Origin of the sequence: Pseudomonas sp. PDM17 (genome assembly GCF_014851985.1) — a bacterium.
Classification (GTDB): Bacteria; Pseudomonadota; Gammaproteobacteria; order Pseudomonadales; family Pseudomonadaceae; genus Pseudomonas.
On the sequence record NZ_JACVAT010000003.1, the window covers coordinates 337433 to 452775 of the forward strand.

General features: G+C 66.4%; 97 protein-coding genes and 1 riboswitch (2 of these 98 running past the window's edge). Of the genes, 45 read left to right on the forward strand and 52 right to left on the reverse strand.

The window, feature by feature from the left end; all coding sequences use genetic code 11:
- From miaA to IB256_RS11835, 5 genes are all read right to left on the reverse strand, one after another.
- A protein-coding gene (miaA, locus tag IB256_RS11815) for a tRNA (adenosine(37)-N6)-dimethylallyltransferase MiaA (protein ID WP_192402665.1) crosses the window boundary here: on the reverse strand, window positions 1–916 show its 5' portion. The gene continues 47 nt to the left of window position 1, outside the view; only the first 916 of its 963 coding nucleotides appear in the window; the start codon lies at window positions 914–916; its stop codon lies off the left edge, out of view.
- A gap of 95 nt (window positions 917–1011) precedes the next feature.
- Window positions 1012–2913 (reverse strand): DNA mismatch repair endonuclease MutL, encoded by a 1902-nt coding sequence (mutL, locus tag IB256_RS11820; protein ID WP_192402667.1) that lies wholly within the window; start codon window positions 2911–2913, stop codon window positions 1012–1014.
- On the reverse strand, window positions 2910–4340 hold the full coding sequence (gene amiB, locus IB256_RS11825) for an N-acetylmuramoyl-L-alanine amidase AmiB (protein WP_081515529.1): 1431 nt from the start codon (window positions 4338–4340) through the stop codon (window positions 2910–2912). The genes mutL and amiB overlap by 4 nt, the downstream gene beginning before the upstream one ends.
- Window positions 4341–4347: 7 nt before the next feature.
- The gene (gene tsaE, locus IB256_RS11830; RefSeq protein WP_081515528.1) at window positions 4348–4815 is read right to left on the reverse strand and encodes a tRNA (adenosine(37)-N6)-threonylcarbamoyltransferase complex ATPase subunit type 1 TsaE; all 468 of its coding nucleotides are present in this window, start codon (window positions 4813–4815) and stop codon (window positions 4348–4350) included.
- The gene (locus IB256_RS11835; RefSeq protein ID WP_192402669.1) at window positions 4803–6299 is read right to left on the reverse strand and encodes an NAD(P)H-hydrate dehydratase; all 1497 of its coding nucleotides are present in this window, start codon (window positions 6297–6299) and stop codon (window positions 4803–4805) included. The genes tsaE and IB256_RS11835 overlap by 13 nt, the downstream gene beginning before the upstream one ends.
- A gap of 104 nt (window positions 6300–6403) precedes the next feature.
- Here IB256_RS11835 and queG point away from each other — a divergent pair, with 104 nt between their 5' ends.
- Window positions 6404–7465: a tRNA epoxyqueuosine(34) reductase QueG gene (gene queG, locus IB256_RS11840; RefSeq protein WP_192402671.1), complete on the forward strand. Its 1062-nt coding sequence runs from the start codon at window positions 6404–6406 to the stop codon at window positions 7463–7465.
- 99 nt (window positions 7466–7564) lie between these two features.
- Here the strand turns inward: queG and orn are convergent, their stop codons facing one another.
- Complete coding sequence (gene orn / locus IB256_RS11845; RefSeq protein WP_081515526.1) at window positions 7565–8107, reverse strand: oligoribonuclease; 543 nt, start codon at window positions 8105–8107, stop codon at window positions 7565–7567.
- A gap of 89 nt (window positions 8108–8196) precedes the next feature.
- Here orn and rsgA point away from each other — a divergent pair, with 89 nt between their 5' ends.
- Window positions 8197–9228 (forward strand): small ribosomal subunit biogenesis GTPase RsgA, encoded by a 1032-nt coding sequence (gene rsgA, locus IB256_RS11850; RefSeq protein WP_184595179.1) that lies wholly within the window; start codon window positions 8197–8199, stop codon window positions 9226–9228.
- A gap of 97 nt (window positions 9229–9325) precedes the next feature.
- Here the strand turns inward: rsgA and motB are convergent, their stop codons facing one another.
- Window positions 9326–10375 (reverse strand): flagellar motor protein MotB, encoded by a 1050-nt coding sequence (motB, locus tag IB256_RS11855; protein ID WP_192292995.1) that lies wholly within the window; start codon window positions 10373–10375, stop codon window positions 9326–9328.
- A 15-nt stretch (window positions 10376–10390) separates the two neighbouring features.
- Window positions 10391–11242, reverse strand: coding sequence for a flagellar motor stator protein MotA (motA, locus tag IB256_RS11860; protein ID WP_081515523.1), 852 nt, complete (start codon window positions 11240–11242; stop codon window positions 10391–10393).
- Window positions 11243–11363: 121 nt separating this feature from the next.
- On the opposite strand from motA, the gene IB256_RS11865 reads away from it, so the two are divergent.
- From IB256_RS11865 to IB256_RS11890, 6 genes are all read left to right on the forward strand, one after another.
- Window positions 11364–12887 carry an HDOD domain-containing protein gene (locus IB256_RS11865; RefSeq protein ID WP_225601724.1) on the forward strand — a complete coding sequence of 508 codons (1524 nt, stop codon included), beginning with the start codon at window positions 11364–11366 and terminating at the stop codon, window positions 12885–12887.
- A gap of 115 nt (window positions 12888–13002) precedes the next feature.
- Window positions 13003–13815 (forward strand): thiosulfate sulfurtransferase, encoded by an 813-nt coding sequence (gene rhdA / locus IB256_RS11870; RefSeq protein ID WP_192292997.1) that lies wholly within the window; start codon window positions 13003–13005, stop codon window positions 13813–13815.
- A gap of 3 nt (window positions 13816–13818) precedes the next feature.
- Window positions 13819–14688, forward strand: a complete 870-nt coding sequence (asd, locus tag IB256_RS11875; protein WP_192292999.1) for an archaetidylserine decarboxylase — start codon at window positions 13819–13821, stop codon at window positions 14686–14688.
- 75 nt (window positions 14689–14763) lie between these two features.
- Window positions 14764–15741: an HPP family protein gene (locus IB256_RS11880; RefSeq protein WP_192293001.1), complete on the forward strand. Its 978-nt coding sequence runs from the start codon at window positions 14764–14766 to the stop codon at window positions 15739–15741.
- Window positions 15742–15869: 128 nt separating this feature from the next.
- Window positions 15870–17678 carry a molecular chaperone gene (locus IB256_RS11885; RefSeq protein WP_192293003.1) on the forward strand — a complete coding sequence of 603 codons (1809 nt, stop codon included), beginning with the start codon at window positions 15870–15872 and terminating at the stop codon, window positions 17676–17678.
- Window positions 17679–17743: 65 nt separating this feature from the next.
- Window positions 17744–19828, forward strand: coding sequence for an EAL domain-containing protein (locus IB256_RS11890; RefSeq protein ID WP_192293005.1), 2085 nt, complete (start codon window positions 17744–17746; stop codon window positions 19826–19828).
- A gap of 70 nt (window positions 19829–19898) precedes the next feature.
- On the opposite strand, the gene serB is transcribed toward IB256_RS11890, so the two are convergent.
- On the reverse strand, window positions 19899–21110 hold the full coding sequence (gene serB, locus IB256_RS11895) for a phosphoserine phosphatase SerB (protein ID WP_138524114.1): 1212 nt from the start codon (window positions 21108–21110) through the stop codon (window positions 19899–19901).
- 234 nt (window positions 21111–21344) lie between these two features.
- On the opposite strand from serB, the gene IB256_RS11900 reads away from it, so the two are divergent.
- Both IB256_RS11900 and IB256_RS11905 read left to right on the forward strand, forming a co-directional pair.
- Window positions 21345–22910: an AhpA/YtjB family protein gene (locus IB256_RS11900; protein WP_192402679.1), complete on the forward strand. Its 1566-nt coding sequence runs from the start codon at window positions 21345–21347 to the stop codon at window positions 22908–22910.
- Between the two features lie 51 nt (window positions 22911–22961).
- A complete protein-coding gene (locus IB256_RS11905; RefSeq protein WP_192293009.1) occupies window positions 22962–23498 on the forward strand; it encodes a metal-dependent hydrolase in 537 nt (178 codons plus the stop codon).
- Between the two features lies 1 nt (window position 23499).
- Here IB256_RS11905 and IB256_RS11910 read toward each other — a convergent pair whose 3' ends face one another.
- From IB256_RS11910 to IB256_RS11960, 11 genes are all read right to left on the reverse strand, one after another.
- Complete coding sequence (locus IB256_RS11910) at window positions 23500–24738, reverse strand: calcineurin (protein ID WP_192293011.1); 1239 nt, start codon at window positions 24736–24738, stop codon at window positions 23500–23502.
- Window positions 24738–26294 (reverse strand): ArnT family glycosyltransferase, encoded by a 1557-nt coding sequence (locus IB256_RS11915; RefSeq protein WP_192402961.1) that lies wholly within the window; start codon window positions 26292–26294, stop codon window positions 24738–24740. The genes IB256_RS11910 and IB256_RS11915 overlap by 1 nt, the downstream gene beginning before the upstream one ends.
- Before the next feature lie 245 nt (window positions 26295–26539).
- Window positions 26540–27262 carry a membrane integrity-associated transporter subunit PqiC gene (locus IB256_RS11920; RefSeq protein ID WP_081515787.1) on the reverse strand — a complete coding sequence of 241 codons (723 nt, stop codon included), beginning with the start codon at window positions 27260–27262 and terminating at the stop codon, window positions 26540–26542.
- Window positions 27263–27413: 151 nt separating this feature from the next.
- The gene (gene parC / locus IB256_RS11925; RefSeq protein WP_192293013.1) at window positions 27414–29678 is read right to left on the reverse strand and encodes a DNA topoisomerase IV subunit A; all 2265 of its coding nucleotides are present in this window, start codon (window positions 29676–29678) and stop codon (window positions 27414–27416) included.
- A 7-nt stretch (window positions 29679–29685) separates the two neighbouring features.
- Window positions 29686–30210 carry a TIGR02281 family clan AA aspartic protease gene (locus tag IB256_RS11930; protein ID WP_192293015.1) on the reverse strand — a complete coding sequence of 175 codons (525 nt, stop codon included), beginning with the start codon at window positions 30208–30210 and terminating at the stop codon, window positions 29686–29688.
- On the reverse strand, window positions 30207–31235 hold the full coding sequence (locus tag IB256_RS11935; protein ID WP_192402681.1) for an esterase-like activity of phytase family protein: 1029 nt from the start codon (window positions 31233–31235) through the stop codon (window positions 30207–30209). The genes IB256_RS11930 and IB256_RS11935 overlap by 4 nt, the downstream gene beginning before the upstream one ends.
- Window positions 31235–33130, reverse strand: a complete 1896-nt coding sequence (gene parE, locus IB256_RS11940; RefSeq protein WP_081515508.1) for a DNA topoisomerase IV subunit B — start codon at window positions 33128–33130, stop codon at window positions 31235–31237. The genes IB256_RS11935 and parE overlap by 1 nt, the downstream gene beginning before the upstream one ends.
- 11 nt (window positions 33131–33141) lie before the next feature.
- The gene (locus IB256_RS11945) at window positions 33142–33771 is read right to left on the reverse strand and encodes a YqiA/YcfP family alpha/beta fold hydrolase (protein ID WP_192402683.1); all 630 of its coding nucleotides are present in this window, start codon (window positions 33769–33771) and stop codon (window positions 33142–33144) included.
- A gap of 75 nt (window positions 33772–33846) precedes the next feature.
- Complete coding sequence (cpdA, locus tag IB256_RS11950; RefSeq protein WP_192402685.1) at window positions 33847–34656, reverse strand: 3',5'-cyclic-AMP phosphodiesterase; 810 nt, start codon at window positions 34654–34656, stop codon at window positions 33847–33849.
- 169 nt (window positions 34657–34825) lie between these two features.
- Window positions 34826–35284 carry a DUF1249 domain-containing protein gene (locus IB256_RS11955; RefSeq protein ID WP_045216166.1) on the reverse strand — a complete coding sequence of 153 codons (459 nt, stop codon included), beginning with the start codon at window positions 35282–35284 and terminating at the stop codon, window positions 34826–34828.
- The gene (locus IB256_RS11960; protein ID WP_017520423.1) at window positions 35275–35892 is read right to left on the reverse strand and encodes an NUDIX domain-containing protein; all 618 of its coding nucleotides are present in this window, start codon (window positions 35890–35892) and stop codon (window positions 35275–35277) included. Before IB256_RS11960 ends, IB256_RS11955 begins: the two co-directional genes overlap by 10 nt.
- A 228-nt stretch (window positions 35893–36120) precedes the next feature.
- Here IB256_RS11960 and IB256_RS11965 point away from each other — a divergent pair, with 228 nt between their 5' ends.
- Complete coding sequence (locus IB256_RS11965) at window positions 36121–36873, forward strand: RsiV family protein (protein WP_192293023.1); 753 nt, start codon at window positions 36121–36123, stop codon at window positions 36871–36873.
- 155 nt (window positions 36874–37028) lie between these two features.
- Here the strand turns inward: IB256_RS11965 and cytX are convergent, their stop codons facing one another.
- On the reverse strand, window positions 37029–38315 hold the full coding sequence (gene cytX, locus IB256_RS11970; RefSeq protein ID WP_192402687.1) for a putative hydroxymethylpyrimidine transporter CytX: 1287 nt from the start codon (window positions 38313–38315) through the stop codon (window positions 37029–37031).
- A gap of 88 nt (window positions 38316–38403) precedes the next feature.
- Window positions 38404–40284 carry a phosphomethylpyrimidine synthase ThiC gene (thiC, locus tag IB256_RS11975; protein WP_192293027.1) on the reverse strand — a complete coding sequence of 627 codons (1881 nt, stop codon included), beginning with the start codon at window positions 40282–40284 and terminating at the stop codon, window positions 38404–38406.
- Window positions 40285–40397: 113 nt separating this feature from the next.
- Window positions 40398–40505, reverse strand: a riboswitch (TPP riboswitch).
- 172 nt (window positions 40506–40677) lie between these two features.
- On the opposite strand from thiC, the gene IB256_RS11980 reads away from it, so the two are divergent.
- Complete coding sequence (locus IB256_RS11980; RefSeq protein WP_081515501.1) at window positions 40678–42132, forward strand: TolC family outer membrane protein; 1455 nt, start codon at window positions 40678–40680, stop codon at window positions 42130–42132.
- A gap of 97 nt (window positions 42133–42229) precedes the next feature.
- Here the strand turns inward: IB256_RS11980 and IB256_RS11985 are convergent, their stop codons facing one another.
- Window positions 42230–43024, reverse strand: coding sequence for a class II aldolase/adducin family protein (locus IB256_RS11985; protein WP_192293029.1), 795 nt, complete (start codon window positions 43022–43024; stop codon window positions 42230–42232).
- Window positions 43025–43089: 65 nt separating this feature from the next.
- Window positions 43090–44163, reverse strand: a complete 1074-nt coding sequence (locus tag IB256_RS11990; RefSeq protein WP_192402695.1) for an ABC transporter substrate-binding protein — start codon at window positions 44161–44163, stop codon at window positions 43090–43092.
- Between the two features lie 349 nt (window positions 44164–44512).
- Between IB256_RS11990 and IB256_RS11995 the strand changes: the two genes are divergently transcribed.
- The 3 genes from IB256_RS11995 (at window position 44513) to IB256_RS12005 (ending at window position 47729) form a co-directional block, all read left to right on the forward strand.
- A complete protein-coding gene (locus IB256_RS11995) occupies window positions 44513–44863 on the forward strand; it encodes a cupin domain-containing protein (RefSeq protein WP_081515498.1) in 351 nt (116 codons plus the stop codon).
- 82 nt (window positions 44864–44945) lie between these two features.
- Window positions 44946–46895 (forward strand): FAD-dependent oxidoreductase, encoded by a 1950-nt coding sequence (locus IB256_RS12000; protein ID WP_192293033.1) that lies wholly within the window; start codon window positions 44946–44948, stop codon window positions 46893–46895.
- Between the two features lie 240 nt (window positions 46896–47135).
- Complete coding sequence (locus IB256_RS12005) at window positions 47136–47729, forward strand: helix-turn-helix domain-containing protein (protein ID WP_081515496.1); 594 nt, start codon at window positions 47136–47138, stop codon at window positions 47727–47729.
- Here the strand turns inward: IB256_RS12005 and waaA are convergent.
- A complete protein-coding gene (waaA, locus tag IB256_RS12010) occupies window positions 47710–48990 on the reverse strand; it encodes a lipid IV(A) 3-deoxy-D-manno-octulosonic acid transferase (protein WP_192402963.1) in 1281 nt (426 codons plus the stop codon). The two genes, IB256_RS12005 and waaA, sit on opposite strands and share 20 nt — an antisense overlap.
- Window positions 48991–49117: 127 nt before the next feature.
- On the reverse strand, window positions 49118–50002 hold the full coding sequence (locus IB256_RS12015) for a LysR family transcriptional regulator (RefSeq protein WP_081515494.1): 885 nt from the start codon (window positions 50000–50002) through the stop codon (window positions 49118–49120).
- Between the two features lie 135 nt (window positions 50003–50137).
- On the opposite strand from IB256_RS12015, the gene IB256_RS12020 reads away from it, so the two are divergent.
- From IB256_RS12020 to IB256_RS12035, 4 genes are all read left to right on the forward strand, one after another.
- On the forward strand, window positions 50138–50470 hold the full coding sequence (locus IB256_RS12020; protein WP_081515493.1) for a DMT family transporter: 333 nt from the start codon (window positions 50138–50140) through the stop codon (window positions 50468–50470).
- A 78-nt stretch (window positions 50471–50548) separates the two neighbouring features.
- On the forward strand, window positions 50549–51724 hold the full coding sequence (locus IB256_RS12025) for an NAD(P)/FAD-dependent oxidoreductase (protein ID WP_192402697.1): 1176 nt from the start codon (window positions 50549–50551) through the stop codon (window positions 51722–51724).
- Window positions 51721–52524 (forward strand): aldo/keto reductase, encoded by an 804-nt coding sequence (locus tag IB256_RS12030; protein WP_192293036.1) that lies wholly within the window; start codon window positions 51721–51723, stop codon window positions 52522–52524. Before IB256_RS12025 ends, IB256_RS12030 begins: the two co-directional genes overlap by 4 nt.
- A gap of 320 nt (window positions 52525–52844) precedes the next feature.
- Window positions 52845–53756, forward strand: coding sequence for a metal ABC transporter ATPase (locus tag IB256_RS12035; protein ID WP_192293038.1), 912 nt, complete (start codon window positions 52845–52847; stop codon window positions 53754–53756).
- A 148-nt stretch (window positions 53757–53904) separates the two neighbouring features.
- On the opposite strand, the gene IB256_RS12040 is transcribed toward IB256_RS12035, so the two are convergent.
- From IB256_RS12040 to msbA, 6 genes are all read right to left on the reverse strand, one after another.
- Window positions 53905–55110: an acyl-CoA dehydrogenase family protein gene (locus IB256_RS12040; protein ID WP_192293040.1), complete on the reverse strand. Its 1206-nt coding sequence runs from the start codon at window positions 55108–55110 to the stop codon at window positions 53905–53907.
- A gap of 10 nt (window positions 55111–55120) precedes the next feature.
- On the reverse strand, window positions 55121–56404 hold the full coding sequence (locus IB256_RS12045; RefSeq protein ID WP_192293042.1) for an acyl-CoA dehydrogenase family protein: 1284 nt from the start codon (window positions 56402–56404) through the stop codon (window positions 55121–55123).
- Between the two features lie 157 nt (window positions 56405–56561).
- Complete coding sequence (hldE, locus tag IB256_RS12050; protein ID WP_192402699.1) at window positions 56562–57986, reverse strand: bifunctional D-glycero-beta-D-manno-heptose-7-phosphate kinase/D-glycero-beta-D-manno-heptose 1-phosphate adenylyltransferase HldE; 1425 nt, start codon at window positions 57984–57986, stop codon at window positions 56562–56564.
- Between the two features lie 87 nt (window positions 57987–58073).
- Window positions 58074–59486: a PIG-L deacetylase family protein gene (locus IB256_RS12055; protein WP_192293044.1), complete on the reverse strand. Its 1413-nt coding sequence runs from the start codon at window positions 59484–59486 to the stop codon at window positions 58074–58076.
- A gap of 38 nt (window positions 59487–59524) precedes the next feature.
- The gene (locus tag IB256_RS12060; protein WP_192293046.1) at window positions 59525–60421 is read right to left on the reverse strand and encodes a GNAT family N-acetyltransferase; all 897 of its coding nucleotides are present in this window, start codon (window positions 60419–60421) and stop codon (window positions 59525–59527) included.
- 22 nt (window positions 60422–60443) lie between these two features.
- A complete protein-coding gene (msbA, locus tag IB256_RS12065) occupies window positions 60444–62276 on the reverse strand; it encodes a lipid A export permease/ATP-binding protein MsbA (protein WP_192293048.1) in 1833 nt (610 codons plus the stop codon).
- A gap of 100 nt (window positions 62277–62376) precedes the next feature.
- Between msbA and IB256_RS12070 the strand changes: the two genes are divergently transcribed.
- Window positions 62377–63027, forward strand: a complete 651-nt coding sequence (locus IB256_RS12070; RefSeq protein WP_192402701.1) for a lipopolysaccharide kinase InaA family protein — start codon at window positions 62377–62379, stop codon at window positions 63025–63027.
- On the opposite strand, the gene IB256_RS12075 is transcribed toward IB256_RS12070, so the two are convergent.
- The 17 genes from IB256_RS12075 to glnE form a co-directional block, all read right to left on the reverse strand.
- Entirely contained in the window at window positions 63011–64231 is a 1221-nt protein-coding gene (locus IB256_RS12075) for an O-antigen ligase family protein (protein WP_225601726.1), read from the reverse strand. The two genes, IB256_RS12070 and IB256_RS12075, sit on opposite strands and share 17 nt — an antisense overlap.
- 11 nt (window positions 64232–64242) lie before the next feature.
- The gene (locus IB256_RS12080) at window positions 64243–65109 is read right to left on the reverse strand and encodes a glycosyltransferase family 2 protein (protein ID WP_285887164.1); all 867 of its coding nucleotides are present in this window, start codon (window positions 65107–65109) and stop codon (window positions 64243–64245) included.
- A 35-nt stretch (window positions 65110–65144) separates the two neighbouring features.
- Complete coding sequence (locus tag IB256_RS12085; RefSeq protein ID WP_192402703.1) at window positions 65145–66101, reverse strand: glycosyltransferase; 957 nt, start codon at window positions 66099–66101, stop codon at window positions 65145–65147.
- Window positions 66098–67000, reverse strand: a complete 903-nt coding sequence (locus IB256_RS12090) for a lipopolysaccharide core biosynthesis protein (RefSeq protein ID WP_225601727.1) — start codon at window positions 66998–67000, stop codon at window positions 66098–66100. The genes IB256_RS12085 and IB256_RS12090 overlap by 4 nt, the downstream gene beginning before the upstream one ends.
- The gene (locus IB256_RS12095) at window positions 66997–67668 is read right to left on the reverse strand and encodes an HAD family hydrolase (RefSeq protein ID WP_192293063.1); all 672 of its coding nucleotides are present in this window, start codon (window positions 67666–67668) and stop codon (window positions 66997–66999) included. Before IB256_RS12095 ends, IB256_RS12090 begins: the two co-directional genes overlap by 4 nt.
- Entirely contained in the window at window positions 67668–68411 is a 744-nt protein-coding gene (locus IB256_RS12100; protein WP_192402705.1) for a 3-deoxy-manno-octulosonate cytidylyltransferase, read from the reverse strand. Before IB256_RS12100 ends, IB256_RS12095 begins: the two co-directional genes overlap by 1 nt.
- 7 nt (window positions 68412–68418) lie before the next feature.
- A complete protein-coding gene (locus tag IB256_RS12105) occupies window positions 68419–70017 on the reverse strand; it encodes an aldolase catalytic domain-containing protein (RefSeq protein WP_192293067.1) in 1599 nt (532 codons plus the stop codon).
- A gap of 33 nt (window positions 70018–70050) precedes the next feature.
- The gene (locus tag IB256_RS12110) at window positions 70051–71181 is read right to left on the reverse strand and encodes a glycosyltransferase (RefSeq protein WP_192293069.1); all 1131 of its coding nucleotides are present in this window, start codon (window positions 71179–71181) and stop codon (window positions 70051–70053) included.
- On the reverse strand, window positions 71165–72922 hold the full coding sequence (locus IB256_RS12115; protein WP_138213989.1) for a carbamoyltransferase: 1758 nt from the start codon (window positions 72920–72922) through the stop codon (window positions 71165–71167). Before IB256_RS12115 ends, IB256_RS12110 begins: the two co-directional genes overlap by 17 nt.
- Before the next feature lie 5 nt (window positions 72923–72927).
- A complete protein-coding gene (locus tag IB256_RS12120; RefSeq protein WP_192402707.1) occupies window positions 72928–74415 on the reverse strand; it encodes a lipopolysaccharide kinase InaA family protein in 1488 nt (495 codons plus the stop codon).
- Entirely contained in the window at window positions 74412–75167 is a 756-nt protein-coding gene (locus IB256_RS12125; RefSeq protein WP_138213983.1) for a lipopolysaccharide kinase InaA family protein, read from the reverse strand. Before IB256_RS12125 ends, IB256_RS12120 begins: the two co-directional genes overlap by 4 nt.
- Entirely contained in the window at window positions 75164–75898 is a 735-nt protein-coding gene (locus tag IB256_RS12130) for a lipopolysaccharide kinase InaA family protein (RefSeq protein ID WP_138213982.1), read from the reverse strand. The genes IB256_RS12125 and IB256_RS12130 overlap by 4 nt, the downstream gene beginning before the upstream one ends.
- A complete protein-coding gene (gene rfaP / locus IB256_RS12135; RefSeq protein ID WP_138213981.1) occupies window positions 75898–76704 on the reverse strand; it encodes a lipopolysaccharide core heptose(I) kinase RfaP in 807 nt (268 codons plus the stop codon). The genes IB256_RS12130 and rfaP overlap by 1 nt, the downstream gene beginning before the upstream one ends.
- Entirely contained in the window at window positions 76701–77822 is a 1122-nt protein-coding gene (locus IB256_RS12140; RefSeq protein WP_192293075.1) for a glycosyltransferase family 4 protein, read from the reverse strand. Before IB256_RS12140 ends, rfaP begins: the two co-directional genes overlap by 4 nt.
- On the reverse strand, window positions 77819–78892 hold the full coding sequence (gene waaC, locus IB256_RS12145) for a lipopolysaccharide heptosyltransferase I (RefSeq protein ID WP_192293084.1): 1074 nt from the start codon (window positions 78890–78892) through the stop codon (window positions 77819–77821). The genes IB256_RS12140 and waaC overlap by 4 nt, the downstream gene beginning before the upstream one ends.
- The gene (waaF, locus tag IB256_RS12150; protein WP_192293086.1) at window positions 78889–79932 is read right to left on the reverse strand and encodes a lipopolysaccharide heptosyltransferase II; all 1044 of its coding nucleotides are present in this window, start codon (window positions 79930–79932) and stop codon (window positions 78889–78891) included. Before waaF ends, waaC begins: the two co-directional genes overlap by 4 nt.
- A 275-nt stretch (window positions 79933–80207) precedes the next feature.
- Complete coding sequence (glnE, locus tag IB256_RS12155; RefSeq protein ID WP_192293088.1) at window positions 80208–83153, reverse strand: bifunctional [glutamate--ammonia ligase]-adenylyl-L-tyrosine phosphorylase/[glutamate--ammonia-ligase] adenylyltransferase; 2946 nt, start codon at window positions 83151–83153, stop codon at window positions 80208–80210.
- Window positions 83154–83398: 245 nt separating this feature from the next.
- Between glnE and aceE the strand changes: the two genes are divergently transcribed.
- The 4 genes from aceE (at window position 83399) to msrA (ending at window position 91433) form a co-directional block, all read left to right on the forward strand.
- A complete protein-coding gene (aceE, locus tag IB256_RS12160) occupies window positions 83399–86047 on the forward strand; it encodes a pyruvate dehydrogenase (acetyl-transferring), homodimeric type (protein WP_081515467.1) in 2649 nt (882 codons plus the stop codon).
- Between the two features lie 11 nt (window positions 86048–86058).
- Window positions 86059–87702 carry a dihydrolipoyllysine-residue acetyltransferase gene (gene aceF, locus IB256_RS12165; protein ID WP_192293090.1) on the forward strand — a complete coding sequence of 548 codons (1644 nt, stop codon included), beginning with the start codon at window positions 86059–86061 and terminating at the stop codon, window positions 87700–87702.
- Window positions 87703–87975: 273 nt separating this feature from the next.
- Window positions 87976–90675 (forward strand): putative bifunctional diguanylate cyclase/phosphodiesterase, encoded by a 2700-nt coding sequence (locus tag IB256_RS12170; protein WP_192293092.1) that lies wholly within the window; start codon window positions 87976–87978, stop codon window positions 90673–90675.
- A gap of 110 nt (window positions 90676–90785) precedes the next feature.
- Window positions 90786–91433, forward strand: a complete 648-nt coding sequence (gene msrA / locus IB256_RS12175) for a peptide-methionine (S)-S-oxide reductase MsrA (RefSeq protein ID WP_151188528.1) — start codon at window positions 90786–90788, stop codon at window positions 91431–91433.
- Window positions 91434–91483: 50 nt separating this feature from the next.
- Here the strand turns inward: msrA and IB256_RS12180 are convergent, their stop codons facing one another.
- Window positions 91484–92320, reverse strand: coding sequence for a 23S rRNA (adenine(2030)-N(6))-methyltransferase RlmJ (locus IB256_RS12180; RefSeq protein WP_192293094.1), 837 nt, complete (start codon window positions 92318–92320; stop codon window positions 91484–91486).
- 178 nt (window positions 92321–92498) lie between these two features.
- On the opposite strand from IB256_RS12180, the gene IB256_RS12185 reads away from it, so the two are divergent.
- Window positions 92499–94301, forward strand: a complete 1803-nt coding sequence (locus tag IB256_RS12185) for an acyl-CoA dehydrogenase (RefSeq protein ID WP_192293096.1) — start codon at window positions 92499–92501, stop codon at window positions 94299–94301.
- A gap of 43 nt (window positions 94302–94344) precedes the next feature.
- Here IB256_RS12185 and IB256_RS12190 read toward each other — a convergent pair whose 3' ends face one another.
- Window positions 94345–94506, reverse strand: coding sequence for a hypothetical protein (locus IB256_RS12190; protein WP_192402709.1), 162 nt, complete (start codon window positions 94504–94506; stop codon window positions 94345–94347).
- Here IB256_RS12190 and IB256_RS12195 point away from each other — a divergent pair.
- The 12 genes from IB256_RS12195 to IB256_RS12250 all read left to right on the forward strand — a co-directional run bounded on the left by IB256_RS12195 (window position 94505) and on the right by IB256_RS12250 (window position 109063).
- Window positions 94505–95149 carry a hypothetical protein gene (locus tag IB256_RS12195; protein ID WP_192402711.1) on the forward strand — a complete coding sequence of 215 codons (645 nt, stop codon included), beginning with the start codon at window positions 94505–94507 and terminating at the stop codon, window positions 95147–95149. The genes IB256_RS12190 and IB256_RS12195 overlap by 2 nt on opposite strands.
- Window positions 95150–95249: 100 nt before the next feature.
- Complete coding sequence (locus IB256_RS12200) at window positions 95250–96992, forward strand: potassium/proton antiporter (protein ID WP_081515459.1); 1743 nt, start codon at window positions 95250–95252, stop codon at window positions 96990–96992.
- 85 nt (window positions 96993–97077) lie between these two features.
- Entirely contained in the window at window positions 97078–100443 is a 3366-nt protein-coding gene (gene mscK, locus IB256_RS12205; protein WP_192402713.1) for a mechanosensitive channel MscK, read from the forward strand.
- A 58-nt stretch (window positions 100444–100501) separates the two neighbouring features.
- Window positions 100502–101962, forward strand: a complete 1461-nt coding sequence (selO, locus tag IB256_RS12210) for a protein adenylyltransferase SelO (protein WP_192402715.1) — start codon at window positions 100502–100504, stop codon at window positions 101960–101962.
- Between the two features lie 122 nt (window positions 101963–102084).
- Window positions 102085–103362 carry a bifunctional O-acetylhomoserine aminocarboxypropyltransferase/cysteine synthase gene (locus IB256_RS12215; RefSeq protein ID WP_192402717.1) on the forward strand — a complete coding sequence of 426 codons (1278 nt, stop codon included), beginning with the start codon at window positions 102085–102087 and terminating at the stop codon, window positions 103360–103362.
- Between the two features lie 533 nt (window positions 103363–103895).
- Complete coding sequence (locus tag IB256_RS12220) at window positions 103896–105680, forward strand: methyl-accepting chemotaxis protein (RefSeq protein ID WP_412547963.1); 1785 nt, start codon at window positions 103896–103898, stop codon at window positions 105678–105680.
- A gap of 463 nt (window positions 105681–106143) precedes the next feature.
- The gene (locus IB256_RS12225) at window positions 106144–106464 is read left to right on the forward strand and encodes a hypothetical protein (protein WP_192402729.1); all 321 of its coding nucleotides are present in this window, start codon (window positions 106144–106146) and stop codon (window positions 106462–106464) included.
- A 158-nt stretch (window positions 106465–106622) separates the two neighbouring features.
- The gene (locus IB256_RS12230) at window positions 106623–106901 is read left to right on the forward strand and encodes a BrnT family toxin (protein ID WP_192402731.1); all 279 of its coding nucleotides are present in this window, start codon (window positions 106623–106625) and stop codon (window positions 106899–106901) included.
- Entirely contained in the window at window positions 106879–107127 is a 249-nt protein-coding gene (locus tag IB256_RS12235) for a BrnA antitoxin family protein (protein ID WP_138213962.1), read from the forward strand. Before IB256_RS12230 ends, IB256_RS12235 begins: the two co-directional genes overlap by 23 nt.
- Window positions 107128–107202: 75 nt before the next feature.
- Entirely contained in the window at window positions 107203–107637 is a 435-nt protein-coding gene (gene trxC, locus IB256_RS12240) for a thioredoxin TrxC (protein WP_192293114.1), read from the forward strand.
- A 95-nt stretch (window positions 107638–107732) separates the two neighbouring features.
- On the forward strand, window positions 107733–108176 hold the full coding sequence (locus IB256_RS12245; protein WP_138213960.1) for a YiiD C-terminal domain-containing protein: 444 nt from the start codon (window positions 107733–107735) through the stop codon (window positions 108174–108176).
- Between the two features lie 77 nt (window positions 108177–108253).
- A complete protein-coding gene (locus IB256_RS12250; RefSeq protein ID WP_192402733.1) occupies window positions 108254–109063 on the forward strand; it encodes a universal stress protein in 810 nt (269 codons plus the stop codon).
- 4 nt (window positions 109064–109067) lie between these two features.
- Here IB256_RS12250 and IB256_RS12255 read toward each other — a convergent pair whose 3' ends face one another.
- Window positions 109068–109835: a ParA family protein gene (locus IB256_RS12255; protein ID WP_138523465.1), complete on the reverse strand. Its 768-nt coding sequence runs from the start codon at window positions 109833–109835 to the stop codon at window positions 109068–109070.
- A 322-nt stretch (window positions 109836–110157) separates the two neighbouring features.
- Here IB256_RS12255 and IB256_RS12260 point away from each other — a divergent pair, with 322 nt between their 5' ends.
- The 8 genes in view from IB256_RS12260 to IB256_RS12295 are tightly spaced (at most 47 nt apart) and all read left to right on the forward strand, a layout consistent with a single transcriptional unit that may run on beyond the window.
- Window positions 110158–110874, forward strand: coding sequence for a beta-ketoacyl synthase chain length factor (locus IB256_RS12260; protein ID WP_192383705.1), 717 nt, complete (start codon window positions 110158–110160; stop codon window positions 110872–110874).
- Complete coding sequence (locus IB256_RS12265) at window positions 110850–111662, forward strand: lysophospholipid acyltransferase family protein (RefSeq protein WP_192293120.1); 813 nt, start codon at window positions 110850–110852, stop codon at window positions 111660–111662. The genes IB256_RS12260 and IB256_RS12265 overlap by 25 nt, the downstream gene beginning before the upstream one ends.
- Window positions 111637–111897 (forward strand): phosphopantetheine-binding protein, encoded by a 261-nt coding sequence (locus IB256_RS12270; RefSeq protein ID WP_045216036.1) that lies wholly within the window; start codon window positions 111637–111639, stop codon window positions 111895–111897. Before IB256_RS12265 ends, IB256_RS12270 begins: the two co-directional genes overlap by 26 nt.
- An 11-nt stretch (window positions 111898–111908) precedes the next feature.
- Complete coding sequence (locus IB256_RS12275; protein WP_081515447.1) at window positions 111909–112157, forward strand: acyl carrier protein; 249 nt, start codon at window positions 111909–111911, stop codon at window positions 112155–112157.
- A complete protein-coding gene (locus IB256_RS12280; RefSeq protein ID WP_081515446.1) occupies window positions 112154–112699 on the forward strand; it encodes a hypothetical protein in 546 nt (181 codons plus the stop codon). The genes IB256_RS12275 and IB256_RS12280 overlap by 4 nt, the downstream gene beginning before the upstream one ends.
- Window positions 112696–114387 (forward strand): AMP-binding protein, encoded by a 1692-nt coding sequence (locus tag IB256_RS12285; protein ID WP_192402735.1) that lies wholly within the window; start codon window positions 112696–112698, stop codon window positions 114385–114387. The genes IB256_RS12280 and IB256_RS12285 overlap by 4 nt, the downstream gene beginning before the upstream one ends.
- The gene (locus tag IB256_RS12290; protein WP_192293126.1) at window positions 114384–115127 is read left to right on the forward strand and encodes a glycosyltransferase family 2 protein; all 744 of its coding nucleotides are present in this window, start codon (window positions 114384–114386) and stop codon (window positions 115125–115127) included. The genes IB256_RS12285 and IB256_RS12290 overlap by 4 nt, the downstream gene beginning before the upstream one ends.
- A 47-nt stretch (window positions 115128–115174) precedes the next feature.
- On the forward strand, window positions 115175–115343 hold the 5' portion of the coding sequence (locus IB256_RS12295) for a glycosyl transferase (RefSeq protein ID WP_225601754.1). It continues 710 nt past the right edge of the window; 169 of the gene's 879 nt are visible here — the first part of the coding sequence; its start codon is at window positions 115175–115177; its stop codon lies off the right edge, out of view.

Genomic DNA, 115343 nt, shown 5'->3' on the forward strand with positions numbered 1-115343 from the left:
CGCTTGCCTGACTGTCCAACCAGTGTAGATCGCTCCAGCTGCGGAGCCAGGTGAACTGGCGCTTGGCCAGCTGCCGCGTGGCGATGACGCCGCGCTCCACCATCTCAGCGTAGGACAGTTTGCCCTCGAGGTAATCCCATACCTGTCGGTAACCCACCGCTCTTATGGACGGCAGCCCCACGTGCAAGTCATTCCTTGCGCGAAGGCGTTCGACCTCGGCGATGAAGCCCTGTTCCAGCATCTGGTCAAAACGTTGCGCAATACGCTCGTGCAACACCTGGCGCTGCAGAGGCGCGATCGCCAGATGAGCCACAGTATACGGTAATTGTCCACCGCCTTGCGCGCCAAGACCCGCACTTTCACTCGCTTGGCGAAGGCGGTGTGCAGTCATGGACATACCGCTCACGCGGTACACCTCGAGGGCCCGGACAAGCCGTTGAGGGTCATTGGGGTGGATGCGCGCAGCCGACTCCGGGTCAATGCGCACCAGCTCTTCATGCAGGGCGCCCCAGCCTTCGGCGGCGGCCCAGGTTTCCAGTTCGGCACGCACGGCAGCGTCGGCGCCGGGCATATCGGCCAGGCCTTCCAGCAACGCCTTGAAATACAACATGGTGCCGCCGACCAGCAGTGGGATCTTCCCGGCCGCGGTGATCTCGGCCATGGCCGCCAGCGCATCGGCACGGAATTCCGCCGCCGAATAGGCCTCGCTGGGGTCACGGATGTCGATCAGGCGGTGCGGGAATTCCTCCAGCACCTCGCGCGGCGGCTTGGCGGTGCCGATATTCATGCCGCGATAGATCAGCGCGGAATCCACGCTGACCAGTTCCACCGGCAGCAGACGCGCCAGCTCCAGTGCCAGATCGGTCTTGCCGGCGGCGGTGGGGCCCATGAGGAATATCGCGGGAGGAAGGGACATCGGGGACTCGTTAATACGGACTGCGGGTTATTGCGAGCTGCTGAATCGATTGGCGTGCAGTTTACTGCACTTTCCTGAACGCAAGCTTACGAAAATCAACGTCCCCGCAGGAACAGCTTGTCCAGTTCGTCGAGTCCCAGCTGAGTCCAGGTCGGTCGGCCGTGGTTGCACTGACCGCTGCGCTCCGTCACTTCCATGTCGCGCAGGAGGCCGTTCATCTCCGGCAGAGTCAACCGGCGGTTGGCGCGCACGGCGCCGTGGCAGGCCATGGTGCCGAGTAGCTCGTTGAGGTGCGCCTGGATGCGGTCGCTGGTGCCGTACTCCAGCAGGTCGGCGAGTACGTCGCGCACCAGCTGGGTGGCCTCGGCCTGCTTGAGCAGCGCCGGAATCTGACGGATCGCCAGGGTTTCCGGACCAAGGCGCTGCAGTTCGAAGCCGAGCCTGGAGAACCAGGCCCCGTGTTCTTCCGCGCAATCCGCCTCGCGCTCGCTGACAGCGATGGATTCGGGCACCAGCAGCGGCTGGCCACGCAAGCCTTCGCTGGCCATGGCGGTCTTCAGGCGCTCGTACATGATGCGTTCGTGGGCGGCGTGCATATCCACCAGAACCAGGCCGTGGGCGTTCTCCGAGAGGATGTAGATGCCCTTGAGCTGCGCCAGGGCATAACCCAGCGGAGGCACGTCCTGGCTGCTTTCCGGCAGAGCCTGTGGCGTCTGGTCGGGCAGCGGGGCGAAATAGGCCTTGTAGGCGCCCTGCGCCTCCTGAATTGGTGGCATTTCCGGGCGATTCGGCTGGTAACTGTAGCCACCTCCACTGGAACCGCCGGAAGCCGGGCTCGGCTGCCAAGTACGCGCGGCGGCCGGGGCCTCCAGAACGGTCTCGGACAGGCGCATCTCACCCTGCGGGCCGAATTCGCCGGCTTCCGCGCCGGTCGGGCGCGGCACGGTCAGGGTGGTCGCTCCCGGTGGTGCCAGCTGGTCGTCCGGACGCACTTCCGCCAGCGCCCGATGCAGGGTGCCGTAGAGGAAGTCGTGAACCATGCGGCTGTCGCGGAAACGCACTTCATGCTTGGTCGGGTGGACGTTGACGTCCACCACCGACGGGTCGACCTCGAAGAACAGCACGAAGGTCGGATGACGGCCGTTGTACAGCACGTCGCGGTAAGCCTGGCGCACAGCGTGGGCAACCAGCTTGTCGCGCACCATGCGACCGTTCACGTAGAAGTACTGCAGGTCCGGCTGGCTGCGGGAGAAGGTCGGCAGGCCGACCCAGCCCCACAGGTGCAGGCCGTTGCGCTCCACTTCGATAGGCAGTGCCTGCTCGAGGAACCCGGTGCTACAAACGGCACCCACGCGGCGGGCGCGGGACGCTTCGTCCTTGGCCTCGTGCAGAGAAAGGATGGTCTTGCCGTTGTGGCGCAAATGGAAAGCCACGTCGAAGCGCGCGAGCGCCAGGCGCTTGATGACTTCCTGCAGGTGATCGAATTCGGTCTTCTCGGCGCGCAGGAACTTGCGTCGCGCCGGGGTGTTGAAGAACAGGTCGCGCACTTCGATGCTGGTGCCCACCGGGTGAGCCGCCGGTTTCACGGAGGATTCCATGTCGCGGCCCTCGACCTCCACCTGCCAGGCCTGCTCGGCATCGGCGGTGCGTGAAGTCAGGGTCAGGCGCGAGACGGAGCTGATCGAGGCCAGCGCTTCGCCCCGGAAGCCCAGGCTCATCACCCGCTCCAGGTCTTCCAGATCACGGATCTTGCTGGTGGCGTGGCGCGCCAGGGCCAACGGCAGGTCATCTGCGGGAATACCGCTGCCATCGTCGCGCACGCGCAGCAGCTTGACGCCACCCTGCTCGACCTCGACATCGATGCGCCTGGCACCGGCGTCCAGGCAGTTTTCCAGCAGTTCCTTGATGACCGACGCGGGGCGCTCGACCACTTCGCCGGCAGCAATCTGGTTCGCCAGCCGCGGGGTGAGCAGCTGGATTCGGCGCACGTCACTCATTGCTGCGACGCCAGGGAGGTGCCCGGAATCTTCAGCACCTGGCCAATCTTCAGCTCGTCGCTCTTGAGCGAGTTGGCGCTGCGGATCGAGGCGGTACTGACGTCAAAGCGGCTGGCAACCATCGCCAGGCTGTCGCCACTGCGCACTACGTATTCACGCGGGCCGGAAGCCAGCTGACCACCGTCCCGCAGCGAGGCGATGTAGGTGCCCGGTGGCGGGGTCTGCACGAAGTACTGGCGCACGCCAGCGGCGATAGAGCGCGCCAGCGCCTGCTGATGCGAACCGCTGGCCAGCTTGGCGGATTCGTTCGGGTTGGAGATGAAGCCGGTTTCCACCAGGATCGACGGGATATCCGGGGACTTCAGCACCATGAAGCCGGCCTGCTCCACCCGGCGCTTGTGCAGCGGAGTGACACGACCGACGCTGGTCAGCACCTTATGGCCGACATCCAGGCTGGAGGACATGGTGGCGGTCATCGACAGGTCGAGCAGCACGCCGGCGAGCATCTTGTCCTTGTCGTCGAGGTTCACGCCGCCGTCGCCGCCGATGAGGTCGGAACGGTTTTCCGTGTCGGCCAGCCAGCGCGCGGTCTCGGAGGTGGCGCCTCGGTCGGACAGGGCGAACACCGAGGCCCCGAAGGCACTGCGGCTGGGCGCGGCGTCGGCGTGGATGGAAACGAACAGGTCCGCGCCCTTCTTGCGGGCGATCACGGTGCGATTGCGCAACGGGATGAAGTAGTCGCCGGTCCGCGTCAGTTCGGCGCGGAAGCCTTTCATCTGGTTGATCTGCCGCTGCAGTTCGCGGGCGATCGACAGGGTGATGTTCTTCTCGTGCAGGCCGTTCGGGCCGAGAGCGCCGGGGTCTTCGCCGCCGTGGCCGGCGTCGATGGCAATCACCACGTCGCGCTTGCCGCCGCTGCTGGGCGCGGGAATCTTCGCCACCGACTGCGCCGGGCTGACCGGCGTGGCGGGCACACTGGGCGTCGGGGTCGCAGGGACGTCCGGGGCGATATCGGCGCCCTGGTCATACAGGTCGACGACCAGGCGATTGCCGTACTGCTGGTTCGGCGGCAACACGAAGCTCTTGGGCGTGACCGCATTTTTCAGGTCCAGCACCAGGCGCAGGTCGGTGGGCGAGCGCTGGGCAGAGCGCATCGCGGTGATCGGCGTGTTGTTCAGCTTGAGCTTGTCGAGGGCGGCGGACATCTGCGCGCCGTTGATGTCGACGACGATGCGGTTGGGCGCACTCAGGGTGAACAGACTGTGCTGCACGGGGCCGGACAGATCGAACACCAGACGTGTGTTGTCCGGCGCGCGCCAGATGCGCACGCTCTTGATTTGCGTGGCGGCAGAAACCTCGCCGGCAAAGAATGCCAGCAGAACGGACACCCCGATAAACAACGCCCGAAGGCGCAACCCCCAACCCATCTTTTTTCTATGCTCCCGTGGCCAGGGCGGCACACCAGGCTTCGCCCCGTGTTCCGTGCGGGTCGAGGCGCAGCATGCGTCCGCCCGCATGCGGAACAATGGTAATGTCCATGTCGGCCTTTGGCAAAATGCCTTTGCCACGCTCCGCCCATTCGATCAGGCACAAGGCATCGCCTTCGAAGTAGTCGCGGATGCCGAGGAACTCCAGTTCCTCCGGGTCGGCAAGGCGGTAGAGGTCGAAGTGGAAGGCGCGCAAGTCGCCGATTTCGTAGGGTTCGACCAGGGTAAAGGTTGGACTTTTTACCGATCCGCCATGGCCCAATCCCCGCAGGATGCCGCGAGACAGCGTGGTCTTGCCCGCCCCCAGGTCGCCATGCAGGTAGATCACCCCGTGCCCGCCGGTCGCTTCGGCAATCCGGCGACCGAGATCGACCATGGCCTCTTCGCCGTCGGCGAACAGATTCAGTTCAGGCATGGGGACAGCTCCTCGAGCAACTGACGAACGGCAGGAATCAGATCAGCGGCAGCCAGACCGCGCCCTTGCGCGCCAAGCGACTCGCCGGCGCGCGCATGTAGCCAGACCGCCAGGCTGGCGGCATCGAACGCAGGCAGCCCCTGCGCCAGCAGCGCACCGAGGATGCCGGACAGCACATCACCCAGCCCGGCACCTGCCATGGCGGGATGCCCGTGATTGCACAGCACCAGTCGGCCATCCGGGGAAGCGACCAGACTGCCGACGCCCTTGAGCACGACCACAGCCTGATAACGCTGCGCCAGCGCGTGCGCGGCTTTTGGTCGGTCAGCCTGGACCTCGGCAGTGGAAATGCCCAGCAGACGTGCCGCCTCGGCCGGATGAGGCGTAATCACCCAATCGCCGGACGGCCGTGCGACCAGGCCTTCAGCCAGCAGATTGAGCGCATCGGCGTCCCACACTTGCCGGCGCTCCAGGCTCGCCGCAGAGCTGACCAGCACACGCCCCCAGGCTTCGCGACCGACGCCGGGACCGACCACCAGGACATCGGCGCGCTCGGCGAGGCGCAGCAGTTCGGCAGAAGAAGAGATACCGCGCGCCATCAGCTCAGGCCGGCGAGCCAGCACAGCAGACACATGGGCGGCACGGGTCGCCAGGGACACCAGTCCGGCGCCACAGCGCAGCGCACTCTCGGCGGCCAGCAGCACGGCGCCGCCCATGCCGGTATCGCCACCGACCACCAGCGCATGGCCGAACAGGCCCTTGTGCGCGGCCTTCGGGCGCGCGGCCAGGCTAGCCAGCGATGCCGGAGCAAGACGGCGTGCCACGCCATCCGCAGAAATCAGCGCCGGATCGGCATCGAGCCCGTCGAACACCAGTTCACCGCATTGATCGGGGCCATTGCCGGTAAACAGGCCGAGCTTGAGGCCGATGAATGTCACGGTCAGGCCAGCATGCACCGCACAACCCAGCACTTGCCCGGTGTCGGCGCTCAGACCGGAAGGAATGTCCACAGCCAGCACCGGCAGGCCGCTGGCGTTGATCGCAGCGATGGCCGAGGCATAAGGCTCGCGCACCTCGCCACCCAGGCCGGTGCCCAGCAGCGCGTCCACCAGCACACCGCGCAGCTCGGCATGGCCGGTCCAGGCTTCGATATCCACGCCGACCGAACGCGCTTCGCCATGGGCCGAGGCGGCATCGCCTGACAGGCGGGAAGCATCGCCCACCGCCAGCACGCGCACGCGCCAGCCGGCGCGCAGGGCCAGTGCGGCGATCAGGTAGCCATCGCCGGCGTTGTTGCCATGGCCGGCCAGCACGGTGATCTCGCCGGCCTCCGGCCACTGGCGACGCAGGGCGCGCCAGGCGGCATGGGCGGCGCGACGCATCAGCTCGAAGCCGGGCGTGCCGGCGGCGATCAGGCGTGCGTCGAGGTCACGCACCTGCTGGGCGCTGTACAGATTCAGGGGCAGATCGTCGTGGGCAGTCATCGCTGTTCCGGGCGGCAGAATGTGTCGCCTTGGCGTACGGACGGGCCGACGCCGGCAAGGTCTGGCAGAATTATACGCACCCGGACTTCCCTTTCTCGCCTTCCATGCACGATTCGACACTCGACTATGCCGACCTCGCCCTCTCCATCAAGGACTGGGGGCGCGAACTCGGCTTCCAGCAGGTTGGCATCAGCGGGCTCGATCTCGAGGCCCACGGCGAACACCTGCAGCGCTGGCTGGAGGCGGGTTACCACGGCGAAATGGACTACATGGGCGCCCACGGCAGCAAGCGCTGGCGGCCCGACGAACTGGTGCCCGGCACCCTGCGGGTGGTGTCGCTGCGCATGGACTATCTGCCCGGCGACACGCGCATGGCGCAGGTTCTGGGTGATCCGCAGAAGGCCTATGTCTCGCGCTACGCGCTGGGCCGCGACTACCACAAGCTGATCCGCAAGCGCCTGCAGCAACTGGCCGAACGCATCCAGCAACGGGTCGGGCCGTTCGGTTTCCGCGCCTTCGTCGACAGCGCACCGGTGCTGGAGAAGGCCATCGCCGAGCAATCGGGCCTGGGCTGGATCGGCAAGAACACCCTGGTGCTCAACCGCAAGGCCGGCAGCTACTTCTTTCTCGGCGAGCTGTTCACCGACCTTCCGCTGCCGGTGGACCAGCCTCACGGCACGGAGCACTGCGGGCGCTGCTCGGCCTGCATGGACATCTGCCCCACCGCCGCCTTCGTGGCGCCCTATGTGCTGGATGCGCGGCGCTGCATTTCCTACCTGACCATCGAATTGAAGGGCCCGATTCCCGAAGACCTGCGCCCGCTGATCGGTAACCGCGTGTTCGGTTGCGACGACTGCCAGATGGTCTGCCCGTGGAACCGTTTCGCCCGCGCCACCGACCAGGGCGACTTCCAGCCGCGCCACAGCCTGGACAACGCCGCGCTGGCGGAGCTGTTCCTGTGGACGGAAGAGGAATTCCTCAGCCGCACCGAGGGCTCGCCACTCCGCCGCGCCGGTTACGAGCGCTGGCTGCGCAACCTGGCCGTGGGGCTGGGCAATGCACCGTCGACCATCCCGGTGATCGAAGCGCTGCGCGCGCGGCGGGAGTTCCCGTCGGAACTGGTGCGCGAGCATGTGAAGTGGGCGCTGCGCCGGCACAACGTTTGACGCGAAGGCCTTTCGCGGGAGCGCGCTTGCTCGCGAGCAGCCCCGCAGCGGAGGTTGTTCGCGAGCAAGCGCGCTCCTGCACGAGCAGATTCGCGCCAGTCAGACCTTGATGAAGTGCTCGCGGTAGTAGCGCAGCTCGGCGATGGACTCGCGGATGTCGTCCAGGGCCAGGTGGGTGTTGCCTTTCTTGAAACCGTCACGCACCGCCGGCGCCCAGCGCGCAGCCAGTTCCTTGAGGGTGGAGACGTCCAGGTTCCGGTAGTGGAAGTAGCCTTCCAGCTTCGGCATGTGGCGGTAGAGGAAGCGGCGGTCCTGGCAGATGCTGTTGCCGCAGATCGGCGAGCTGCGCTTGGGCACCCACTTTTCCAGGAAGGCGATGGTCATCGCCTCGGCTTCGGCAGCCGAGATGGTGCTTTCGCGCACGCGCTGGGTCAGGCCGGACTGGCCGTGCTGGCGGGTGTTCCACTCATCCATGCCGGCGAGCAGCTCCTCGCTCTGGTGCACGGCGATCACCGGGCCTTCCTCGAGGATGTTCAGGTCGCTGTCGGTGACGATGGTCGCCATCTCGATGATAACGTCCTTGTCCGGGTCCAGCCCGGTCATTTCCAGGTCGATCCAGATCAGGTTCTGCGGGTTCTGCATGATGGGGCTCCTCAGCTCAGCCCTCTAGTTTAGCGGGAAGCACGCCGCCGCATGCTAAACTCCGCCGCGATTTTCCCTGTGGATACCCTATGGCCAAGCGTCACCTCACCCGCCGGCAGAGCTGGCGGATCGAAAAAGTCCAGGAAGAACGCGCCGCGCGCGCGGCGAAGCGCGAGTCGCGCGCCCTGGAAGAACTGGAAGGCGGCGACCTCGGCCCGGAACAGACCGGCCAGGTGATCGCCCACTTCGGTGTGCAGGTGGAAGTCGAGGCCCAGGACGGCGACGCCGCCGGCCAGGTGTTCCGCTGCCACCTGCGCGCCAACCTGCCGCCGCTGGTGACAGGCGACCAGGTGGTCTGGCGCCCGGGCAATCAGGGCATCGGCGTGATCGTCGCGCAGCTGCCGCGCACCTCCGAGCTGCGCCGCCCGGACATGCGCGGCGTGCTCAAGCCAGTCGCGGCCAACGTCGATCGCATCGTCATTGTCTTCGCGCCGCGCCCCGAGCCCCACGCCAACCTGATCGACCGCTACCTGGTGGCTGCCGAGCACGCGGGCATCAAGCCATTGCTGCTGCTGAACAAGGCTGACCTGATCGACGAGGAAAATGCACCCTTCCTCGACTCGCTGCTGGGCACCTACCGCGAGCTGGGCTACCCGCTGCTGGAGGTCTCGGCCGCCAATGGCCTGGCGCTGGACGCCCTGCGCGCCGCGCTGAACGAGCACGTCAGCGTGTTCGTCGGGCAGTCCGGCGTGGGCAAGTCGTCGCTGGTGAATGCACTGCTGCCGGGCGTCGACACCCGCGTCGGCGACCTCTCGGAAGTCACCGGCAAGGGCACCCATACCACTACCACCGCACGGCTGTTCCACTTCCCCGCCGGCGGCGACCTGATCGACTCCCCCGGCATCCGAGAATTCGGCCTCGGCCATGTCAGCCGCGACGATGTGGAAGCGGGCTTCATCGAGTTCCACGACCTGCTCGGCCACTGCCGCTTCCGCGACTGCAAGCACGACCGCGAACCGGGCTGCGCGCTGCTCAAGGCGCTGGAAGACGGGCGCATCTCGCCGCAGCGGATGGCCAGCTACCGGCACATCCTCGCGAGCCTGCCGGAAGACGAGTATTGATCGGCGGATAACCCCTTGCCCTGTCCTGCAGGCGCAAGCATCTCCGTAATCCAGCCACAACGAAGAAGGCCAGCTTTTCAGCTGGCCTTCTGGTTTCTCACTGCTGCTTGTTCAGCTCGTCGAGTTTCAGCGTTCCGCCGTCGTCGAACAGGTTGAGCTTCTGCTTGAGCTGGTCCGGCGGCAACGGATCCCCCTGCCCGGCCGCCGGCTTGGCCGGCGCTCCGTTGGGTGCCGGCGCACCCGGAGCGGCGCCCTCGGCAGGCTTGTCGGCCCCACCATCCTGGCCTTCGATGGCACGCTGGGCCTTCTTGGTCAGGACGATGATGTCGATGCGGCGGTTCACCGGGTTGAGCGGTTTGTCGCGATCGAACAGCGCCGAGGAGGCATAACCGACCACGCGGGCGATCTGGTCTTCCGGGTAGCCGCCGGCTTCCAGCGCACGGCGCGCGGCGTTGGCGCGATTGGCCGAGAGTTCCCAGTTGCCGAAATCGCCATTGCCCGCGTAAGGCTTGGCGTCGGTGTGGCCGCTGATGCTGATCTTGTTAGGCACCTGCCTGATGGTCTCGGCCAGCGCCAGCAGGATGTCCTCGAAGTACGGCTGCAGGCGCGCGCTACCCAGGTCGAACATCGGCCGGTTGTCCGAGTCGACGATCTGGATGCGCAGGCCGTCCTGGGTGATTTCGAAGAGGATCTGGTCCTTGAAGCGCTTTAGCGTCGGGTTCTCGTCGACCTTGTTCTGCAGCTCCTGCAGCAGCAACTCCAGGCGCTCCTTCTCGACCTGCTCGGCGACGTCCTGGGCCTGTTGCTCAGTGACCTTGGCGTTCTCGTCCGGGTTGATCCGCGTCTCGTCGGCGTCCGGCTGAGCCTGGATCTGCGGGTTCAGGGTCTTGTCCGGCGCCGGCGTCGGCGTGCCGCCCAGGTCGATGACGTAGGGACTGGCGCTCTCGGTGAAACCGATGGGGTCCTGGAAATAGCCGGAGATGGCCTTCTTCTGCTCCGGCGTGGCCGAGGACAGCAGCCAGAGTACGAGGAAGAACGCCATCATGGCGGTGGCGAAGTCGGCGAAGGCGATCTTCCAGCCACCGCCATGATGGCCGGCGGCGTAGCGCTTGATGCGCTTGACGATGATCGGCTGGTTGTTATCCATGCGTCAGACGACCTATCAGCGACCGCGAACGGCCTGCTCCAGCTCGCTGAAGCTCGGACGATGCGCCGGCAGCAGCACCTTGCGGCCGAATTCGACGGCCAGCGACGGCGGCATGCCGGAGGCGGAAGCCACCAGGCAGGCCTTGATCGATTCGTAGAGGTTCAGCTCTTCCTTGGCATCGTGCTCCAGGGCGTTGGCCAGCGGGCCGACGAAGCCGTAGGCGGCGAGAATACCGAGGAAGGTACCCACCAGCGCCGCGGCGACGTGGTGGCCGATCTCGGCCTGGCTGCCCTGGCCGAGCAAGGCCATGGTGATCACGATGCCCAGTACCGCCGCGACGATACCGAAGCCCGGCAGGGCGTCGGCCACGCGGGTCACCGCATGGGCCGGGTGTTCGAGGTCTTCCTTGAGGCTGCCCAGTTCCATGTCGAACAGGCCTTCCAGCTCGTGGGGGGCCATGTTGCCGGAGGACATGATGCGCAGGTAGTCGCAGACGTACGCGGTCATGCGTTCGTCCTTGAGCACCGCCGGGTACTTGCTGAAGATCGGGCTGGCGGCGGGGTCCTCGACGTCGGCCTCAATGGCCATCATGCCTTCGCGACGGCTCTTGTTGAGCACTTCGTAGAGCATGCCCAGCACTTCCAGGTAGAAGGTGTGGGTGAAGCGGTTGCCGAACATCTTCGGCGCCTTCTTCAGCACGGTCATGAAGGTGCTGCCAGGGTTGGCCTGGAGAAACGCGCCCAGCGCGGCGCCGCCGATGATCAGCACCTCGAACGGCTGGATGATGGCCGCGATCTTGCCGCCGGAGAGCATGTAGCCGCCGAGCACGCTGGCCATGAGAACGATGATGCCGATGATTTTTGCCATGGGGACCGGACTGAAACGGTGAACAGAAAGGGAGGCAAGTTTCCCGCCTCCCTGTTGTTATCGGAGATTTCGGGCAAGACTATAGGCCGAAAACACTAAAAACCAGTTCGGCGCCTCACGCATGCCCAAGCAAATGCTTCATCCAGAGCGTCTCAAGGCCTGGCTCACGCAGCTGGAAGACCTGCCTTTGCCAGTTCCGCTGGAGCAGCGCGACGATATTCGCCGTGCGTTGAACGATAGCCGGCGCTCGATCCGTGACATCGCCGACCTGCTGCAGGACGCGCCGACACTGGCTTTCGCCATCCTGCGCGAAGCCAACCGCGCGCAGAGTGCCCGGGACAATCCGGCGGAAAGCCTGGAGGTCGCGCTCAACCGCCTGGGCCTGAGTCGCGCCAGCCAGTTGCTCGACAGCCTGCCCGCAGTGCCCGAGGCGCAGATGCCGCGTGCGCTGAACCAGTTGCTGCTGATCAGCCGCCACGCCATGCAGCAGGCCAGCGGCCTGTTCGCCAACCGCCTGGCGCGGCTCTGGCAGGAAATCCACTGGGGCAGCCTGTTCACCCTGGCGCCACTGTGGGCGCTGGCCACCGCCCGACCGGAGCTGATGGAGAACTGGCAACGCCAGGTCTACGGCCTGGGCCGCTGCAGCAGCGAAGTCGAGGAAGAACTGCTCGGCACCCGCCTGTTACCATTGTGTCGAGCACTGGCCGACAGCTGGCGACTGCCGGACTGGGTCGGCCAGGGCTACGCCCTGCTCAGCGACGACAAGCGCCTGCTGGTGCGCGCCCTGCACGTCGCCCACACCGAACACGATGCACTGGGCCAGCAGCAGCGCCTGGACGCCGACCCGGAGCTGCAGCGCTGGCTGACCCGACCGGCCAACACGATCCTTCTCGCCAACAGCATCGCCATGGCCGCGCACCAGTCCTGGGGCGGCGTGCACATGCTGCGCTGGCAGCGCCTGACCAGTCTGTACCTGCAGATGCCGCTGGAGGAGCTGCAGCAGACCGTCCACGGCCTCGCCGCGCAGAGCGCCCGGCGCCACGCCCGCCCCCTGCTCTGGCACCCGGCCGAGGCGCTACTCTGGCCCTGGGAAGCGCGTCGCTGGCTCAACGGCCCGAGGGCCGAAGAGCCGACCAAGGCGCCAGACACCCTGGCGCAATGGCGCCAGCACTGCACCCGCCTGATGCAGACGCCCAGCCCGTTCGGCAACGCCGTGCAACTGCTCGACTGCGCCAGCGACGCCCTGCAGGCCTGCGGGCTGCAACGCGGCATGATCCTGCTGGCCGACAAGGGCGGCAGCTGGCTGCAGGCGCGCCGGGACTTCGGCCTGGACGGTGGGGTCGGCGACTTCAAGCTGGAAGTCGCCGCCAGCCCGGTACTGCGAAAACTCCTGCAACAACCCGGTCAGTTGCGCCTGAGCCCGACCAACATGGCCGAGTTCTCAGCGCTGATTCCCGGCGCGCTGAAGGCGCTGATCCCCAGCGAACACCTGCTGCTGCGCTCGCTGGGCAACGGCGCGCGGGTGGTCATGCTGGTCGTCTGCGACCGCAATGGCCAGCCGCTGGCGGACCTGCACGCCCAGGCCTTCGGCCGCACCGTGCAGTGCATCGAGCACGCGGTGAAGCAGATGGCGCGGGGCACCTGATCCGCGAAAGGTTTGCGCCCCGCCGCGTCCCCTTTAAACTAACCGCCCTCACGGGGTAGCCCAGGGCGCCTGCTCACGTTGCCTCCCCCCACCGTTCCCGCCGGGAGACCCCGACATGTCCGCCTTCTCCGCCCTGCCCCTGGTGATCGAACCGGCTGACCTCGCCAGCCGCCTCGACGCCCCCGACCTGATCCTGGTCGACCTGACCAGCGCCGCGCGCTATGCGCAGGGCCACATTCCCGGCGCCCGCTTCATTGCCCCCGCGCGTACCCAGCTCGGCGGGCCGGCACCGGGCCTGCTGCCGGCCAAGGCCGACCTGGAAGCTCTGTTCGGCGAGCTGGGCCACAACCCCGATGCTGTCTACGTGGTCTACGACGACGAAGGCGGCGGTTGGGCCGGCCGCTTCATCTGGCTGCTGGACGTGATCGGCCATCACAACTACCACTACGTCGACGGCGGCCTGCACGCCTGGCTCGCCGACGGCCTGCCGCTCTCCGAGGACACCCCGGCACCAGCCGGCGGCCCCCTGCCGCTGACCCTGCACGACGAGCCCACCGCCACCCGCGAATACCTGCAGAGCCGCCTGGGCGCCGCCGACCTGGCCGTCTGGGACGCCCGCAATCCCAGCGAGTACAGCGGCCAGAAAGTCCTCGCCGCCAAGGCCGGCCACGTCCCCGGCGCCGTCAATTTCGAATGGACCGCCGGCATGGACCCGGCCCGCGCCCTGCGCATCCGTACCGATATGCCACAGATCCTTGAGGACCTGGGCATCACCAAGGACAAGGAAGTGATCACCCACTGCCAGACCCACCACCGTTCCGGCTTCACCTACCTGGTGGCCAAGGCCCTCGGCTATCCGCGGGTCAAGGGCTATGCCGGTTCCTGGTCGGAATGGGGCAACCATCCCGACACCCCCGTAGAGGTTTAAGGAATGTCGTTCAAAGATCGTCTGTTCATCCTCGCCCAGTACCTGCTGCCGCATCACCTGCTGTCGCGCCTGATCGGCTGCGCCGCAGAGTGCCGCGCGCCCTGGTTCAAGGACCGCCTGATTCCCTGGTTCGCCCGTCGCTACCAGGTGGACATGCGCGAAGCCCAGGTCGAGGACCTGCGTGCCTACGAGCACTTCAACGCCTTCTTCACCCGCGCCCTGAAGGACGGCGCGCGTCCGCTGGATGAAAACGCAGGCTCCGTGCTCTGCCCCGCCGACGGCGCCATCAGCCAGCTCGGCCCGATCGAGCACGGCCGCGTGTTCCAGGCCAAGGGCCACAGCTACAGCCTGATGGAACTGCTGGGCGGCGACGCCGAGCGCGCCGCGCCCTTCATGGGCGGCGAGTTCGCCACCGTCTACCTGTCGCCCAAGGACTACCACCGCGTGCACATGCCGCTGGCCGGTACCCTGCGCGAGATGGTCTACGTGCCGGGCCGCCTGTTCTCGGTAAACCAGCTGACCGCCGAGCAAGTGCCGGAGCTGTTCGCCCGCAACGAGCGCGTGGTGTGCATCTTCGACACCGAGCGCGGGCCGATGGCCGTGGTTCTGGTCGGGGCGATGATCGTCGCCTCCATCGAGACCGTCTGGGCCGGCCTGGTTACTCCGCCCAAGCGCGAGCTGAGGTCCTTCGCCTACGACGAAGCTTCCCGCGCACCGATCCACCTGGAGAAAGGCGCCGAACTGGGCCGCTTCAAGCTGGGCTCCACCGCCATCGTACTGTTCGGTCCGGAGCAGGTCAGCTGGGCGGAAAACCTCGCTGCCAGCACCGCCGTGCGCATGGGCGAGCGCCTGGGTGGCGCGCGCCAGGGCTGACGCCCACTCTTATAAGGCGGGCGGCCAATGAGTCGCCCGCCAACGCTTTTCGCCTCATCGTGCCAGTTCCCTGCCATGAAACGCTTCCTGCACCTGTTCGGCTGGCGGGCAAATGCCACCAGTCATCTGGAAAAATGGCTCTCCGCAATCGGAGCGCTGTGCGGCATCGCCGCCATCTACGCCGTCACCCACTGGGTCCTGCCCGGCGAAGCAGCCATCTGGGTCGTCGCCTCCATGGGCGCCAGCGCCGTGCTGCTGTTCGCCGTGCCTCATGGCGCCCTGTCGCAGCCCTGGGCCGTGCTTGGCGGGCAGGTCCTCTCGGCCATCGTCGGGGTGATCTGCCAGAAGCTCTTTCCCGACCAGCCCTTCACCCCCGCCCTCGCCGTGGGCGCGGCGATCCTGGTCATGCACTACGCGCGCTGCATCCACCCGCCGGGCGGCGCCACCGCGCTGGCCGCCGTCTCCGGCGGCCCGGCCGTGACCGCGCTGGGCTTCCACTACGTGCTCAGCCCGGTGCTGCTCAACGTGGTGCTGATTCTCCTCGTCGCCATCCTGTTCAATGGGTTGTTTGCCTGGCGTCGCTACCCCGCGCCGCTGGCACGCCTGCCGGACTCGCCGAAGCTGCCCGCCGGCCCGTCTCCGGAAGACCTCTACCATGCGCTGCGCAAGATGGATTCGTTCATCGACGTGCAGTTCGACGACCTGCTGAAGATCCTCCAGTTGGCCCAGGAGCACGCCCAGGCTCAGCGCCTGACGCCGGAAGATGTCCTGCTCGGCGCCAGCTACAGCAACGCCCTGAGCGGCGACGCCTGGGCCGTGCGACAGGTGATCGACGACCACCCGGACAAGCGCGGCCGCCAGGACCAGGTGGTCTACAAGGTGGTGGCCGGCGCCGGCAAGGGCAACACCGGCGTCTGCCGGCGCCAGGACCTACTCGACTGGGCCGCCCATCCGGTGATCGCCCAGGGCGACGGCTGGGTACGCAGCACGGCGCAGGACTCGGCGAAGAACGCCCTGCAACGGCAGATCAAAGGCGAAACACCGCTGGCGTGACCTGTCCGCGCACCATCCGGGCGATGGGCTGCGGCGGGCGACGGATGCTGCTAGAGTTCGGAAAAAGCCGACAGTTATGACCAGCCGGTTCGTACAACGAGCCGGCTTGTGGAGAAACCATTCCCACCATGGACAACAGTCCCCAGCAGTTTCTACGTGTCCCCACACCGACGCACGAGAGCCTGAGCTTCTGCAACGCCAACACGCGCGAGCTGAAAAACTGGCTGGATCACCTGCCCAAGGCCAACCTCGGTGAAACGGCCCGCCAGCTCTATCAGGGGCTGATCGAGCTCAACCAGCTCAAGCTGCCGGTCGAGACGCGCCTGCAATTGCTGGAACTGTTCCGCCCGGAAGTGCACTTTGTCTGCCATAACCTGGAACGCCACTTCCTCAACCAGTCCATCGTCCTGGACGAGCGTCCGCGCAAGGTCGCCAACCTCTGTCAGGCGCTGCAGAACCACCTGGCCATCGGCTACAAGCTGATCGTCGTACGCGAAGCCTCGCGCTTCACCCGCGAGCGCGCCCAGACCATGACCGCCGCCATCCAGCGCGCCATCCGCAGCCTCTGCGGTCCGCTGGTGCGCGCCTCGCAGCTGTACTGCCCGGTGCCGGAAAACCTCTGGCTGGAACTCCACCAGCTCTACCAACTGGCCCGTCAGCACGGCCTGCAGCACACCCCGGTACGCGACGCGCTGGCCCGCCAGGCCCAGGGCCTGTCCATCGAGCAGTCCTACCTGGTGGCGCTGATGCTCGGCTCGGCGCGCTGCAACCAGATGCGCCAGAACAACATCGCCCGCGTCGCCGAAGTCCTCGAAGGCTGGGCTGCGCTGGTGAAAGTGCAGACCGCCGATGCGCCCTCCACCCTGTTCGTGGTGGTTCCGCAGGTGGATGGCCCGCCGCGCTACCGCACCCTGTTCAAGGAAAGCGACCTTGCCGGCAGCCTGGGCATCGACCCGCAACCGCTGGTGGACGTGATCCGTGAATACCTGCTGCTGCCGCCGGAAAACCGAGCACAGGCGCGCCTGAAGGTGCCCGAGGGCGTCAGCGTCGACCTTCTGCAGCACCTCGCCGCAGCCTGGGGCGACATCGCCGAGCGCACCTTCCACCGCACCCCCGGCCAGGGCCAACTGACCCTGTGCATCGGCATGAGCGCCCTGCACTACTTCCTCGCTGGCCGTAAAAACTTCAATGACCTGCTGAAAATCCAGGTGCAGGAGCAGATACCGACCTTCAAGGCCGATGTGAAAGATGCCTGGTCCGATGCCTTCGACGCGCAGAAGCTCAACGACTGGCAACCCGGCATGCCGCTGGAAGAGATCGAGTACACCGCACCGCGCGCCACCGACGAGAGCGGTCTGGGCGTGGCGGCGGAGACTCCGCGCGACGATTACCCGGTGCACACACTGGCCATTGTCAACCACAGTCCCGGCGGCTACTGCCTGACCTGGCCGAAGGACATCCCCAGCCAGTTGCAGGCCGGCGAGATTCTGGGCATCCAGGACACCCCGGAGCACAGCTGGAGCGTCGCCGTGGTGCGCTGGATCCGCCAGGTCCGAGGCGGCGGCACGCAGATGGGCATCGAACTGATCGCCCCGCTCGCCCAACCCTGTGGCCTGCAACTGCTGCGCAAGACTGAACAGGGCAGCCAGTACCTGCGTGCCCTGCTGCTGCCGGAGATCGCCGCGATTTCCCGCCCGGCCACGGTCATCACACCGCGCCTGCCCTTCCAGGAAGGTAACCGCGTGCAGCTCAATTTGCATGGGGACGAACGCCGCGCCACCCTGACACGCAAGGTCACCGCCACCGCCAGCTTCACCCAGTTCGAATACCAGGCACAGGATTCAGCCGGCGCACCGAGCGATAAGCCCATCACAGCCCCGAACGCTCGCGGCCCCGGCGGGGAGGAAGACTTTGACTCGCTGTGGAAGTCTCTGTAGATTCCGGGGACTTCCCTTTCGTCGCCTTTTTGCTGCCGTCCAGCGCGGTATAAGCAGCCTTCCTCATGGCCAATGAAAAGAAAACCATCCGCCTGCTGATCCTGGAAGACTCGCAGAACGAAGCCGAGCGCCTGGTCAGCCTGTTCCGCAACGCCGGTCGTGCGACCCGCGTCCACCGCATCACCTCCAGTGAAGACCTGACGGACATCCTGCCCCAGGGCTGGGACCTGCTGATCGCAGCCCCGGAAGCCGAGGCGCTGGACCCGAGCGAAGCGCTGGGCGCCATCCGCCGCCAGGCCAAGGACATCCCCTTCATCCAACTGGTCAGCGGCACGGAGTCCGACGCCGTGACCGAGGCCCTCGCCCTCGGCGCGCAGGATGCCCTGCCGCAAGGCGAGGACGAGCGCCTGATCCTGGTGGCCAACCGCGAGCTGGCCAACCTCGAGGAACGCCGTGCCCGCCGCTCCGCCGAAGTTGCCCTGCGCGAAGCGGAGAAGCGCTGCCAGCTGCTGCTGGACAGCTCGGTGGACGCCATCACCTACGTCCACGACGGCATGCACATCTACGCCAACCGCGCCTACGTCGGCCTGTTCGGCTACGAGGACGCCGAGGAGCTGGAAGGCATGCCGATGATCGACCTGATCGCCGGCTGCGACCAGGCCAATTTCAAGGACTTCCTCAAGGGCTACCATCTCTCCAAGGAAAGCACCGAGGACAACGCCGACCTCGCCTGCAGCGGTATCCGCAGCGACGGTCAGGCCTTCGCCGCGCGCATGACCTTCTCGCCCGCCACCTACGACGGCGAGCCGTGCATCCAGGTGGTGATCCGCGCTGAATCCGACAACGCCCAGCTCGAGGAAAAACTCCGCGAAGTCAGCAGCCAGGACCTGGTCACCGGCCTGTACAACCGCGCCCATTTCCTCGACCTGATGGACAGCGCCGTGGAGCGCGCGGTGACCGCCGGCCAGCCGGCCACCTTCGCCTATATGCAGCTAGACCGCGCGCAGGCGCTGCAACTGGACCTGGGCGTCGCCAGCATCGACCTGCTGCTGGCGGACCTGGGAAACCTGCTGCGCGGGCAATTCCCCGAGCCGGCCCAGCTGGCGCGCCTGAGCGACGACGTATTCGCCGTGCTGTTGCCGGGCGAAGCGCCGGAGCACTCCGCGCCACGCTTCCACTCGCTGCTGAAGAAAATCGAAGGCCACCTGTTCGACATCCACGGTCGCAGCGCCCAGGTCACCCTGTCCATCGGCACGGCCGGGCTGGACGAGAAGACCACCCGCGCCCAGGAAGTCATCGAACGCGCCCACCGCGGCGCCGACGAGGTCGCGCAGAAGAACGGCAACGGCCTGAAGGTCTTCAACCCGGCCGATGAACTGGCCGCCGCCGCCTACCGTGGCGACATCAGCGCAATCATCCGCCAGGCGCTGGAGCAGAACAGCTTCCGCCTGCTGTTCCAGCCGATCATCAGCCTGCGCGGCGACACCCACGAACACTATGAGGTGCTGCTGCGCCTGCTCAACCCGCAGGGCGAGGAAGTGCCGCCGGCTGACTTCCTCAACGCCGCCAAGGCCAGCGGGCTGGCCGAGAAGATCGACCGCTGGGTACTGCTCAACTCCATCAAGCTGCTCTCCGAGCACCGCGCCAAGGGACACGAGACCAAACTCTTCGTGCACCTCTCCAGCTCCAGCCTGCAGGACCCGGAACTGCTGCCGTGGCTGAGCGTGGCACTCAAGGCTTCGCGCCTGCCGGCCGACGCCCTGATCATCCAGATCAGCGAACCGGACGCCATCGCCTTCCTGCGCCAGGCCAAGGTGCTGAGCCAGGGCCTGGCCGAGCTGCACTGCCAGATCGCACTCTGCCAGTTCGGCTGCGCGCTCAACCCGTTCAACACGCTCAAGCACATGAACGTCGACTTCGTGAAGGTCGACGGCTCCTACGTGCAAGACCTGAACATCCCGGAGAACCAGGAAAACCTGAAGACCCTGATGGCCAGCCTGCACGCCCAGGCCAAGCTGACCATCGTGCCCATGGTGGAAAGCGCCACCGCGCTGGCCACCCTGTGGCAGGCCGGCGCCAACTACATCCAGGGCCGCTACCTGCAGGGGCCGAGCCAGGCGATGGACTACGACTTCGCTTCGGACGAGTGATTCCGACCGGCAGAAACAAGAAAGCCGCCCCAAGGGGCGGCTTTTTCATTCCGGCGTCGATCAGCGCTGGTCAGGCGCCTTCGCGGTCACGGAAGCCGAGCAGGTACAGGATGCCATCCAACCCGAGGGTGGAGATCGCCTGCTTGGCCGACTGCTTGACCAGCGGCTTGGCGCGGAACGCCACGCCCAGGCCGGCCAGGCCAAGCATCGGCAGATCGTTGGCGCCGTCACCCACGGCAATCGTCTGCTCCAGTTGCAGACCTTCCTTCGCCGCCAGCTCGCGCAGCAGGTCGGCCTTGCGCTGAGCGTCGACAATGGGTTCGATGGCCACGCCGGTCAGCTTGCCGTCGACGATCTGCAGCTCGTTGGCGAACACATAGTCGATGCCCAGCTTCGCCTGCAGCTGCTTGGCGAAGTAGCTGAAGCCACCGGAAAGAATGGCGGTCTTGTAACCCAGGCGCTTGAGTTCGGCGAACAGGGTTTCGGCGCCTTCGGTCAGGCGCAGCGAGGCGCCGATCTCTTCCAGCACATCCTCGGAGAGGCCCTGCAGCAGCGCCAGGCGCTCCTTGAAGCTGGCGCGGAAGTCCAGCTCGCCGCGCATGGCGCGCTCGGTGATCTCGGACACCTGCTCGCCGACGCCGGCGGCCTTGGCCAGCTCGTCGATCACTTCGGCCTCGATCAGCGTCGAGTCCATGTCGAACACCGCCAGGCGACGATTGCGGCGGAACACCGAGTCCTGCTGGAAGGCGATGTCGACGTTCAGCTCCTGGGCCACGCTGAGGAACTCGGCGCGCAGGGCAGCCGGATCGGCAGGCTCGCCACGCACGGAGAATTCGATGCAGCCTTTGCCCTCGTCGGCCGGCATATCCAGCGGCATGCGCCCGGACAGGCGATCGATCTGATCGATGTTCAGGCCGTACTTGGCGGTGATCGAGCTGACCCGCTGCAACTGCTCGGCGGTCACCCGGCGAGTCAGCAGGGTGACGATGTGGCGGGGCTTGCCCTGGCCACCGACCCACTGGCGGTAGTCGTCTTCGGAGACCGGCGTGAAGCGCACCTGCTGGTCGAGCTTGTAGGCCGTGAACAGCACGTCCTTGAGCACCGACGAGGCCCGCTCGTTATCCGGGATTTCCACCAGGATGCCGAAGGACAGGGTGTCGTGGATCACCGCCTGGCCGATATCGAGGATGTTCACGCCACCCTGCGCCAGGACGCCGGTAATGGCCGCGGTGAGGCCGGGGCGGTCTTCCCCGGTGATGTTGATCAGGACGATCTCGCGCAAGGCGCTGTCTCCGCCATGGAAAAAAGGCGGTCATTCTACCTGCTTTCACTGCCTGCGGATGCTCCGCTCGCCTGCCTGCCCACGGATCAAGAGACGGCACCGCCGATCGGAATGCGCGGCAGATCGACACGACGTGCAGACTTTCGCCGCCTTGACAGCGCCTGCGGCGCTTTGCCCCCCGGTAGGGCCTCGTTATACTGCCCCGCATCTGCCCTAAAGAAGACCGAGCCCGCTGTGACCCGGCCCACCTCCGTCAAGCCCGACAATTTCTTCCTGCTGCTCTTCCACGCCCTGCGCCAGCGCCGCGTGCCGATTGCCCTGCGCATCGCTGTCCACAGCTTGCTGCTGGTGGCCACGGCCCTGGTGATCTACGCCTGCGTGATGGGCCTGCAGTTCAAGCAGGCCATGCAGCAGCAGGCCGACGCCCTTGGCCAGAGCCTGACCACGCAGACCGCGCAGTCGGCCACCGAGCTGCTGGTGTCCAACGACATCCTCAGCCTCAACGTGCTGCTCAACAACCTGACCAAGAACCCGCTGGTGGCCCACGCGGCCATCTACAGCGTGGACAACCGCATCCTTGCCGAATCCGGCACGCGGCCCAAGCAGGGCCTGCTGGGCGACGCCGAGGGCCTGTACTCCACGCCCATCACCTTCCAGGAGGTGATCGCCGGTCACCTGCGCATCAGCCTCGACATGCACCAGTTCGAGCAGCCGATGACCGTCAGCCTGCAGAGCATGGGACTGATCAGCCTGATCCTGCTGCTGCTCACCCTGACCTTCGGCCTGCGCCTGGGGCGGCAGATTTCCACACCGCTGTTACAGCTTCGTGTCTGGCTGCGCGATCCGGACGACAGCGCGCCGGGCGCCGGCCTGCAGAACGAGATCGGCGACCTCGCCCGCCAGCTCCAGGCGCGCCTGGCGCCGGAGAAGCCGCCGGCCCCCGAGCCAGTGGTCAGCCCCCCTGCGCCGCGCCCGAAAGCGCCGGCCAAGGCTGGCAAGCCCGTGGCCAAGGAACCGTCTCTGGAAGCCGTCGGTGCCACCGACGAACACGAATTCGACGAGAACATCTTCTCCGACGACGAACTGCTCGCGCCCGCCGCGCGCCGCAAGGCCGACTCCGATGAGGACTTCCCCGAGGAAGAATTCGAGGCGGTGACGGAAGAGGAAGCCGAAGACGAGATCGGCGTCGAAGAAGAACCTGAAGCCGAGCCGGAGCCGGTTTCCGCTGGCACCAGCGCGGTGCTGGCCGTGCAACTGGGCGCCCAGGAACAGCTGCGCCGACTGCCGCGCGCTCGCCTGGTCGACCTGCTGCAGCGCTACCGCGACTGCCTGGAGCAAGCCGCGCGCCTGTACAAGGGCACGCTCTACACCCTCAGCGACGGTGGCAGCCTGATCCTCTTCCACAGTCGCGACCAGGACGAGGAATTCCTCACCAATGCCCTGTGCTGCGGCGAGCTGATGCGCGCTCTGGGCCATGCCCTGCAGATCGAGGTGGCCGACAGCGGCATCACCCTGCAACTGCAGCTGGGCCTGGTGCTGGGCGAGGACGTTGCCGACCTGGAACAGGCCGAGCTGCTGCAGGATTCTTCCGCCCAGGATGCCCTGGCCCTGAGCCAGCACAGCCGCAACCTGCTGCTGGTGGAGAAATCCATCGGCGACGATGAAAAAGTCCGCGAGCGCGCACGTATTCGCCCTATCGCCAGCCCGGAAAATGCCTGCTGTGTGGAATGGCTGAAGGAACCTTATCCTTCCATGCTCGAACGCCAGCTCTCGCGCATGCGCGCCCTGCGCACCACCTGACACCAATAGAATGAGAGGTGGGGCCGCCTGGCCCCTCGTGGAAAGGATTCCATGACCACCCTGATCACCCATCCCCTGCCCGCGCTCGCCGTGGGCCTTGCGCTCGGCTCACGCTTCATCCCACCGCGCCTGCTGTTGGCCGGCATGCTCGCCGCCTGCCTGCCCGACCTTGATGTGGTCGCCTTCAAGTTGGGCATTGCCTATAACGATGCCTTCGGTCATCGCGGCTTCAGCCATTCCCTGCTGTTCGCGGCGTGCATGGGTGTGCTCGGAGCGCTGTGCTGCCGCCTGCTGAGCAGCGGCCCGCTGAAGGCCGGCCTGTGGGTGGGACTCGCCACCGCATCTCACAGCGTGCTGGATGCGATGACCGACGGCGGCCTGGGCGTCGCCTGGTTCTGGCCGTGGAGCGATCAGCGCTACTTCCTGCCGCTGCACCCCATCGAAGTCTCGCCCATCGGGCTGTCGCGCTTCCTCAGCCCGCGCGGGCTGGAGGTGCTGATCTCGGAGGCGCGCTGGGTCTGGCTGCCCTGCCTGGGCGTGGCGCTGGGCGGTATCGGTCTGCGCCGCGTCCTGCGTCGCAACGGCTGACTCAGCGCTTGCCCAACTGCACCTGAAGCTGCTCCAGTAACGGCGCCTGCGTGCTCGGCAAAGGCAGCTGCGCGGTGTAGCCCTGGAAGCTGCTGAACCGCGCCTGGTAATCCAGCTCGATCTGGAAGCGGTTGTCCCAGCCGGGAGAGTCCTCCGGCATCAGCTGATCGCAATCATGCAGGGCCTGGGGCGTCGCGCAGGGCTTGTAGGCCTGCGGGTAGACCTGACGCTTCCACAGCACCCAGGGCGACAGCGACAACCCGGCGAGGCTGTTGCGCCGCAGGTCCAGTTCCAGCAGCTGCAGCAGGCCGTTCCCGCCCAGGTACTGGTGCTGGTAGTCGACCATCACCATGTCCACGCTGTGCCCCAGGTCGTTGAGCATCCGCGTGTGCGCCGCGCCATCGGCATGGGCGTTCAGGGTGAGGAATACCTGGTCGTTACGGCGAATCAGCCGGTCCCATAGCAGTGCGCCGCTGGCGTTGTCTTCGCGGGACAGTTCCGCCACGCCTCCGGCGCTACGCCGCAGGATGCTGTGCGAGGCGAGAATCACCGGCACATGGGGATGCTCGTCGATGACGCTCTGCGCCCACGTCAGGGTGGCCTCGGAAGGGCTCCAGTCCAGCGCCAGCAGCAGGAACGACTGGCCGTAGCGCTGGAACAGGTGCACCTGGCTCAGGCCCTTGGGGTCGCTGCCGACGTAGGTACTCTGCCAGGCGGCGCGCTCGGGGCCGAAGTGATCCGCGAAGCGGTCGAGGAAGGAGCGACGGTCATCCGTGCTGGCCTCTTCGTGTACGTCACGTTCGCCCGTGGCGATGCTATAGGGCACGCCGCGCTCCTCCAGCGTGCGCATGGCGCCGCTGGCGGTCTGCCACTGGGTGGCGACACCGGCGTTTTCCACCACGTCGCCCAGGTGCACCACCAGCGGGACCTGCAGTACCTCGGCGTACTTGGCCAGCCAGAAAGTCTGCGCGAAGAACGCCAGCGCCGGCTGGTACGGCAGGTCGGGGAAGCGCTGTTCGCTGCGGAACAGGTGACGCTTGCGGTGATTGTTCTCCGCGTAGAACTGGGTATCGGGCAACAAGGGCAGCACGAAGCTGCCGCCGCCGGAGGCGATCTCCAGCGCTGGCAAGGGGTGCTGGCGGAAGAACGCCTGGTCCCGCTCGACCACATCCTGGGTATCGGAATCGCCGCAGCCGCCCAGCAACAGGCAGCCGGCAAGCAAGGGTGTCAGTGCTTTCATCACGGCTTGGAGCCCACTCCGGGAAGGCGCAGCAGGCGGAAGGTTTCCTTGTCGAAACTGCCTTCGAACAACAGCTGGGAGGCCGCCGGCTGGGTGGCGGCTACGCGCTCGGCATCGCGCGCCTGGATCATCAGGTAGAACGGGCCGCCCTGCGCCGCCAACTGCTCAGGGCGGTCGAGGAACAGCGGCTTCAGGTCGCGGTCGAGATTGACCATCAGCTTGATCGCCTGCGCGTCCGGCGCCATGCCATAGAGCGCCAGGGGGGCGGGCTGTGCGTCGAGCTGGCGCAGCACCTCGCGGGAAAACGCCTGGCTGTCGTACAGACGGTGCTCCATCGGTTCGATGACCAGAATGTAGCCGGCCCAAAGTGCGAGCGCGGCGGCCAGCGCCAGTGCTGGCGGATGTCGCCAGCGCAGTGCACCGAAAACCAGCAGCGCGGCGAGCACCACGATGCACGCTGGCAGGCGCCAGCCCAGCGCGGCAAGCTCCTGCGGATAACGCTTCCAGGCCAGCCACAAACCCGCCAGCAGCAGGACCGGCAAGGCCAGCCACAGCGCCCGCAGCAAACCGCGCAGCACCTGTGCCAGGCGGCTGCCGGCGACCATGAACGGGTAGCCGGCAATAATGGCGGCCAGCGGCGCCAGCGCGATGATGTAGCGGGCCTTCTTGGCCTGCGGCACCGACAGCCCGACCATGACCACCAGCGCCGCCAGGGCGCAGCCCGCCACCAGGCGGAACGCCGGCTCGCGGCGACGCTGCCAGAGCAGCGCCAGCGCCGGCAGCGCCAACGGGAAGGCCAGCGCGTAGTTGCCCAGGGAGCTGCGGAAGTAATACAGCGCATCGCTGGAGCCGGCGGAGCCGTCCAGACGACCGATCACCTGCATCTGCAGGACGTCCTGGACGAAGGCTTCGCCACCCGCCGAGCGCGCCAGGGCAATCAGCGCGAAGACGCAGAGAATCAGCAACGCCAGCGCGCTCGCCGAGAAGGCGAACAGCGGCTTCCAGCGCCGGTCCAGCAGCAGTTGACTGCACACCATGCCCGCCGGCACCACCAGCCCCAACGGGCCGCGCAGGGCGAAACCGAGCAGCAGCAACGGCAGCAGGCGCAGCAGCAAGCCTGGCACGCCATGGCGCTCGGCATGGAAGGCAACGTAGAAGGCCAGCAGGCCGACGGCCGCCACCATCAGGTCAAGGGACACGGCCCGCGTTTCGCTGACGAAGGTGGCGGTCAGCAGCAGCATCGCCACGCTGACCAGCGCCCAGGAGCGCGAGAACGGAGCCACGAGGCGATACACAACGCCGGTGCAGATCGCCCCGGCCAGGGCGGTGGGCAGCCAGGCGGTGAATTCGGTGACCCGCCCCAGTGGCAGCGAGAACAGGTAGGTCAGGAAGGTCGAGGTGGCCGGATAGTCCGGATAGGGCGCGCCGTAGGTGGTCGGGAACCAGCCCGGCCCGTGGCGCAGCATTTCGCGCGCGAACAGCACGAAGCGCGAGTCGAAGCCGACGAAGGCATCGCCCTGCACACCGAGCAGGAACAGCATCAGCGCCGCCAGCATCACGCAAAGCGTCTGACGACTCAGGGCGGACTCCGCCTGAACACCGGAAAGTTGAGGGAGTGACGACACGCGCGAGTCTCTCGCAGGTTCCGCGCGGAAAACGTCCGGGCGCCATTAACCTGCACAAGCGCCCGTAGATACCACAGGGGCCGTCAAGAAGATGTCAAAACCGGCCACGGCAGAAGCAAAACGGCCCGCAAAGCTATGCTCGGCGGGCCGTGAATGCTGCGATCGCGAGGATCGAACTAGAAGCGGTAGACCTCGACATCGGTGCGGATCGGCACCACCAACGGGATCTTCGGACCTTCTTCCTTGGGCTTGGCCGCCTGCTCGGTATTGGCCACTGCCGGCTTGCGTGGCGGCGCAGCCTGCTGCTCGGCAACCGCTGCGGCAACCGGACGCACGTCACGAGCCAGTTGCACGGACAGCTTGCGCAGCAGGTCGCCCTGCGCGCGCACCTGGTCCTGCACGCTACCCGAGTGCGCCTCTTCCTCGCGGAAGACACGGCTGTCGCGCAGTTCACCCTTCGGGTCGAGCAGACGCCAGCGTGCCTCCAGCACCGCCGGCTCCTTGGGGCCGGAGTCCAGGCGGCTGATGGTCAGCATGACCTGGACCTGCGGAGTGAAGCCGGGCTTCTCCGGGAACAGCGCCAGGCGGGTGCTGTCCAGCTCGCCCGAGAGCAGGCGCATCAGCTGCTGACTGACGTTGGTCTCGAGACTGCCGGCCCAGCGGGCTTCGGTAGACAGGTTGAGGATTCCGTCAGCCTGGCGCTGGACCATGGTCTCGCGCTTCAGGTAGTCGGCCAGGGATACCGGACCGAGGAGTACAGCGACACCGTTGTCCCGTTCCGGAACCGGAACGGCACCCGCATCCAGCTGGTACAGCTGGGTCGGTCGATTCACCGTACAACCCGCCAGCCCAAGGAGGCTGACGAGGGAAAGATAGGCCAAGGCGCGCAAAGCGCTCATCTGGATCACCGTCATTCGCCGATTTTCGGCGCTACTTCTAACAAAACCAATATGACTTCAGGCAACGCGCCGCGGCGCCGGTTACCCAAAGGGACGTATCATCCCTTAACCGGCGCCTCAGCTCCAGAGGCAGAATGTATCGAGCCGCGTTTCAATCCTGAGACAGCGATTCTACCAGCAAGGCGTCCACTCGCTGGAAACCGCGCGGCAGTTTGTTGCCCCGACGGCCCCTTTCGCCCTTGTAGTGCTCCAGGTCGTCACCCTTGAGCGAGAGCGTGCGCTTGCCGGCCTGCAGCACCAGAGTCGCGCCCGTCGGAAGAACGGCGAGGTCGGTGAGGTACTCCTCGCGGCTGGCCACGCGGTCGCCCGGCACGCTGATGATCTTGTTGCCCTTGCCCTTGGCCAGCTGCGGCAGGTCGGAGACCTTGAACAGCAACAGGCGGCCTTCGGTAGTGACTGCGGCGATCCAGTCCTGTTCCAAGTCATTTACCGGGCGCGGCGCCATGACCTGCGCACCGTTGGGCAGGCTGAGCAGCGCCTTGCCGGCCTTGTTCTTGGCCTGCATGTCCTCGCCCTTGGCGACGAAGCCGTAGCCGGCGTCAGAGGCCAGCACATACAGGGCATTATCCTCCGGCAGCAGCACGCGATCGAAGGAGGCGCCCGGCGGCGGCGTCAGGCGGCCGGTGAGCGGCTCACCCTGGCCACGGGCGGACGGCAGACTGTGGGCCGCCAGCGAGTAGCTGCGCCCCGTGGAGTCAATGAACACCGCGTACTGGTTCGAGCGGCCCGGCGCGGCCACCTTGAAGCCGTCGCCGGCCTTGTAGGAGAGGCCGGTGGCGTCGATGTCGTGGCCCTTGGCGCAACGCACCCAACCTTTCTCGGACAGCACCACGGTCACCGGCTCGGTCGGCATCAGCTCGGTTTCCGACAGGGCGCGGGCTTCGGCGCGGGCGACGATGGGCGAGCGGCGGTCGTCGCCGTAGGTTTCAGCGTCGGCCAGCAGTTCGTCGCGCACCAGTTTGCGCAGCTTGGCGTTGGAACCCAGGATCGCCAGCAGTTTGGCGCGCTCCTTGGCCAGCTCGTCCTGCTCGCCGCGGATCTTCATCTCTTCCAGGCGCGCCAGCTGACGCAGGCGAGTGTCGAGGATGTAGTCGGCCTGCAGCTCGGAGAGCTCGAAGCGCTGCATCAGGACTGGCTTGGGCTGGTCCTCGGTGCGGATGATGTGGATGACTTCGTCGAGGTTGAGGAAGGCGACCAGCAAACCTTCCAACAGGTGCAGGCGCTTCTCGACCTTGTCCAGGCGGAACTGCAGGCGGCGGCGCACGGTGTCGGTGCGGTAGGTCAGCCACTCGCTCAGCACCTGGCGCAGGTCCTTGACCTGGGGTTTGCCGTCCAGGCCGATGACGTTCATGTTCACCCGGTACGAGCTTTCCAGGTCGGTGGTGGCGAACAGGTGGGTCATCAGCTCTTCGGCATCCACGCGGTTGGAGCGCGGAATGATGACGATGCGGGTCGGGTTCTCGTGGTCCGACTCGTCGCGCAGGTCAGCCACCATCGGCAGCTTCTTGGCCTGCATCTGCCCTGCGATCTGTTCCAGCACCTTGGCCCCGGAGACCTGGTGCGGCAGCGCGGTAACGACAATATCGCCGTCCTCGACGCGGTATACGGCGCGCATGCGCACCGAGCCACGGCCGGTTTCGTAGATCTTCTGCAGGTCGGCGCGCGGGGTGATGATTTCCGCTTCGGTGGGGAAATCCGGGCCCTGCACGTGTTCCATCAGGTCGACGATGGTCGCTTGCGGCTCATCCAGCAGGCGGATGCAGGCAGCGGCCACTTCGCGCAGGTTGTGCGGAGGAATGTCGGTGGCCATGCCCACGGCGATGCCGGTGGTGCCGTTGAGCAGCAGGTTCGGCAGGCGCGCCGGCAGCACGGCCGGCTCGTCCAGGGTGCCGTCGAAGTTCGGCACCCAGTCCGCGGTGCCCTGGCCCAGCTCGGACAGCAGGGTCTCGGCGTAGCGCGACAGGCGGGCCTCGGTGTAACGCATGGCGGCGAAGGACTTGGGATCGTCCGGCGCACCCCAGTTGCCCTGACCGTCCACCAGCGGGTAGCGGTAGGAGAACGGCTGCGCCATCAGCACCATGGCTTCGTAGCACGCCGAGTCGCCGTGGGGGTGGTATTTACCCAGCACGTCACCGACGGTACGCGCCGACTTCTTGTGCTTGGAGTCGGCGTCCAGGCCCAGTTCGCTCATGGCGTAGACGATACGCCGCTGTACGGGCTTGAGACCGTCGCCGATGTGCGGCAGGGCGCGGTCCATGATCACGTACATGGAGTAGTTCAGGTAAGCCTGTTCGGTGAAGTCGGCCAGTGACCGGCGCTCCACGCCCTCCAGACTCAGATCGAGGGTTTCGCTCATGCGTGCCTCACGGTGTAGATCGCTGGCGCAGCACCAGGGTGCCGTCCTGCTGGGTGAAATCGAGTTGTCTGAGTGCGCTCATGCCGAGCAGCACCTCGTCGCCTTCCATGCCCGGCGCAATCAGCGCCGGCACATTGGTCAGGCGGATGTCGCCAAGCTGCAGGCTGGGCAGGCGCGTGCGCCAGCCCTGACTGCGGCCGTTGGCGGTGTCCAGGGTCACCGGCAGGCCACGCGGCAGGCCGAGGCGATCGGCCAGGCGCTGCGGCAGGGCCACCTGGGTGGCGCCGGTGTCGAGCATGAAGGTCACCGTCTCGCTGCCGATCCTGCCGTCCACCACATAGTGGCCGGCGCGATTGCCGATCAGCCGCACTTCCACGTAACCGTCGCCGCGGGTCGACTGCGGCTGCGGGTTGGGGTTGTGCTGACGGGTTTCCCAGGCACCGAAATAGCGGGTGGCCAGCAGGATGCCCGCGCCCCAGGCGAGGAACATCATGATCTTGCCGATCCGCTTGCCCGGCACCGCGTCGTTCATTTGCCACCAAGCCAGCCGCCGGCCGGCGCCGCGAAGCGCAGCACGTAGGGGCGACTGTCACCGTCGGCGCGGGCGTGCTCGCCGTTGTCCAGGCCGATCCAGGCACCCTGGTCGTCGAGGATCAGCGCCTCGGCCACGCCGTAAGGCAGGTCGTAGCGCCGTTCCGGGGCAAGCGCACCGGCGGCGAAGGACCAGCAAAGCTCCTGCACGCCGGTCTTGGCATCGCGGCGACAGATCTGGTGCGCCAGGCGCTCCAGGGTGAACAGCTTGTCCTTATACAGCGCGAGATCGGAGAAATCGATCGGCAGCGCGCGCTCGGCGCCCAGCTCCGGCGGCGGCAGCGCGGTGCCGCCTTCGCTGAGCATCACGCAGTTGCCATCGCACTTCCAGGTGCCGTTCTCGTTATGCACCTTGAGCAGGCCGCGGCGCTGGCGCTCGGCTGCCAGCCACAGCTGCTTGCCGTTGGCGCTGATGGCGATGCCTTCGTAGAGCGCATTGAATTCCATCAGCAGGCCACTGGCGCGGGCCTGACGCAGCAGGTTCTGCGGCAACGGCAGCCAGCTCGGCTCGCCAACGGCGGGCAGCAGCAGGACGGCGGCATAGCCCTCGCTGACCACATAACGGTTGCCCGCCTGGTCGCAGCTGATGCCTTCGAAGTCCATGGCGCCGCCGCGCAGCAGGCCGCCGATGCTGACCCGCGCGCGGGTGCCCCAGGACAGGCCGCTTTCCGGCGTGCCCGGCACCACGAAGGGTTCGGCGCTGGCCTGCCAGGCCTTGCCCGGCGTCTCGTCGATCAACAGGCGGTAGATGCGGTCGTCATCGCGGTCGGACACCGTCCACATCTCGTTGCCACACAGCGCGAGCCCGGAGAGGTTGCCGCTGGGCATGCCTTCCACCGGGTGTTCCGCGACGAACTGCAGCGACGCCGGCGCCATGGGCGTGGCGAGCGGCGCGGCAGCCTTGGGAGCCTGGGCGGCGACGGCAAGGCCGGCGCAAAGCCCAAGCGAAGCCAACAGCCAGCGCATCAAGCGATGTCCGCCAGGTTGCCCTTGGTTTCCAGCCAGGACTTGCGGTCGCCGGCGCGTTTCTTGGCCAGCAGCATGTCCATCATTTCCACGGTGCCCTCGGTGTCTTCCAGGGTCAGCTGGACCAGGCGACGAGTGTTCGGATCCATGGTGGTTTCGCGCAGCTGCGGCGGGTTCATCTCGCCCAGGCCCTTGAATCGGGTGACCTGCGGCTTGCCACGGCGCTTCTCGGCGGCCAGGCGGTCGAGGATGCCGTCGCGCTCGGCTTCGTCGAGGGCGTAGAAGACTTCCTTGCCCAGGTCGATACGGAACAGCGGCGGCATGGCGACGTAGACGTGGCCGGCTTCCACCAGCGGGCGGAAGTGACGGACGAACAGTGCGCATAACAGGGTGGCGATGTGCAGGCCGTCGGAGTCGGCGTCGGCGAGGATACAGATCTTGCCGTAGCGCAGCTGGCTCAGGTCGGCCGCACCCGGATCGACGCCGATGGCCACGGCGATGTCGTGGACTTCCTGGCTGGCGAGCACTTCGCCGCCGTCCACTTCCCAGGTATTCAGGATCTTCCCGCGCAGCGGCATGATCGCCTGGAATTCCTTGTCCCGCGCCTGCTTGGCCGAACCGCCGGCGGAGTCACCTTCCACCAGGAACAGCTCGGAACGCATCGGGTCCTGCCCCGCGCAGTCAGCCAGTTTGCCGGGCAGTGCCGGGCCCTGGGTGATCTTCTTGCGCTCGACCTTCTTGCCCGCCTTGAGGCGGCGGCCGGCGTTGCTGATGGCCAGTTCGGCCAGCTGTAGGCCCAGCTCGGGGTGGGCATTGAGCCACAGGCTGAAGGCATCCTTGACCACACCGGAGACGAACGCGGCGGCCTCGCGGGAAGACAGGCGCTCCTTGGTCTGGCCGGAGAACTGCGGCTCCTGCATCTTCATCGAGAGGACGAAGGCGATGCGCTCCCAGACGTCTTCCGGGGCCAACTTCACGCCGCGAGGCAGCAGGTTGCGGAATTCGCAGAACTCGCGCATCGCATCCAGCAGGCCCTGGCGCAGGCCGTTGACGTGGGTGCCGCCCTGGGCGGTGGGAATCAGGTTGACGTAGCTTTCCTGCAGCGATTCGCCGCCCTCGGGCAGCCACAGCAGGGCCCAGTCCACCGCCTCCTTGTTGCCGGCCAGCGAGCCGCAGAACGGCTCGTCGGGCAGGCGCAGGTTCTCGGAGACCGAGTCGACCAGGTAGGAACGCAGACCGTCCTCGTAGTGCCACTCGATGCGCTCGCCGGTGGACTTGTCCTCGAAGCTGACCAGCAGGCCTGGGCACAGCACGGCCTTGGCCTTGAGCACGTGCTTGAGGCGGCTGACGGAGAACTTGTGCGAATCGAAGTACTTGGCGTCCGGCCAGAAGTGCACGCTGGTGCCGGTGTTGCGCTTGCCGACGGTGCCGACGACCTCGAGGTCGCTGGACTTGAAGCCGTCGGCGAAGGTCATGCGGTATTCGTTGCCGTCACGCTTGACCCGCACCTCGACCAGGGTCGACAGCGCGTTCACCACCGAGATGCCCACGCCGTGAAGGCCGCCGGAGAACTGGTAGTTCTTGTTGGAGAATTTGCCGCCGGCGTGCAGCTTGGTGAGGATCAGCTCGACGCCGGGCACGCCCTCTTCAGGGTGGATATCCACCGGCATGCCGCGGCCGTCGTCGATCACTTCCAGCGAGTTGTCCTCGTGGAGGATCACCTGCACGCTCTTGGCGTGGCCGGCGAGGGCTTCGTCGACGCTGTTGTCGATGACTTCCTGGGCCAGGTGGTTGGGCCGCGAGGTGTCGGTGTACATGCCCGGGCGCTTGCGCACCGGGTCGAGGCCGGAGAGAACCTCGATGGCGTCTGCGTTATAGGCGTTCTGCTGGGCCATGGGGTTCCTGCTTAATCAGTCGAAGAGGTGATGGCTTCAAAGTCGGAAAAATCCACGTCGCGCCACTGGCTGGACGGCACACCGGCAAAGGCCAGGAGCGCCGGCAGATGGCTGACGAAGCGCTGGAAGCCGTGGTCGCCGCCGGACTCGATGCGCAACGCGCCGGCCCGGTAGTAACGCTCGGCGGCGCGGTAATCAAGGGTTTCGTCGGCGGTCTGCAGCCACACCTGGTAGCGCGAGCCGTCGATGGGCGCGGGGACTTCCAGTTCCGCCAGCGCGGCAACGTGATCGAGGGTCAGTTCCCAGGTCTCGCCGCTGTAGTAGTTGGTCTGCGGGCCGAGCTGGCCGTCGAACAGCCGGTGCGGTGCCACCGCCGGGTTGATCAGCACGGCCTTCAGACCATGGCGTTCGGCCAGGTACGTCGAGTAATAGCCACCCAGGGAGCTGCCGATCAGTAGCGGCTGGCCCAGTTCGGCGACGGCGGCTTCCAGTTGCGCCAAAGCCTTACGCGGATGGTGATGCAACGCGGGCACGCGCAGTTGCTCGGCCAGGCCCAGGCGCCCCATGGCAGCCGTGAACTGGCGCGCCTTCTGCGAGCCGGGCGAACTGTTGAAGCCGTGGATATAGAGGAATGCGGTCATGGGCCGGGAGGCTACAAGCTGCAAGTGGCATGCCGCAAGTGGGTCAGCGTCGCAAGGCGTTCGAAGCGTGACCGATCAATAGCCCTTGATGCTGTAGTCGACTTCGAACTCGATGTCGGTCACTCGCGAAACGCCGGTCTGCACTTCGCCATCCAACATCAGCCGCAACCAGCGGTAGCCCGGCGCCGGGCTGTCGACGCAGAAGTCCTCGCTGCCCGGGGTGAACTGCACGCAGGTCGACGGCGAGGCCAGCAGGCGCACGTCGCCGCGCATGCGATCGATCTCCTGGTGCACATGCCCCCAGAGCAGGCAGCGCACGTTCGGATAGCGGTCGATGACGGCAAACAGCCGTTCCGGGTTGTAGATACCGATGCGGTCCATCCACTGGCTGCCGATGGACACCGGATGGTGATGGAAGCTGATCAGCAGGTGCTTGTCCGGCGCGGCCTGGATGGCGCGCTCCAGCAGCTGGATCTGCTCGACGGTCATCTGCCCCGGCACCGCGCCGGGAATGGTGGAGTCCAGCAGGATCACCCGCCAGGCGCCCAGGTCGATCACCGGTTCGAGCAGGTCGGTACCGGCGGCGGCTTCGCGCATCGGCTCCATTTCGTCGTGATTGCCGGGGAACCAGCGGGTCGCTGCGTCGATCGGCGCGGTGATGGCGCGGAATCGCTGGTAGGACTCGACCGAGCCATCCTGGGAGAGATCACCCGTGGCCAGCACCAGGTCGATCACCGGTTGCTCCTCGCCCACCAGGCGGACGACCTGCGTCAGGCTGTCGGCGGTATCCATGCCCAGCAGCCGGCCATTTTCCTGCGCGAACAGATGGCTGTCGGAAAGCTGGACGACCAGGACGGAATCGGAAGCGGTGGGCTGGGTGGGCAAAACGCCTTCTCCTGTGAGGCGGGCGTGCGGGAATTCGTGACGAAGTATGGTGACAGGCGCCCCCCTGAGCAAACCGGGAAAGCGTCACAGATCACAGTTAGGGACACGAGTGGGCGATGGGCGGGCAGGATATCACGCGCAGCCATATCACATGGCCATCATCGAGACTTCAGCGTTGCAGCACTGGCTCCAGCTCGTGGCCGCAGGACAGGCAGTGGCTCAGCCATTCGCCGAGGAACTGGTTGAGCTGGTTCTTCTCGTCCGGCTGGTGCATCGCCTGGTTCGGGTAGGGGTAGATCGCCAGCAGGCGGCGCGCCTGCTCGGCGCCGACCACTTCGGCCATGCGTGCATCGTGGTACACCCGCACTTCCAGCTTGGGCGCCGGCAGCCAGGGCAGGCCCAGCTCCTGGCGCACCTGCAGCACGGTGGTGTAGGGGCAGGCTTCGATCACGTCCAGCGCCAGCACGCCAAGCAGACGCTCGCCTTCGCTGAGCGCCACGCGACGCGAAACCTGGGCCTCGCGCATTTCCGGCAACAGGCGCATCAGGCGCAAGTAGTTCGCCTCGCAGGTCGCCTGCAGACCCGCCAGGTCGACGCGATAGCGCTCGCGCAACAGATTCACACCCATAACCCCCTTACCTCGGCGCGATTGAGCGCCAGCCATTGCAGGGCGAGCATGCTCGCCGCGTTGTTGATGCGGCCGTCACGTACGGCCTGCAGTGCTTCCTCGAACGGCATGACATGGACGCGGATGTCCTCGCCCTCCTCCTCCAGCCCGTGGATGCCCGAGGCATTGCTGCTGTCGCAGCGGCCGACGAACAGGTGCACCAGTTCGTTGCTACCACCGGGCGACGGCAGGTACTGGGCGATCGGCCAGAGCGCGCCGAGAGTCAGGCCGGCCTCTTCCACCGCTTCGCGGCGGGCGACTTCCTCGGGCTCCTCGTCCTTGTCGATCAGCCCTGCCACCAGTTCCATCAGCCAGGGATTGACCCCGGCGTCCATGGCGCCGACGCGGAACTGCTCGATCAGCACCACTTCATCGCGCTGCGGATCGTAGGGCAGCACGCACACGGCATCGTGGCGCACGAACAACTCGCGCTTGAGCACCGGGCCCATGCCGCCGGCGAACTGGCGGTGCCGCAGGTGCAGGCGGTCGACCTTGTAGAAGCCCTTGAAGCACTGCTCACGCTTCTGGATCTCGATGTCCTGGGGGCCTGGCTTGAACGTTTCCGACATCCCGTTCCTACTCCCGTTCCTACTGACAGTACGTTGAACTTCGCGCCATCCTATCGCGCCGCCGGGGCAGGCGCAGCCTCTTTCGCGGGCGGCCGGACGACCAGATTGGCTGTGACCGCCGCACGCAGCCGGGGTTCGCAAAGTGGTTCATAATCAACCGCCGAACCGGCAGCGCCGATGGCGGTCGAACCACTCCATTGCCGGCGAACGTCCACGACAAGGAATCCCATGCGACTTCTGAAACTAGCAGCCCTGTGCGGCATCAGCCTGTTATTGGGGGCATGCCAGGGTCTGTTCAAGCCCGCGCTCGACGAACCGCTGGCCGCGCAGCACACCGCGTTCGAACATCCCCAACCCGGTTGCCAGGGCGAGCAGTGCCCGCTGTTCAACCTCGATACCCTCAGCTTCGACGACGAGCCGGCGCTCAACGAGGCGATCAACACGCAACTGCTGCAACTGGCCCGCGAAGGCGACGGCGCGGCGCCCGCCAGCCTGGACGTCTACGAGAAGCGCTTCCTCGATTCGGCCCAGCCCGGCTGGAGTTCCTACCTTCAAGCGAAGATCCGCGAACAGCATGACGGTCTGGTGATCATCGAGCTGTCCAGCTATCGCTTCACCGGCGGCGAGTACGGCCAGCCCGGCCGCGCATTCATCAATTATGATCGACGCATCCACAAGGTGCTCACCCTCCAGGACATTCTTCTGCCCGGCCAGGAGGACAACTTCTGGAAGGTGGCGCGCATGGCGCACCAGGCGTGGATCCTGCAGAACAAGCTGGACGAGCAGGACCCGAACTTCTCGAAGGACTGGCCGTTCCAGCCGACCGAGCACTTCGCCCTGACCTTCGGCGCGATGACGCTCAAGTACGACATCGACCGCATCGCCCCGCATTCGGTCGGGCACCCGGAGCTGAAGATTCCGTATCCGCGCCTGAATGGCATCGTGAAGACCTACTACTTCCCGGGGCGCGGGGCGCAGTAAGTCTCGATCTGACTAGCCAGAGAGCCATCGCAGATTCGTCCGCGATTCACCGGCTGCTCAGGAGCGTTCCCGGTCGCGTGCATGGCCCGCTCCTACAGTTGGCCGTGGAGCAATGGCTCAGCTTTTGTAGGAGCGGGCCATGCCCGCGAACAGCATCACGCTGAAGCCGGCACCCTGGCGCCAACGCGCCCCAGCAGCAGCTGCAGCACACCGGCCACCACCAGCGCCGGCAAGGTCGCGCCCAGGTCCGGCTGGTAGTTCGCCAGCAGGTGATACACCACCACGCCACCGCCCCAGGCAACCAGCGAACCCCAGCGCAGGCCGTGGGGAATCGCTGCCGGCGCGCGACGGCGCAGGACGAAGTGGTCGATCAGCACCACGCCGAACAGCGGCGCGAACACCGAGCCGATCAGCAGCAGGAAGTTCTGGTACTGCGCAAGCGGCGCGAACCAGGCGATCAGGGTGCAGATCACGCCGATGGTCAGGGCCAGCAGCTCGACCTTGAGCGGCAACAGGATACCGCTGGAAACCGCCGCCGAGTGGATGTCGGCGAAGGCCTTCTCCGATTCATCCAGCAGGATCAGCAGCAGCGGGATGCCCATGCCGGCGCCGGCCAGCGCCAGCAGCAGCGCATTGGCGTCGCTGCCCTGGGCGAACGCCAGGGTATAGGCCACACCCAGCCCCATCAGCCAGAAGCAGCCGATGAAGAAGCCCAGCGCGGCGCCGGCGAAGGTCTGCCCGGCGCGCTTGCCGAAGCGCGAGTAGTCGGCGATCAGCGGTAGCCACGACAGCGGCATGGCGATGGCGATGTCGAAGCCCACGGCGAAGGACAGCGAGCCGTCGCCGGCCTTGGTCCAGAGGGCGGCCAGGTCGGCGCGCTGGAACAGGTCGAAGGTCAGCCAGATGCACGCGGCGAGTAACAGCCAGATGCCCCAGCGGCGCAGCACCTTGCGCACGAAGGCGAGCGGGCCGGCCACTGCCAGCAGGGTCGCCAGGGCGCCGAATACCAGGGTCCAGAGCGCCGGACTGGTCCACAGGCTGCCTTCGCCGAAGGCACGGGTCGCCAACAGGCTGGCGGCATCGCGCATGACGATGATCTCGAAGGCGCCCCAACCGATCAGCTGCATCAGGTTCAGCAGCGCCGGCAGCGCGGCGCCGTGGCTGCCCAGGCTGAGCTTGAGCGAGGCCATGGCGGACAGGCCGGTGTCGGTGCCGATCACCCCGGCGCTGGCCAGCAGCAGCACGCCGACCAGGGTGCCGAGCAGGATTGCACCGAGCGCGCCGGCCAGGCCCAGGCCCGGCGCCAGCAGGGCGCCGGTCTGCAGCACCATCAGGCCGATGCCCAGGGAGAACCAGAGGGAGAACAGGTCGCGCAGGCCGAGCACGCGCTGGGCGCTGCCCACGGCGGAGGTCGGTGAATAGTCGATGGCGGTAGTGGTCACGATGCGTGCAGGGCTCAGTGGTTGGAGTGGGTCTTGTTCTTGGGATGGAGCGAAAACGCCCGGCTCCGCGAAGAGCCGGGCGCGGGTGTCACACCTGTTTGTAGATCACCGAGCCTTCGTCCCTGAAGCGCGTGGCCTGCTCCTGGAAGCCGGCCTCGATGGCTTTCTGCTCATCGGTCAGGCCGTTTTCCTTGGCGTAGTCGCGGACTTCCTGGGTGATCTTCATGGAGCAGAACTTCGGCCCGCACATGGAGCAGAAGTGCGCCACCTTGGCCGAGTCCTTGGGCAGGGTCTCGTCATGGAAGGCCCGGGCGGTGTCCGGGTCCAGGCCGAGGTTGAACTGGTCCTCCCAGCGGAACTCGAAGCGCGCCTTGGACAGCGCATTGTCGCGGATCTGCGCGCCCGGATGGCCCTTGGCAAGGTCGGCGGCGTGCGCCGCGATCTTGTAGGTGATGATGCCGGTCTTCACGTCATCCTTGTTCGGCAGGCCCAGGTGCTCCTTGGGCGTGACGTAGCAGAGCATGGCGCAGCCGAACCAGCCGATCATCGCCGCACCGATGCCCGAGGTGATGTGGTCGTAGCCCGGCGCGATGTCGGTGGTCAGTGGGCCAAGGGTGTAGAACGGCGCCTCGTCGCAGCACTCCAGCTGCTTGTCCATGTTCTCCTTGATCAGGTGCATCGGCACGTGGCCGGGGCCTTCGATCAACACCTGGACATCATGCTTCCAGGCGATCCGGGTCAGCTCGCCCAAGGTCTCCAGCTCGCCGAACTGCGCGGCGTCGTTGGCGTCGGCCACCGAGCCCGGACGCAGGCCGTCGCCCAGCGAGAAGCTGACGTCATAGGCCTTCATGATCTGGCAGATTTCCTCGAAGTGGGTGTAGAGGAAATTCTCCTGGTGATGGGCCAGGCACCACTTGGCCATGATCGAGCCACCACGGGAGACGATGCCGGTGACGCGCTTGGCGGTCAGCGGTACGTAGCGCAGCAACACACCGGCATGGATGGTGAAGTAGTCCACGCCCTGCTCGGCCTGTTCGATCAGGGTGTCGCGGAAGATTTCCCAGGTCAGGTCCTCGGCGACGCCGTTGACCTTCTCCAGCGCCTGGTAGATCGGCACGGTGCCGATGGGTACCGGGCTGTTGCGCAGGATCCACTCGCGGGTCTCGTGGATGTGCTTGCCGGTGGACAGGTCCATCACCGTGTCGGCGCCCCAGCGGATGCCCCAGGTGAGCTTCTCCACTTCTTCCTCGATGGAAGAACCCAGCGCACTGTTGCCGATGTTGCCGTTGACCTTCACCAGGAAGTTGCGGCCGATGATCATCGGTTCCAGTTCGATGTGGTTGATGTTCGCCGGGATGATCGCGCGGCCACGGGCCACTTCCTCGCGGACGAACTCGGGGGTGATTTCCTTGGGAATGCTCGCCCCGAAGCTCTGCCCCGGATGCTGGGCGTCCAGCAGGCCGGCGGCGCGGGCTTCCTGCAGCTTCATGTTCTCGCGGATGGCGATGTATTCCATCTCCGGCGTGATGATGCCCTGGCGCGCGTAGTGCATCTGCGTGACGTTGCTGCCGGCCTTGGCGCGGCGCGGGGTGCGCACGTGGGCGAAGCGCAGGGCGTCGAGGCTGGCATCGGCCAGGCGCGACTGGCCGAACTCGGAGGTCAGGCCGGGAAGGATTTCAGTGTCGCCGCGCTCGTCGATCCAGCGCGAGCGCACGTCCGGCAGGCCCTTGCGCAGGTCGATGCGCACATCCGGGTCGGTGTAGGGGCCGGAGGTGTCGTAGACCATCACCGGGGCGTTCTGCTCGCCACCGAAGGCGGTCGGGGTATCGGCGAGGGAAATTTCCCGCACGGGGACGCGGATGTCCGGGCGCGAGCCGGTCAGGTAGACCTTTTTCGAATTCGGAAAGGGCTGGGTCGACTGGCGGTCCAGCTGTTCAAGGCGGGTGACGTTGTTTTTCTGGGTGCTCATCCTGGCTCTCCTGGGGTTGATTGCCGGGGGAGAACCTGAGACGAGAGGAGCTGCTAACTGCAGCGAAGGGACGCATCCCGGAGAGGGCTGGGGCCGGGGCGGAATGCGCCGCGGGATGCGTACTTCTTGTTCCCTACGCGGGTGCTAACCCGATCAGGTTCAACGGGATCCGGAACTATCCGATCTCAGCCCCTCGCAATGGGGCACCCCGACAAGAACGCCCGCAGTCTAATCAAGTGCGCACGGATAAGCCAACGCCGCCCGGCCGAAAACGCGCAATTGCCTACACGCGGCTACACTCCTGCCTCGGAAGGCTCGTACGAACGTGCCTTGACCGCCACCGGCGGCGACCGTAGCCTTGCCCCACCTCGCATCACTTTCCAGGATGAACGAATGCTGCGCAGACTCTCTCTGGCTGTCGCTGTAGCCGCAACGACAGGCTTTGCCTGGGCTGCACAGCCCGCTCCGGCCGCTCCCTCGCTGCCCACCAAGACGGACCTGATCAACGTCTACAAGGATGCCGTCGACAACAACGCCGATCTCGCCGCCGCCCAGGCCGACTACCTGGCGCGCAAGGAAGCCGTGCCCCAGGCACGCTCCGGCCTGCTGCCGCAGATCAATGCCGGCGCCAGCACAGGCAGCACCCGCACTTCGCTGGACACCCCCAGCGCCACGCTGAACCGTAACACCCAGCTGGTCCAGGCGAGCCTGAGCCAGCCGCTGTTCCGCGCGGACCGCTGGTTCCAGCTCAAGGCCGCGGAAAACACCACCGAACAGGCACAGCTGGAATTCTCCGCCACCCAGCAGCAACTGATCCTGCAGACCGCCCAGACCTACTTCGGCGTACTCCGCGCCCAGGACAACCTGGCCGCCAGCAAGGCCGAGGAAGCGGCGTTCAAGCGCCAGCTCGACCAGTCGAACGAACGCTTCGACGTCGGCCTCTCCGACAAGACCGACGTGCTCGAATCCCAAGCCAGCTACGACACCGCGCGGGCCAACCGCCTGGTGGCCGAGCAGCAGGTGGATGACGCCTTCCAGGCCCTGGTGACCCTGACCAACCGCGAGTACAGCTCCATCGAGGGCATCCTCCACTCGCTGCCGGTCGTCGCACCGATCCCCAACGACGCCAAGGCCTGGGTGGACACCTCGGTCCAGCAGAACCTGCGCCTGCAGGCCAGCAACTACGCGGTCGACGCCGCCGAAGAGACCCTGCGCCAGCGCAAGGCCGGCCACCTGCCGACCGTGGACGCCGTGGCCCAGTACCAGAAGGGCGACAACGATGCCCTGGGCTTCTCCAACTCCGGTTTGCCGGGTGAGCCGCACTACGGCAAGTATGTCGACCAGAGCAGCATCGGCCTGCAGCTCAACGTGCCGATCTACAGCGGCGGCCTGACCAGCTCCCAGGTCCGCGAGGCCTACCAGCGCCTGAACCAGAGCGAACAGCTGCGCGAAAGCCAGCGCCGCCAGGTCGTTCAGGACGCCCGCAACCAGCACCGCGCGGTGAACACCGACGTGGAGCAGGTGAAGGCGCGTCGCCAGGCGATCATCTCCAACCAGAGCTCGCTGGAAGCCACCGAGATCGGTTACCAGGTCGGTACCCGCAACATCGTCGACGTACTGGACGCCCAGCGTTCGCTGTACAACTCGGTGCGCGACTACAACAACACCCGCTACGACTACATCCTCGACAACCTGAGCCTCAAGCAGACCGCCGGCACCCTCGCGCCGAGCGACCTGGAGGCACTGGGCGCGTACCTGAAGCCGGACTACAACCCGGACAAGGACTTCCTCCCGCCGGACCTGGCCAAGGCCGCCGAGGCGCAACTCAAGGCTGGCGCGAAGTACTGACCCAGCCCCAAGAAAAAGCCCCGCATCGCGGGGCTTTTTCTTGCCGGACAATCGCCCTGGCATTGATCGCAGAAGCAGACTGAAACGACGGCGCCGGTCAGTCGCGATATCCTGGCGATACCCGGTCCAGCATGCGCAGCAATGCCGACCACGCCAGATCGTAGCCATCCGGGTCGCTCAACTCCCCTTCCGCCAGCGGCCGCGCCGGAGCGTTGAATTGCTGCTCGGTGTGACGGCACACCTCCTCCGGCGGGATCACCAGCTCACCGCCCGCCTGGGCCGCCAGCTGGATGTCACAGGCCTTCTCCAGGTAGTACATGCGCAGGAACGCCTGCTGCACCGTCTGCCCTACGGTCAGCAGGCCGTGGTTGCGCAGCATCAGGCCGTAGTGGTCGCCCAGGTCGCGCACCAGGCGCTCCTGCTCGTCCATCGACAGGGCGATGCCCTCGTAGTCGTGGTAGCCGAGGCGTCCGTAGAACTCCAGGGATATCTGGTTCAGCGGCAGCAAGCCGCAGGCCTGCGCCGCCACCGCGCAGCCGGCGCGGGTATGGGTATGCAGCACGCACTGCGCGTCGTCGCGAGCGCCGTGGATGGCGCTGTGGATGACGAAGCCGGCGGGGTTGACCTTGTACGGCGATGGCTCCACTGCATGGCCGGACAGGTCGATCTTCACCAGGCTGGAGGCGGTGATCTCGTCGAACATCAGGCCGTAGGGGTTGATCAGGAAATGGTGTTCGGGACCGGGGATGCGCACCGAGATGTGGGTGAAGATCAGGTCGGTCATGCGGTAGTGCGCGATCAGGCGGTAGCAGGCCGCCAGCTCCTCGCGCAATTTCCATTCTTCGGGCGAACAGGTGGCGCGGCTCGGGGCCGGCGCCTGCAGCGACGTCATGGTGCTCTCCTCCTCAAGGCAAAAGGCGCCGGAGCGATTGCCCCGGCGTCACGGTCACGATCTGGTCATTGCGCGGCCCAGGCGTTGAAGCGCTCTTCCAGCTCCTCGCCGTGGTCGACCCAGAATTCATCGTCCATCGCCAGGCCCACGGGCAGGTTCTGCTTCGAGGTCGGCACCCAGCCAGCGAGGTCGGCCGGCAGGCGTTCGGCGGCCTGCGTGTTGGTCGGACCATACGCAATGTGCTTCACGTAGTCGACTTGCGCATCGGCGCCGTTGGCGAAGGCGATGAAGCGCTTGGCCGCATCGACGTGCGTGGAGCCCTTGATGATCGCCCAGTAGTCCATGCCGTACAGGCTGCCCGGCCAGACCAGTTGCAGGTTGCGCCCGGCCTTGAAGGCATCGGCGATACGCCCGGTGTAGGTGGTGGTCATCACCACATCACCGGCGGCCAGCCACTGCGGCGGTTGCGCGCCAGCCTCCCACCACTGCACGTAGGGCTTGATCTGGTCGAGCTTGGCGAAGGCGCGGTCGACGCCGGCCTTGGTGCCCAGTTCCTTGTAGACGTCCGCGGGCTTCACGCCGTCGGCCATCAGGGCGAACTCCAGGTTGTAGATGGCGCGCTTGCGCAGACCGCGCTTGCCGGGGAATTTCTTCACGTCCCAGAAATCCGCCCAGGACTGCGGCGCCGGCTTGAGCTTGTCGGCGTCGTAGGCGATGGCCACGCCCCAGACCAGGGCGGCGGAACCACAGTCCTTCGCGGCGTTGGGGATCAGCTGTTCCTTGTTGCCGATCTGCTGCCAGTCCAGCGGCACGAACAGGCCTTCGTCGCAGCCCCGGGCCAGGTCCGGCCCTTCGATCTGCACCACGTCCCAGTCGGCATGGCCGGTGTCGGCCATCACCTTGATGCGCGCCATCTCGCCGTTGTACTCGGTCTGGGTCACGCCGACCCCGGACTGCTTGCTGAAGGGTTGGAAGAAGGCTGCATCCTGGGCCTTCTGGCCGGCGCCGCCGTAGCCGACTACCACCATGTTCTCGGCGGCCTGGGCAGCGCCGCAGCCGAGCCCGAATGCAAGCAGCAGCGGCGAGACGGCGGTCTTGAGGAAGGAGCGCTTGTGGCAGGTGTTGCGGTGGAAAGTCATCGAGCATACCCCCAGTCGTAGGTGGCAATGGGCGCAGCCGGGATGGCCGCGCACACGCTGGACGGGCGCGCCGAAACAACGTTGCAGGAAAGGCAGGGCAGAGAGAAATCGATTGCCAGCGGGTGGGCCCGCCATGCGAGGGGGGACCGTACGGGACGGGTCATGCGCCTCTCCTCTTGTAGTTGTTGTGGAGCACGTCGCGGTGACCCCGGAGGCGTCCGGGGTGAGATTGAAACTACTCAGTCACTTTTAAAAAAACAAGTTGATTTTTTACTGGCGGTAAATTTCCATAGATACAACTTAAATAACACTTGCCTAGACAACATTGTCCGTTCGAGGAGAAGCCGCCGTGTCCCAGGTCCGTCACTTCCAGCAGTCCGCCCTGCAATTCCAACCCTACGGTGGGCAAGACATCGAACGCGCCGCCATCTGCCGGCTGATCGGCCCGGCGGACAGCGAAACCATGGGCGCGGGCCTGGCGCGTTTCGACGGCGTGTCCATCGAGTGGACGGTGCTCTACGACGAGCTGATCGTGGTGCTGGAAGGCAATTTCCGCCTGCGCCTGGCCGACCAGGTGATCGACGCCAAACCGGGCGACGTGATCTGGGTCCCCGAACGCACGCCGCTGGCCTACGAAGGCGAGAAAGCCTGCGTGTTCTACGCGCTCTACCCGGTGGACTGGCAGGCGCGCAACGCCTGAGTCCGCTTCCGGCCGCCCGACGCGGCCGGCGTTTCAACGCTGCCCCCCAGGCTGCACCACAACAAGAATCCGGAGTTGCCCGATGAGCCAGTTTCCCCACCTGTTCAGCCCGCTGCGCATCCGCGGCAAGGAGCTGAAGAACCGCATCATGTCCACCGGGCACGACACCTCGATGCCCACCGACAACCTGGTCAATGACCAGTTGGTGGCCTACCACACCGCCCGCGCCAAAGGCGGCGTCGGCCTGATCGTGCTGCAGGTCGCCGGCGTGCACGACAGTGCCCGCTACACCTCTCACGTGCTGATGGCCACCGATGACGAGTGCATCCCCGGCTACCGGCGCATCGCCGAGGCCTGCCACGCAGAGGGCACCGTGGTGCTGTCGCAGGTGTTCCACCCCGGCCGCGAGATCATGGAGTCCAGCGACGGTCTGCTGGCCGTGGCTTACGCGCCGTCCGCCTCGCCCAACGAACGCTTCCGGGTGATGCCCCGCGAGCTGAGCCAGGCGATGATCGACGAGATCGTCCAGGGCTACGCCGACGCCGCTCGCCGCCTGCATGCCGCCGGCATCGACGGCGTGGAAGTGGTCGCCAGCCACGGCTACCTGCCGGCGCAGTTCCTCAACCCACGGGTGAACCGCCGCAGCGACGGCTACAACGGCGACCTCGACGCACGCCTGCGCTTCACCCGCGAAGTGATCGCCGCCGTGCGCGCCGCCACCGACCCGGAGTTCATCATCGGCCTGCGCATCTCCGCCGACGAGCGCGACCCGGAAGGCCTCACCGAAGACGAATCGCTGCAGGGCGTGAAAGGCCTGCAGAACTCGCTGGACTATGTGCACATAGTCGCCGGCACTTCGGCGTCGCTGGGCGGCGCCATCCACATCGTTCCGCCGATGGCCGTCGAAGCGGCGTACCTGGCGAACGAAGCCGGCACCTTCAAGCGCAACCTGGAGATCCCGCTGTTCGTCACCGGGCGCATCAACCAGCCGCAGGAAGCCGAGCTGATCCTCGCCCGCGGCCAGGCCGATGTCTGCGGCATGACCCGCGCGCTGATCTGCGACCCGCAGATGCCGGGCAAGACCGAAAGCGGTCACGTCGAGGACGTGCGCGCCTGCATCGCCTGTAACCAGGCGTGCATCGGCCACTTCCACCGCGGCTACCCGATCTCCTGCATCCAGCACCCGGAAACCGGCCGCGAGCTGATCTACGCCGAACGCAAGATGGCCACCCAGCGCAAGCGCGTGCTGGTGGTCGGCGGCGGGCCGGCCGGCATGAAGGCCGCCGCCGTCGCGGCACAGCGCGGCCATGACGTGACTCTCTGCGAGGCCAGCGGCCAGCTCGGCGGACAGGTCAATCTCGCCCAGTTGCTGCCACGCCGTGCGGAGTTCGGCGGCGCCTCCACCAACCTGCAGCGCGAGATGCAGCTGGCCGGCGTCGAAGTGCGCCGCAACACCCGCGTCGACCGTGCATTGGTCGAACAGGAACGCCCCGACGTGGTCATCGTCGCCACCGGCGCCACACCCTATCGCCCGCCCTACGAGGAAGCCGGCGAACTGCAGGTGGTGGACGCCTGGCAGGTACTGCGTGGCGAAGTGCAGCTGGGCCGCTCGGTGCTGGTCACGGACTGGCGCGCCGACTGGATCGCCCCCGGCATCGCCGAGCGCCTGGTGCGCGACGGCCACCAGGTGCACCTGGCGGTGAACGGCACCCACGCCGGCGAAAGCCTGCCGCTCTACGTGCGCGACCACATGGCCGGCGAGCTGCACCGCCTGGGCATCACCATCACCCCTTATGCGCGCCTGTACGGCGTCGACGATAGCACCGTGTACCTGCAGCACACCGCCAGCGGCGAGCCGATGCTGGTGGAAAACATCGACACCCTGGTGCTCTGCCAGGGACACCAGCCGGTGGACGAACTGGCCGACGAGATCGCCGACCTCGCCGAAGTCCGCCGCATCGGCGACTGCCTGGCGCCGCGTACGGCAGAAGAAGCGATCTATGAAGGGCTCAAGGCGGGCTGGGCGATCTGAGGTGCGGAGAATCGGCTTCTTGAATGATGCGGCTCCGATTAGCCCTGCTTCTGAGTAGGATGGCGTGGAGCGCAGCGATACCCATCAATGCCCGAGCAGCGTCAGCATGGGTATCGCTGCGCTCCACCCATCCTACGACGAGCAGAACCTGGGACGCCCCATGGCTCCCAATGAAGAAACAAAGGACCCGGCGCATTGTTTAGAATGCCTCACGACGCCAATCGCCAGGACCACCGCCGCATGAGCCGCAAAGCCCCGCAGGAAGCCCCCGCCAACGCCGAAGCTCAGTTCCTCGGCACCCGCATCCGCGGCCTGCGCAAGCGCCGTGGCATGACGCTGGCGGAGCTGGCCGAGCAGAGCGGACTCACCGCCGGCTACATCAGCCAGCTGGAACGCAACCTGGCCTACCCATCGATCCCGGCGCTGTTCAACATCGCCCGCAGCCTGGGCGTCACGATCCAGTGGTTCTTCGCCAGCGAAGTTCAGGTCGACCCGGCCGACGCCGGCTACGTGGTGCGCCGCAACGCCCGTACCAGCGTGCATTACGAAGACGGCATCGTCGACGAACTGCTCAGCCCGCAGCCCAGCCGCCAGCTGGAAATCCTCCACTCGAAGTTTCCGCCCGGCACCTACAGCCAGCAGAGCTACAGCCACGACGGCGAGGAGGCCGGCTACCTGCTCAGCGGCACCTTCGAGCTCTGGGTGGGCGAGCGGCATTTCGTGCTCAACGAAGGCGACAGCTTCAGCTATTCCAGCCAGGAGCCGCACCGCTACGGCAACCCCGGCGAGGTGGATGCCGTGGTGCTCTGGGTAATTACGCCGCCGACTTTCTGATCAGTCGCCCGAGGCCATCCAGCAAACGCTCCAGCGCGCCCTGGTTGGCCCTCATCACGCCCAGGCCGGCATCGGCCATGCGCTCGGCAGAAGCCGGCTCGTCCCACAGGGCGGCCACCGCCACCGCCAGCGAAGGCGCATCAGCCACTTCGCGCAGCGCGCCGACCTCGCGCAGTTGCGCGGCGATTTCCAGGAAGTTGAACAGATGCGGGCCGGACAGCACCGGCTTGCCCAGAGCCGCCGGTTCCAGCAGGTTGTGCCCGCCATTGGGCACCAGGCTGCCGCCGACGAAGGCGACATCGGCCAGCGCATAGAGGAACAGCAACTCGCCCATGGTGTCGCCCAGCAGCACCTGGGTGTCCGCCTTGACCTGCTCACCGGTGGAGCGGCGCAGGGTGCGCAAGCCTTCGCGGCTGCACAGCTCGAACATAGGGTTGAAGCGTTCCGGGTGACGCGGCACCAGAATCAGCAGTGCGTCCGGGTGTTTCTCCAGCAGCTGGCGGTGCGCAGCGAGGATGATTTCGTCTTCCCCGGCATGGGTGCTGGCGGCAATCCAGACTGGTCGCTGCAGCGCCTGCCACTGGCTGCGCAGGTCACTGGCGCGCGCCAGCAGCTCGGGATCGATGGTCAGGTCGAACTTGATCGAACCGGTCACGCTCACGCAGTCCGGGCGCGCACCCAGCTGGCGGAAGCGTTCGGCTTCGGTCTCGGTCTGCACGGCGATCCAGCTCATCTCTTCCAGCATCGGCCGGGTCAGCCCGGCGAAGCGCGCGTAACCGCGCGCTGAGCGTTCGGACAGCCGCGCATTGGCCAGAGCCACCGGAATGCCGCGTTTGGCGCACTGGTGGATGTGGTTCGGCCACAGCTCGGTTTCCATGATCACGCCCAGCACCGGCTGCGCACGGTCGAGGAAGCGCGCCGCCGCCCAGGGCAGGTCGTAGGGCAGATAGCAGTGCTGTACCTGATCGCCGAACAGCGCGCGGATGCGCTCGGAGCCGGTGGGCGTCATGCAGGTGACGGTGATCGGCAGATCGGGATGGCGCTGCATCAGCGCGCGGATCATCGGCGCGGCAGCGATGCTCTCGCCCACCGACACCGCGTGCACCCAGATGCCGCCGGGCTTGAGCGCTGGCAGCCCGAGGGCGAAGCGCTCGCCGACGCGCTGGGCATAGGCCGGCGCCTTGCGCGAACGCAGGAACAGGCGCAGCGCGACCAGCGGCAGGCCCAGGTGGAACAGCAGGGTATAGAGGGTCCGGTTCATGGCGGCGGAGAGTAGCAAATTCCCCTCATCCCCCGCCGCAGAATCCGTCAGAGCCGCGCCAGCGCTATCCGCCGAGCAAGAGCCGGCGGATAACCGGTTCCAGGTTATCCGCCCTACGAAAAGCTCTTCAGACCGGCGAAGCGAGGTGCTCCGCGAAGCACTCGCCCAACCACTGCGCCGCCGGCCCCAGCGGCTCGTCGCGGCGCCAGACCAGCTCCACCACCAGCGGTGGTGGCGTCCAGTCGCTGGCCAGTTCCACCAGCAGCGGCTGGTAAGCCGGGTACTGCGCCACGTGGGTCGGCAGCCAGGCCCAACCGAGGTCTCGCATCAGCAGTTCGGCCATGGCGTAGAAGCTGTCGGCGCGCCAGACCAGCGGGCTGATCTGCTCGCCTCCGGGGTAGTGGCTGTCCTGCGGGGCCATCAGCAACTGGCGATGCCGCGCCAGCTCACGGCGGTCGGCGTAGTCCAGCCTGGCCAGCTCGTGCCCGGCGCCGCACACGGTGACCATTTCGATGGTGCCCAGCCGCTGCCGCTCCAGTTGCTCGGGCATGCCCTCATGATGGAACAGCAGGCCGAGGTCGGCGCGGCGCTCCAGCAGCTTGCGCGCCACGTCGCCCTGGGCGCCGCTGGCCAGCTGCACCTCCAGGGTAGGGAATTCCTGCGCCAGCGCCTGCAGCCCGGAAAGCACCGGCTGGTAGGGCATCGCCTCGTCCTGCGCGAGGCGCAGCAACGGCTCGGTGCCGCGCACCAGCGCCAGCGCCCGGCTTTCCAGGCGCTCGCACTGGCGCAGCACCTCACGGGCTTCATCCAGCAGCGCCCTGCCCTCGCCGGTCAGCACCGGCTGGCGGCCGCTGCTGCGTTCGAACAGGGTGACGCCCAGGTCGCTCTCCAGCAGCGCGATGGAGGAACTCACCGCCGACTGCACGCGCTGCAGCTGTCGCGCCGCCGCCGAGAAGGAAGATTGATCGGCGACGCTGACGAAGAGTCGCAACTGATCCAGGTTCCACTGCATGGCCGACACCCATCTCCAATTCAGATAGGTAATGACTTTATCCCATCATCCAGGGGACTAGAATGCCCGGCAGATTCGAACGTCAGCTGCGTGTCGCTCATACCGAGCGGCGTGTCGTTCCGGGGAGAACCCACCATGCCCGGCTATCTCTACCTCGCCATCGCCATCGTCGCCGAAGTCATCGCCACCGCTTCGCTGAAATCAGTGAAGGGCTTCTCCACGCCCCTGCCGCTGGTGCTGGTGATCGTCGGCTACGCCATTTCCTTCTGGATGCTCACCCTGGTGGTGCGCAGCATTCCGGTCGGCATCGCCTACGCCATCTGGGCGGGCCTGGGCATCGTGCTGGTCAGCATCGCGGCGCTGGTGCTCTACCAGCAGAAGCTCGATACCGCCGCCCTGTTCGGCATGGGCCTGATCGTCAGCGGCGTGGTGGTGATCCAGCTGTTCTCCGGCAACGCCGGTCACTGATGTGGCCATGGTGCGCGGCCTGTCGCCGCGCGCCATCGGGTTATACTGCGCGCTTCGTTTTTCCCTCGAGGCGCTTTCATGTCCGAATCCCTGAGCACCGACATCCTTATCGTCGGCGGCGGCATCGCCGGTCTCTGGCTCAATGCCCGCCTGCGGCGCGCCGGCTTTTCCACCGTGCTGGTGGAGAACACTGCGCTGGGCGGCGTGCAGAGCATGCGCTCGCAGGGGATCATCCATGGCGGCACCAAATACGCCCTGCACGGCGCGCTGACTGGCGCCTCCGAAGCCATCGCCGACATGCCGGCGCTATGGCGCGATTGCCTGGCCGGCACCGGCGAGGTAGACCTGCGCGGCGTGCGCCTGCTGTCCGACGCCCATTACCTGTGGTCGCCCGGCGGCCTGGCCGGCAACCTCACCAGCTTCTTCGCCAGCAAGGCAGTGCGCAGTCGCGTCGCCCAGGTGAAGGGCAGCGACCTGCCGCCAGCCCTGCAGGACAAGGCCTTCAAGGGCAAGGCCTACCGCCTCACCGAACTGGTGCTGGACGTGCCCAGCCTGGTCGCTCGCCTGGCCGAACTGGCCGGTGACAGCCTGCTGGCTGGCGAACGCCTCGAAGCCCTGCGCGACGCTGACAGGCTGATCGGCCTGCGCGTGGATGGCCGCGAAATCCGCGCCCAACGCGTGGTGCTCAGCGCCGGCGCCGGCAACGAGGCCCTGCTGCGCGAGCTGGGCCTGGAGCGCCCGGAGATGCAGCGTCGCCCGCTGCACATGGTGCTGGTCACCGCGCCGACCCTGAAACCGCTGTACGCCCACTGCCTCGGCGGCGGGCCGAAACCGCGCGTCACCGTCACCACCCACCCGCTGAGCAACGGCGACTGGGTCTGGTACCTGGGCGGCGACATCGCCGAAGCCGGCGGTGTGGCCCGCAACGAGGCCGAGCAGATCGCCGAGGCGCAGCGCGAGCTGCACAAGCTGGTGCCGTGGATCGACCTCTCCGCCGCCCGCTGGGCAACCCTGCGCGTGGACCGCGCCGAACCCTCGCAGAACAACCTGCTGCGCCCGGACAGCGCCTTCCTCGCCGAAGACGGCGCCCTGCTGGTCGGCTGGCCGACCAAGCTGGCCCTGGCGCCGAACTTCGCCGACCGCGTGCTGGAGTCCCTGGAGAAAAGCGGCATCCGCCCGCAGGCGAGCGCCGCCCTGCCGGACCTGCCGCGCCCGGCCATGGCCCGCCCGGTGTGGGAGGAACTGCTCGGATGAAGACCTTGCATCACCTGCATCGCCCGCTGGGCAGCACCGGCCTGAACGTCTCGCCACTGGGCCTGGGTACCGTGAAGCTCGGCCGCGACCAGGGCGTGAAGTACCCCGAAGGCTTCCGCATCCCCGATGACCGCGAGGCCGCCGACCTGATCGCGCTCGCCCGCGAGCTGGGCATCAACCTGATCGACACCGCGCCGGCCTACGGCCACAGTGAGGAGCGCCTCGGCCCGCTGCTGCGCGGCCAGCGCGACCAGTGGGTGATCGTCAGCAAGACCGGCGAGGAGTTCGTCGGCGGCCAGTCGCAATTCGACTTCAGCGCCGCCCACACGCGCCGCTCGGTGGAACGCAGCCTGCAGCGTCTGGAAACCGACTACATCGACCTGGTGCTGGTGCATTCCGACGGCAATGACCTGGACATCCTGCGCGGCACCGAGGTCTACGCAACCCTTGAGCGGTTGAAGGAAGAAGGGCTGATCCGCGGCTTCGGCTTCTCCGGCAAGACTGCCGACGGCGGCCTGCTGGCCCTGGAGCGCGGCGACTGCGCGATGGTCACCTACAACCTCAACGAGCAGGCGGAAAAGCCGGTGATCGACCATGCCCAGGCCCACGGCCGCGGCATCCTGATCAAGAAGGCCCTGGCCAGCGGCCACGCTACCCTCGCCCCAAGTGTCGACCCGGTGCGCGCCAGCTTCGAGCTGGTGCTCGGCCATCCCGGCGTCGCCAGCGCCATCGTCGGCACCATCAATCCACTGCATCTCGCGCACAACGTGACCATCGCCGCCGAGGTCCTCGACCGCTGATCGGCGGTCATGTGGATTACGTATTCCTGTGCCATGCTCCAACTCCCCCGGCAAAAACCGCGGGCACAGAAACTGTCGCCAGCCGGCGATTCCCACGCAAAAGCCTCGGAATCGCCAAGCCTTTCAGGGAAAAATCCGGAAATCCTTTGGATTTTCGATGACACCAGGAACGGTGTCAGGCTGTCTAGGTTGTAGCGACCCCGTAATTGAACGATCGGCCGGACCGTCCCCAGCAGACGGTCAGCGTTCGCGTCGGCGTCGCTTACCACGGTAAGGACGCGCCAGCGCAACCCGGCGCCCTGTACGAGAAGGAAGACCCTATGCCCCGTACGCTCGCCCGCAAGGACCCGACCGCCTTCAAGACCCTGCCGCTGCTGGTGGAAGCCAGCCCGGAAGGTCTCATTTACCAGACCCTCGGCAAGCCCCTGAACTTCGCCCAGGTCCTGGAAAAGCGCCGCCCCATCGAGATCAACGAAACCGAACGCTTCGTCAGCGAGCTGGCCAACCTTGGCGTCTCGGTGCGCCTGACCCTGAACTACCAGGGCCGCGACCACTGGATCCTGGTGCGCCAACGCCGCCTGGACCGTGGCGACACGGTGCTCAAGCTGATTTCCGGCTATGTGCCGGCCCACGAACTGAACCTGCCGCTGCTCACCGCTATCCAGGAAGTGGCCGAGGAATGCCTGGTGGAAACCGCCGACGGCTGGCTCGGCGGGCGCTTCGGCGACACCTGGCTGCCGACGCCCTACGAGGGCATCCTGCGCTACCGTGAAACCAGCCACTTCTCCCTGACCCCGCTGTCCGGCGCCTCGCGCCCGGTGCAGGCCGGCGCGCTGCGCTTGCTGGAGCGCCCGCAGGCCTATGTGCACCTGCCGACAGCCTCGCTGCAGTTGGTCTATGACCTGCGCATGGAGCTGCCCAAGGATGCCCGCGAGGTCAGCCTGTTCCATGTCGACGAGAAACTCGAGAGCGGCCCGCTGGTGGCGCGGTTGGACCGCCGTCGCCCGGACATCTACCTGCTGCCGCTGGAGCACGGCGAGCCGACCGGCGAGCTGTTCACCCTGAGCAAGGGCGAGCTGTGCAAGGCCAGCACCCGTGGCCTGTGGCTGTCGGAGAGTTTTGCCGAGCAGGATGGCTGGCTCGTGCGCGAGGAGCGTATCCGCTTCCGCGAATGGATGGAGCAGTGGCCGCCCGCCGCCGGCAATGCCGGCAGCGGGCGGCGCACGGCCTGATTCCACCCACGTGAACCGGCCGACCTGACAGCGGCTTTCCTGTAGCAGCGAGCTTGCTCGCGAACCGCCCAACGCCGGCCTGGCCGGTTGCTTTGGTTCGCGAGCAATAACCAGGCGTCCCTCTCGCTCCTACAAAAAGCGGCTCGGCTTACTTGAGCTGACTGGAACTCTTGCCCAGCAACCGCCGCGCCACGATCAACAACTGGATCTGCTGGGTGCCTTCGAAGATGTCGAGGATCTTCGAATCCCGCGCCCACTTCTCCAGCAGTTCCTCTTCCCCATAGCCCAGTGCGCCGGCCAGCTCGACGCATTTCAGCGTCACCTCGTTGGCCACCCGCCCGGCCTTGGCCTTGGCAATGGAAGCCTCCTTGGAGTTGGGCAGGCGGTTGTCTGCCATCCAGGCGGCCTTCAGGGTCAACAGGCGCGCCGCCTCCCATTCGGATTCCAGGCGATACAGCGTCGCTTCGGCATGGCTGGCGCTGAGCAGCGGCTGGCGATAGTCGAAGCGGCAACCCGCCTTCCTCAGCAGCTCGCGGGTGCGGTCCAGCGAAGCCTTGGCGACGCCGATGGCCATGGCAGCGACCAGCGGACGGGTGTTGTCGAAGGTCTCCATCACCCCGGCAAAACCTTTCTGCACGTCGATCTCGGCATTGCCCAGCAGGTTGGCGGCCGGCACACGGCAGTCGCTGAAGCTGATGGACGCGGTGTCCGACGCCTTGATGCCGAGCTTCTTCTCCAGGCGGGTGACGGTCATCCCCGGCGTGCCCTTCTCCACCACGAAGGACTTGATCGCCGCACGGCCGAGGCTCTTGTCCAGGGTCGCCCAGACCACCACCGCGTCGGCGCGGGCGCCGGAAGTGACGAAGATCTTCTCGCCGTTGAGCAGATAGTCATCACCGTCGCGAGTGGCGGTGGTGCGGATCGCCGCCGAGTCCGAGCCGCAGCCCGGCTCGGTGATGGCCATGGCCGCCCAGGTCCCGGAGAAGCGCTTGAGCTGCTCCTCGTTGGCCACCGCAGCGATGGCGGCGTTGCCCAGCCCCTGACGCGGCATGGCCAGCAGCAGGCCGGTGTCGCCCCAGCACATCTCCATCACGCCCAGGCAGGCGGACAGGTTGCCGCCGTTCTTCACGCCCTCCTCCGCCCCGGCCTTGCGCTTGCTGGCCGAGGTGGCGCCGACGGCGTCCGGCGAGCCGGCGTTCATGCCGTCCAGCAGCGCGGCCAGCAGGTCCAGCTCCTTGGGGTAGGCGTGCTCAGCCTTGTCGTACTTGCGCGAAATCGGTCGCAGGTAGTTCTCCGCCACCTGGCGGGCCTGGTTCTGCAAGGTGCGGAATTTCTTCGGCGTCTCGAGGTACATGCAAAGCTCCTTACAGGTGCAGGCCGCCAGCCATCAGGCTGACGGCGCGCAGATCGCGGTACCAGCGCTCGGCCGGGTGTTCCTGGGTGAAACCGTGGCCGCCGAGCAGTTGCACCGCGTCGGTACCGATCTTCATCGCCTTCTCGGCGCAGAGCAGCTTCGCGAGATAAGCCTCGCGGTGGAACGCCTCGCCACGCTCGGCCAGCGCGCAGGCGCGCCAGACCATCAGGCGCATGGCGTCCAGTTCGACGGCGATGTCCGCGACCATGAAGGCCACGCCCTGGCGATGACTGATCGGCTCACCGAAGGCCTCGCGCTCGTTGCAGTAGGTGATCACGTAGTCCAGCGCGGCCTGCCCGGTGCCCACGGCCAGCGCACACCAGGCCAGTGCGGTGTAGTCGAGGAAGGATTGATAATCGAAGCGCTCCGCAGCCAGCCGCTGTTCGGCCGGAACCTTCACGCCCTTGAAGCGAACCCGAGCGGTGCCGGTGGCCTTCAGGCCCATGGCCGGTTCGGCGCGCACTTCGACGCCCTTGGCGCGGGTATCGACCAGAAACAGCGCCGGGCCGTCACCGGCATCCGCCGCAACGATCAGCTTCTGCGCATCCACGCCACGCACGACCAGGCATTTCTCGCCAGTCAAGGTGTAGCTCGAACCCCGCTTGCGCGCCTTGGTGGCCGGGCGCAGCGGATCGGCCAGCAGCTGCGGCTCGTTCACCGCGATGGCGATCAGCGGCGCCGCTTCTTCGCTGACGAAAGCCGGCAGCCAGCGCGCCTGCTGTTGCGCCGAAGCCCAGCGGCGAATGCAGTTGGCCGCCGACAGCGGCACCAGCAGCGCGGCAGCCAGGCTCAGGTCACCACGGGCGAGGGATTCGGCGATCAGCGCGTTGGTCACCACGGTGCGCTCGCCGGCCATGCCGCCGTGCACCTCGCTGACACCGTAATGGGTCAGGCCCAGTTCCTGCGCCTGGGCCAACAGCTCGAGGCTCAGGCTGGCCTTGGCGTCGGCCTCATGGGCAGCCGGGCGCAGTACTTCGGCGGCGAAACCTTCGAGCATCTCCACGAGCATCTGCTGCTCGTCGGACAGGGACAGGTCGAACAGCCCGTCCGGGTCGGCCTTGCGTGGCTTCTTGGGCTGTTTTGCGGCGCGCTCGCTGGCCAGCCGGAAGCCGGTGCGGCTGCCGCTGTAGAGGAGTCTTTCGAAGGGTTTGCGCAGCTTCAGTCGGTCCGGCCAGTCGGCCTGGGCGACACGGTTCAGCACGGCCAGGGCGCGGCCCTGCACGTCGGTGGTCATGGCATCTCGCTCCGCGGAGGGTGGATGCCCCGATCATGCGCTGCAAAATGCCGCAGGGACCATGACCGCTTTGCCGTCGGTGACTGGCAGAGCGGTCAGTGCCCAGCCACCAACAAAAAGGGCGCTACCCGGTAGCGCCCTGCTTGCGACAAGCGGATCAGCCCTGGTGGCGGATCTTCTCGACGATCGCGGTGGTGGAGCTGTTTTCCACCAGGCCCAGCACGCGGACTTCGCCGCCGTAGGCCTTGACGATGTCAGCACCGACCACCTGCTCGACGCCATAGTCGCCGCCCTTCACCAGCACGTCCGGGCGGACTTCGGTGAGCAGGCGTTCGGGGGTGTCCTCTGCGAAGCTGACGACCCAGTCCACCGCGCCGAGGCCGGCGAGTACGGCCATGCGGCGGTCGACGCTGTTGATCGGGCGGCCCGGGCCTTTCAGGCGGGTCACCGAGGCGTCGTCGTTGGTGGCGACGATCAGGCGGTCGCCCTGGGCGCGGGCCTGTTCCAGGTAGGTCACGTGACCGGCATGGAGGATGTCGAAGCAGCCGTTGGTGAAGACGATCTTCTCGCCGTGGGCGCGGGCGTCCTCGATGGCCAGCAGCAGTTGCTCGAGGCTCAGTACGCCACGCTCGGAGCCCTGCTCGCGCTGCACGGCGCGGCGCAGTTCAGGGGCGCTGATGGCGGCGGTGCCGAGCTTGCCGACGACGATGCCCGCCGCGAGGTTGGCCAGGGCCACGGCCTGCGGCAGGTCCTCACCAGCGGCGATGGCGCCGGCCAGGGTGGAAATCACCGTGTCCCCGGCGCCGGTGACGTCGAACACTTCGCGGGCACGGGCCGGCAGGTGCAGGGCGCTGTGGCCGGGGCGCAGCAGGGTCATGCCGTGTTCGCCACGGGTGACCAGCAGCGCGCCGAGCTCCAGCTCGGTCATCAGTTTCTGCCCCTTGGCGACCAGGTCGGCCTCGTCGGTGCAGCGACCGACAATGGCTTCGAATTCGGAGAGGTTCGGGGTGATCAGGCTGGCGCCACGGTAGATGGCGAACTCCTTGCCCTTGGGATCCGCCAGCACCGGGATACCGCGCTGACGGGCAGCCTGGATCAGTTGCTGGTGGTTCTTCAGCGCGCCCTTGCCGTAGTCGGAGAGCACCAGCACGCGGACCTGGTCCAGCAGCGCCTCGACGTCGGCGGACAGGGCCACGGCGTCGGTGCGGAAGGCTTCCTCGAAGTCCACGCGCAGCAGTTGCTGGTGGCGGCTCATGACGCGCAGCTTGACGATGGTCGGCTGGCCGGCGATGCGCTGGAAGCGGGTGGTCACGCCCACGGCCTGCAGGCTGTCGCTCAGGCTGTCGGCGGCTTCGTCGACGCCGGTGACGCCGACCAGGAAGGCCGGGGCGCCAAGGGCGGCAAGGTTCAGCGCGACGTTGGCGGCGCCACCGGGGCGGTCCTCATGCTGCTCGACCCGCACCACGGGCACCGGCGCCTCGGGCGAGATGCGCGAGGTCGCGCCGTGCCAGTAGCGGTCGAGCATCACGTCGCCTACCACCAGCACGGGGGCCTGATCGAATCGGGGCATGGTCAATTTCATGGGAACTCCGCAGGTCGAAATCGCCGCGGATAATACCATAGCCGCCCAGTGCGACTTGCGCCGAACACCGGGCGGTCACGGCAATGCCTAGGGGACTTTGCGAACCCAGAACAGCTCGTGGCGGCGCACCGCCTTGCGGAAGAACTCGTCGTCGCCAGTGGCCGGCCACTGACGGCCGGCGAGCACGCGCTGGATCAGCCGGCGCAGGCGTTTCTTGCCGGTGAGCGGAGTCTGCAGGTCGTGCTGCAGGGCCAGGGCCTGGGCCTTGTCGACGCGGACCGCGGTGTCCAGCACGGGGCTCCACAGCGGGTCGGCCGGCAATGCCTCGATACAAGGCGGCAGGGCAATGCCACCGTCGGCCGGGCCCATGGGCCAGCGGTCGTTGTCGTGCAGGTGGTTGGCGTAGAGCAGCAGCGTCTGCGGTTGCCAGCTGCTGCGCGAAATCGCCTCCAGCGTCGCCTGGGTGGCGTGAACGTGGTCGGCGTGGGGGTCCAGTTCCGGGTGCGCGGTGAGGATCACTTCCGGGCGGATGTGCTCGATCAGCGCGGTGAGGTCGGCCACCAGGTTGAGCCAGGTCGGTGCGCCGTCGCTGTCGCCCGGCAGCGCGAAGGGGTTAAAGCCGCGCACGCTGCGGATGTCGATCTCGCCGGACTCCCTCGAGCCGAACGCCTGGCTCGGCTCGGCGGCCATGGCCGGCAGCTGCAGGCAGTAGTAGCCCAGTTGCACGCAGCGTTCGGCCGGTACGCCACCCCAGAGCGGTGCGGCAATGCTGTCCCAGGTGCGCAGGCGGCCCTTGAGCCGGGCGGCCTCGGCCTTGCCCAGACCGAGACGCTGGTAGTGTTCGGCCTCGATCTCGCCTTGCGTCAGGGTGACGATCCAGGCTTCCGGGCAGCGGCTGTACTGGCCAAAGGCGGCCAGCTCGGCATCGTCCGCGTGGGGCGCGATGATCAGCAGGCGCTGCCGGGCGTAGTCAGGATTGTCGAAAGCGTGCAGCACACCCTGTTGCGCCAGCCGGCAATGGCGGCTGCGGATGCGCAGATGCCCGGAGCGCAGTGCTTCTCCCTGGCCGGAGAGGTTGATGTAGCGCTTGCCGCTGACGCCACGCTCGAAGTCCTGGCGATCGTTCTCGACGCCCTCGATCAGCACCTGCGGGTCGAGCCAGCGGCCGAGCAGCGAGGCCTTGATCTCGATCTCCAGCACCAGCGTCTCCTCGCTCTCCGGCAGCGCGCCGGTGGCGACGTGCAGGCCGTGCGGGCCGAGGGATACCGGCAAGGCGATGGAGCCCTCCGGGAAGACGTAGCGGTAGTCGTCGCGCGGCGAATAGAACAGGTGATCGGCGAACCATGCTTCATGGGCGACCCAGCCGAGCAACACGGCCAGCGGCACGCTCCACCACGGCGCGAAGATGCCCAGCAGGATCAGCGCCAGCAGGGCGACGAGCAGGACCGCGCGCTTCTTGCGGCGGTGCTGTTTGAGCAGGTGCTGCTTGCGGGCGCTCATGGCGACTCTCCATCAAGCCCGCTTTCGCGGGCGGGGCGTCAGACCTGGAACACCGGCACGCGGTGGCACCAGCGGTCCTTGTACTCGCGATCGGCGCGGCCGAAGGAATAGCGCAGCGGCTTGCCCAGCGCCTCGGCCTCGGCCCAGGCCTCTTGCGTATTGACGAAGCTGAGCACGCTGCCGGGGCTGAACTCGCGGTTCTCCGGAGCCACGCCGCCGTTGATGTACTCGACGCTGACCCACTTCGGCGCTTCGACCCGATAGAGAATCTGGATCGCCACCGGCTCGCCGTCCAGGCGCACCAGCGAACCCCGCATGAAGTCGCGCATCAGGCCGAAGACTTCGGCCAGTCGTGCCTTGCCCGGCACTTCGAATTCCCAGCGACGCTGAAACAGGTCGGCATAGATGCTCGCCTGCTCCTCAGGGCTCAGCTCGCTCATGGGCTGCAGCACGCCGCCCGCCTCTTCCAGCAGGCGCTGTTCGCGGCGCTGGTTGTAGCGGAATTTCTTCGAGAAGTCGGCCGGCGCGCGGTTCATCGCCAACTGTTCGGGCTGCTCGCGGGCGTCGCAGACCTGCTCGCGGTTGAGCTCGGAGAGGTAGCGCACCTGATGGCGCAGTTCGATGCGCGCACCTTCGGCGATGGGCAGGATGATCTCGGCATTGCCCAGGTCGAACAGCGCCTTCTTGCCCTCGCGCTTGAGCACGTCCTTGGACAGCGCCAGGTTGCGCCCCCAGGTCGGCACGGCGGCTCGCAGTTCATCGCCGTCGAACCAGCCCAGGTAGCGCACCGGAATACCGGCCAGATGGGCGAGACGCTCGACCACATCCGGATGGGTGGCGACGCTGCCGCCGAAGCGCTGCCAGGCGGCGGCATAGTCGGCCGCCGCAATGGGCGTCCAGCCGTGTTCGCGGAAGACTCGCAGACGATTCAGCATGCCGGGGGATTCCGCACCTGCATCATACCGGCTGCTCGACAGGCGCTTCTTCGCTGCCGCCGACCGGGTCGTCGGCGAACTGGCGGGCATGCAGGCGGGCGTAGTAGCCGTTCTGGGCAATCAGCTGGTCGTGGGTACCGCGCTCGACGATGTGGCCCTGGTCCATCACCAGGATCAGGTCCGCCGCCTCGATGGTGCTCAGGCGGTGGGCGATGACCAGGGTGGTGCGGCCTTCCATGACCTTCTCCAGGGCGGCCTGGATGTGCCGCTCGGACTCGGTGTCCAGTGCCGAGGTAGCCTCGTCGAGAATCAGCACCGGGGCGTCCTTGAGCAGCGCGCGGGCAATCGCCAGGCGCTGGCGCTGGCCGCCGGAAAGCATCACGCCGTTCTCGCCGACCTCGGTCTCGAAGCCTTCGGGAAGACGGTCGATGAACTCGCGGGCGAAGGCGTCATCGGCAGCCTTTTCCACCGCTTCACGCGGCCGGCTGGCGAGGTCGCCGTAGGCGATGTTGTTGAGCACGCTGTCGTTGAACAGATTGACCTGCTGGGTCACCAGCGCGATGTGCCGGCGCAGGTTGCTCAGCCGGTAGTCTTCGACGTCGGTGCCGTCGAGCAGGATCTGCCCGTCGCTGTGGTCGTAGAAGCGCGGGATCAGGTTGGCCAGGGTCGACTTGCCGCTGCCGGAGCGGCCGACCAGCGCCACCATCTGCCCCGGTTCGACGCTGAAGCTCAAGTCGTTGAGGACCTTCTTCTCGGTACCTGGGTAGGTGAAGCTGAGGTTCTTCACTTCGAGTCGCCCCTGCACGCGGTCACGCTCGATGGTGCCGTTGTCCACCTCGGGCTGCTCGTCGAGCTGCTCGAAGATACTTTCCGCGCCGGCCACGCCCTTCTGGATGGTCGAGCTGACTTCGGACAGCTGGCGAATCGGCTTGGGCAGCAGGCCGGCCATGGAGATATAGGCCACCAGGTCGCCGACGGTGGCATCGCCACGCAGCAACAGCACGAGGTACAGCAGCACCGCCATGGCGCTGTAGATCACCAGCTGCAGCATCGGCGTGTAGATCGCCGAAGTCTTGTTCATGCGCAGGTTCTTGCTGGTGTTCTCGCTGGTCACGTGTCGGAAACGTTCACGCTCATAGGGCTCGCCGCCAAAGCTGCGAACCACGCGGTAACCCTGGATGGTCTCGGAGGACACATGGGTCACGTCGCCCATGGCCACCTGGATCTTCTTGCTCTGCTTGCGGAACTTGCGGCTGGCGGTCGTCACCATCACCGCGATGATCGGCAGGATCGCCAGCATCACCAGGGTCAGTTTCCAGTTCATCCACAGCAGCGAGAGGAACAGGAAGACCACGGTCATGCCTTCGCGGATCACCACCTTGATGGCGTCGGTGGCGGCGCCGGTGACCATGGTCACGTTGAAGGTGATGCGCGAGATCAGGTGGCCGGAGTTATTGCTGTCGAAATAGCGGTTGGGCAGGGTCAGCAGGTTGTTGAACAGCGCGATACGCAGGTCCTGCACCAGCCCCAGGGAAACCTTTGCGATGAAGTAGTTGCCAAGGAAGGAGCCGACGCCTTGCCAGACGGCGATCAGCACCACCAGCAGCGGCACTGCGTAGAGCAGCGACAGGTCACGAAGCCAGGCCACGGAGGAGTTGGGGAACAGCTTGGCATCCGGATGGGCCAGGCCGTCGACGAAATACTTGAGGATGCCCGCCAGCATCGGCTGGGTCGCGGCGAAGATCAGGAAGCCGATGATGCTGAGCAGGAACATCCCGATGTACGGGCGCACATAGGACAGCAGTCGGAAGTAGATCTTCAGGCTCGAAGGAGCCTGGGGTTCTTTACCGGACATGTAGGAATCGCACGCTTAAAAGGTCGGCGATTATAACACAGCGCTCTCGTTTGCCCGGCGGCTGGGCTACTATAGCCGGCTATCGATTCAGGGACCCGTTATGCAAGACCTCGCTCTCTCCGCCTACGAAGCGCTGCGCGCCGGCGCCCAGGTGCTGGAAGCCGACAAGCATGGCGACAAGGTCCTGCGCCTGGCCGATGGCAACTTCCTGAAACTGTTCCGACGCAAGCGGCTGATTTCTTCGGCGGCGCTCTATCCCTACGCGCAGCGTTTCGCCGACAACACCCAGACGCTGCAACGCCTGGCGGTGCCCTGCCCGCAGATCATCGCGGTGTACCGCATTCCCGATATCGCCCGCGACGCAGTGCACTACCAACCCCTGCCGGGCGACACGCTGCGCCAGGTGATCGAAGCCGGAGAGGCGGACACGCAACTGGCGGCGAAACTGGGCGAGCTGATCGCCGGACTGCATGACCAGGGCGTGTACTTCCGCTCGCTGCACCTGGGCAACGTGGTGAAAACCCCCGAAGGCGCCCTGGGCCTGATCGATCTCGCGGACATGAAGAAGCAGCGCCGGGCACTGTCGCGCCAGCAGCGCAAACGCAATTTCGCCCACATGCTGCGCTATACCCAGGACCGCCAGTGGCTGCTGGCCGGCAATACCCAGAGCCTGGCGCAGGCCTACCTCGCTCGCAGCCGGATACGCTGGTCGCTGGCCGAACTCCAGCAGGTCCTCAGTTCGGCTCCATGATCGCCGGCCGCACCTGCGGCCAGCGCTCCAGGCTGAGCCCCAGCAGGATCACCACCCAGGGCATCAGCCACATGGCGCGGGTGCGCTCCCACAGGCTGAACACGTCGAACTGCATGGCGACGCTGGAAAATACCCACAGCAGCATTACCGACAGGCCCAATGCCCGCGAACGGCAACACCAGGCGCGGTAGCCGATCATTCCCCACAGCACAAGGAAGGCCAGCAGGGCCGGCACGCCGTACTGAATGGCGGTATGTACCGGGAAGTTGTGCACACCGTTTTCATAAACGGCCTTCCCGCTGGTCACCGCATAGTCAGCCCCAAGCCCCACACCCAGCCAGACATGCTGCTGCACCTGCGGCCAGGCGCTACGCAACAGTTCGAAGCGCTCGGCGTCACCCCGTGCCATCAAGCCGGGCTCGACGACAACCAGGGTCGCGCCCCCCAACAGCAACAGCAGAGGCAGCAATTTGGCGATCCGTCCCGGTACCAGACTGAGGCTGAAGATGGCTGTGACCATCAATGCCAACAGGGCTCCACGGCTGCCACACAGCGCCACGTAAACCAGCGAGGCCGCCAGCAGGAATACCCAGGGCAGCTGCCGCCAGCCCCGGCGCGGCAACAGCGGCACGCACATCACGGTCACGAAGGCGATCGAATAGGCTGCCGCATTGGGGTTGTCGAGGAAGCCACCAAACCCACTCAGGCGCCCTCCGCCATAATCTGGCGCGAACATCAGCGCCACGAGGCTGTAGAGGCCAACCACCAGCGCCAGCGACAGTATGGCCAGGCACAACCGGCGCTCGTCCGCACGGGCCCAGAGCACCCAGCCGAGGATGAACAGCATGAATAGCGACACCATCTTCAGCTGGCCCAACGGCTTTTCTGTTCCGGACCAAAGCAGCGAGAACACTGCCCAGCCGAACAGAGCCAGCAGAATCCAGATCTCCCGACGTGCCCGCAACAGGTGCCCAAGCTCCTGGCGGCGGGCAATACACAGCCACAGCGACGGCAGGTACACGAACAGCGCGACCATCTGGAAGTAGAACTTCATGCTCGGCGTCAGCATGACACCAGCGATGCTCCACAACACACCGATGCCGAGCATCGCCTCGGCAACCCGCCCCGCCCGGCACTGGCTCGCCCCCATAGGGGTCATCCGCGGGCACCACGCAAGCCAGGCGTGGGCAAACATTTCCTTCATCGACAAACTTCTTATTCCCGCCCGAACTTGAACAGCAAATGGCGAATCCGCCGCAGGGTGATGCGATTCCAGCGCCAAGGCGGAAGCTGCAGCAGCAGCGACCAGGCGTATGCTTTGTCAGCGACCACGGACTGCTTGAGCGCCTTGTTGAGGATACAGGTCATGCCAGGGCCATACGCCGGGTGGTCGCGGTAGGGAGCGACCGCCATCCGATCATAATGCAACTGGTTCTTGTATGCCGTTCGCGACAGATTGCCTTCATGGCGGCGATAGCCGCTGACCACCTCCGGCAGGACTTCGACCCGATAGCCCAGATGCGCGATCTTCAGGCTCATCTGGAAGTCCTGGATACGGATCTGCGGATCGTAGCCGCCAACCCGGTCCATGGCCTCGCGCCGGTACATGGCCACGGTCGCACCAATGGCGATCGCCTGCCCCAGCAATTCGTCGAAGCTGTACTGGCGCACGGCGTTGCCCGGGCCGCCCTTCAGGTGCTTGCCCTCGGCATCGATGTAGACTGCACGCCCCCCCAGGCAACCGACCTCAGGGTGCTCGCGCAGATAGTTCGCCTGCAGGCTCAGGCGCCCCGGCATCATGATGTCGTCGGAGTCCGGTGTTGCCACCAGCTCGCCCCGCGCATGGCTCAGCGCCGTGTTGAGCGCGGCACTGACACCCTGGTTGGCCTGGCGGTAGAACTGGAAGCCATGTTCCTGCTGCAGCGCCTGAATGATCTCGGCACTGTGATCGCTGGATCCGTCATCCACGACGATCAGCTCGAAGTTGGGATAGTCCTGCCCAAGAATGCTTAGCAGTGTCTCTTCGATATAACGCTCGCGGTTGTAGCAAGGCACCAGCACGGAAATCAGCGGGTATTCCACAGACACCTCAATAACCGGCAGATAGTGGCCACAGGTCAGAACCCCAGAGCCAGTCGCCAGCGCTCCAGCATACCGGGCTGCGGTCTTTCCCGCAGCGGGACAGCCATGGCCTGGACAATCCGTGCCCCAATCTGGCTGAACCCGAAACCCTCCATTGCCAGCATCCGTCCGGCCTCGGCAATGCGGCTCGCGAGCTGCGGGTCTTCGCGCAGCAACTGCAACTTGCTGCGCAGCTGGGGGACGTCGCGGTACAGCACCACGTTGTGCATGTCCTGCAGGCCCAGCGCGTGGTTCTCCGCTTCACCCTGGTCATAGGCCAGCAGCACGCAGCCGCAAGCCATGGCCTCGAAATTCTTGATCATGTACTCGCCCATGCCGACATCCGCGCTGACAAAGAAGCGGATGCGGTTGAGCGTGTTCAGGTAGTCCTCACCCGAGTTGGTCTTGGTCACCAGCAGGTTTTCCACCTGCGCAAGCTCGTCCAGCAGCGCCTTGCGGCCGCTGTAGGCGACGCTGCCGGTACTGCCGACGAAGGCCAGCTCGATGTCCCGCTCCCTGCCCAGGTCGTGCAGCAGGTTCTGATCGTAGCCCTTGGGCACGAAGACCGCATCGAAACCTTCCTGGCGCAGACGCTCGCTGACCACGAAGCCCGAGCTGATCACCCGCACCCAGGGCAGCCGGCGGTAGTGCGCACTGAACTTCCCGGTGTACTTGCAGGGGATGTAGTTCTGGTAGGCGTCGTGTTCGAGAATGACCAGGTTGGGCACGCTGCGGATGAAGGCTGCCTGGCGCATTTCCTTCTTGAAGCGCAGGAAAAACAGGATGCGATCGTACTTCGAGACATCCACGTGCTCACGGAAGTAACGGCGCAGGTTGGCCTGCTCGTCACTGGACAGCCAGCGCAGGTCACACTCGCAATGCTCAGCGATTCCGTCGTACAGGCGATCGAGGATGGCGCGTTGTTCTTTCTGGACCAGGAACAGAACCTTCATACCGACTTGCCCACCTCGGGAGCCAATGGTTGTGAGACCGCCGAACCGATCAGGTCATCGACCTGCTCGAGGCTGACCTTGGGAATCATCTCGGCAGGCAGCCGGCTGTCGCGGGAAAGATTGAACACCTGAAACCCCGGGTCGATAACCCGCCGCGCCAGGATGTCGAAGTGCGGCAGAATATGATCGCCGAAGTCGCCGTCCAGACGGCTTTTCACCTGGGCGCCGGCAGGGTCGTAGAACTGGCCGAGCGCCGAATTCATGTCGACCCCGACCAGGAACACTTTGTCGAAGCCGAGGAAATACGCGAGCTGCACCGCAGCGTACGCGATGGTGCGGGCATTGAAGTACCCACGCGCGTAGTTGCGGCTGAAACCGATGCGATTGGCGGTCTGGCTGAGCAGCGACCAGCGCATGACGAAGTCCGGGTCGCGACGGGCGGACCAGGCAAAGGAACGGTCGGAACGCCGCCGCACACCGATCCAGCGGTTGACCCGCTCCATCAGCAGCAGGCTGTCCGCTTCCAGCGATTGCGGTTCTTTCTCGTACAGCCGCTGCATCGACTCCAGATTCAGCGCAGACCAGCGCGCCAGGCGAATGCCACTGGCCAGCGCCGCGCTTTTCTTTTCCGCGACACCCGCGTCATCGCAAAGATAGAACAGCGGACGCAGGCCCGCCGCCTCGAAACAGGCGATGGAGCCGTTCATGGCGATCATCGGCACGCTGTCGTAGCGCTGCATCGGAAACTCGGCCACCGAAGGCCCGGAGGCGATGATGAACACCGGGCCGCTACAACTGTTGCGCAGCGGCTCCCAGGCAGACAGCGGCCGATACTGCCCGTCCGGCAGACGCAGGCCGCGCTCGCCGGAGCTTGTGACTTCCAGGGCCACGGCGGTCATCGTGCGCTTTCAGCCTCGAGCAAGGCCTGGATGTCACTGCACTGGACAACCGGTTTTCCGGCGAAATAGCCAGGTGCCCCGTGAAACTCGCTCCAGCGCTGGAGGAACACGAAGTCCAGCCCTGCGCCTTGCGCGCACTGGTGATCGAAGCGGCTGTCGCCCAGGAACAGTGCGGGACCCAGCAGATTGCCCGAGGCCTGTTCGCGGGCCAGGATGATGTCCTTCGGCGTCGGGCTGCCAAAGATTCCACCATCGAAGAGCACGTCCAGTCCTCGCATGGCGAACACCTCGCGCAGTTCGGCTTCATCGCCGCCGGAGACGATCATCCAGCGGCTCTGCGGTAACAGCTTGCGCAGACGCAACAGACCGGGAGCGACCGCGCACGCCAGCAGTCCTTTACGCACGGCACCGGCGTACTGCTCGAGCAGCACCGGCAAGTGCTCCTGCACGTCATCCACCCGGACGATCTGCTGCAGCAAATACTCGAACTTGCGATAACGGGATATCCCGCCATTGGCCTGGTGATAGTCGACGAATGCCTGCGCGGCGGCCGCGCCGAACGGCAGGGCAACCTGATGGAAGGCCTGGGTCTTCACTGCATTGGAGTCGAGAACGACACCATCGCAATCGAACGCCAGACAACGGTAGTCGGCGAGCGGGCGCAGCATCAGAGGTTCCGCGCCCGGATGGCCGCCTCGGCCGCATCGACATCTTCGGGGTTGTCCACGGCGATCGAATCCTGGGAGAGCTCCAGCATCCGCACCTCCCAGCCGAGTTCGAGGAAACGCAGGATCTCGATATCCTCAAGGCTCTCCAGCGGCGTCTTGCTGTCGCAGGCAGCGAAGGCCGCCAAGGACTCGCGGGGGAAGGCGTACAGGCAGACCTGGCGCCAGCCACGGACGAACTCGTTGCTCTTGGTGCCCGGAATGGTCGCGCGCGACATGTACAGCAGACGGCCGTCCGGGCGCAGGACGACCTTGGGCGTGCTGGTGCTGCGGAACTGCGCCTCTTCCTCGATGGCGCAGTAACCATTGAGCACTTCGCCGGGCCACTGGCCGCAGGCCTCGATCATCCGGCGCAGGTCGTCGGGGTTGAAGACCGGCTCGTCGCCCTGGACATTGATGAAGACCTCGGCATCGAGTTGCTGCGCGCACTCCGCCAGGCGATCGGTACCGGTCAGGCACTGCGAGGAGGTCATCAGCACGGAGATGCCGTGCTGTTCGCACACCTCACGAATGCGGTCGTCATCGGTTGCCACATGAATACGCTCGGCCGGACAGGCCTTCAGGCACTGCCTGTAGGTCCTCACGATCATGGGCACGCCGTTGAGCTGCACCAGCGGCTTGCCGGGCAAGCGGCTGGATTGATAACGGGCAGGGATGATGACGGCGTAATCGGGCGTAGCGACCATGGGCAACTCAGAGTGCGTAAATGGAAGAACAGGGTACCTGATAGCGGGTCGGTGTCACGGCCAGCAGCTCCGGCGCGCAGGCGTGTGCCTGATAGAGCTCCAGCACGTCGTTGACCTCGGCATTGCGCGGGTCTTCTCCCGGGTAGCCGTCGAAGCCCGCCAGCAGTACCCGCTGTGCCTTGCCGCTGGCGGCCACAGCCAGTGCATAGGCGGCGACCAGGGACGTCGGCAATGTACAGTGCCTCAGATGGAATCCAAAGCCCTGCTTGTCGATGGAGAGACCGAAGTCCAGTAATGCCTTGCCGTCGAGAGAATCGCGCACGTCCTCAGGCAACATGCCAGCCGGCGTGATCAACGGCTGCGGCAACCGCAGGTGCTCGGCGCCGTCGGCCATCAGGCGCAGCGGATGGCAGGCCGCACGCAGGTCGATCAGGTCCGGGGCAATGTCGGTCTGCGTATTCAGCGCAAGGACCACCGGACGGGCCTTGCGAATGTACTGCTCGATGGCCTCGCGGTGCCGTGCCACACCGTCACCGCTGCCCAGCAGCAGCACTTCCCGCCCCGCGAGCTGCTCCTGCGGCGCCCACTCACCATGGGGCTCACCGAGGTAGAAGTGGCGCGAGGCCTCCAGCGTGTCCGGGTTGTATTTCTTGCCGCCATTGGAGCGCAATGCCTGGATCGCCACCAACAGGTCGGCATTCCCATAGCGAGAGTCGGCAAGCATCTCCTGAACGTAAGTCGGGTGGATGCCGTGCAAACCGGTCAGGTAGTAGTAGGGATTGGTTCCCCAGCCATAGCGCTGCTGCATGGGCTGGAAGCGCTGCGCGACCAGTTGCAGCAACGGTGAAAGATTCCCGCTGCCCCTCTGCAGCGCCAGATATTCGATGCGTGCATTACCCGGTCCGCGCCCCATACCCAGTACCGTCCCGTCCACCCAGGTGGCGCCGGCATCGATAGCTTCCAGCGTGTTGGCGTGAGCCAGGGCGCGATTGTCGTGGGCATGGATGCCCAGAGGCCCCTTCCAGCCCTGGCGCAGCAGTCCGACGATCCGGCGAACGTCCGCCGGCGCCAGGCTGCCCATGCTGTCGGCGAAATACAGGACATCCAGCCCGAACGCCTGCGCCGCCTCCGCCAGTCGGACGATGGTTTCGTCCGCCTGCTCGGCGATCTGCATCAGGTTGATCCCGACCTTGTAGCCCTGCTGCATCAGCCACTGGCACGCAGGGAGCACGGCCTCGAACTCATGGGCGTGGCTGGCAATGCGCACCAGACCGACCGGAGAATGTTCCGCTGGGGCAAACAGCAGCCCGGCAGCAGCCCGCGCGCCATCGGTGTGCTGGACCAGCTCACTGGCGTTGACCATGACGCCGTAACAGATGCTGTCCACCAGCGGAAGGCTGCTCAGGAACGCATCTCGGCTGTAGGCGTAGCCGCCACGAAAGCCGTGGCGCGCAAAGCTGCGCAGCCCCAGCTCGACATAATCGATGCCGGCTGCAGCCATGGCCTGCAGATAGTCACGGACCAGTTCGGGATCGAAATCCCAATTGTTGTAGTAGCCGCCGTCGCGCAGCGTGCAATCCAACAGGAGTGTCTTGGAGTCACTCACGTGTTCGTCCCTCGAGCGTGATGTGGAGACGAGTCAGCGCCCGCCGGTGATAGCCTTGACCAGCGGCAGACTCCAGAATTCCCGGCGCACCGCCTCATCGCAGAAGCGCGCCTGCAAACGCTGCTCCATCTGCTGCGCACACATCACCCGCTGCTCACGATCGAGCACCGACAGGTGGCGAAGCCCCTCGGCCAGCGCGGCCTCATCGCCCAACGGGAAGAGGATGCCCAGCCCCTCGACGATTTCCCCGGCGCCGCCGCCGGAGGTCGAGATCAGCGGCACTCCCGCGACCATGGCTTCCAGCAGGACCATGCCGAAAGGCTCGTGGTCGGAGGTCAGGGCAAATACATCGAAGGCCTTGAAGTAGCGCCTGGCGTCCGGAACCTGACCAAGGAACAGCACGCGGTCGGCGATACCCAGCTCGCGCGCGAGGTCCTTTAGGTCCTCTTCCAGTCTCCCCTTGCCGAGGATCGCCAGCAGGCTGTTGTGCGGCAGACGCGGCAGAGCGCGGGCGAAGCCACGCAGCAGGGTGGCCTGGTCCTTGTCCGGATGCAGGCGACCGACGTTGCCGACCACCCATGCGTTGTCCGCCAGCCCCAGGTGCTGGCGGGCCGGATAGCGCTCGACCTGCTGGTCCCTGAGGGCGTCGACGTCGACCCGGTTGTACAGCGTCTCGATGCGATCCTGCGGCCAGGCCGGCAGGCAGGCACGGATTTCGTCGCGCACCGCGTTGGAAACGCCCAGCAGGCTCAGGCGTTCGGCGAAGAAGCGCGCGAACAGCTTGCGCCCCAGGCGCTGGAAGTCACCGAAGCCATGGTGCACACCGATGATCGGCAGCCTGGTGCCGAGCATGGCGATCCAGGTCGGCTTGAAACGGTGCGCGATGCAGAAGCGGAAATCGCGGGAACGGGCGATCTCGCGCAGGTCGCGGATTGCCTTGAGCTTCAGCCCGCGGATGTCCCGCGAGCTGTAGTCGAGGAAAAGCACCTCGTCGCTGGCGCAACCGGCCACGACTTCCGGATCAGGCGCACCGGTGAGGAACACCGTGGTAACCCGGTAGCCGGTGCCGGCGAACAGGCTGGCGTACTGACGGGCACAGTCGAGGAACGGCCCGTCATAGCCGTGGCAGAACTGCAGGACGCGCGGTTCAGCCGAGCGAGTCATAGGGCTCCGCGCCATCCTTGACCACCAGGATGTCCTGCATGATCAGGTACTGCAGGTCCGAGCCGTAGAACATGTTCAGGGCATCGGTCGGCGAGCACACCATCGGCTCGCCACGGCGGTTCAGCGAGGTGTTGAGCGCCACGCCGTTGCCGGTGAGCCGCTCCAGCTCCTTCATCATGTCGTAGTAGCGCGGGTTGAATTCGCGCTTGAGCACCTGGGCGCGGGAGGTACCGTCTTCATGGACGACTTCCGGCACGCGGGTCTTCCACTCCTCGTTGACCTCGAAGGTGAAAGTCATGAACGGCGCCGGATGGTCGATCTTGAACATCTGCGGGCCGACGGTATCGAGCATCGACGGGCAGAAGGGCCTCCAGCGCTCGCGGAACTTGATCTGCGCGTTGATGCGGTCAGCCACGCCGGGAACGCTCGGGCAGCCGATGATCGAGCGGCCGCCAAGGGCGCGCGGGCCGAACTCCAGGCGACCCTGGAACCAGGCCACCGGGTTGCCGTCCACCAGCACCTTGGCGATCAGCTCGGACAGGTTGTCGATCTTGCGCCAGGTCGGCTTGGCCTCGTGGCGGGCGCAGGCGGCGATGACGTCTTCGTTGCTGTATTCCGGGCCGAGGTAGACGTGTTCCATCTTCTCGACCGGCACACCACGTTCCCAGGACACGTACGCGGCGGCGCCAACAGCGGTGCCGGCATCGCTGGCCGCGGGCTGCACGTACAGCTCCTTGACCTCGGGACGGGCGATGATTTTCTGGTTGAGCTTGACGTTCAGCGCGCAACCACCGGCGAAGGCGATCTTGCCGGTCTCGCGGATGATGTCGCCCAGGTAGTAGTCCATCATCTCCAGCGACAGCTTCTCGAACAGGGCCTGGATGCTGGCGGCGTAGTGGATATACGGATCGTCGGCGATGTCGCCTTCACGTTTCGGGCCGAGCCACTCGATCAGCTTGGGCGAGAAGTAGTAACCCTTGCCCTTTTCCTTGTAGCGACGGAAACCGATGACGTTGGCGTACTCGGTATTGATGATCAGCTCGCCGTTCTCGAATTTGGCCAGGCGGGAGAAATCATACTTGCTGGCATCGCCGTAAGGCGCCATGCCCATGACCTTGAACTCGCCGTCGAGCATGTCGAAACCGAGGTACTCGGTCAGCGCTCCGTACAGGCCGCCCAGGGAGTCCGGATCGTAGAACTCCTTGATCTTGTGGATCTTGCCGTTCTCACCGTAGCCGAAGAAGGTGGTGGCGTACTCGCCCTTGCCGTCGATCCCGAGGATCGCCGTCTTCTCCTTGAAGCCCGAGCAGTGGTAGGCGCTGGAGGCGTGGGCCAGGTGGTGCTCGACCGGCTGGATCTTGGTCTTCTTCAGGTCGAAGCCCAACTGCTGCAGGCACCACTCGATGCGCTTGTAGTAGCGCTTGTAGCGGCGGTTGCCGAGCAGGATGGCGTCCAGCGCGCGGTCCGGTGCGTAGGCGTAGCGCTTGGCGTAGTGCCAGCGGGCCTTGTCGAAGATGCTGATGGGGGCAAAGGGAATGGCCACCACGTCAACGTCCGACGGTTTGATCCCGGCCTGCTCCAGGCAGAACTTGGCCGACTCGTAGGGCATGCGGTTCTTCGCGTGCTTGTCGCGGACGAAGCGCTCTTCTTCGACGGCCGCGACCAGCTTGCCGTCGATGTACAGGGCGGCGGACGGGTCATGGCTTACGGCGCCGGACAGGCCGAGGATGGTCAATGCCACAGGGTCTAGCCTCTTTCATCTGGGCGGGTGCCAGGCACCCGCGGTAAACGTTCGTCGAGCAGCCGGTGCAGTGCGCTGCCCTCTGGCCAGTTGCGCAGGAAGCGCGCACGGTCACGGGCATAGGCGCGGGCGAAGCTCGCTTCTCGCGAGTGGCGCTGCATGGCATCCAGGTCGATCAACGACCACTGCCCGCCTTCGCCCTGCTCCTGCCAGAACAGGTTGTGCCCTTTCAGGTCGCCGTGGCTGATGCGCTCGCGCACCAGCGCCGCGAACAGTCTGTCCAGGGCCCCAAGATCCGATTCCGGCGGCAGGCCGCCCCCCTCCGGATGGTCCAGGTAGGGTTTGAAACGGGCGATTATATCCTGACCCGCCAGGTAATCGGTAATCAGGAAGGCCGGGCCGCGCAGCCACAGCCAGCGCCGCTCGATCACCGCCAGCGGCTTGGGCGTGGCGATGCCGAGGAAGTCCAGGCGGTTGCCCTCGCGCCAGGAGGCCCAGGCGCGACTGGGGCGCCAGAAACGTTTGAACCAGTGCAGCAGGTTCTTGATGTTGTAGCGCTTGACCACCAGAGGCCGGCCATTCAGCTCCACGCGGGCGACAGTCGCGGCACCGCCGGTCTTGTAGACGTGTCCGCGCTGTATGTAGGCGTCCGGATCGGCCAGCAGTGGCTGCAGGCCCTCCTCTTCCTCGCGGCGTACCGCGCGCAGGCCAAAGGGCCCCTTGAACACGCTGAACAGGCTGCAGTCGCGGGCGATCTTCTTCATCAGGTCGCCGACCCGCCAGCGTCGAACCCTGGCGATTTCCTTCTGCAGGGCCTCCAGCGGCAGTGCGTGCTCGCCGTTGGCCAGCAGGTAGTGGATCAGCAGCTCTTCCAGATACGGATCGAGGCTCGCTGGCAACTGGGCGAAGAACACCCCGAGGTTTTCCAGCACGTGCTTGCGCGATAGCGGCTGGCCGGCGGTTTCCGCACGGATGCCGGCGCCGTCGATCAGGTACAGCTGGCCGGCGTGGCGCAGCAGGTTGTCCAGGTGCAGGTCTTCCTGCCACAGGCCCCTGGCATGCATCTGGGCGATGGCAGTCAGCGCCTCGGCGATGACGGCGGTCTGGCCATCGGACAGCAGCGGCTCGCCCTCCACGGCACGCCAGGCGTCCCAGAGGCTCTCGGCGTTATCGAGGAATTCGAAGAGCAGCCAGCCGCCCTCGCCGTCCCTCAGACCGTCGGCCAGCAGCTGCGGCGTGGTCAGGCCCTGTTCGGCGAGCAGTCGCACACCGTCGCGTTCGCGCTGGAACTGCTTCGCCGCACGGCCGCCAACCAGCAGCTTGGCCAGCACCGGGCGGCCGCGCCAATTGGCCGCACCGACGTAGCGCTGGCCGGGCAGAACGCGCAGCAGGCTGTCCAGGCGCAGCTCGGCCGGGCCGGCGCCGTCTTCCAGCTCGATGCGCAGGGGCAGCGCCGGAGCGCGGCCGGCATCGCGCAGGGCAGACAGCCTCATGCGCGGTTTTCCTTCTTCTTGCGGCGCGCGCCCAGGCGGCGGTACCAGTCGTCAACCTCCGGGCCGCCGGAAGCGGTGCCCAGGTAGGCCGCCAGCAAATTGCGCACGTCGGTTTCGTTCCAGTCCGGCGCGCGGCGCAGCAGAGGCTCGAGGTCGCGCACGCGGTCGCGCTGGCCGAACCACAGCGGACGGGTCTTTTCCAGATCAATCAGGGTCGCCTCGAAGGCGTCGTCGGTTTCGCGCAGGAAGATGTGCTTGGGATAGAAGCAGCCATGCATCTGCCCGGCCTCGTGAAGGCGACGGGCGAGCATGCCGCAGGCGCGCAGGATGGCCTGGCGACGCTCGGCGGGCAGGTTCGACCAGCCTTGCAGGAGGTTATCGAGGTCACGCCAACCGTCCAGAGCGCGGGTCATCAGGATCGCCCGGCGCTCGCCGCCGACCTGCCGTGCGCCGAAGAAGGCCGCCTGCATCGACGGAATACCGAGCTGGTGATAGCGCTGGATGTTGCGGAACTCGCGGCTGAAAGTCGGCTCGCCGAGTGGACGCTTCAGGCTGCGGGTCAGGTGATTGCTCTGGCGCTTGAGGTAGTAGGCGGTGCCGTCCAGCTCCAGGCGGTACACGCTGCTCCAGCCGCCGCGCTCGGTGTTGGGCTCGTCCACGGCTTCCAGCTGCAGGGCCCAGAGGGCGTCGAAATCGGCCAGGGCGTTGTTTTCCAGCAGGGCCTGGTCGCCCTCGGCAATGAAATCCTTCACTCGCGTCCCTCGAAGAAATGGACGATCTGCCGGACACGCTTCTTGTCCGACGCGTTCAGTCGCTCGCGGCGACGGTACAGCAGGTAGAACTGCAGGCGCTGCGTGTAGGAGAGATGGTACTTGGCGACCTTGTCGAGGGTGGCCAGGTCCTTGGTGATGCGGTAGCGCAGCATGAAGCTGACCCAGAAATCACCGATCGGGCAGTCGATGAAGTACACCGTGCCCTCCCCGTCCACCAGGATGTTGCGCCACTTCAGGTCGTTATGGGTGAAGTGGTGGTCATGCATGGTCCGGGTGTAGCCAGCCAGCTGGCGCATGACGTGCGCGACCCAGGCGCGATCCTTCAGACGCGGATCGTCCTGCTTGGCCAGGGCATGCAGGTCCTCGGTGCCGACCAGCTCGCGGGTGATGATCGCGCCACGGGAGAAGCCGCCGTTGACGCGCTCCAGGCCGTAGGCCACCACCTTAGCGGTCGGTATGCCCCACTTGGCGAACTGCTTGAGGTTCTGCCACTCGGCCTTCACTCGCGGGCGCGGCAGGTAGCGGCGAAAGCCCTTGCCCGGCTTGCGGTAGCGCTTGACGTAATAGCGCACGCCGTCGCGTTCGATGCGCACGACGTCAGACATCGCATCCTTGGTGATGCGCTCACCTTCGAGGGCGAACACGGCATCCAGGCTGCCGAAATCGGCGGCGAGATGCTGGTAGTCGGCTTCGAGTACCCAGCCGGCCATCAGAGCAGGTCTCCGTATCGTTGTTTGCGGTCGTAGAGTTTGGCCGCCTTGCGCTCCATCCACGCCAGCAGCGCGGCTTCCTCGCGAAGGATGTCACGCAGCGGACGCAGGAAGTAACCGCGCAGGAAGCGCAATTTGTCACGGCGCGTAAGGCCGATGTCCAGCGCGGAGAAGTAAAGCGCCGCCAGGTCCTTGTCGCGCCAGCGGCGCGGGGTGGCGGCGCGGGTCTGGGCGCGGTGCAGGTCGATCACCGACAGGCGCAGGTCATCGGCGCTGATCGGGCGGTCGGTATGCAGCAGGAAATGGCAGATGTAGCAGTCGCGATGATTGACCCCGGCGCGATGCATGGTGCCGACCATCTTCGCCACTTCGGCGATCAGCGCGCGCTTCAGGCGCGGCTCGGGCGGTGTCTGCAGCCAGTCCAGCGAGAGGACTTCGAGGTCGGTGGTGGGCGCCAGCTCTTCGGTGACGATGAAGGAGTGCTGCGCGGCCGGATTGCCGCCGCGCTCGCCGTAGGCCACCGCGGTCATGGTCGCCACGCCGGCCTGGTGCAGGCGCTCGAGGGCTCGCTGCTCCTGGCCCGCACCGAGCACGGGAAGCTTGGCACTGAACAGGTTCTTGACGATCTCGCCCCAGCCGATGCCGCGGTGGATCTTCACGAAATAGCCGCGACCTTCAACTTCGGTGCGCAGCGTGCGACGGCCTTCCAGCTCGCGGTAGACCTTGCCCTGCAGGCGCTCGACTTCGGCGAACGGATCCTTTCCGGCCCACAGGCGTTTGAATGGCTCGTGCAGTTCGAGCTTCATGCGCGCTCCCGCAGGATCAGGTCGGCGGCGTGCTGCGGCATGCTGTAGAGATCGGCGCTGTCGGCGAAGACCAGGCCGTTGCGCCCCCACTCCGCCCGCGCTGCATCGTCCTCCAGCATCTGCTGCAGCATCGTGTTCAAACGGTCCTGCTCGAACGGCGACGGCACCACACGGCCGGCTTTCGCCTCGTCGATGTAGTGCGCATAGCCGCAGACGTCGGTGACCAGCACCGGCAGCCCCGCAACCAGCGCCTCCAGCAGCACGGTGCCGGTGTTCTCGTTGTACGCCGGATGGATCAGCAGATCGGCACCGAGCAGGAAGCGCGGAATGTCGCTGCGCCCCTTGAGAATCTGCACATTGTCCGACAGGCCCAGCGCCTTCACCTGCAGCAGGAATGGTTTGGGATCGTCCTGGCCGATGGCGATCAGGCGGGTGCGCTTGCGCAGCGAGCGCGGCAGCGCGGCCAGCGCCTTGAGGCTGCGGTCCAGGCCCTTGGTCTTGAAGCCGGAGCCGATCTGCACCAGCAGCAGGTCATCGTCGCCCAGCTTGAACTCGCGGCGGAATTCCGCGCGGATTTCCCCGGCATTGGCCGGTGCGCGGCGGTCCTGGGCGATGCCCGGCGGCAGCAGGTGGAAGCGTGCCTCGGGGGTGCGGTAATGCTTGATGAACAGCGGCTGCTGGACTTCGGAGATCATCAGGATCTCGGTCTTCGACTCCGGCGCGAACACCGCTCGCTCGTAGTCGGCGAAGTGCTTGTAGCGGCCCCAGCGGCGGTAGAAGGAATTGCGCAGAGTCTGCGCCTTATCCTCGAAGCAGCCGTCGGCGGCGTAGTAGACATCCAGGCCGGGCATCTTGTTGAAGCCGATCACCCGGTCAACCGGCGAGCGCGCGAGGTCCGCGGCCAGCCAGGCACTGAATTTCTCGTTGCGGCGATGGTTGAACAGCGACTTCACCGGCGCCACGCGCACGTCGAAGCCCGGCGGCACTTCGCCTTCCCAGATTGGCGTGTAGACGCGGATCGAATGGCCGCGCTGCTGGCATTCCAGGGCGATGCGCATGAAATCGCGCTGCAGCCCGCCGAACGGGAAGTATTTGTAGAGAACGAAAGCCAGGGTCATCGAAGCGTCTCCGGGGCCAGCAGCAGTGCCTCCAGCTGGTTCGCCACGCGCTGGGGATTCAGGCGCGTGAAGCACAGAGGCTGTTCATGCCGCAGGTCGAACTGGCGCTTGTCTTCGGCCGTCGGCTGGTAGGTGCAGGTCTTCTGCAGGCAGGGCGCGCACGAAGGCCAGTCGGCGGCCAGGTGCACCTGCGAACGCCCGTAGGCGCCGGTCAGACCGGGGTTGGTCGGGCCGAACAGCGACAGCGTCGGCACGTCCAGGGCGGCGGCCAGGTGTCCGAGCCCGGTGTCGACCGCCACGCAGGCGGAAGCGCCGGCCAGGACCTTGGCCATGCCCGCGAGGCTTAACTTGGGGAGTACCGAGGCGTTTTCCAAGCCTTCGGCGAGCCGTTCGGCGCGTTGCCGCTCGGCGTCGCTGCCCCACGGCAGGCGGACTTGCCAGCCGCGCTCACCCATGCGCTGGGCCAGCTCGCGCCAGTAGACCTCGGGCCAGTGCTTGGTCACCCAGGTAGTGCCGTGCAGGAACACCAGGTAGGGCTCGGTCTCCACCGAATCCAGCAGGCGATTGCGGTCCAGGCCGTAGTCGCCGGTGCCGGTGGGCAGCGGGTAGTCCAGCGCCTGGGCGAACAACTGGCGCACGCGCTCGACGGCGTGCTGGCCCCAGGCGACCGAATAGGCACGGTTATAGAAGCGGCTGGCGGCCGGCTCGCGGGCCGACTCCTTGTCCAGCCCGGCGACCGGCGTGCGGCGGCGCGCGTAGCGGGTCAGCCAGGCGCTTTTCAGCAGGCCCTGGGCGTCGATCACCAGGTCGTAGTCGACTTCCTTCAGGCGGCGCTTGAAGCGACCCCATTCGCCACTCTTGAGCGTCTGCCAGAGGTTCTTGCGCCAGCGGCGGATCGCCACCGGGATCACCTGGGCCACGGCCGGATGCCAGGCGGGAATCTCGGCGAAGCCCTCTTCCACCACCCAGTCGAACTGGATGCCGGGAATGGCGCGGGCAGCGTCGGTCAACGCCGGCAGGGTGTGGATGACATCGCCCAGGGACGAGGTCTTGATCAGCAGGACCCTCATTCAGCGCTTTCCACATCCACCGGGTCGGCGACCAGTCGGTCCAGCGCTTCGATCACCGGGCGCGGCTTCAGCTCACGCAGGCAGTTGTAGTGGCCGAAGCGGCACACGCGATCGAAGCAGGGGCTGCATTCCAGGCCGAGGCGGACGATCTCCACGGCATCGGCCAGCGGCGGGGTGAACTGCGGCGACGTGGAGCCGTAGACCGCCACCAGCGGGCGGTTCAGCGCGGCGGCCACGTGCATCAGGCCGGAATCGTTGGTGACCACGGCGCCGGCGCAGGACATCAGGTCGATGGCCTCGGCCAGGGCGGTCTCGCCGGCCAGGTTCACCGACTCTTCGCGCAGGCCGGGAATCAGGCGCATGCGGATGTCTTCGCCGCCGGGATGGTCGTTCTTCGAGCCGAAGATCCACACCTGCCAGCCGGCGCGGATTTTCACCTCGGCGACCTTGGCGTAGTACTCGGCCGGCCAGCGCTTGGCCTCGCCGAACTCGGCACCGGGGCACAGCGCCAGTACCGGGCGGTCCAGGCTCAGGCCGAACTTGGCCAGCGCGGCCTCGCGGCTCTGCGGGTCGATGGACAGGCGCGGCTGTGGGTACGGCTGCGGCAGCTCGGCGCCCGCCTCATAGGCCAGGGCCATGAAGCGCTCAATCATTAGCGGATAGCGCGCTTTATCCAGTGCGCGGATGTCGTTGAGCAGGCCGTAGCGCATCTCGCCCTTCCAGCCAGTGCGCTTGGGGATACCGGCGAAATACGGCACCAGCGCCGACTTCAGCGAGTTGGGCAGGAGGATTGCCTGATCGTACTGACCCTTGAGGGTCTTGCCGATGCGCCGGCGCGAGGCGATGTCCAGCACACCGTGGCCGAGCGGGAAGCTCAGGGCCTGGCGCACTTCAGGCATGCGCTCGAGGATCGGCCGGCTCCAGTCGGGCGCCAGCACATCGATCACGCAGTCCGGATGCTGCCGCTTCAGACACTGGAAGAGCGTCTGCGCCATCACCATGTCGCCCACCCAGGAGGGGCCTACGATCAGAATTCTCATGCCTTTTCCGAAAACAAGCGGGGAGGCTCTCGCCTCCCCGTACTCCATTCATCCAGCCGCAAGGCGCGGGCCTCTACGGTCGGGTGCCGAGCAGCGAATGCCGGCAGTCTAGCCCAGCCACTCTTAGGGCCGGGCGGTTTTCGTCACTCCCTGTGACCTGGCGCAATGGCATTACGCGCCTTGCTCCTGCTGCCAGCCCAGCACTGACAGCGCGATCCGTTCCGGCGAGCATCATCTCGCCGGATGCTATCTGTTTCATGGGAAATCGCAGCGAATCAGGTCAGCTCAAAGGCCTTCCACATCTGCATCACCATGCGACGTTCCGCATGGAAGTGATCGCCGCTCACCACGCCCGGCTGCTTCTGCAGGGACAATCGGTGCGCCGCTGCCCGGTAGGCCTTGTAGGCGTCCTGCAGCTTCAGGACATCCTCGCCGGACATCAACCCGACCCGCTCCAGGGCTTCCAGAATGCGGATATTGTCGGTGAACTCCACCAGCTCCGGGTGCTGCCACGACCAGGCCAGGGCCGCGTATTGCACCATAAATTCGATATCGACGATACCACCGGCATCCTGCTTGAGATCGAACGGGGCCGCGGCCTCGAAGGCATTCGCCGCAGTACCGGCGGCCGTGCTCGGGGTGCCGAGGTTGTCGCGCATCTTCGCGCGCATCTCGCTGACTTCCTTGCGCAACTCGGCCAGGTCGCGCTGCTGGCCGAGCACTTTCGCGCGGATCGCTTCGAACGCCACGGCCACCCGCTGACAGCCGGCGAGCACGCGGGCGCGCACCAGCGCCTGGTGTTCCCAGGTCCAGGCCTCGCCCAACTGGTAGGCCTCGAATGCACGCAGCGAGCTGACCAGCAGGCCGGAAGCACCGCTCGGGCGCAGGCGCATGTCCACCTCGTAGAGCATGCCTGAAGGCGTCTGCGCGGTGAGGAAGTGGATGATCTTCTGCCCCAGGCGCGTATAGAACTGCGCTCCATCGATGGGCTTGGCGCCGTCGGTTTCGCTCTGCGGGTCGCCGTCGTGGATGAACACCAGGTCGAGGTCAGAGCCGTGGCCCAGCTCCAGACCGCCGGACTTGCCGTAGCCGATGATGATGAAGTCCGGGGCGCAAGGCGTTCCGTCCACGCGGGTCGGCCGGCCGTGGCGCTGGACCAACTGGTCCCAGGTCAGGCTCAGTACCTGCTCGAGGATGGCTTCAGCCAGCCAGGTCAGGTAATCGCTGACCTTCATCAGCGGCAAGGTACCGGCGATTTCCGAAGCCACCACGCGCAGGGCGTGGGCCAGCTTGAAGTGGCGCAGGGTTTCCATCTGCTGCTCGAGGTCATCCTCGGGGATGCGCATCAGCCGCTCGCGCAGTTCGGCGCCCAGCTCGGCGGCCTGTGGCGGACGGAACAGCCGCCCTTCATTCAATAGCTCGTCGAGCAGGATGGGGAAGCGGGCGATCTGCTCGGCCACCATCGGGCTGGCCGCGCAGAGCGTCAGCAAGCGCTCCAGCGCGCCGGGGTTTTCGGTGAGCAGCACGAGATAGGCAGAACGCCGCGCCACCGCCTCGATCAGCGGCAGCACGCGCTCCAGCAGCGCATCCGCCGGGCCGCGCTCGGCGATCATGTTCAGCAGGCGCGGCATAAAGGCATCCAGCCGCTCGCGGCCCAGGCGCTGCATGGCGCGCACCTGCGGGCCATTACGCAGGTCGGTCAGGCGCTTCCAGGCCGCCGCCGGCTGGGCGAACCCGGCGTCGGCGAACTGCCGGCAGGCGGACTCTTCATCGACCGCCTCTTCCCACAGCGGAATCCACTCGCCGCCGATGGTGGTATCCACCCGGCCTTCTTCATCTTCATCCGGGTCGGCGATGACCTGACGAAAATGCCAATCGATGCGCTCGCGCCACTGGTTGGTGGCCTGGTGGAAGGCCGACCAGTTGGCGAAGCCCATGATGAAGGCGACGCGGATACGCTCGAACTCATCCTCCGGCAGCATCTGGGTCTGGCGGTCGGCGATCGCCTGCAGGGCATGCTCGGCGTAGCGCAGGAACTCGTAGCCCTCGCGCAGCTCGGCAACCACCTGCGGCGGCAGGTAGCCCTGCCCTTCGAGGATCGCCAGCACCCGCAGCAGCGGCCGCTGCTGCAGGCTGAGGTCACGACCGCCGTGGATCAGCTGGAAGGCCTGGGCGATGAACTCCACCTCGCGGATGCCGCCGGCACCCAGCTTGATGTTCTCGCTCATGCCCTTGCGCCGGACTTCCTGCTGGATCAGCTGCTTCATGGTGCGCAGCGCCTCGATGGCGGAGAAGTCCAGGTAGCGCCGGTAGACGAACGGACGCAGCAGCTCCAGCAGGCGCTGGCCGGCCTCCTGGTCGCCGCCGACCACGCGGGCCTTGATCATCGCGTAGCGCTCCCAGTCGCGCCCCTGGTCCTGGTAGTACTGCTCCAGCGCGGCGAAGCTGTGCACCAGCGGGCCGCTGGAGCCATAGGGACGCAGGCGCATGTCGACGCGGAAGGCGAAACCTTCGACGGTGATCGCATCCAGCGACTTGATCAGCTTCTGCCCCAGACGGGTGAAGAACTCCTGGTTATCCAGCGCGCGCTTGGCGCCCTGGGTCTCGCCGCCCTCGGGGTAGCCGAAGATCAGATCGATGTCGGAAGACAGGTTCAGCTCGCCCGCCCCCAGCTTGCCCATGCCCAGCACGATCATCTTCTGCGGCAGGCCCGAGCGGTTGCCGATGGGCACGCCGAACTGCTGGCAGTGGCGCTGGTAGAGCCACGCCAGGGACTGGTCGATGCTGGCGTCGGCGAGGTCCGACAGGTCGCGGCAGGTGCCGGCCAGGTCGCTGCGGCGGGTCAGGTCGCGCCAGATGATGCGCATCTGCTGGCGCCGGCGGAAGCGGCGCAGGCGGCGGCCCAGCTCGTCCTCATCGGCGCAGTCGGCCAGCAGCGCTTCCAGCTGCGCGCCCATCTCGCCGGGCTGCAGGGCACGCTCCAGCTCGCCGGTCGCGGCCAGCGCCAATAGAAAGGCAGGATCGCGCTGGACCTGCTCGGCGACGAAATCGCTGCCGGCGGTGACGCGGGCGAAATCGGCATGCCGCTCGTCGGACCAACTGTCGAAACTGGCGATCTGCTCGGCGGAAAGCGCGGCGATGGCGGTGCGGAAATTCTGCTCAGCGCGCTCGGCGAGAGGCTTGAGAGTAGCCGGCAAAGCGGCCAGGGACGGCAGGCTCATGGTCTATCCTGAGTGGTCGGCGAGGCGCCGGCATTCCTGTCTTTTCGCGCCCCCTGTAGTTTTACTACTAACTTTTTCAGGGGGAGGGATGTATCCGCTGGCGATTTGTAGTAAAACTACAACCCGCCGGGCGTACCCCCGGAGCACTTCCAAGAATTCGCCGCGTCGCCCACGAGGTTGGCGCAGCTATCGGCAACGATCTACTGGCTTCCGATTCTGGAAGCCTTTCCGCCCTGGAGCAAGCCATGCAAGACCTCGATCCCGTCGAAACCCAGGAATGGCTGGACGCCCTGGAATCGGTCCTGGACCGTGAAGGTGAAGACCGCGCCCATTACCTGATGACCCGTATGGGCGAGCTGGCCAGCCGGTCCGGCACCCAACTGCCCTACGCGATCACCACGCCGTACCGCAACAGCATCCCGGTCACCCACGAAGCCCGCATGCCCGGCGACCTGTTCATGGAACGCCGCATCCGCTCCCTGGTGCGCTGGAACGCCCTGGCGATGGTGATGAAGGCCAACAAGGCCGACCCGGATCTGGGTGGTCACATCTCCTCCTTCGCCTCCTCGGCGACCCTGTATGACGTTGGCTTCAACTACTTCTTCCAGGCCCCGACCGACGAACACGGCGGCGACCTGGTGTTCTTCCAGGGCCACGCCTCCCCCGGCGTCTACGCCCGCGCCTTCCTCGAAGGCCGCATCAGCGAAGACCAGCTGAACAACTTCCGCCAGGAAGTGGACGGCAACGGCCTGTCTTCCTACCCGCACCCCTGGCTGATGCCGGACTTCTGGCAGTTCCCGACCGTTTCCATGGGTCTGGGCCCGATCCAGGCGATCTACCAGGCGCGCTTCATGAAGTACCTGGAAAGCCGCGGCTTCATCCCCGCCGGCAAGCAGAAGGTCTGGTGCTTCATGGGCGACGGCGAGTGCGACGAGCCCGAATCCCTGGGCGCGATCTCCCTGGCTGGCCGCGAGAAGCTGGACAACCTGATCTTCGTCATCAACTGCAACCTGCAGCGCCTCGACGGCCCGGTTCGCGGCAACGGCAAGATCATCCAGGAACTCGAAGGCGTGTTCCGTGGCGCCGAATGGAACGTCAACAAGGTGGTCTGGGGTCGCTTCTGGGACCCGCTGTTCGCCAAGGATACCGCCGGCCTGCTGCAGCAGCGCATGGACGAGGTCATCGACGGCGAGTACCAGAACTACAAGGCCAAAGATGGCGCCTACGTGCGTGAGCACTTCTTTGGTGCGCGTCCGGAGCTGCTGGAGATGGTCAAGGACCTCTCCGACGAGGAAGTCTGGAAACTCAACCGTGGCGGCCACGACCCCTACAAGGTCTATGCGGCCTACCACCAGGCGGTCAACCACAAGGGCCAGCCGACCGTCATCCTGGCCAAGACCATCAAGGGCTACGGTACCGGTTCGGGCGAAGCGAAGAACATCGCGCACAACGTCAAGAAGGTCGACGTCGAGTCCCTGAAGTCGTTCCGCGACAAGTTCGACATCCCGATCAAGGATGCCGACCTGGAAAACCTGCCGTTCTACCGCCCCGAGGAAGGCAGCGCCGAAGCCAAGTACCTGGCTTCCCGCCGTGCCGCGCTGGGCGGCGTGATGCCGGTTCGCCGCGAGAAGAGCTTCCAGGTCCCGGTTCCCCCGCTGGAAACCCTCAAGGCCATGCTCGACGGCTCGGGCGACCGCGAAATCTCCACCACCATGGCCTTCGTGCGGATCATCTCGCAGCTGGTCAAGGACAAGGAACTCGGCCCGCGCATCGTCCCGATCGTGCCGGACGAAGCCCGTACCTTCGGTATGGAAGGCATGTTCCGTCAGCTGGGTATCTACTCCTCCGTCGGCCAGCTGTACGAGCCGGTGGATAAAGACCAGGTGATGTTCTACCGCGAGGACAAGAAAGGTCAGATCCTCGAGGAAGGCATCAACGAAGCCGGCGCCATGTCCAGCTGGATCGCCGCGGGTACCTCGTACTCCACGCACAACCAGCCGATGCTGCCGTTCTACATCTTCTACTCGATGTTCGGTTTCCAGCGTATCGGCGACCTGGCCTGGGCCGCTGGCGACAGCCGCGCGCACGGCTTCCTGATCGGCGGCACCGCCGGCCGTACCACCCTCAACGGTGAAGGCCTGCAGCACGAAGACGGTCACAGTCACCTGCTGGCGGCGACCATCCCGAACTGCCGCACCTACGATCCGACCTACGCATACGAGCTGGCGGTGATCATCCGCGAAGGTTCGCGCCAGATGATCGAAGAGCAGCAGGACATCTTCTATTACATCACCGTGATGAACGAGAACTACGTCCAGCCGGCCATGCCCAAGGGCGCAGAGGAAGGCATCATCAAGGGCATGTACCTGCTCGATGAGGACAAGAAGGACGCCGCGCATCACGTGCAGCTGCTGGGTTCGGGCACCATCCTGCGCGAAGTCGAAGCCGCCGCGAAGATCCTGCGCGAAGACTTCGGCATCGGCGCCGACGTCTGGTCGGTACCGAGCTTCAACGAACTGCGCCGCGACGGCCTGGCTGTCGAGCGCTGGAACCGCCTGCACCCGGGCCAGAAGCCCAAGCAGAGCTACGTCGAAGAATGCCTCGCCGGCCGCAAGGGCCCGGTGATCGCTTCCACCGACTACATGAAGCTCTACGCCGAGCAGATCCGTCAGTGGGTGCCGAGCAAGGAGTTCAAGGTCCTGGGCACCGACGGCTTCGGCCGCAGCGACAGCCGCCGCAAGCTGCGCGACTTCTTCGAAGTCGACCGCCACTGGGTCGTGCTGGCCGCGCTGGAAGCCCTGGCCGATCGCGGTGATATCGAACCCAAGGTCGTGGCGGAAGCCATCGCCAAGTTCGGCATCAACCCCGAAAAACGCAACCCGCTGGACTGCTGAGGAGAGGCACGATGAGCGAACTGATTCGTGTACCCGACATCGGCAATGGTCAGGGTGAAGTGATCGAACTGCTGGTCAAGGTCGGCGACACCGTCGAGGCCGATCAGAGCCTGCTGACCCTGGAATCCGACAAGGCCAGCATGGAAATCCCCTCGCCCAGGGCCGGCGTGGTGAAGAGCCTGAAGGTCAAGGTGGGCGACACCCTGAAGGAAGGCGACGAAATCCTCGAGCTGGAAGTCGAGGGTGGTTCGGCTGCCGCCGAAGCGCCCAAGGCCGAAGCGCCGGCTCCGGCTGCGGAAGCTCCGAAGGCAGAGGCTCCGGCCGCTGCCCCGGCGCCGGCTGCCGCGCCCGCCGCAGCCAGCGTCCAGGACATCCACGTCCCGGACATCGGCTCGGCCGGCAAGGCCAACGTCATCGAAGTCATGGTGAAAGCCGGCGACACGGTCGAAGCCGACCAGTCGCTGATCACCCTGGAGTCGGACAAGGCCAGCATGGAAATCCCCTCGCCGGCTTCCGGCCTGGTGGAGAGCGTATCGATCAAGATCGGTGACGAAGTCGGCACCGGCGACCTGATCCTCAAGCTCAAGGTCGCGGGCGCTGCAGCCCCGGCCGCCGCAGAAGCTCCGGCTGCTGCACCGGCTCCGGCCGCTGCCGCTCCGGCCGCAGTTCCGGCACCGGCTGCCGCGGCTCAGGCCAAGGCTCCGGAAGCTGCTCCGGTGGGTGCGCCCAGCCGTGACGGCACCAAGGTTCACGCAGGCCCCGCGGTGCGCATGGTCGCCCGCGAGTTCGGCGTCGAGCTGGGTGAAGTCAAAGGCACCGGTCCCAAGGGCCGCATCCTCAAGGAAGACGTGCAGGCGTTCGTCAAGGAACAGCTGCAACGCGCCAAATCCGGCGCACCGGCTGGCGCTACCGGCGGCGCGGGCATCCCGCCGATTCCGGAAGTCGACTTCAGCAAGTTCGGCGAAGTGGAAGAAGTGGCCATGACCCGCCTGATGCAGGTTGGCGCCGCCAACCTGCACCGCAGCTGGCTGAACGTGCCGCACGTGACCCAGTTCGACTCGGCAGACATCACCGAGATGGAAGCCTTCCGCGTGGCCCAGAAAGCGGTCGCGGAGAAGGCCGGCGTCAAGCTGACCGTGCTGCCGATCCTGCTCAAGGCCTGCGCTCACCTGCTCAAGGAAATGCCGGACTTCAACAGCTCGCTGGCCCCCAGCGGCAAGGCGCTGATCCGCAAGAAGTACGTGAACATCGGCTTCGCCGTGGACACGCCGGACGGTCTGCTGGTCCCGGTGATCAAGAACGTCGACCAGAAGAGCCTCCTGCAGCTCGCCGCCGAAGCCGCCGAACTGGCCGAGAAAGCGCGCACCAAGAAGCTCTCCGCCGACGCCATGCAGGGCGCCTGCTTCACCATCTCCAGCCTCGGCCACATTGGCGGCACCGGCTTCACGCCGATCGTCAACGCGCCGGAAGTGGCGATCCTGGGTGTCAGCAAGGCGACCATGCAGCCGGTGTGGGACGGCAAGGCCTTCCAGCCGCGCCTGATGTTGCCGCTGTCGCTGTCCTACGATCACCGCGTGATCAACGGGGCGGCCGCCGCGCGCTACACCAAGCGCCTGTCCGACCTGCTGGGTGATATCCGCACCCTGCTCCTGTAAGCGCTGCAAGTGTTGTAAAAGGCCGGCCCCGCGCCGGCCTTCCTCTCGACGAGCACGCCACGCTCGTACTCTCCAGCCCTGCCGGATGGCGGGGCTTCTTTTTGTCCGGACCGGCGGTCACGCCTGGCTCCCGGCACTGCCTCAACTTCGCTCTGTGACGGCCGATACAGTCTTGGCTTGTCATGGCCCCGTGCCTCATGCAAATCTTGCCAACGCCCATAGAAGTCGGGCGAGGCCATGTACCTCGTCCAGCACCCTGGAAATCCACCGCGCATGAAGAGTCATCCCGATGCCGCCAGCCGTCAGGCGGCCGAGGTTGTCACGCAGCTTCCCGTCCCTTCGAGGCTCGGGATGCTGCGCTTCGAGCGCCTGAATGAACCCAGCTGGACCCTGCTGTTCCTCGACCCCGGCTGCGAACGCCAGATCGGCGTGCCGGCCCAGGACCTCTGCGGCATCCTCGACGCCCCCTACGCCAGCCTGATGGAGCCCGAAGCGCGCCATCGCCTTCATGAGCAGGTGCAGCAGCAACTGCTCAAGGACGGCCGTTACCGGGTGCGCTACCTGCTCCACTCGCCGCGCGGCACGCTGAACGTGCTGGAGGTCGGCGAAAGCTTCCAGCAACACGGCCGCCAGCTGCTCCACGGCTATCTGCTGCAGACCGAGGCGGACGAGCACGAAACCGAACTGGACCCGCGCCTGCTGGACCTGGAAGCGCAGAACATCCGCCTGAAGATGTCCCTGGAGATGTACCAGCGCTCCCAGGACGAACACCTGCAGCACCTGGTGCGCTCGCGCACCCAGCAGAACCTGATCGTGCGCCTGGCGCGCCACCGCTACCTGTCCAGCGACCCGCTGCTCGAAGCCGCCCAGCTGATCGCCCAGGCCGCCTGCGAGGCCTATGACGTGGCCCGCGCGGGCATCTGGCGCCTGCACACCGACCATCGCCTGGAAGCGGTGACCATCTACCGCCGCGACACCGACCAGTACGAAAAGCCGCAGGACATCGACGCCAGCAACTTCCCCAATTACCTCGACGCGGTCCACAGCGGCCGCGCCATCGACGCCCACAACGCCCAGCAGGACCCGCGCACCCAGGAACTGGCCCAGCGCTACCTGCGCCCGCAAGGCATCAGCGCCATGCTCGACGCCACCATTCGCGTCGGCGGCGAAGTGGTCGGTGTGCTCTGCCTGGAACACGTCGGCGAAGTGCGCATGTGGCAGAGCGACGAGATCGCCTTCGCCGGCGAACTGGCCGACCAATACGCCCAGGTGCTGATGAATCACGAGCGGCGCAACGTCTCCAGCGCCCTGCACCTGTTCCAGCGCGCCGTCGAGCAGAGCGCCAGCGCCTTCCTGCTGATCGACCGTGACGGCCTGGTGGAATACGTCAACCCGAGCTTCACCGCGATCACCCAGTACGGCGCCGACGAAGTGCGTGGCCGCCGCCTGCCGGAGCTGCCGGCACTGGCGAACCTCAGCGAGCTGCTGTTCGACGCACGCTCCACCCTGGTCACGCAGAACAGCTGGCAGGGCGAGTTCCGCAGCCGGCGCAAGAACCTCGAGCCCTACTGGGGCCAGCTGTCGCTGTCCAAGGTCTACGACGACAAGGGCGAGCTGACGCACTACATCGGCATCTACGAAGACATCACCCAGAGCAAGCTGGCCCAGCAGCACATCGAGAAGCTCGCCTACCGCGACAACCTCACGGGCCTGGCCAACCGGCACTTCTTCATCAACGCCCTGGAAGAACGCCTGCAGGTGGGCAGCGAGCATTCGTTGAGCCTGCTGCTGGTGGACATCGACAACTTCAAGCGGATCAACGACAGCCTCGGTCACCAGACCGGCGACAAGCTGCTGGCCAACCTCGCCCGCCGCCTGCGCAGCAGCCTGAGCGACAGCGCCACCCTGGCGCGCTTCGCCAGCAACGAATTCGCCGTGCTGCTGGAGGAGTCCGTGGCCGGCCGTGGCGAGAAGGTCGCCGCGCAGATCCTCGACGTGCTCGACAAGCCGCTGTTCGTCGACAACCAACTGATCAGCATCACCGGTTCCGTGGGCATCGCCTACGCGCCGCAGCACGGGCAGGACCCGCAGACCCTGATGAAGCACGCGGGCCTTGCGCTGCACAAGGCCAAGGCCAACGGCAAGCACCAGGTGCAGACCTTCACCGAGGCGATGACCGCCGAGGCCAGCTACAAACTGTTCGTCGAGAGCAACCTGCGCCGCGCGCTGGTGCAGGACGAACTGGCGGTGCACTACCAGCCCAAGCTGTGCCTGCGCAGTGGCGCGCTGCTCGGTCTGGAAGCTCTGCTGCGCTGGCAGCACCCGGAGAAGGGCATGATCCGCCCGGACCAGTTCATCAGCGTCGCCGAAGAAACCGGGCTGATCATCCCCATCGGCAAATGGGTGATCCGCCAGGCCTGCCGCCAGGTACGCGAGCTGGCCGCCAGGGGCCTGGGCGAGCTGCACATGGCGATCAACCTGTCGCCCAAGCAGTTCAGCGACCCGGACCTGGTCGGCTCCATCGCCGCGATCCTCCACGAGGAAAGCATCCCGGCCTGCCAGCTCGAGCTTGAACTCACCGAAAGCCTGCTGCTGGATGCCACCGACGACACCCGCCAGCAGTTGGAGCGCCTGAAGAGCCTCGGCCTGACCCTGGCCATGGACGACTTCGGCACCGGCTACTCGTCGCTGAGCTACCTGAAGAAATTCCCCATCGACGTGATCAAGATCGATCGCAGCTTCATCAAGGACATCCCGGACAACCAGGACGACATGGAAATCACCTCGGCGGTGATCGCCATGGCCCACAACCTCAAGCTGCAGGTGGTCGCCGAAGGCGTCGAGACCGCCGCCCAGCTGGCCTTCCTGCGGCGCAACCGCTGCGACATCGGCCAGGGCTACCTGTTCGACAAGCCCATCCCCAGCCACGACCTCTCCTCCAGCCTGCAGCGCTACCCCTGCCGCCCGCACTGAGCCGCGCTGGCACGGCGTGCCCGCAGCCATCCCCGTTCCCGGATAAAACGCTGTAATCTTCGGCGAGTACCCGAGTCTATTGCCGCCCCTATTCAGAGGAGACGAATGCCATGACCCTGCGCTCGCAAATACTTGCCCACAAGCTGGAACTGCCCAGCTCCGCCCAGGCCCTGCCGGGGCGTGAAAGCCCGATGCCGGTGCCCGAAGCGCATTACGTCAATGGCCGCCCGCTGTCCGCGCCCTACCCGGCCGGCGTACAGCAGATCGTTGTCGGCCTGGGCTGCTTCTGGGGCGCCGAGCGGCGCTTCTGGCAACAGCCAGGCGTGTGGGTCACCGCGGTGGGCTATGCCGGCGGATTCACGCCGAACCCGACCTACGACGAAGTCTGCTCCGGCCTGACCGGCCACAGCGAAGTGGTGCTGGTGGCGTATGACCCGCGCGAAACCAGCATCGAGGCGCTGCTGAAGGTGTTCTGGGAATCCCACGATCCGACCCAGGGCATGCGCCAGGGCAACGACACCGGCACCCAGTACCGCTCGGTGATCTACTGGTTCGACCAGGCGCAGAAAGCCGCCATCGACGCCAGCCGCGCGGCCTTCCAGAAGGAACTCGACGCCAAGGGTTACGGCGCGATCACCACGGAAATCCGCGAAGTGCCGCCGTTCTACTACGCCGAGGCCTACCACCAGCAGTACCTGGCGAAGAACCCCAACGGCTATTGCGGCCTGGGTGGCACAGGCGTCTGCCTGCCGGCGTGAAGCTTCGCCGGCCACGCCACGAAAAAGCCCCGGCACTGCCGGGGCTTTTTTCATTCGGCGATCAGCCAGTCCACCTGGCTGCTGCCTTCGCTCTGCGCCAGTGTCTCGGCCAACCACGGCAGCAGGCCGCGCAGCTCCTCGTCCAGCGGCCACGGCGGGTTCACGATCACCAGTCCGGAGCCGTTCAAACGATCGGCCGTCTCGGCCGGGTGCACGCACAGCTCCACGCGCAGCATCTTCGGCGCCGAGCTCTTCTCCAGGCGCTGGTAGAAACGCTTGAGCTGGCGACGGTCCTTGATCGGGTACCAGATGGCGATCACGGTCTGACGCATGCGGCCGATGGCCTCGTCCAGCGCGGTCACGCAGCGCTCCAGGTCATCCGGTTGCTCGAAGGGCGGGTCGATCAGCAGCACGCCACGCTTCTCGGAAACGGGCAGGAAGGCGCGGGGCAGCAGCCAGCCGTCGCCCTGGTGAACCGAGATGCGGCGCTCGCCGGCCATGTTGGCCTTGAGCAGGCGACCATCTTCGGGGTGCAATTCGTTGAGCATCACCCGGTCCTGCGGGCGGGTCAGGCGACGCGCCAGCTCCGGCGAGCCGGGGTAGAACTCCAGGCCACCGTCGGGATTCAGCGCACTCACGACGCCCAGGTAATCCTCCAGCAGCTCCGGCAGGTCATCGCGCTCGACCAGGCGACCGATGCCCGATTCCCACTCGCCGGTGCGGCTGGCTTCATCGCCCAGCAGGTCGTAGAGGCCGATGCCGGAATGGCTGTCGAGGTAGGCGAAGGGCGTGTCCTTGCGCGCCATCAGCGCGAAGATGCGGGCGAGGACGATGTGTTTCAGCACGTCGGCGTGGTTACCGGCGTGGTAGGCGTGGCGGTAGTTCATGGATAGCGGACTCCTCAAGGCGCGCAGTTTAGGTCCTGGGGCGGGTGCGGTGCGAGCCCGCCGTCGCCGGGGCCCGCCGGGAGGCCGGGCGTTTTAGCCCTTTATCACGCTCATGGATGATTCTGTGCGCGCTTCATTCACCAGACTAGACTGCGCAGATTCCCACGGAGGTCGATCCATGTCCGAGACCCTGCTCAGCTCCCGCAACCTCGCTTTCGAACTCTACGAAGTGCTCGACGCAGAGGCTCTGACCCAGCGCGAACGCTTCGCCGAGCACAACCGCGAGACCTTCGACGCCGCCCTGGGCACCGCCCGCGGCATCGCCGAGGAGCTGTTCGCCCCGCACAACCGCAAGAACGACGAGAACGAACCGCAGTACGTCGACGGCGGCGCGGTGCTCATCCCGGAAGTGAAGCCGGCGGTGGACGCCTTCAACGAGGCCGGTTTCCAGAACGCCTCGCGCAGCTTCGAACAGGGTGGCATGCAGCTGCCGCACCTGCTGGCGCGCGCCTGCTTCGCGCACTTCCAGTCGGCCAACATTGCCACCTCGTCCTACCCGATGCTCAGCATGGGCTCCAGCCACCTGATCGAAACCTTCGGCAGCGAAGAACAGAAACGCCTGTTCCTGCAGCCGATGATCGAAGGCCGCTGGTTCGGCACCATGGCCTTGACCGAGCCCCATGCCGGCTCGTCCCTGGCCGACATCCGCACCCGCGCGGAACCGGCCGCCGACGGCAGCTACCGGATCAAGGGCAACAAGATCTTCATCTCCGGCGGCGACCACCCGCTGTCGGACAACATCGTGCACATGGTGCTGGCCAAGCTGCCGGACGCACCGCCCGGCGTGAAGGGCATCAGCCTGTTCATCGTGCCCAAGTTCCTGGTCAACGAAGACGGCTCGCTCGGCGCGCGCAACGACGTGACCCTGGCCGGCCTGTTCCACAAGATGGGCTGGCGCGGTACCACCTCCACTGCCCTCAACTTCGGTGACAAGGGCGAGTGCGTCGGCTATCTGGTCGGCAAGCCGCACCACGGCCTGGCCTACATGTTCCAGATGATGAACGAGGCGCGCATCGGCGTCGGCATGGGCGCCATCATGCTCGGCTACGCCGGCTACCTGTACTCCCTGGAGTACGCCCGCGAACGCCCGCAGGGCCGCCCGGTGGACGCCAAGGACCCGACCTCCGCGCCGGTATCGATCATCGAGCACACCGACGTACGGCGCATGCTGCTGACCCAGAAGGCCTACGTCGAAGGCGCCTTCGACCTCGGCCTTTACGCCGCGCGTCTGGTGGATGACTGCGAGACGCTGGCCACCGAAGAAGAACGCAAGCAGGCCCACGAGCTGCTCGACCTGCTCACCCCGATCGTCAAATCCTGGCCCTCGGAGTTCTGCCTGAAGGCCAACGAGCTGGCGATCCAGATCCTCGGCGGCCACGGCTACACCCGTGAATACCCGGTGGAGCAGTACTACCGCGACAACCGCCTGAACCCGATCCACGAAGGCACCCACGGCATCCAGTCGCTGGACCTGCTGGGCCGCAAGCTGGCGCAGAACAACGGTGCCGGCCTCAAGCAGCTGACCCGCCTGATCAGCCAGTGCTGCGAGCGCGCCAGCGCCCACCCGTCGCTGGACAAGCTGCGCGAACCGCTGGAGCAACTGATGGCGCGCCTGTCCGCGACTACCCTGAGCCTGCTCGGCGACCTGATGCAGGGCCGCGTGGCCCAGGGCCTCGCCAACTCCGCGCTGTACCTGAAGGTCTTCGGCCATGCCGTGATCGGCTGGCGCTGGCTGGAGCAGGCCATTCGCGCCGAGGAAGGTCTGGCGCGCGGCGATGCGTCGGACGCCGACTTCTACCGTGGCAAGCTGCAGGCCGCGCGCTACTTCCTGACCTGGGAAGTACCGTCCTGCCACCACGACCTCGCCCTGCTCGAAGGCCGCGACGATACCTGTTCCACCATGCAGGACGCCTGGTTCTAGGCCCCCGCATGTCCCTTTCGCCCCGGTCACGTCCGGGGCTTTTTTATGCCTGCGGATAAGGGCGGCTCCGCCAGGAATGCAGCAGGAAGCCGAGTGAACTGAAGAAAATTCCCACAACAACAGCTGACCAGGCCGACAGCGAAGCCGGGGGCGATTGCCGTTGAATGGCGCCCGCGCAACTTTTTGCCTTCACGACCCTGGCCATGCATCCCTCCTTACTCGCCACCACTTCCCGCCACTGCCTGCATCTCTTCCCGCTCTTCGCGGTTATTGCCGCGCTGGGCTGCGTACTCGCGCTGTTCAATACAGGCCCTGCCGATGCGCTGCCGCAGAGCAGCCCGCAAAGCAACCAGGCGTCCTCACTGAACTCCGCGCCGATCTTCACCGATCCCAACGCGGAAGCCTTGCAGCACGCCGACGACTATCTGCAAAGCGTCGACAAGGCCATGTCCAACGGTCTCGAAGTCCTGCGCGGCGGCGACGGCCAATCGATCGCCGCGCAGAGCCGCTACTTCAATGCCCTGGTCAACGCCGGCTACGCCCAGTTCGGCTCGTCCTACTACGACCCGCTGGGTAGCTGCGGCGTCGCCGGCAGCTCGGCCCGCCATCTGTGGCATACGCAGGTCCGCGCCATCGGCGGCGAGGCGAATATGGCCGGCGAAGTGACCAAGGCCCGCACCACCTTGCAGCGTGATCGCCAGGCCTGCCTCGATGCCGTCCGGCTGCCCCTGAGCGAGGCCGTCGCCTGGGCGCCCACCCAAGTGACGTCGCCGAGTCTGGTACCTACCTGGGCGACCGCCGGGGCGTGGCCGGAAAGCGCCGCCGAACGGTCCTCAACAAACCTTTGACAGCCTTGTAAATCCGCAGGTTAGAATCGATTGGCATGCGGCCTGCATCCTGATCCCCAAGTAGCGTCGCCACTCCCCTACTCCCCAGGAGGTCGACACCTTGGATGCCGTGGCCATCAACAGCTATTTCCTGATCGCTGCTGTGCTGATCGGCATGAGCATCCTGGTCAGCTCGCTGTCCTCGCGCCTGGGCATCCCGATTCTGGTCATCTTCCTCGCCGTGGGCATGATCGCGGGCACCGACGGCCCCGGCGGCATCGGCTTCTCCAACTATCCCATGGCCTACCTGGTGGGCAACCTGGCGCTGGCGGTGATCCTGCTGGACGGCGGTTTGCGCACACGGGTGTCGAGTTTCCGCGTAGCCCTCTGGCCAGCCCTGTCACTGGCCACCGCCGGGGTGCTGATCACCGCAGGGTTGACCGGCATCGCTGCCGCCTGGCTGTTCAAGCTGAGCTGGATGGAAGGGCTGCTGATCGGCGCCATCGTCGGCTCCACCGACGCCGCGGCCGTGTTCTCGCTGCTCGGCGGCAAGGGCCTGAACGAGCGGGTCACCGCCACCCTGGAAATCGAATCAGGTAGCAACGACCCCATGGCGGTGTTCCTCACCGTCACCCTGATCGACATGCTCGCCCACGGCGAAAGTGGCCTGTCCTGGAGCTTCCTCTGGCACTTCCTGCGCGAGTTCGGCATCGGCTCGGTGCTCGGCCTCGCCGGCGGCTGGCTGCTGCTGCAGGTGATCAACCGCATCCACCTGGCCAACGGCCTCTATCCGCTGCTGGCGATCAGCGGCGGCCTGCTGATCTTCGCCCTGGCCAACGCGGTGCACGGCAGCGGCATCCTCGCCATCTACCTGTGCGGCCTGGTGCTGGGCAACCAGCCGATCCGATCGCGCCACGGCATCATGCACATGCTCGACGGCATGGCATGGCTGGCGCAGATCGGCATGTTCCTGGTGCTGGGCCTGCTGGTCACGCCCCACGACCTCTGGCCGATCGCCCTGCCCGCCCTGGGCCTGGCGCTGTGGATGATCCTCTTCGCTCGTCCGCTGTCGGTGCTGGTCGGCCTGTTCCCGTTCCGCGCCTTCCATGGCCGCGAAAAGGCCTTCATCGCCTGGGTCGGCCTGCGCGGCGCGGTGCCGATCATTCTCGCGGTGTTCCCGCTGATGGCCGGGCTGCCTAACGCCCAGTTGTTCTTCAACGTGGCCTTCTTCATCGTGCTGGTTTCGCTGCTGGTGCAGGGCACCAGCCTGCCCTGGGCCGCCAAGCTGCTGCGCGTGGTGGTGCCGCCGGACCCGGCGCCGATCTCCCGCGCCGGCCTGGAAGTCCACCCGACCAGCGAGTGGGAGCTGTTCGTCTACCACCTGAGCAAGGAAAAGTGGTGCATCGGCGCCGCCCTGCGCGAACTGAAGATGCCCGAGGGAACGCGTATCGCTGCGCTGTTCCGTGGCACCCAACTGCTGCACCCGTCCGGCAGTACCATCCTCGAAGCCGACGACATTCTCTGCGTGATCGGCCACGAGCATGACCTCTCGCCACTGGGCAAGCTGTTCAGCCAGGCGCCGGATCGCGGCCTCAGTGCACGCTTCTTCGGCGACTTCGTCCTCGAGGGCGACGCCCAGTTGTCCGCCGTAGCCTCGCTCTACGGCCTGAAGCTTGAAGGCGTCGACGGCGAGCAGAACCTGGGCCGCTTCATCGCCCACGAAATCGGCGGCCAGGCGATCATCGGCGACCAGGTTGAATGGAACGGCCTGACCTGGACCGTGGCCGCCCTGGACGGGAACAAGATCCGCAAGGTCGGGGTCAAATTCCCCGAAGGTCGTCCCGGTCCGGGACTCTTCCTCTGACCGCCCACCGGCGCCCGCTTGCGGGTGCCGGCCAGCCAGCACTACCCTCACTCCACTTTTTTCGCACGAGCCGCTGAACGCGACCATGTCATTCCTGCTGCGTACTCTCCTGACTGCTGTCCTCCTGGGCAGCTCGCTCACCGGCCTGCCCGCGCTGGCCGCCGATACCACCGTCCCCAGCGCCGAGAAGGTGCAGCAGAGCCTCGACGGCCTGGCCGACCGCAAGCTCAGCGATGCCGAAGCCAAGCCGGTCAAGGCCAGCCTGGAGAACACCCTCAGGCTGCTGGCAGCCAAGGAAGACAGCGAGAAGCAGCTCAGCGAGCTCAACGGCCGCCTGGCCGATGCGCCCAAGCTGATCAGCGAGAACCAGAAGGCCCTCAGTCGCCTCAAGGGCAGTGCCGACAAGCCCGCCGCCCAGCGCTACGGCGGCTATAACGCCACCCAGCTGGAAATGCTCCTCAACGAGCAATCCACCCAGCTGGCCGCCTGGCAGAAGGAGATGATCGACGCCAAGAGCGAGATCCTCACCGCGCAGACCCGCCCCGAACGCGCCCAGGCCGACCTGAGCAAGAACCAGACGCGCCTGCTGGACATCAACACCGCCCTCAAGGCCGGCAAGGAAGGCGCCAAGCCCCTGACCGACGAACGCCGCAACGAGCTGCTCGCCGAACAGGCCGCGCTGACCGCGCAGAACCTGCTGCTGCGCAAGCAACTGGCCGGCAACAACCTGCTGCTCGACCTCGCCTCCAGCCAGCGCGACCTGCTGGCCGAGCGCATCGGCCGCGAAGAGCGCGAAACCCTCGAACTGCAGGCGATGATCAGCGACAAGCGCCGCGAGCAGTCGGAGAAAACCGTCGCCGAGCTGTCCAAGGACGCCGACCAGGCCGCTGGCACCGACAGCCTGCTGAGCCACGAGAACGCCGCCAACCTCAAGCTCTCCGACTACCTGCTGCGCACCACCGACCGCCTCAACACCCTGACCCGGCGCAACCTGGAAGCCAAGCAGCAGTTGGACAACCTGACCCAGGGCGAGCAGGCCCTGGACGAGCAGATCAACGTGCTGCGCGGGAGCCTGTTGCTGTCGAAGATCCTCTACCAGCAGAAGCAGTCGCTGCCGGTGATCAAGACCGACCAGGACCTCGCCGACGAGATCGCCGACCTGCGCCTGTACCAGTTCGAGCTGAACCAGAAGCGCGACGAGATCAACAACACCCAGGTCTACATCGACAACCTGCTGGCCCAGCAATCCCAGGAAAGTGTCACCGCGCAGCTGCGCCACGACCTGTCCGAGCTGGTGGACACCCGCCTGGAACTGATGGAACGCCTCAACCACGAGCTGAACGCGCTGCTCAACGAAGCCATCACCCTGCAGCTGAACCAGAAGCAGCTCAAGGAAACCAGCAGCAGCCTGCGCGCCACCCTCGACGAGCAGATGTTCTGGATTCCCAGCAACCGCCCGCTGGACCTGTCGTGGTTCAAGATGACCCCGGCCCTGCTGCACCACCAGCTGGCCGAAGTGCCCTGGGGCTCGGGCGTCAAGGAGCTGGGCGAGGGCCTGATCGACCGGCCCTTCCTGTTCCTGCCGCTGCTCCTGCTGGTTGCCGCCCTGCTGTGGAAGCGCAAGTTCCTCTACGACAAGCTGGAATCGCTGAACGACGATATCGGCCACTTCAAGCGCGACAGCCAGGCCCACACCCCGCTGGCACTGCTGCTCGCCGTGCTGCTGGCACTGCCCGGCACCCTGGCCCTGGCCATCGCCGGCCTCGCCCTGCTGCTCGACGCCCGCGGACAGAACGCCACCCTGGGCAGCGCGCTGCTGGAGATGGCGCAGGTCTGGCTGGTGTTCTACACCGCGCACCGCATCCTGCGTCCGGGCGGCATCGCCGAGCGGCACTTCCACTGGAGCCAGTCGCAGGTACAGTTCCTCGGCAAGCTGATGCGCCGACTGGGTCTGGTGGTGATGTCGCTGGTCGCCGTGGTCACCGTCGCCGAGCACTCGCCGGCCTCGCTGGCCGATGACGTGATCGGCATTGCCGTGGTGCTGTTCGGCTACGGCGCCATGACCTGGTTGCTCGCCCAACTGCTGTTCAAGAGCCCGTCCAGCGAGCGCCCGTCGATGATCAAGATGATCGTCGGCCTGGGCTTCACCGCCCTGCCGGTGGCGCTGTTCCTGGCCGTGGGCTTCGGCTACTACTACACCGCGCTCAAGCTCACCGACCGCCTGATCGACACCCTGTTCCTGCTGATGTTCTGGATGGTGGTGGAAGCCACCTTCGTCCGCGGCATGGGCGTCGCCGCCCGCCGCCTGGCCTACCAGCGCGCCCTGAAGAACCGCCAGAACGCGCCCAAGGAAGGCATCGAGGGCACCGAGGTGGTCGAAGAGCCGACCCTGGGCATCGAGCAGATCAACGAACAGTCCATGCGCCTGATCCGCCTGGGCCTGCTGATCGGTTTCGTGGTCACCCTGTACTGGGTCTGGGCCGACCTGATCAGCGTCGTCTCCTACCTCGACAACGTGACCCTCTACCAGTACACCAGCGGCACCGGCGATGCGGCGTCCACCACGCCGATCAGCCTGAGCGACTTCCTCATGGCGCTGGTCATCGCTGCCGTGACCGTCGCCTTGGCGCGCAACCTTCCCGGCCTGCTCGAAGTGCTGGTGCTGCAACGCCTGACCCTGGCCCAGGGCAGCGCCTACGCCATCACCACCCTGCTGTCCTACACCATCAGCGGCATCGGCTTCGTCAGCGCGCTGTCCACCCTCGGGGTGAGCTGGGACAAGCTGCAATGGCTGGTGGCCGCGCTGTCGGTCGGCCTCGGCTTCGGCCTGCAGGCGATCTTCTCCAACTTCGTCTCCGGCCTGATCATCCTCTTCGAGCGCCCGGTACGGATCGGCGACGTGGTGACCATCGGCACGCTGTCCGGCACCGTCAGCCGGATCCGCATCCGCGCCACCACCATCACCGACTTCGACCGCAAGGAAATCATCGTCCCCAACCAGACCTTCATCACCGGCCAGCTGGTGAACTGGTCGCTGAGCGATACCGTCACGCGCGTCACCATCAAGATCGGCCTGGCCTACGAAAGCGACCTGCCGCTGGCGCGCAAGATCATGCTCGACGCCGCCCACGCCAACACCCGCATCCTGCGCGACCCGGAGCCGGTGGTGTATTTCACCCTGATCAGCGCCAGCACCTTCGACTACGAGCTGCGCTTCCACGTCCGCGAGCTGGGCGACCGCAACCCGGCGGTGGACGAAACCCTCACGCGCATCGCCCTGGCCTTCCGCGAAGCCGGCATCGACATGGCCTTCAACCAGGTCGACGTGTTCCTGAAGAACTTCCAGGGCCAGGAAGCCCAGGTCATCGTCGGCCAGCAGCAACCCGCTGCCGCACCCGTGAAGATCGGCGGCCCCCAGGGCACCGATAAGCCTGGCGGCGACAAGGCCTGAGGGTGGACGCCTTCGGATAAGTCCGAGCACAATGCTCGGACTTGTCCGGAGTTAGATTGTGAAAAAGCTCGACGAACTGACCTTCGATAACCGCTTCGCCCGCCTGGGCGATGTGTTTTCCACCCAGGTCCTGCCCGATCCCATCGCCGACCCGCGCCTGGTCGTCGCCAGCCCCGCCGCCATGGCCCTGCTCGACCTCGACCCGAGCGAGGCGACAAGCCCGCTGTTCGCGGAAATCTTCGCCGGGCACAAGCTCTGGGAAGCAGCCGACCCGCGCGCGATGGTCTATTCCGGGCACCAGTTCGGCTCCTACAACCCGCGGCTGGGCGACGGCCGCGGCCTGTTGCTGGGCGAAGTGGTGAACGAGGCCGGCGAGCACTGGGACCTGCACCTCAAGGGCGCCGGGCAGACGCCCTACTCGCGCATGGGCGATGGCCGGGCCGTGCTGCGCTCGTCGATCCGCGAATTCCTCGCCAGCGAATACCTCGCCGCCCTGGGCATCCCCAGCAGCCGCGCACTGTGCGTGATCGGCTCCAGCACCACGGTGTGGCGCGAGTCGAAGGAAACCGGCGCCATGCTGCTGCGCCTGGCGCCCAGCCACGTGCGCTTCGGTCACTTCGAATACTTCTACTACACCAAGCAGGAAGATCAGCTGCGCACCCTCGGCGAGTTCGTCCTGCAGTCGTACTACCCGCAGTGCCTGGATGACGAGAAGCCCTACCTCGCATTCTTCCGCGAAGTCGTCGAGCGCAACGCCGAGATGATTGCCTACTGGCAGGCCTACGGCTTCTGCCACGGGGTGATGAACACCGACAACATGTCGATCCTGGGCATCACCTTCGACTACGGCCCCTACGCCTTCCTCGACGACTTCGACGCCAACCACATCTGCAACCACTCCGACGACACCGGCCGCTACTCCTTCAGCAACCAGGTGCCCATCGCCCACTGGAACCTCGCCGCCCTCGGCCAGGCGCTGACGCCCTTCGTCGAGGTGGACGACCTGCGCGCCACGCTGGATCTGTTCCTGCCGCTCTACCAGGCCAGCTACCTGGACCTGATGCGCCGCCGCCTCGGCCTCACTACGGCCGAAGAGGGCGACCTGGAGCGGGTGCAGCGCCTGCTGCAGACCATGCAGAAGGGCGCCGTGGACTACTCGCTGTTCTTCCGCCGCCTCGGCGACCAGGCACCGGAGCAGGCGCTGGCCGTGGTGCGGGAAGACTTCGTCGACCTCGCCGGTTTCGACGCCTGGGCCGCCGACTACCAGGCCCGCACCGAGCGCGAAGGCGGCAGCCAGGACGAGCGCCGCGCCCGCATGCACGCGGTCAACCCGCTCTACGTGCTGCGCAACTACCTCGCCCAGGAAGCCATCAGCGCCGCCGAGCAAGGTGATTTCAGCGTGGTGCGCCGCCTGCACGAAGTGCTCAGCAAGCCCTTCGAAGAACAGCCCGACGCCGAGGTATTCACCCGTAGACCGCCGGACTGGGGCCGTCACCTGGAGATCAGTTGCTCGTCCTGAGGCGGTTATAAGCTCAGCGAAAAGCGATCTAGCGGCGCCCGCCATGCATTGCTCCCGGTCATTGACCGGGGCCGGGCACCGCTCGCATCCTCGGGGCTTTCTGCCACAAGGACGCTCGAACAATGAAACCGGAAACCCTGGCCATCCACGCCGGCTACAGCCCCGATCCGACCACCAAGGCCGTGGCCGTACCGATCTACCAGACCAGCTCCTACGCGTTCGACGACACCCAGCACGGTGCCGACCTGTTCGACCTGAAGGTCGCCGGCAACATCTACACGCGCATCATGAACCCCACCAACGCGGTGCTGGAGGAGCGCGTGGCCGCACTGGAAGGCGGCGTCGCCGCTCTGGCCGTGGCTTCCGGCATGGCCGCCATCACCTACGCCATCCAGACCGTCGCCGAAGCCGGCGACAACATCGTCTCGGTGGCCAAGCTCTATGGCGGCACCTACAACCTGTTCGCCCACACCCTGCCGCGCTTCGGCATCCAGACCCGCTTTGCGCCGCACGATGACATCGCCGCCCTCGAAGCACTGATCGACGAACGCACCAAGGCGGTGTTCTGCGAATCCATTGGCAACCCGGCGGGCAACATCGTCGATCTCCAGGCCCTGGCCGATGCTGCGCACCGCCACGGCGTGCCGCTGATCGTCGACAACACCGTCGCCACACCGATCCTCTGCCGCCCGTTCGAGCACGGCGCGGACATCGTCGTGCACTCGCTGACCAAATACATCGGCGGCCACGGCACCAGCATCGGCGGCATCGTCGTCGACTCCGGCAAATTCCCCTGGGCCGAGAACAAGGCGCGCTTCCCGCTGCTGAACACACCGGACCCGTCCTACCACGGCGTCACCTACACCGAAGCCTTCGGCCCCGCCGCCTTCATCGGCCGCTGCCGCGTCGTGCCACTGCGCAACACCGGCGCCGCGCTCTCGCCGTTCAACGCCTTCCTCATCCTGCAGGGCCTGGAAACCCTCGCCCTGCGCATGGAGCGCCACTGCGAGAACGCGGTGAAAGTCGCGCAATACCTGCAGGACCACCCGCAAGTCAGCTGGGTGAAATACGCCGGCCTCGCCGACCACCCCGAGCAGGAACTGGCGCTGCGCTACATGGGCGGCAAACCGGCGTCGATCCTCTCGTTCGGCATCAAGGGCGGGCAGGAAGCGGGCGCGCGCTTCATCGACGCGCTCCAGCTGGTGGTGCGCCTGGTGAACATCGGCGACGCCAAGTCCCTGGCCTGCCACCCGGCGTCCACCACCCACCGCCAGCTCAACGACGAGGAACTGGAGAAGGCCGGCGTGCCGCGCGACATGGTGCGCCTGTCCATCGGCATCGAGCACATCGACGACATCCTCGCCGACCTGGCCCAGGCACTGGACGCCGCCAGGGCCTGACGGCCAGCCCCGCACGAGGCGCCGGGCGGTGCCTCGTGCGGGGCCTCATGAATAAGCTGACGCATCACAGTCATATCCAGATGCCATCATCGGGCAGACGATGGCCTCACCATTCCGTACAATGCCGTCGCTGCCTGCACCCCAGGCAACCGCGCGACCGCGCCACCTGATACGCCAGCGAAAAGGGAATTGCGCGGCCGTCCACCGTCTCCCTTCCCCCGTCATCCGTCCCCCGACCCGCCTCCCGGCGCCGGCCGGCGGATAACTTTTTTCGCTCGCCACCATCGGGTTCCGTCCCGGCCTGCCGATAGTGCAGGGACGTGGTTCGCCACCCTGGCCCCCAATAACAACAATCTCCGAACGGCCTGACTTCACACAACCTTTCCTGGAGATCGTCAATGAACAGCTGGATTTCCAACCTGAGCGTGAATCTCAAGTTGGCCCTGGGCTTCGGCCTGGTCCTCGCCTTCACCGCCATCCTCGCCATCGTCAGCTGGGTCGGCCTGGGCTCGCTGATCGACCGCAGCAACTGGATGAGCGACATCACCGAGCTGAACTCGCGCCTCACCAAGCTGCGCATCACTCGCCTGCAGTACATGATCGCCGACGGCGCCGAGCAAGAAGCCGCCAACGTCATGAGCACCCTGGCCGACTTCAAGGCGCAGCAGCAGAAACTGCGCGCGTCCTTCGTCAGCCCGGAGAACGTGCGCATGCTCGACCAGCTCGGCGGCATCATCGGTGACTACGAGAAATCCCTGGCCGCCATGCGCGCCGGCTACCAGAGCGCCGGCCTCACCCGCCGCACCCTGCAGGACAATGCTGCCCGCGCCAACGAGCTGACCGCGCAGATCCAGCAAGACATCCTCAAGGCCCCCGCCGACGAAGAGCGCGCCACCCGCTTCCAGGCCATCACCGGTACCCGCGAAGACCTGCTGCAGGCCCGCTATGACGTGCGCGATTACCTCGCCACCGCCCTCACCAGCAACGGTGACGGCGTGACCCGCGGCCTCGACGAAAGCATCGCCGGCCTGCCGGCCCTGGAAAGCGTGCTCGGCGTCGCCGAAGCGCAGTACGTCCAGCAACTCGGCACCGCCCTGCGCACCTACCGCGACGCCGTCGTCACGCTGCGCCAGAACATGGCCGCGATCGTCCAGGCGCGCAAGGAAATGACCGCCCAGGGCCAGGACATCGTCAAGATCAGCGAAAACCTCTACCAGCTGCAGCTTGATCGCCGCGACGTCGAAAGCGCCAAGGCCCGCAGCCTGCAAACCCTCGTGACCCTGCTCGCGCTGGTGCTCGGCAGCATCGCCGCGCTGATCATCACCCGCCAGATCACCCGCCCGCTGCACGACACCATGGCCGTGGTCGACCGCATCGCCGCCGGCGACCTGTCGCAGACCATCCAGGTCAGCCGCCGCGACGAACTGGGCCGCCTGCAGCAGAGCATGCAGCGCATGAGCCAGAGCCTGCGCGAGCTGATCGGCGGCATCCGCGATGGCGTCACCCAGATCGCCAGCGCCGCCGAAGAGCTCTCCGCCGTCACCGAACAGACCAGCGCCGGCGCCAACACCCAGAAGGTCGAGACCGACCAGGTCGCCACCGCCATGCACGAGATGTCCGCCACCGTGCAGGAAGTCGCGCGCAACGCCGAGCAGGCCTCCCAGGCCGCCTCCGCCGCCGACCACCAGGCCCAGGACGGCGACCGTGTGGTGAATAAGGCGGTCGAGCAGATCGAGCGCCTGGCCGAAGAAGTCGAACGCTCCGCCGAGGCCATGCAGCGCCTGGAGCAGGAGAGCGAGAAGATCGGCAAGGTCATGGACGTGATCAAGTCGGTGGCCGAGCAGACCAACCTGCTGGCCCTCAACGCCGCCATCGAAGCCGCCCGCGCGGGCGAGGCCGGGCGCGGCTTTGCCGTGGTCGCCGACGAAGTGCGCGGCCTGGCCCAGCGCACCCAGCAGTCCACTGAAGAGATCGAAGCCCTGGTCGCCGGCCTGCAGAGCGGGACTCGCCAGGTCTCCAGCGTCATGCTCGGCAGCCGCGAACTCACCGCCAGCAGCGTCGCCCTGAGCCGCCAGGCCGGCGAATCCCTCGGCGAGATCACCCGCACCGTCTCCAACATCCAGGCGATGAACCAGCAGATCGCCACCGCCGCCGAAGAGCAGAGCGCCGTCGCCGAGGAAATCAGCCGCAGCGTGGTGAATGTGCGCGACGTTTCCGAACAGACCGCCTCGGCCAACCAGGAAGTCGCCGCCTCCAGTGTTGAACTGGCGCGCCTGGGCGGCCAGTTGCAGACACTGGTCAGCCACTTCCGCGTGTGATGCGCAGGGGCGGGAAGCGCTGCCCCACCGACGAATCATCCGGCCTGCCGGCCCGCTCCTACAGTGGGCGGGCATGCGGCGCTTTCCTGTAGGAGCGGGCCATGCCCGCGACCTGCCCTGCGCCGGACGATCAGGGACCTGTTCGCGATCACGTCTGATGCCGGTGCCCGGCGGGACTACATCAAATTCCCGCCGTCCTACCCCGCCCAGACCCGCCTTTTCGCAAGCTCCTGCCAGACACGGTGGATTCCCCTTCCCGCCGGGTTTTCGCTTGCTTTGACTCCGTAGAATGACGACATCTTCCCGAGCATAAGCAGCACGATGCAGGAATTTCCCAGCATGTTCCTCGCGGCGGAAGACTGCGATCCAGAACTGCCGAACGGCACGGATCGAAAGGCGCGAGCCCCCGGTGCTACCAACACCGAAGGCCCGCTAACCACAATCAGTTAACAGGCAACTAATCATGGCTAACACCGATGGTAAGGCACCCGCGCACCCCGAAAAAGACCGTTTCCTCCCGCTGAGAACCGACTCACAACACCACGCCCATCCCCGCAACGCCACCCTCTACCTGCGCACCGACGCCCCGACCGACGAACTCTACAACGCCGCCGAAGACCGCCTGAGCGCTGTGATCGACCTGCTCGGCATTCTCTCCCTCTCCACCCTCGACGCCCAGCCGCTGCGCAACGTCCTGCAAATCAACCGCGCCCTCCTGCTGCTGGCCTCCGACGCCCACTCGCTGTACGAGGCAGACCACGCACAGCGCGTCAGCCACAGCTAGCCCCTGACGCGCACGGCCCGCCCCTGTAGGAGCGGGCCATGCCCGCGATCCGTCGGCGGCAGCCGACGCCAGCCCGAAGAAGCCGAGCCATGCATTTCGTCACGTAATACGACCGCCACGGACATTTTGTATGTACAAACGTCAATACGGAGAGCAGCATGCTATTCGAATTGGACGAAGCCAAGAACCTGGCAAACATCCGCAAGCACGGAATTGACTTCAACGACGCGATGGAGCTGTTCCAGCAGCCCTACCTCGCACAACGCGATGACCGCGAGAATTACGCCGAGGAGCGCTGGATCAATCTCGGCCGAATACGGTCGTTAATTGGAGTGGTCGTGAGCACCGAACGAGAAGGAGATGTCATCCGCATCATCTCCGCCCGGAAAGCCACCAGACGGGAGGCCAGACACTATGTCCAAACCATCGAAAACTGACTTCAAGCGCCTGAGCAAACTGAAGGACAAGGACATCGACACCAGCGATATCCCCGAGCTGGGCGAAGACTTCTTCAAGAACGCCGAAATTCATGTGCCGGCCAAGCAAGCCGTCACCATCCGCCTGGACGCGGACGTACTGGAGTGGTTCAAGAGCCAGGGAGCCGGCTACCAGACTCGCATCAACCAGCTTCTGCGGCAGTACATGCAGGCTCATCGAAACTGAGCTTCGCCACCGGGTACAGTTGATAATCCCCCGGATCGCCACCACCTAGCTCCCCATAGCCCGAGGAGCCCCGTCATGTCCGATTCCCTGATCATCCCCTGCCCCCACTGCAACGGCCTGAACCGAGTTCCTGCCGAGCGACTGGGCGATTCGCCCAGTTGCGGGCGCTGCCAGTCGCCGATCGTGCTGGATACGCCGTTCGACCTCGACGAAGCCGGCTTCGCCGCCCAGGCCAAGGGCGACCTGCCGTTGCTGGTAGACGTGTGGGCCGATTGGTGCGGGCCGTGCAAGGGCTTTGCGCCGGTGTTCGAGCAGGCCGCAGCGCGGCTGTCGGGCAAGGTGCGCCTGGCCAAGCTCGACAGCGATGCCAACCCGAACCTCTCCACACGCCTGGGGATTCGTTCGATCCCGAGCCTGATCCTGCTGCGCAACGGCCAGGAAGTGGCGCGCCAGAGCGGCGCAATGCCGCTGCCGCAGCTGCTCGACTGGCTGTCGCGCCAGGGCATCTGAGGGCGAGCGTTTCGGTCAATCCACGCGGTCATTGCCAGGCCGCGTGGTGCGGCTAGGCTTGGGGGCACACCCCGCCGGCGAATCGGAGCGCGCCCATGCGTCATAACCTGGAATTCATCCGCCAACTCACCGAAGAGCACATCGCCTTCGTCAAGCGCACCGGCCTCAAGGCGGAGGTGCTGGAACCGGGCCTCGTGCGCCTGCGCATGCCGCTCAAGGACAATGAGAACCACCTGCGCAACATGTACGCTGGCGCACTGTTCACCGTGGCCGAGCTGCCCGGGGGCGTGCTGATGCTGACCAGTTTCGACGCCCGGCGCTTCTATCCCATCGTCAAGGAAGCCGGCCTGCGTTTCCTGCGCCCTGCCTCGAGCGACGTGACGGTCGAGGCGCGACTCAGCGAGGAGGACATCCAGCGCATTGGCGAAGAAGCCACGAACCTCGGCAAGGCCGAATTCGTCCTCGACCTGCAGCTGAAGGACGAAGAAGGCAACGTCGTCGCCGAAAGCCACGCCATCTATCAGCTGCGTAGCCGCTGAATCCGGGCCATTGCCCTGCATCAAGGTGAGATTTCCTACGTGGCGCGACAGTGGAAGCGCCACAGAGGGAGCCCACCATGTACAGGAACCTGCTCGTCGCCCACGACCTCAGCGTCGAGGCGGATATCGCCGTACGCCGCGCCGCCCAGCTGGCCCGCCAGCACGGCGCCAGCGTCACGCTGCTGCACGTCATCGAGGAATTCTTCCCCGACCGCATGATGGCCACGGTGCGCGAAGCCGCCGAGGTGGCGCTGCGCGATGCAGCCCGCGCCAGCGATATCACCGACTATCAGTTGGTGATCCGCCAGGGCCGCGCGGCGAATACCGTGACCGCGACGGTGCAGGAACTGAACGCCGACCTGCTGGTGATCGGAGCGCACCACCAGCAACTGCTGGAACGCTTCGACGGCACCACCCTGGAGCGCATCGCCCGGCATTGCCGCGCGCCGATCCTGCTGGCCGTGGAGGAGTCCGCCAGACCTTACGCGAAGGCCCTTGCCGGCCTGGACCTGTCGCACCGCTCCTGCCAGGCCTGGCGCGCCGGTTACCGACTGCTCGCGGCCGACGCCGAATTGCTCGCGCTCAACGCCTACCAGCCGGGCAAAAAGGCGGGTCGCGCCGACAGCCACCTGGACACCCAACGCGAACTGCTGCGCCAGGCGCTGCAGGATGAGCGCACGCAGGTGCCGGCCGCCGGGCCGCAACTGCTTTGCGCAGTGCAGCAGGGCACGCCCCAGCAGGCGCTGGAAACAGCATTGCGGGAATGGACGCCGGACCTGCTGGTGCTCGGCAGCCGCAGCCGCGGCGCCATCGAGCAGGCCATGCTGGGCAGCTCGACGCGCTACTTCCTGCGCCGGCCGCCCTGCGATGTGCTGATCAGCCAGTAAGCGCTCAGGCTTCCAGCAGGTTGTGCAGTTCGACGAACTGCTGGGTCAGCTTGTGCCGCGGCTCGAGGAAGATCAGCGGGGTGCAGGCCTGGTGCGACTCGCGCATCTTCACCGAGCTCATCAGGTACACCGGCAACACCGGCAGCTCCTCTTCCACCAGCTCATCCAGCAGTTGCTGCGGCAGGGTCGCGCGCGGCTGGAACTGGTTGACCACGATGCCTTCGACTTCCAGCTCCTCGTTGTGGTCTTCCTTCAGCTCTTCGATCTCCTGCAGCAGGCCGTACAGTGCCTGGCGGGAGAAGCTGTCGCAATCGAAGGGAATCAGGCAGCGATCTGCAGCGATCAGCGCGGAAACCGTGTAGAAGTTCAGCGCCGGCGGCGTATCCAGGTAGATTCGGTCGTAGTCTTCGGACAACTCGTCCAGCAGTTTGCGCAGCTTGTTGATCTTGTGCTTCTGCTCGAGCTTGGGCTGCAGGTCCGCCAGCTCCGGGCTGGCTGTGACGATGTGCAGGTTGTCGAAGGGCGTCTCGTAGATGTCGACCTTGCCCTTGCGGCTGAAAGGCCCGGACGACAACGTCTGCTTGAAGAAGTCGGCGATGCCCACCGGCAGGTCCTCGCCGGTCAGGCCGGTGAGGTAATGCGTGGAATTGGCCTGGGCATCCAGGTCCACCAGCAAGGTGCGATAACCCTCCGCTGCGCTCACTGCCGCCAGGTTGCAGGCGATGCTGGACTTGCCGACCCCGCCCTTCTGATTGAACACCACGCGCCGCATGAGCCATCCCTCCAGAACCATTCAAGACCCCGGGATTCTATGCAAAGCCCATGACAAGGGCGAGCATCCTCGCACCGAGGCTCCGCTACCGCTCGGCGGCTGACGGGATTTCATACAGTGGTTCGTCATAAAGTCGGCGTTTAATCGAGAATTGCCCTATTTCCTGCGTCAGCCCTTTTGTAAGCAAAAGTTTGCTTGACAGCAGCATGACCGGGATAATACCGGCCCTGCGCCATGGCACGTGTCGACGAAGCTCTTGGTGGATCAAGGAAGACCCATTAGCCGACCGGAATGCCCCGAAGGGCCCACAAGAGCTCGCAGCGTGATTCAATTCAATATCGACCAGTGGAGTGCCTGGGCCCCGGGCCTGTCCACGATTGCCGACTGGCAGAGCTGGGTACGGGAAGAACGTCTTCCCGACAGCGCCGCCCAACCGGATGTCGCCTTTCTCCCCGCCATGCAACGCCGCCGCCTGAGCCCCCTGGCGCGTATGGTGTTCAGTGTCGCCTGGCCGCTGGCCGACGGGCGGCCGCCGATGCCGCTGATCTTCGTTTCCCGCCACGGCGAAACCGGCCGCAGCCTGGAACTGCTGCGCGAGCTGGCCGTCGAACAACCACTGTCCCCGACGCAGTTCAGCCTTTCCGTGCACAACGCGGTCATTGGCCTGTGGTCGATCCTGCGGCAGGACACCAGCGAAATGACAGCCATCGCCGGCGAACGTGACGGTTTCGAGCATGGCCTGCTGGAAGCCGCTGCACTGCTGGCCGAAGGTGCCCCGGAAGTGCTGCTGGTGGTGACCGAGGAGCCGGTACCGGAGCTGTATTCGCCCTGGGTCGACGACGTGCCCTTCCCCTATGCCGTGGCCCTGCGCCTGAAGCCCGGCAGCGAATGGTCACTGGAACTCGCGGAAAACGGCACAGCCCTTGCTCCGCCGTCCCACCCCAATGCCCTGAACCTGGTGCGCGCGCTGATCGAGCGCACCGGCCTGATCCATCACCCCTGGAAGAAGCGTCTATGGACCTGGCAACGCAACCACTGAGCAAGCGCGCCGACGCTTGGCTGTGGCGCCTGTTCGCCACCGGCCTGTGCTTCGCCATCTTCGGTATTGGTGGATTGCTGCTACGGGTGCTGGTGTTTCCGCTGCTGAGCCTGCTGCCGGGCGATGCCCTGCGCCGTCGCAGCCGCGCACGCCACACGGTCAGCCGGCTGTTCTGGCTGTTCGTGCAGATCATGCAGCGCAGCGGCGTGCTGACGTACGAAGTGGAAGGCATCGAGCGCCTCGGCCGTCCGGGGCAGATGGTCATCGCCAACCACCCGTCGCTGATCGACGTGGTCTTCCTCATCGGCCTGATCCGCGACGCCAACTGCGTGGTCAAGCAGAGCCTGTTCGCCAACCCCTTCACCCGCGGCCCGGTGACGGCGGCGCAGTACATCAGCAACAACGGCAGCATGGACATGTTCGATGAGGCCGTGGACGCGCTGCAGCAGGGCCAGACCCTGATCGTCTTCCCCGAGGGCACCCGCACCACGCCGGGCGCGGCTCCGCAATTCCATCGCGGCGCGGCGTCCATCGCCTTGCGCGGCGCCAGCGTCATCACCCCGGTGACCATCACCGTGACCCCGACCACCCTGACCAAGGCCGAGCCCTGGTACAGCATTCCCGCCCGCCGCGTGCATTTCCGGCTGCGCGTCGGCGACGACCTGGACCCGCAGGTCTTTGCCAGCCAGGGCCCCGCCCCGGCAGCCTCGCGCCGGCTCAATGCCTTCCTGCACCAGCATTTCATCAAGGAGCTCGCAAGAGATGAGCGATCTGCAACTGGAGATTAAACAGCTGATCATCGACGCCCTCGGCCTCGAAGATATCGGCCCTGACGACATCGGCGCCGAAGACGCGCTGTTCGGCGACGGCCTCGGCCTGGATTCGGTCGACGCCCTGGAACTGGGCCTGGCCATCCAGAAACGCTACGGCATCAAGATCGACGCCGATGCCAAGGACACCCGCCAGCATTTCGCCAATGTGGCGAGCCTGGCGGCCTTCGTGACCGCCCAGAAAGCCGCCTGAGACCGCTGACCATGCAAACCCGTGAGGACATTTTCAACACCCTGCGCGACGCCCTGGTCGAGCTGTTCGAACTGGAGCCGGAGCAGATCAGCCTCGATGCCAACCTGTACCAGGACCTGGAGATCGACAGCATCGACGCCGTCGACCTGATCGACCACCTCAAGCGCCAGACCGGCAAGAAGATCGCCGCCGAGGAGTTCAAGTCGGTGCGTACCGTCGGCGACGTGGTCGAAGCGGTCTATCGCCTGGCCAACCCATGACACGCCTGGTCGGGCTCGGCCTGCTGCTGGCCGGGCTGCTCTACCCGTTCGCGATCTACTTCGGCATCGACCACCTGTCGCCGAAATTCTTCGCGCTGCTGCTGGGCGGGTTGTGGTTCGCCCGCAGCCTGGGCAGCGGGCAACGCCCCGGGCAGCGCTGGATGGCGCTGGCGGCCGTGGCCTTCTGCATGCTGCTGTGGTTCCTCAATGAACCGCACCTGCTGCGCTGGTACCCGGTGCTGATCAGCGCGGGCCTGCTCAGCCTGTTTGCCCTCAGCCTGAAGTTCGGCCCGCCGCTGGTCGAGCGTCTGGCGCGCCTGCGCGAGCCGGAACTGCCGCCCCACGCGGTGCGCTACACCCGCCGGGTGACCCAGGCCTGGGTGCTGTTCTTCCTGGGCAACGGCCTGATTGCCGCAGCCCTCACACTGTGGGCGCCGCTGGCCTGGTGGACGCTGTACAACGGCCTGATTTCCTACCTGCTGATGGGCGTGCTGTTCGCCGTCGAGTGGCTGGTAAGGCAGCGGGTCAGAGGTCAAGGATGAAATCGATTTCCCTCGCCCGGCTGCTGCTGGAGCTGCCCGCCGGGCGCCCATTGGCGCTGGAGCCGACACTGCTCGCCAGCGACTTCCTGCAACGCGTCTGCGCAGCCGCCGGCGCCCTGCGCCAGCGCAATGCCCGGCGCGTGGCGATCCACCTGGAAGACGCCGCCGAACTGGCAATTGCCCTCTATGCGGCGTGGCTGGCCGGTGCCGAAGCGGTGCTTCCGGCCGACAACCTCGCCCACAGCCGCGAGCGACTGGCCTCGCGGATCGACGCCTGGATCGGCGATCAGCCCGGTGACTTGCTGCTGGCCGAACTGAACGGCCCGGCACTGCCCCCGGCCCCTCTTGCACCTGAAGAACTGGACCTCGACGCCTGCCGCCTGGTGCTCAGCACCTCCGGCTCCACCGGCGAGCCGAAGCTGATCAGCAAGTCCCTGCGCCAGTTGAGCAACGAAGTGCAGGTGCTGGAAGCCCTCTGGGGCGAACAACTGGGCGATGCGCGCATCCTCGGCAGCGTCGCCGCGCAGCACATCTACGGCCTGCTGTTCCGCGTGCTCTGGCCGCTGTCCGCCGGCCGCGCCTTCCTCCGTCGGCAGATCGCCTTCCCCGAAGACCTGCAACGCCTGAGCCTCGACCAGCCGCGCTTCGCCTGGGTCGGCAGCCCGGCGCTGCTCAAGCGCATGGGCGACAACCTCGACTGGCCGGCGCTGCGCCCGGTGGTGCGGGTGTTCTCCTCCGGCGGCCCGCTGCCGGCCGAAGCCGGCGAACAGTTGCACGAACGCCTCGGCCAGGCGCCCACGGAAATCTACGGCAGTTCCGAGACCGGCGGCATCGCCTGGCGCCAGGGCGGCCAGCTGTGGCAGCCGTTCGAAGGCGTGATGCTGAACCAGGACGAGCACGGCGCACTGCGCATCGAATCGACCTACCTGCCGCCCGGCGAAACCGAACAGACCGCCGACGCCGCACGAATTTGCGCCGACGGCCGCTTCGAGCTGCTCGGCCGGCTCGACCGCATCGTCAAACTGGAAGAGAAACGCATCTCCCTGCCGCAACTGGAAGCGGCGCTGATGAAGCATCCCTTCGTCAGCGAAGCGCGCTTGGGCGTGGTGCAGGAGAACCGCGCCAGCCTCGGCGCACTGGTCGCCCTGAGCGACGCCGGCCTGTACGAGCTGCGCAATGGCGGCCGCCGCGCACTGACCCAGCGCCTGCGCGAACATCTCGCCGACCACTGCGAAGCCCTCGCCCTGCCGCGCCGCTGGCGCCTGCTGCGACGTCTGCCGGGCAATGCCCAGGGCAAGCTGCCGCAAAGCCTGGTGGACGAACTGCTGCACGCGCCGCGCAGCCGCGACCCCGACGTACTGACGCACAACGCGGTGGACGGCGAACAGCACTTCCAGCTGGAAATCCCCCTGGACCTCGCCTACTTCCCCGGCCACTTCCCCAAGGCTCCCGTGCTGCCGGGCGTGGTCCAGGTGCAATGGGCGCAGCAACTGGGTCGCCAGGTCTTCGACCTGCCGCCACGCTTCGGCGGCATGGAAGTACTGAAGTTTCAGCAACTGCTGCGGCCGGGCGATCTCTGCCAGCTGGCCCTGCGCTGGGACGCCGAGCGCGGCAAACTGTACTTCGCCTTCACCCGTGGCGAGGCCGCCTGTTCTTCAGGGCGCATCCTGCTGGGGGCGGACGAATGAGCACCAAACCGTGTGCCGTGATTCCGGTGTACAACCACGAGCACGCGCTGCCCCAGGTGGTCGCCGAACTGCTCGCCGCCGGCCTGCCCTGCGTGCTGGTCGACGACGCCTCCAGCCGCGAGTGCGCGGCGGTGATGGACCAGCTCGCCGCAGGCCGCGACACGTACCTGGTGCGCCTGCCGGTGAACCAGGGCAAGGGCGGCGCGGTGATGGCCGGCCTGCGCGAAGCCGCGCGCCTGGGCTTCACCCACGCGCTGCAGGTGGACGCCGACGGCCAGCACGACCTGGGCGACGTACAGCGCTTCCTCGGCACCTCCCGCGAGCATCCCGACGCGCTGGTCTGCGGCTATCCGCAGTACGACGAAAGCGTGCCAAAGGGTCGCCTCTACGCGCGCTACCTGACCCACGTCTGGGTGTGGATCAATAGCCTGTCGCTGTCGATCCGCGACGGCATGTGCGGCTTCCGCGTCTACCCGCTGGCGTCCACGCTCAAGCTGATCGACAGCACCACGCTGGGCAAGCGCATGGATTTCGACCCGGAAATCCTCGTCCGTCTGGCCTGGCGCAACCAGCCGATGCAGTGGCTGCCGACGAAGGTGCATTACCCGCTGGACGGCCTCTCGCACTTCCGCCTGTTCCACGACAACGCACTGATCTCCTCCATGCACGCGCGGCTGTTCTTCGGCATGCTCTGGCGCTCGCCGGCGATCCTCTGGCGCCGCCTGCGGAGCGCCGCGTGAGCGCGCAGCACTGGGCGCAACAGCGCGAGCGCGGCAGCCTGCTGCTGATGCGCTTCACCGCCTGGGCGGCGCGCACCCTCGGCCGGCGCCTGCTGTCGCCGCTGCTGCACCTGATCGTGCTGTACTTCTTCCTCTTCGGCGCCCGTGCGCGCGGCGCCATCCGCGAGTACCAGCAGCGCCTGGCGCAGCACAGCGGCAACGCCTCGCTGAGCCCGA

Bases quoted from the DNA above. Each gene is read 5' to 3' on its own strand.
- mutL (WP_192402667.1), bottom strand. From the start codon at position 2,913: ATGAGTGACGTGCGCCGAATCCAGCTGCTCACCCCGCGGCTGGCGAAC.
- amiB (WP_081515529.1), bottom strand. From the start codon at position 4,340: ATGGGTTGGGGGTTGCGCCTTCGGGCGTTGTTTATCGGGGTGTCCGTT.
- tsaE (WP_081515528.1), bottom strand. From the start codon at position 4,815: ATGCCTGAACTGAATCTGTTCGCCGACGGCGAAGAGGCCATGGTCGAT.
- IB256_RS11835 (WP_192402669.1), bottom strand. From the start codon at position 6,299: ATGACTGCCCACGACGATCTGCCCCTGAATCTGTACAGCGCCCAGCAG.
- queG (WP_192402671.1), top strand. From the start codon at position 6,404: ATGCACGATTCGACACTCGACTATGCCGACCTCGCCCTCTCCATCAAG.
- orn (WP_081515526.1), bottom strand. From the start codon at position 8,107: ATGCAGAACCCGCAGAACCTGATCTGGATCGACCTGGAAATGACCGGG.
- rsgA (WP_184595179.1), top strand. From the start codon at position 8,197: ATGGCCAAGCGTCACCTCACCCGCCGGCAGAGCTGGCGGATCGAAAAA.
- motB (WP_192292995.1), bottom strand. From the start codon at position 10,375: ATGGATAACAACCAGCCGATCATCGTCAAGCGCATCAAGCGCTACGCC.
- motA (WP_081515523.1), bottom strand. From the start codon at position 11,242: ATGGCAAAAATCATCGGCATCATCGTTCTCATGGCCAGCGTGCTCGGC.
- IB256_RS11865 (WP_225601724.1), top strand. From the start codon at position 11,364: ATGCCCAAGCAAATGCTTCATCCAGAGCGTCTCAAGGCCTGGCTCACG.
- rhdA (WP_192292997.1), top strand. From the start codon at position 13,003: ATGTCCGCCTTCTCCGCCCTGCCCCTGGTGATCGAACCGGCTGACCTC.
- asd (WP_192292999.1), top strand. From the start codon at position 13,819: ATGTCGTTCAAAGATCGTCTGTTCATCCTCGCCCAGTACCTGCTGCCG.
- IB256_RS11880 (WP_192293001.1), top strand. From the start codon at position 14,764: ATGAAACGCTTCCTGCACCTGTTCGGCTGGCGGGCAAATGCCACCAGT.
- IB256_RS11885 (WP_192293003.1), top strand. From the start codon at position 15,870: ATGGACAACAGTCCCCAGCAGTTTCTACGTGTCCCCACACCGACGCAC.
- IB256_RS11890 (WP_192293005.1), top strand. From the start codon at position 17,744: ATGGCCAATGAAAAGAAAACCATCCGCCTGCTGATCCTGGAAGACTCG.
- IB256_RS11905 (WP_192293009.1), top strand. From the start codon at position 22,962: ATGACCACCCTGATCACCCATCCCCTGCCCGCGCTCGCCGTGGGCCTT.
- IB256_RS11910 (WP_192293011.1), bottom strand. From the start codon at position 24,738: ATGAAAGCACTGACACCCTTGCTTGCCGGCTGCCTGTTGCTGGGCGGC.
- IB256_RS11915 (WP_192402961.1), bottom strand. From the start codon at position 26,294: ATGCTGGCGGCGCTGATGCTGTTCCTGCTCGGTGTGCAGGGCGATGCC.
- IB256_RS11920 (WP_081515787.1), bottom strand. From the start codon at position 27,262: ATGAGCGCTTTGCGCGCCTTGGCCTATCTTTCCCTCGTCAGCCTCCTT.
- parC (WP_192293013.1), bottom strand. From the start codon at position 29,678: ATGAGCGAAACCCTCGATCTGAGTCTGGAGGGCGTGGAGCGCCGGTCA.
- IB256_RS11930 (WP_192293015.1), bottom strand. From the start codon at position 30,210: ATGAACGACGCGGTGCCGGGCAAGCGGATCGGCAAGATCATGATGTTC.
- IB256_RS11935 (WP_192402681.1), bottom strand. From the start codon at position 31,235: ATGCGCTGGCTGTTGGCTTCGCTTGGGCTTTGCGCCGGCCTTGCCGTC.
- parE (WP_081515508.1), bottom strand. From the start codon at position 33,130: ATGGCCCAGCAGAACGCCTATAACGCAGACGCCATCGAGGTTCTCTCC.
- IB256_RS11945 (WP_192402683.1), bottom strand. From the start codon at position 33,771: ATGACCGCATTCCTCTATATCCACGGCTTCAACAGTTCGCCCGGCTCG.
- IB256_RS11955 (WP_045216166.1), bottom strand. From the start codon at position 35,284: ATGGGTGTGAATCTGTTGCGCGAGCGCTATCGCGTCGACCTGGCGGGT.
- IB256_RS11960 (WP_017520423.1), bottom strand. From the start codon at position 35,892: ATGTCGGAAACGTTCAAGCCAGGCCCCCAGGACATCGAGATCCAGAAG.
- IB256_RS11965 (WP_192293023.1), top strand. From the start codon at position 36,121: ATGCGACTTCTGAAACTAGCAGCCCTGTGCGGCATCAGCCTGTTATTG.
- thiC (WP_192293027.1), bottom strand. From the start codon at position 40,284: ATGAGCACCCAGAAAAACAACGTCACCCGCCTTGAACAGCTGGACCGC.
- IB256_RS11980 (WP_081515501.1), top strand. From the start codon at position 40,678: ATGCTGCGCAGACTCTCTCTGGCTGTCGCTGTAGCCGCAACGACAGGC.
- IB256_RS11985 (WP_192293029.1), bottom strand. From the start codon at position 43,024: ATGACGTCGCTGCAGGCGCCGGCCCCGAGCCGCGCCACCTGTTCGCCC.
- IB256_RS11990 (WP_192402695.1), bottom strand. From the start codon at position 44,163: ATGACTTTCCACCGCAACACCTGCCACAAGCGCTCCTTCCTCAAGACC.
- IB256_RS12000 (WP_192293033.1), top strand. From the start codon at position 44,946: ATGAGCCAGTTTCCCCACCTGTTCAGCCCGCTGCGCATCCGCGGCAAG.
- IB256_RS12005 (WP_081515496.1), top strand. From the start codon at position 47,136: ATGAGCCGCAAAGCCCCGCAGGAAGCCCCCGCCAACGCCGAAGCTCAG.
- waaA (WP_192402963.1), bottom strand. From the start codon at position 48,990: ATGAACCGGACCCTCTATACCCTGCTGTTCCACCTGGGCCTGCCGCTG.
- IB256_RS12015 (WP_081515494.1), bottom strand. From the start codon at position 50,002: ATGCAGTGGAACCTGGATCAGTTGCGACTCTTCGTCAGCGTCGCCGAT.
- IB256_RS12020 (WP_081515493.1), top strand. From the start codon at position 50,138: ATGCCCGGCTATCTCTACCTCGCCATCGCCATCGTCGCCGAAGTCATC.
- IB256_RS12025 (WP_192402697.1), top strand. From the start codon at position 50,549: ATGTCCGAATCCCTGAGCACCGACATCCTTATCGTCGGCGGCGGCATC.
- IB256_RS12030 (WP_192293036.1), top strand. From the start codon at position 51,721: ATGAAGACCTTGCATCACCTGCATCGCCCGCTGGGCAGCACCGGCCTG.
- IB256_RS12035 (WP_192293038.1), top strand. From the start codon at position 52,845: ATGCCCCGTACGCTCGCCCGCAAGGACCCGACCGCCTTCAAGACCCTG.
- IB256_RS12040 (WP_192293040.1), bottom strand. From the start codon at position 55,110: ATGTACCTCGAGACGCCGAAGAAATTCCGCACCTTGCAGAACCAGGCC.
- IB256_RS12045 (WP_192293042.1), bottom strand. From the start codon at position 56,404: ATGACCACCGACGTGCAGGGCCGCGCCCTGGCCGTGCTGAACCGTGTC.
- hldE (WP_192402699.1), bottom strand. From the start codon at position 57,986: ATGAAATTGACCATGCCCCGATTCGATCAGGCCCCCGTGCTGGTGGTA.
- IB256_RS12055 (WP_192293044.1), bottom strand. From the start codon at position 59,486: ATGAGCGCCCGCAAGCAGCACCTGCTCAAACAGCACCGCCGCAAGAAG.
- IB256_RS12060 (WP_192293046.1), bottom strand. From the start codon at position 60,421: ATGCTGAATCGTCTGCGAGTCTTCCGCGAACACGGCTGGACGCCCATT.
- msbA (WP_192293048.1), bottom strand. From the start codon at position 62,276: ATGTCCGGTAAAGAACCCCAGGCTCCTTCGAGCCTGAAGATCTACTTC.
- IB256_RS12070 (WP_192402701.1), top strand. From the start codon at position 62,377: ATGCAAGACCTCGCTCTCTCCGCCTACGAAGCGCTGCGCGCCGGCGCC.
- IB256_RS12075 (WP_225601726.1), bottom strand. From the start codon at position 64,231: ATGAAGGAAATGTTTGCCCACGCCTGGCTTGCGTGGTGCCCGCGGATG.
- IB256_RS12085 (WP_192402703.1), bottom strand. From the start codon at position 66,101: ATGAAGGTTCTGTTCCTGGTCCAGAAAGAACAACGCGCCATCCTCGAT.
- IB256_RS12090 (WP_225601727.1), bottom strand. From the start codon at position 67,000: ATGACCGCCGTGGCCCTGGAAGTCACAAGCTCCGGCGAGCGCGGCCTG.
- IB256_RS12095 (WP_192293063.1), bottom strand. From the start codon at position 67,668: ATGCTGCGCCCGCTCGCCGACTACCGTTGTCTGGCGTTCGATTGCGAT.
- IB256_RS12100 (WP_192402705.1), bottom strand. From the start codon at position 68,411: ATGGTCGCTACGCCCGATTACGCCGTCATCATCCCTGCCCGTTATCAA.
- IB256_RS12110 (WP_192293069.1), bottom strand. From the start codon at position 71,181: ATGACTCGCTCGGCTGAACCGCGCGTCCTGCAGTTCTGCCACGGCTAT.
- IB256_RS12120 (WP_192402707.1), bottom strand. From the start codon at position 74,415: ATGAGGCTGTCTGCCCTGCGCGATGCCGGCCGCGCTCCGGCGCTGCCC.
- IB256_RS12130 (WP_138213982.1), bottom strand. From the start codon at position 75,898: ATGGCCGGCTGGGTACTCGAAGCCGACTACCAGCATCTCGCCGCCGAT.
- rfaP (WP_138213981.1), bottom strand. From the start codon at position 76,704: ATGAAGCTCGAACTGCACGAGCCATTCAAACGCCTGTGGGCCGGAAAG.
- IB256_RS12140 (WP_192293075.1), bottom strand. From the start codon at position 77,822: ATGACCCTGGCTTTCGTTCTCTACAAATACTTCCCGTTCGGCGGGCTG.
- waaC (WP_192293084.1), bottom strand. From the start codon at position 78,892: ATGAGGGTCCTGCTGATCAAGACCTCGTCCCTGGGCGATGTCATCCAC.
- waaF (WP_192293086.1), bottom strand. From the start codon at position 79,932: ATGAGAATTCTGATCGTAGGCCCCTCCTGGGTGGGCGACATGGTGATG.
- glnE (WP_192293088.1), bottom strand. From the start codon at position 83,153: ATGAGCCTGCCGTCCCTGGCCGCTTTGCCGGCTACTCTCAAGCCTCTC.
- aceE (WP_081515467.1), top strand. From the start codon at position 83,399: ATGCAAGACCTCGATCCCGTCGAAACCCAGGAATGGCTGGACGCCCTG.
- aceF (WP_192293090.1), top strand. From the start codon at position 86,059: ATGAGCGAACTGATTCGTGTACCCGACATCGGCAATGGTCAGGGTGAA.
- IB256_RS12170 (WP_192293092.1), top strand. From the start codon at position 87,976: ATGAAGAGTCATCCCGATGCCGCCAGCCGTCAGGCGGCCGAGGTTGTC.
- msrA (WP_151188528.1), top strand. From the start codon at position 90,786: ATGACCCTGCGCTCGCAAATACTTGCCCACAAGCTGGAACTGCCCAGC.
- IB256_RS12180 (WP_192293094.1), bottom strand. From the start codon at position 92,320: ATGAACTACCGCCACGCCTACCACGCCGGTAACCACGCCGACGTGCTG.
- IB256_RS12185 (WP_192293096.1), top strand. From the start codon at position 92,499: ATGTCCGAGACCCTGCTCAGCTCCCGCAACCTCGCTTTCGAACTCTAC.
- IB256_RS12195 (WP_192402711.1), top strand. From the start codon at position 94,505: ATGCATCCCTCCTTACTCGCCACCACTTCCCGCCACTGCCTGCATCTC.
- IB256_RS12190 (WP_192402709.1), bottom strand. From the start codon at position 94,506: ATGGCCAGGGTCGTGAAGGCAAAAAGTTGCGCGGGCGCCATTCAACGG.
- mscK (WP_192402713.1), top strand. From the start codon at position 97,078: ATGTCATTCCTGCTGCGTACTCTCCTGACTGCTGTCCTCCTGGGCAGC.
- IB256_RS12215 (WP_192402717.1), top strand. From the start codon at position 102,085: ATGAAACCGGAAACCCTGGCCATCCACGCCGGCTACAGCCCCGATCCG.
- IB256_RS12220 (WP_412547963.1), top strand. From the start codon at position 103,896: ATGAGCGACATCACCGAGCTGAACTCGCGCCTCACCAAGCTGCGCATC.
- IB256_RS12225 (WP_192402729.1), top strand. From the start codon at position 106,144: ATGGCTAACACCGATGGTAAGGCACCCGCGCACCCCGAAAAAGACCGT.
- IB256_RS12230 (WP_192402731.1), top strand. From the start codon at position 106,623: ATGCTATTCGAATTGGACGAAGCCAAGAACCTGGCAAACATCCGCAAG.
- IB256_RS12235 (WP_138213962.1), top strand. From the start codon at position 106,879: ATGTCCAAACCATCGAAAACTGACTTCAAGCGCCTGAGCAAACTGAAG.
- trxC (WP_192293114.1), top strand. From the start codon at position 107,203: ATGTCCGATTCCCTGATCATCCCCTGCCCCCACTGCAACGGCCTGAAC.
- IB256_RS12245 (WP_138213960.1), top strand. From the start codon at position 107,733: ATGCGTCATAACCTGGAATTCATCCGCCAACTCACCGAAGAGCACATC.
- IB256_RS12250 (WP_192402733.1), top strand. From the start codon at position 108,254: ATGTACAGGAACCTGCTCGTCGCCCACGACCTCAGCGTCGAGGCGGAT.
- IB256_RS12255 (WP_138523465.1), bottom strand. From the start codon at position 109,835: ATGCGGCGCGTGGTGTTCAATCAGAAGGGCGGGGTCGGCAAGTCCAGC.
- IB256_RS12265 (WP_192293120.1), top strand. From the start codon at position 110,850: ATGGACCTGGCAACGCAACCACTGAGCAAGCGCGCCGACGCTTGGCTG.
- IB256_RS12270 (WP_045216036.1), top strand. From the start codon at position 111,637: ATGAGCGATCTGCAACTGGAGATTAAACAGCTGATCATCGACGCCCTC.
- IB256_RS12275 (WP_081515447.1), top strand. From the start codon at position 111,909: ATGCAAACCCGTGAGGACATTTTCAACACCCTGCGCGACGCCCTGGTC.
- IB256_RS12280 (WP_081515446.1), top strand. From the start codon at position 112,154: ATGACACGCCTGGTCGGGCTCGGCCTGCTGCTGGCCGGGCTGCTCTAC.
- IB256_RS12285 (WP_192402735.1), top strand. From the start codon at position 112,696: ATGAAATCGATTTCCCTCGCCCGGCTGCTGCTGGAGCTGCCCGCCGGG.
- IB256_RS12290 (WP_192293126.1), top strand. From the start codon at position 114,384: ATGAGCACCAAACCGTGTGCCGTGATTCCGGTGTACAACCACGAGCAC.